A 111,785-nucleotide genomic window follows, 5' to 3' on the forward strand; every position below is an offset into this window, starting at 1 on the left:
ATACAGCACAGCAACTACGGGAACAGTGCTGAAGGAGCTGCCGATGCCCATGGTGACCAGAAGGCCGATGAGGGTGATGACGGTGGCGGCGATGATTTTGTTTCCGCCCATGATGCTGATAGCAGCCTGCACCAGTTCATCAACCGCGCCGGTGGCCTTGATTACGTCGGCATAGCCGCCGGCTACCAGCATGATAAAGGCGATCATGCCCATGATTCTGAGGCCGCCGTCAAACTGTTCGTCGATCTTCTTCCACTTGATGGCACCAAAAATAAACATGACCATCAGGCCGCACAGGGCGGACAAAGCCAGAGACTCGGTGGGAATCTGAACGGCAACCACCACGACGATGGCCAGAAGGGTAACAGCATGCTCCTTGGTGAACTTGTCGGAGATGGCCTCGGTGGCGGACACGTCTACGGACAGGTCCTTGTACTCGCGGGGCTTGCGATAGGTGACAAAGATGGCCAAAAACAGACCGATCAGCATGGAAACACCGAGAATCCAGTTGTACTTCGCAATCTCACCGATGGTGGTGGGCATACCGTTCTTGGTCATGTTATCGGCAATAATGCCCATGAAGATAGCGCCGAAGCCAAAGGGAATGGTGATGTAAGGAGCCTTCAGGCCGAATGCCAGAGAGCAGGCGGCAGCCCGGCGGTCAATCTTCAGCTCGTTGAACAGACTCAGCAGGGGAGGAATCATGATGGGAATGAAAGCGATGTGAACGGGAATCAGGTTCTGGGACAGGCAGGCCACGCCGGCCAGCACCACCAGAAGGAACTTGGCGCTCTTTCCCATAATTTTGGAGAGCTTCTTGGACATCATGTCGGCCAGGCCCGTGGCGGCGATGGCGGTGGCAAAGGTGCCCAACAACAGGTAGGCCAAAGAGGTGCCGCCGTTTACGCTGAAGCCGGCGGTCAGGATGCCCATGGCGGAAGGAATGTCAATGCCACCCAGAACAGCGCCAACGATGGCGGAAATGATCAGGGACAAAAGAACGTTCAGTTTCAGCAAACACAGGACACACAGGACTACTACGGAGACAAGAACCGGATTTAATAAAATAGACATTATTTCAATCGCCCTTTCCTATAAAGATCTCTAAATCTCTAAACGCTGGAAATCTCTCTTTCCTTATGATTGTTGAATTTTGCAGTGTTTACGGGAAATTTTGTACAGCCGAGAGCCGGACTTTACCGGAGCCTCCGCTTTTTCCATTTTCCGTAATTGCCCTCCTTTCCGGACAGATTCGCTGCAACAATACAGACACAGGAAAGACTGTCCGCGTCTGAAAGCGGACAATCAGTGCCGAAAGCGGTCAGATGGGGGCGGACGCGGTCTGGGCAAGACAGCGCTTTCTCACATGGCCCTTTTCTGAACTGCCCCGGCAAAAACTTCACGAAAAAACGGAATCTCCCTGCGAAACTTTCTCCAATTCCTTTCCGTGATTAGGTGTATATTACATGATAGAGCGTCTATAAAACGTCTATTTTTGTGCGATTCACAGAGGGAATACGGATATGACTACTGGCAAGGTTGGTATTTTCAAAGTGCGACGCAGCCTGATGAAAAGACAAAAATGTGGTTTCGGGTATTTTTTTCTTTTTGGGCCCTTGCCTACTTCTTTTTCCGGGCCTTTGGCAGGGGGCTGACGGCCTCCAGAATTTCCACGGCGGCCCGCAGGGAGGCCTGGTCCTCAATATCCAGAATATAATGCTCCTTTGCGCCCTCGTAGGGAACGCCCCGCGCCGCGCCGCCCATCACAGGGGCAAGCTCCGGGAGAATTTTCACGAACACGGTGTTATCGCACACCAGCAGGATGGGCTTGTCATTTACGTAGACCATGTACTCGCCAAACATCTTTCTGCTGCGCACCGACCACAGATTACCCAACTGCTCACAAACAAATTCCACGTAGTCCGATGAAGTCGCCATGCTAATGTTCCTCCGATCAATCCTGCCTTTCGGCGTATCTGGAGAGCATTGTACCATTTTACAAAATAATTTACAATATATCCCAGAAAATATTTTAATTTTTTGACTTGAAATTATAATTGCTCTCACGCCCCGGGCAATATTTGGGGCAAGAAGGGCAGTTCTCTTTTTTTGAGAAGACAGCAAAAAGTTGGTTTCAAACGGGGAATTTATTTCATATTTCAAGGGGTTTCGTTACATTGCAGCAAGGGTTGGTGTACCCACTTTAAGGAGGCATGAGAGGGTATATACGAAAAGCTGAATATTCGGCTTAAAAACAGTCAATTCCTTTAAAAATTTAAGCGGATTAGACAAAAATGATTGGTATATAGAGAAATTCAGTATGCATAAAAAAGAACATGCTGTATAATGTCATCATAACACGACAAATTTTGCGCGTATTGAGGAAGCTCCTTTTGGCCGAGAGCCTGCGCGCTTACAAATAAGCAGAGGATATCGGCGCGGTTTTGGAAACGAACGCGGAACGGTTCCTTTGGGGTTCACCCCGTTTTCACGGAGCGAGGATAAGTCGGGAGATATATAAAGGAGGCAACTGTGTGAAAAACGCCAAGGAAAAGCTTGCGCTGGCGTTGAAAAAGGGATCGGTCCGGGGCTTTGTGCTCATTGTTCTGGTGTTTACGATATCCATTGGCCTGCTTTTGCTGTGGGAGAAGCAAAAGCTGGACGCGGAATTTGAGAGAACCGTCGCCTCCAGTCTGAATACCAATACCCAGCATACCGCCGTGGGTATTAAGCGGGACATTGCAGGAGCGCTGAAGTCCCTGAAAGCGGCGGAAGCCTTGCTTTTAAGCTCCGAAGCCGGGCTTGGAGGAGATATTCAGGATCGTTTGGACCGGCACAGCGGCTTTCTATCCGGCGATTTTGTGACCTATCTTTCCACAGAGGAAATTGAGGGAGGAAAGCTGTCGATTAACCAAGAGGACGCGGGGCGTCTTCAAAAGGGCGTTACCGTCATCAGCGCGGTAGCCGGAGAGAATGCAAAGAAGGACCTTGTAATTATCAGGCCTCTGACCGGTGATGCCGGCATGGTGGGTGCGCTCTGCGTCCGCCTGAAGGAGAAAAATCTGCTTTCCAGTGCTTCCGACAGTGGTGTTTATCAGAATCCATATAGCTGCGTGATCACTGGCAGCGGAGAGATTGTCTATAACACCTATCAGCCGGAGCATCAGGGAAATCTGTTCGACGATCTGCGGGGATATGGCCTGTCGGAGACGGAAGTCGGCAAAATAGCCGTGAGCGTGATGAACGGGGGCGCGTCCAGCGCGAAATTTTTTCGCAACGGGGATACTTATTTTCTTTCCTCCGCACATCTGGAGTATAACGGCTGGTATCTGGTAAGTGTTGTGCGGGGGCCTGACGTGCTGCTGCGTTCGGCCGTGCTGTTTCGGGATGTGGTGACCACGAGCATCATCACCGTTTTGATTACCGTGTCGGCGGCGGGGATTGTTTTTTACCAGCTCCTTACCAACAAAGAAAAGCTGAAGGCGGCCCAACGGAGCAACCGGGCGTTTGCGTCGCGTTTTCAGGCGATGTTTGAGCAGCACAGCGCGCTGAAGGTGGTGATAGACGCGGACACGGGAGAAATTGTGGACGCCAATCCTGCCCTGCTGCGCTACTTTGGCTTTGAAAAGCAGGAGATGCTGGGAAAAAAAGTGCAGGAATTCAACCTTTTGCCCGGTGACATTCAGCTCCAAAAGATACATGGGGAAATGGATGCGGGGGCGCTGTTTGTGGCCGCCCCCCACCGCCTGAGAAGCGGAGAGACAAGGCTGCTGGATGTATATGCCTCCGAGATTTGGGACAAAGGCCGCAGGCTGCTTTACGCAATTTTCTTCGACGTGACGGAGCGGGAGTGCTACCGGGAGGAATTGATCCGGGAAAAGGAGCTGCTGCACACCACGCTCCAGTCCATCGGCGACGGCGTGGTTACCACGGATCGAGAGGGGATCATTACGGGAATGAACGCCGTTTCCGAGCGGCTGACGGGCTGGGGCGACGGACAGGCCCTGGGCAGGCCCTTTTCAGAGGTTTTTGTTCTGCGCAACGAGGAGACGGGCCGGTTGGCGGAGAATCCCGTGCAAAAGGTGCTGGAGACGGGTCTGGTCATGGGCCTTGCCAATCACACGGAGCTGGTGGACCGGCAGGGCAGGCCCACGCCGATTGCCGACAGCGCCGCCCCCATCCGCGGAGATGAAAGTCAGGATACCATGGGTGTTGTGATGGTGTTCCGGGATGTCAGCAGCGAGAAGGCCCACAGCAGGGAAATCGAATTTTTGAGTTATCACGACTCTTTGACGGGCCTGTATAACCGACGGTACATCGAAGAGACGATGTGCCGCATGGACGCGGCAGGAGAGGTTCCTGTCTCGGTGATTATGGCGGATGTAAACGGCCTCAAAATCACCAACGACGTGTTTGGCCACAGCGCGGGGGACATGCTGCTTAAAAGCGTAGCCAAGATGATGCGGGAGTGCAGCGGCAAGGGCGATCTTGTCGCCCGTCTGGGCGGAGACGAATTTGTGATTCTCATGCCCGGGAAGGGGCTGGAGGAAGCGGAGGCCGTCATCCGGCGCATCAGGAATATTCAGGTTGAAATCAAGGGGAGCAGTCTGGCACTCAGCCTGTCGCTGGGGTGTGCGTGCAAGGACGGCGCCGACACCGTCGTGCAGGTTGCGCTGCAGCGGGCGGAGGAATACATGTACCAGCAGAAGCTGCTGGACGGCAAGAGCTACCGCAACGCCATCATCAGCACGCTGCTTGCAACACTCTATGAAAGAAGCAACGAAACGGAGGAGCACTCCAAGCGGCTGGAAAAATATTGCCACGCCGTAGGCAAAAAGCTTCAGCTCTCTTCCAAGGAGATGGACGAGCTGTCCATTCTTGCCCTGCTGCACGACGTGGGGAAGGTGGGGGTCAACCCCGATATTCTGAAAAAGCCGGGGGTGCTCACCGGTGCGGAATGGGGTGAGATGAAGCGGCATCCCGAGATCGGCTTCCGCATCGCGCAGGCGACGCCGGAACTTTCCAGCGTGGCGGAGATGATTCTTGCCCACCACGAGCGCTGGGACGGAGGGGGCTATCCCCGGGGCCTGAAAGGGGAGGAAATCCCCATGACCTGCCGTATTCTGGCGGTGGCGGACGCCTATGACGCCATGACCAGCAAGCGCGTATACCGTCCGGCCATCACCGTGGCGGAGGCTGCTGCGGAAATTCGGAAAAACAAGGGTACGCAGTTTGATCCGCAGATGGCGGAATTAATGCTGGAAGTGCTGCAGGAGGAACACGGAGACCTATTTTACAAGCCGCAGGCTTAGGGGGATTTTGATGAACACGGAGAAACAGGCTTTTAAGCATCATTGTTTCAGGTGGGAGAATCTTGGTGATGTCAAGGGCGGCCGGGGAGATTTGGGCATGGAGATGCCGGTGCTGGTCTATCGCCTGATGCAGTATACCATGCTGGACGTGCTGAGCCGGGACTGCGGCGGCGAGCGGGCCAACGGCTATTTCCGTCAGGCAGGCTATCTGGCGGGTTTGGAATTTGCAAAGCACATGCTGGATCTGACGGCGGAGTTCAGCGGCTTTGCTGCGGACCTGCAAAAAACGCTTAAAGATCTGAAAATCGGCATTCTGCGGATGGAAAGCTATGTGGAGGACACCGGGGAAATTGTGCTGACGGTGGCGGAGGATCTGGATTGCAGCGGCATTCCTGTCACCAACGAAACCGTATGCTATTACGACGAGGGCTTTATCGGTGGAATTCTGGAGGCGTACACCGGCGAAAAGTACACCGTGCGGGAAATCGACTGCTGGGCCAACGGGGACCGGGTGTGCCGCTTTCGGGGAATGCCGGGATAAGACGGAGCGGCATGGAAAGTGATGTGAGTGACCGATGAACTCGGCGGCGGAGATTTTGCAGGATTATCTGAAGCAGGTGATGCACGACCCCGAGAGCGCTGTTTTAAACGTGGGGGAGCTGCCGGAGGAATTCCGGGAGTTTGGAAACAGTCTGGTTGCCTTCTCAAAATGTCTGGCGGACAACGCGAGACTAGCCAAAGCCATTTCCAAGGGGAATCTGAATGTGAAGCTGCCCCGGCCCAACAATGAGCTGGCCGCGCCCCTGAAAGCGCTGCATGCGTTCCTCAGACACGTGATGTGGCAGACACAGCAGGTGGCCATGGGGGATTACCGTCAGCGCGTGGACTTTATGGGGGACTTTTCCGACGCTTTCAACGCCATGATTGAGCAGCTTGACCGGCGGAGGACGGTTCTCCTGGAGCAGATCCGCACCATGATGCAGAGCAGAAGCCTTTACGAAATGCTGGCGAAGCAGATTGAACAGCAGATCATTGTGACGGATGCGGACACCTCGGATATTCTGTTTGTCAGCAGCGGGTCGAACGACCTTCCCGTCAGTGAGGACGGCGCGACGGAGCTGATTGCATGGCTGAAACGGCAGACGATGGCCATGCGGGGGAAGAGCGACATTTATGTGACGGAGCTGGAGCTCCCGGCGGACGGTGGCAGGACACAGAATTTTTCCGTATCGGTGCATCCCCTGCGCTGGGATCAGTACAACGCCATGGCGTTTGTGCTGGCCGATATCAGCGCGGAGCGGGAGCAAATGCGCAAGCTCCAGAATATTGCAAATTTTGACACGCTGACCCAGCTGAACAACCGGCGGTACGGGATGGATACGCTGGAAAAGTGGATTGCGGAGAAGCGGAGCTTTGCCCTGTGCTTCATCGACATGGACGATTTGAAGCAGGTCAACGACCGATACGGGCACGAGGAGGGCGACCGGTATATTATGGCCATGTCCGGCGCCATGCTGAATTTTTCCCCGAACGCGGTGGTCTGCCGCATCGGCGGGGACGAGTTCATGCTGCTTGCGGAAAACTGGAACGCGGAGGCGGCGGCAGAGCGCATGGAGCTGCTGCGCGGCAGTCTTGTGACGGAGAGCGCCGCCTATGACCGCAGTATGAGCTATGGCGTGATTTCGGTGGGACCGGATAACACCATGCAGGCGGGGGACCTGCTGGCCGCGGCTGACGAAAGGATGTACGAATACAAGCGTGCCTATAAGCTGCGCCAGAGAAAGCGAAAGAAATAATTCCGGCTGTTTCGCTTTCCCAACGCGGGGAAATGAGGCCGCAGGAAAAGGCCGGAAGAATCGCGGCAAATTCCGGGGCAAAAAAATTTACATAATATTTATTGCAGAATGAAGTTCGGAATGAATCCTGTAACCATTGCTGTAACCTCCTGATGCTACAATAAAGCCAAGTTTTAAAAAGTCCAAAAGGAAGGGACGTGGCACAGAGATGGAGGAAAAGCGGTGGGAAAGCCGGTACTACGACACCGTGGTCTGCGTGGACGACTGCGCAGACGGCGCGTGGACGGGGCGGCTGATCAATCCGGGGCTTGCGGAGCCTGTTGCATTTCGCGGCGTGATGCAATTTCTTCTGGAGATGGAGAGATTGCTGGACGATACAAAATTTCCGGAGCCTTTTGCGCGGACCCGCACCTTTGCTCCGGTGGAGCCGCCCGTTGCAGGTACGGCTTCAGGCCCGGAACGGGGCCGTGCGGCTACGTTCAGCCTGCGCATTTTATTTCGCCAAAATGCCAGCTGGCAGGGCTCCGTCCGATGGCTGGAGGGCCGCAGGGAGGAGAGCTTCCGCAGTGTGTTGGAGCTGTTGCTGATGATGAACAGCGCATCAAGTCCGGAAAGGCCCGGTGACGGGGAGTAAACCTACCCTGAAAAGCGAGGGTGGCCGTGCGTTTCACGGTCGGTTCCGTCCGGTATCTTTTCGGGCAGGCGGCACAAAAAGCACAGGAAACCGATTAATGGAGGCCCGGACATTTGTCCGGGCCTCCGTTTGCCTTTTCAAAGCGTCCTACCCGTGGGAGACTGATTCAGAGGGCGGCGGAAATGCGCGGAGAAAAGTTTTCAGAGGATGACGTTCAGCGGTAAAGCACGCGTGCCTGCGGGGAAATATTTTCCGAAGAAGGCCGAATTGTGGGTTTGTTCATAGTTTGTTCATGAATGAATTTGCATTTTCCGTTATCTTAAAAGATGAGTATGGTGAAAAAGTATGCAATGCGAGCAATGGAGGGAAAAGATGAAAGCGTTTTGGAAAAAGAAGCTGCCCGCGTTTTTGCTGGCGGCGCTGATGCTGGCGGGAACCGCCGTCCCCGCTGCGGCAGACGATCCTCCGCCGGGGCATAATTTCAGCAGCTTATGGTCGAAAAATGAAACGGAGCACTGGCACGACTGCACAGACCCCAACTGCACCGAGAAAACCGCCGTGGGCGCCCATGAGGAAAGCGCATGGCAGGACGCGGGAAATGGGACCCATCACAAGGTTTGCAGAGTCTGCGGCTATGAGATGGAGAGCGGCGTGCATCATCCGTCTTTGACGGTAACCGCCACGATCCCGGCTACCTGCGCCCAGACGGGAAAAAATTATTATGCCTGCACGGACGGCTGCGGCTATCAGCGCGAGGAGATCATTCCCGCCCTGCCCCACACCTTGTCCGGCGAATGGAAGTCCAACGACACGGAGCACTGGCATCCCTGCGCGGTGTGCGGACAGGAGTATCCCGGAAGCAAGGCTGCCCACACCTACGAGGCCAACTACACCTCGGATGCCACCTACCACTGGCAACGATGCACAACCTGCAACGGTACCTCTGCCAAGGTGGCCCATGTGGACGCGAATAACGACGGCGTATGCGACGTGTGTGTGCGGGGCGGGCTGCCTGTCTCCGCGAAATACACCGTGACGTTTATCAACTCCGGAAGTACCTACGGCACGCCCCAGAGCGTCAATAAGGACGGGCTTGCCACCGTGCCCGGGACGCCCTCCAAGAGCGCGTCCTACTGCACGTATAGCTTCAAGGGCTGGACCACGTCCAACCCCGGCACCGCAGCGTCCTACTACGGACAGACTGTCTACACCGCAGCGCAGGTGGCCGCAACCAAGGTGACGGCCAACATGGTATGGTACGCGGTCTATACCCTGAGTGCCGCGAATCAGAGCGCGGCGCTGGATCTTACCGGGACGGGAGAGTCCTCGGTGGGTTCCTCAATCCAGAGCAAGCTCAACGGCGTGTTTGCGGGCCTGACGGGCCGGAATTTTGTGAACGTGTCGCTCTCCGGCATGTCCACGTACTCCTATGGAACGCTGTATGCCAACAGCTCCAGAACCGACCTTGCCCGGACCTATACATACAGCGGGGGGAGCTATCCCATCGCCAGCGTGTACTTTGTGCCCTCCGGCACGAGGGGGACCAGCTCCGTGACCTATACCGCGACAGACGGATACAGCACTGTTCAGGGGACCCTTTCCATCACCAGCAACGGCAACACCGGCTACGGCACCACCATCAACTATACGGTGCAGCCCGGGGAGCGGGTGTCCATGGACCGGGCAGACTTTAACAGGGTGTATCAGTCCCGCTATTCCGATACGGTCCGCTGGGTGGAGTTTACCTCCGTCACAGCCTCCTCCTCCGGCGGCGGAACCTTCTACTACAATTACGGGCGGTCCGACCAGAAGGAGCTGTCCCTTTCCGCCGTGGATGATTATTCCTACTATTACAGCAGCTCCAGCTACGGGTCCTATCCCATCGACGACCTCAGCTTTTTAGCTGTGTCCGGTACCTCCAAGGGAAGCGTCACCGTCAACTTCCGGGCGTACTATTCCAGCAGCCGGTATGTGGACGGAGAGATGGAAATTCAAATCAGCGGTGCCGGCTCCGGCGAAACAATTACCTATAAGGCAAGCACGGGAGAGGCGGTCTCACTGGATATCAGTGATTTCAGGCGCGTGTTTCAGAATGGCCAGTCAGGCTATGAGTTTCGGTTTGTCACCTTCCTGACCACCTCCGCCTATGACCAGACGGACGGACTGCTGTATTACAATTACGGCGGAAGAAGCGAAACCGCCTTCAACAAAAATAATTACAATACCTATATCTATTACGTGGATAATTCCAAATACGGAGACTATCCTCTGGGCGAAATGAGCTTTGTAACCTCCTCCAGCTTCAGCGATAACGTGCGGCTGCCCTTCCGGGCCTACTACGACGCAGGCCGCTATGTGGACGGGGTTCTGGAAATCCAGGCGGAGGACACCGCGATCCGGGGGGATATCCGGTATAACACCACCGGCGGGACCAATGTGCAGATTAACCCCAACGACATTGCCCGGTTTATGAATCAATCGTATTCCGGATCCGTACTCCAGTCTGTGAAGCTGGGCGGTGTGCCGGACACCGGGACGCTGTACTACAATTACTACGGCGTCAGCAGTTACGGGACCACGGGCCTAAAGCTGACCAGCGGCAACTGCGGCAGCCAGCTTCTGTATTTCAGCCCCTCCGGGGCGAATCAGTACGCGCTGAGTGAGCTGACGTATGTGCCCACTGGAAACAACTACTGCACCACGATTCCTTTCACTGCCTACGGCAGCGGAAACCGCACCGCGCAGGGCACCATTCTCATCAGCGTCAACAGTGCGATTGTGCAGGATGTGTATGGGGCTACGCCCATGAACACCTCCGTCACCTTCCCGGCAGACGCGATTTACAAAGCGGTTTCTTCGGCGGCATCGGGCGCTTCCATGTCCAGTCTCCAGCTTCTGGAGTTGCCCGCCTCTCGGCAGGGGACGGTTTACGTGGGTACCGGGTCCGTCAGGGCCGCGACTGGCAGCCGCTATGTCTATTCCGGCAGCTCCGGCAGCGGGCGAATCGGCGATTTGCGCTTTATGCCCGCCTCGGGCTTCACCGGCTCGGTGGAGATGCCCTATGTGGCGTACAACAGCGCGGGCAAGGCCATTACCAGCGGCAGATTCTGCCTTGGCATTGTCGGCGGACTCAAGAGCTATCGAGACGTAGGCTCCTCCGTGTGGTGCTACAAATATGTGGCGGAGCTGAGCGACGCGAAGGTCATCGACGGCTATCCCGACGGCTATTTTAAGCCGGACAAAACCGTGACCTACGGACAGGCGCTGAAGCTGATCATGCTGGCCGCGGACTACAAAGCCCAGTCCCCCACAGGCAAGCACCCTTTCAGCGGCTATCTCTCCCGCGCCAAGTCCGACGGGCTGCTTACCGGCGTGAAGGAGAGCGACCTGGACCGGCCCATCAGCCGTCTGGCGGTGGCGCAGATTACCGCCAAGTCCATGAAGCTGAACCTGAGCAGCCTTTCCAGCGTGAAGCCCTTTACCGACACCGGAGACGTCTACGTGCAGGCGCTCAGCGCCGCCGGAATTGTAGAGGGATATTTCTCTAACGGAACCAGCACCTTTAAGCCCTCCAACACCATGACCCGGGGCCAGATTTCTGCCGTTGTGTGGCGGATGAACCGGGCGGAGTAAAGGGTATCAGAAACAAGTGTGAAAGCCCCACTGCCGCATTTTACGCGGCAGTGGGGTTTTGCTTTGATGGCAGCATCAGGCAGGGGCCGCAAGAAAAAAGGTCTGCTAAAAAATATTTTGGGAAAATATGAATTTAGGGGTTGACAGAAAGGTCTGTCCGTGGTATTTTAAATGTGCAGTTAGTTATAACTAATCGAACACGCCGATTGGCCCAATGCAAATGGGGGCAAAGGACCTCTCACGGCGCGAAAGGTTGTCGCTGACAGGCTAGGAGTCTTTTCTTCATTGGATGCGCGGCTTGCGTATTCACCCTCCGGTTTGGCTGACACCGGGCGGGCAGCAGAAAAGCTTCCCGTTTCCTTTCTTTTCCTTTATTTCCTGTTTTCCCTCATGAAAGGCCCCGGACGGACGCCATACCGCCCGGGGCCGAACTCTGTCCATGGGCCGCCGGCTTTCGGCGGCCTTTGTTTTTTGGCAAAAAGGGAGGTGTACGCGAGGATTGTGCGAGGGAACCGGGAAAATATAAAAAGCTTTTTTATGGTTCGGTGGACTTTTCATACAAACCGTCAGGCGCAAAACAACTGACCGCCAAAGTAAGTAAATTTGGGGCGCTTTTCCAAATGACAAGTGGCGCGACGGTGGAGGAAATTCAAAGCTTCGCTCTTGCATTTCTCAGCGGAGTATCGTATGATGTAAGTATATGGAATAGAAAACGATTGCGCAGGAACAAATGCATAGAAAGGAGCCAGATTATGCTGAGAAAGCCAAAGATTTTGGTGGCTGGCAGCTTCATGATGGATTTGATAGCGTCCACACCCAGAGCGCCGTCTGCGGGAGAGACGGTCATCGGGACTGATTTTCGCACAGCGCCCGGAGGAAAGGGCTCAAATCAGGCGGTTCAATGCGCCCGTCTGGGCGCGGAGGTCACGATGGTGGGGCAGGTGGGAGATGACGCCTTTGGGCGGGAGCTGCTTGGCGCGGCGGAGCGTTCTGGTGTGGATGTGAGCCGGGTGCTGACAGATCCGGCCAAAGCCACCGGTATCGCCCACATTCTTCTGGAGGTCACGGAAAGCGGTGTGCAAAACCGTATTACGGTGGTTCCCGGGGCAAACTATTCAACAACCTGCCAGCAGGTGGCTTGGCTGAGAGACGGAATCGGACGCTTTGATCTGGTGCTGCTCCAGCTTGAGATTCCCATGGAGATTAACGTAGCCGTGGCGCAGTACGCCAAGGAGGCAGGCGTGCCCGTGATGCTGAACCCTGCTCCGGCGGCGGTGCTTCCGGAGGAACTGTTGCGCTGCGTCACCTATCTCTCGCCCAATGAGCACGAGGCAGCGCTCCTCACGGGCCTGCCTCTGCGGGTGGACGAGCACGGCGTTGACAGGGGAGATGTAGAGGCGGTATCGGCGGCGCTGCTTCGGCGCGGGGTGGAGAACGTGATGATTACGCTGGGCGAAAACGGCTCTGTCGTGGCAGGTTCCGGGGACATTGCGTATACCCCCTGTGTAAAAATGCCGGAGGTGAAGGACCCCACCGCCGCCGGAGATTCCTTTGTGGCGGCTTTTTGCACCGGCCAGGCGGCGGGACTGCCCCGGGAACAGGCGCTGGCCTTTGCCGCCCACGCCGCCGCTATCACCGTATCCCGGATGGGAGCCATGCCGTCCCTCCCCACCGTGGAGGAGGTACAGGCCCTGCTGCGGGAGCGGGCGTACAGCGGGTTTGACATCTTGGAGCTGAATGCACTGCGGTAAGGTCGGAACTTGGGCCTCACGAGGGTGGAGCTGTATTGGGATACGCGGCAAGTACTGCTTTGGCGCGTCCCTGATTTGACTGAGCGGGAAGACCCGCAGACCTGTTTTGAAAGGCTGTTCTTGGAAGAAAAACCTGGAAGCATCGCCTGAAAATGGTGTATATTGATTCGCGCCTGATGGGCGAACATGAGACAGAGCCGCAAAGGCGGCATAAAAGAATGGAGGTTTCAGCATGAGCGAATGCATGGAAAAACAGCCGCTGACGGAGGAGTACCTGAAAAATATGGACGCCTATTGGCGTGCGGCAAACTACCTGTCCGCGGCGCAGCTGTATCTGTTGAAAAATCCCCTGCTGCGGGAGCCCCTGTGCGCAGACCAGATTAAAAAGAAAATTGTGGGCCACTGGGGCACCGTTCCCGGGCAGAACTTTGTGTACGTCCACCTGAACCGCATCATTAAGCAGTACGATCAGGATATGATTCTTCTCTCCGGGCCGGGCCACGGAGGCAACTTCTTCGTCTCCAATACCTATCTGGAGGGGACTTACAGCGAGGTATACCCCAACGTGGGCCGGGATATGGAGGGGCTGCAAAGGCTATGCAAGCAGTTTTCCTTCCCCGGAGGCATCGCAAGCCATGTGGCCCCGGAGACGCCGGGCTCCATCAACGAGGGCGGTGAGCTGGGCTACTGTCTGTCCCACGCCTATGGCGCGGTGTTTGACAACCCCGGTCTGATTGCCGCGGTCACCGTGGGCGACGGCGAGGCGGAGACAGGCCCGCTTGCCACCTCCTGGCTTGGCAACCAGTTTTTGAATCCTGCCGCTGACGGCGCGGTGCTGCCCATCCTCCACCTGAACGGCTATAAAATCAGCAACCCAACTCTTTTTGCCCGGATGAGCCATGAGCAGATTGAAAGCTATTTCAAGGGCTGCGGTTGGAAGGCCCACTTTGTGGAGGGGGACGACCCCATGACCATGCACCGTCTGATGGCCGACACACTGGATACGGTGATGGCTGAGATTCAGGCCATTCAGGCTGCTGCCAAGGCCGGTGAGACGGCGCACAGGGAGTGGCCCATGATTGTCCTGCGGACACCCAAGGGCTGGACAGGCCCCAAGGAAGTGGACGGAAAAAAGGTGGAGGGAACCTTCCGCGCCCATCAGGTGCCCATCTCCATGGAAAAGCCGGAGCATCTCAAGATGCTGGAAGAATGGCTTTTGAGCTACCGTCCCGAAGAGCTGTTCGGCGAGAACGGGAGGCTGATTCCCGCGCTTGAGGAATTGGCTCCGGAGGGAGGGCGCCGCATAGGCGCAAATCCCCACGCCAACGGCGGAAAGCTCCGCCGGGACCTGCGCCTGCCAGATTTCCGGGACTATGCCGTGGAAGTCCCCGCCCCCGGCGCGGTGGAGGCGCAGGACATGATTGAGCTGGGAGGCTATGTGCGGGATACCTTCCGGCTGAATGCCGACGCGAAGAACTTCCGCATTTTCGGGCCGGACGAAACCATGAGCAACCGCCTTGGCAAGGTGTTCGAGGTCACGGGCCGAAGCTGGAACAGCGCCACGGTGGAAGGAGACGAGTTCCTCTCCGCCGACGGACGGGTGATGGACTCCATGCTCTCCGAGCATATGTGCGAGGGAATGCTGGAAGGGTATCTCCTCACCGGGCGGCACGGTTTCTTTGCCAGCTACGAGGCGTTTATCCGCATCGTGGACTCCATGTGCGCCCAGCACGCCAAGTGGCTGAAAACCTGCAACGAGCTGCCTTGGAGAGAGTCCATTTCGTCTCTGAATCTGATTCTTTCCTCCAATGTCTGGCAGCAGGATCACAATGGCTTTACCCATCAGGATCCGGGCTTTTTGGACCACATCGCCAACAAAAAGGCGGACGTGGTGCGGCTTTACCTGCCGCCGGACGCCAACTGCCTGCTTAGCTGCTTTGACCACTGCATCAAGAGCCGGGACTATGTGAACGTGCTGGTGACCAGCAAGCATCCCCGGCCCCAGTGGCTGACCATGGAGCAGGCTGTGAAGCACTGCACCCAGGGCGTTGGCATCTGGAACTGGGCCAGTAACGATCAGGATTGCGAGCCGGATGTGGTGATGGCCTGTTGCGGTGACACGCCCACGCTGGAGACGCTGGCGGCAGTGACCATTCTGCGGGAGAAGATGCCGTCTATTAAAATCCGGGTGGTCAACGTGGTGGATTTGATGAAGCTCCAGCCCGCCACGGAGCATCCCCATGGGCTCAGCGATCCGGAGTACGACGCGCTGTTTACGGTGGATAAGCCCATTATCTTCGCGTTCCACGGCTATCACACCCTGATTCACGAGCTGACCTACCGCCGTCACAACCGGAACATCCATGTGTACGGCTACAAGGAGGAGGGGACTATCACCACTCCCTTTGATATGCGGGTGCAGAACGAGGTGGACCGGTTCCATCTGGTGAAAAACGTGCTGCGGTACCTGCCGGAGCTGACAGGGCGCAGCGCCCATCTCATTCAGGAGATGAACGACAAGCTGGTGGAGCATGGGCAGTATATCCGGGAATACGGCGAGGACCTGCCGGAAATCCGCGACTGGAAGTGGCGCGGGTAAAAGTCCGCCGAAAAAGAAGCAATGACCGGGCCGCCGGTTCTGCCGATTGCAGAACCGGCGGCCTATTGTCGAAAGAAAGGCGAAAATTTTCTCTTTGAGATGTTACGTTCCGGTCGCCCGGCGCGTCTATGTGGCAAAGGGAAAACGAGGGAAGGGGGAGAAGCTTGCTGCCGATTTATTTTGCGGTGATGGACGAGGATTGCGACAGAGAACTGTTTGCCATGGTCTATCAGCAGTTTTACAACAGGATGATGCGTGTGGCACGGCAGATTCTGCCCTCCCAGACGCAGGCCGAGGATGCGGTCCACGATGCGTTTTTAAAGATTATCCAGCATTTTGACGATTTAAAGGCGGTGCCGGAGGAGCGAAGGATTTACTGGGTCGTGACGGTGACGAAAAACGCCGCGCTGGACCTTCTGCGAAAGGAGAGACGGGATTTGCCCATGGATGAGGAAGTGCAGCGGCAGATGCCCGCCGTTCCTGCGGAGGAGGGCGGCTTCCGAGTGCTGGTGGAGATTATCCGCCGGATGCCGGACACCTATCGCCGGGTGCTGGAGCTGCGGTTTTTGACGGAGTGGAGCCATGCGGAGATTGCCCGGGAGCTGCACATCAGCGAGGGCGCGGTAAAAACCCGTGTGGCCCGGGGTCGGCAGATGCTGATTGAGTCCATGAGAGAGGAGGGATACGTCTGTGAGTAAGCTGAATTTGGATGATCACCTGACAACGGCTTTGATGGAGGCCCTGCGGGAGGACTGGGAGCAGGAGCTGAAAAGCGAGGAGGCCCCCCGGATGTCCTGGCGGCAGCGCCGTCGGCTCAAGCGGATGCTGGCGGACCCGAAGGGCTACTGCCGCCGGTATTTACGGGATAAGGAGGAACCCTCTCAAAATGGGGTGATTGCAAGTCCCGGTGAGGTACGCGTCAGAAGAAGGCATATGACACGGGCGGTGATGGCTGCGGCGGCTGCGGCGCTGCTGGGCGGCTCGGCGCTGGCGTATTCCTTGACAGGTGGGGTGTTTATCACCCGCGTGTTTGATTTTTTCGGACAGGAGCTGGGGCTGGACGCCGATGTTGCCGACATGTCCCAGCTTGCCAAGACGGACGGCGCGGCTTTGGGCACCATTCTGGAGACGGACGAGCTGCGTGTTGAGCTGCTGGACGCGGTATCCGGCGGCTATATGTCCATGACCGCCCTGCGGGTGACCTGCAAGCAGTTGGACACCGTTCTGGAGAAGGACGAGAATGGGGATGTTCTGTGGCAGGCCATGTTTGGCGACACGGAAGGAAGCATCACGGACAACGCCACGGTTTACGGCAGCAGCTATCAATATACGGGAGAGAAGCTGGGGCTGGAGCTGGCGAGCAATCAGTTCTGCCTGATTTTCAACACCAACAGCACTGAAACCATCAAGGCGGGAATCTACACGCTGGAGCTGCACAATCTGGTGAAAAGCAGTTGGGACACGGAGGACACGGTGCTGTACACGGGGGACTGGACATTGAATATTCCCTTGGAGGACGGCGCAAACTACGCCCGCACGGCGCTGGTTGGAGAGACCTATTCCATCAGCGGGACGGAGTATCTTTTGGAGCGCGTTCAATATTCGCCCCTTTCCATAAACCTGTATTTTTCGTCGGAAACGCCCGCAGAGGACAGGTTTGACTTTACCGACTATTCCGTGATGCTGAAGGACGGCAGGGTGCTGGACGGCCCGTGGCTGTTCTGCGGCGTGGGCAGCGGGAGCGACGCGTCCGGGAGCAGCGCGCAGGTGACGTTGGAGTTTAACGCGCCGCTGAACGTGGACCAGATTGCCTCCGTGCAGTTCTGCGGCTATTCACTGGAGCTGGCGGCTGCAAACTAGAAACAGGAAAATGAAAAAACCGACGCGAAGCGCCGGGAATTTGTCGTTTTATTCTCGTTTGGGGAAACCCTGATTTCGGTAAAGATGCGGGCCGCGCCCGCAAAGGAGAGTGCCCCAGAGGTGCGGCTGGATCGCTTTGAGCGCTTCTGGTGCTGTGAAGAAAGCCAAACCACCTGAATTTTCGCAATTTCACCCCGCGCTGGCGAAGCAAAGGGATGTGGCTGGCGGCGTTATGCGTTATCCATGCAATCGGGGTAAATAACAGATAAAGAGGCTGAGGAATTTTCTTCCTCAGCCTCTTACCCTGCATTGCCCGCAGGAAATCAATGTATCATGCAAAAAACCGGCCTAAGCCGGTTTTTTGACACATCACCCGAAGGCGATGAACGCTTATTTAATCAATCCCGGGCACGGATTAAGGTCTTAGTCCGTGACGTAGGGCAGCAGGGCGATCTGCCGGGCACGCTTGATGGCCTCGGTCAGCTCACGCTGATGCATGGCGCAGGTGCCGGTGGTGCGGCGGGGCAGAATCTTGGCCCGCTCGGAGATGAAGCGGTGAAGCTTCGAGGCGTCTTTATAGTCGATGAACTCCGTCTTGTCCGCGCAGAACTGGCAAACCTTGCGGCGCTTGTTCCGGTTCATGGGACGAGAGGGTCTGGAATCACGATCATAAGCCATGATAAATTCCTCCTTTTACAAAAATGGCGCTGACAGACGGTCAGAACGGCAGCTCGCCGTCTTCTTCCCCGATCTCAGCAAAATCGGAGTGGGCGTCCACGGGGGCCGGAGCATGTCCTCCGGCAGGCGCGCCGTAGGCCGGAGCGTGATAACCGCCGCCGGACTCTCCGTCGCGCTTGGAATCCCCAAAATACACGTTGTCGGCCACGACCTCGGCGGAGCGGCGTTTGCCGCCCTCCTTGTCGGTCCAGTCGCGCAGCTGCAAGCGGCCCTCCACAACGGCCATGCGGCCCTTGGTGAAGTATTTGCTCACAAATTCCGCGGTGGTGCGCCAGGCGACAATGTCGATGAAATCCGTCTCCTTTTCGCCGCTCTGGGACTTGAAGTCCCGGTCGACAGCCAGAGAGAAGGAAGTCACGGCGGTGCCGCTGCCGGTGCGGCGCAGCTCGGGGTCCCGGGTGAGACGACCCATGAGGATAATCTTATTGAGCATATCCTGCCCCCTTATTCGCCCTTGCAGACGATCAGGGAACGCATGATGCCGTCCGTAATGCCGAGAATACGGTCCAGCTCCCGGGGGAAAGCCGCGGGGCTGTTGAACGTCATCAGCACGTAGTAGCCCTCGTTTTTGAAGCTGATGGGATAGGCCAGCTTGCGGCTGCCCCACTCCTCGACTTCCACGTTGGAGCCATTCTGCTCGGCGAGGGTTTTGAACTTTGCCACCAGAGCGGCGGTTTCTTCCTCACTGCGTGCAGGGTCGATAATGTAGACGACCTCGTAATTGGCGGTAATTTTTGCCATTTTTGCACCTCCTTTTGGACATATGGCCCCCATTCAAGGATGGGGGCAAGGATATGCTTGCAGACTGCAAGCCCTATTATTATACAGGAAAGGGGTCAAATGTCAAGAAATATTTAAAAATGCAGGAATTAGGGATTAATTTCATGCAGCAGGATGCGCCAAACAGTGCCGGTCAGCCAAGGTTGGAGCGCAGGGGGAATCGGAAAACGCATTCCCCGGAGCCGAGGTCGTAATAGCAGAACGCACCGTCCTGCATGGCGGCGCACAGTCCGTTCCAGATGGAAGGCTGATAAAACATGGAATCGTCGTTCCTGATGGAGAGGAGAGACTGCTTTTCCTTGTCCAGAATATGCATGTCAGGAGCGGCAGAGTCGGAATCATCCCAGGTGAAATAGTAAAGCTCACTGGTTACGGCGTCCCGGATGGAGCTGTATCCATCGTTTTCTTCGTTCAGGGGTACGTAGGGCAACTCTTCGGAAAAGCCCTCCGGCGGGTCGGCGCTGACAGTGCCGTCGGCAAGATTCAGGTAGCAGAAAATGCGGGAGCCATTCAGCGCCGGGTCGTAGCCCTGGGCAAAGAGAATGTCTCCTCTGGAGGACAGGCAGGGGCTGCCCTCATAGCCGAAGTAGGGCTTTTCAAGGCCGCGCAGGTAGGGCGTGACGGCATCGCCGGAAAAATAGGCGGCGGTTTCGCCGTCGGCAGAAAGGACGGTGACGGCGTTGTCCGGCTGAATGATCGCCAGACGGTTATTGTCTAAATATTGAATTCCAGCCACACCGAAGTTTCGCACCCAGCGGCCGTCCGGTGCGGCAACGATGCAGGTAAATTCGCCCGCCATGGAATCTTCGCCGTTGCCCGTTCCGGCGTTCGAGTCGCTCTTACTCAAAATTAAAAAGGAAGCAGGCGCAGACGGGGTAAAGGACCAACCGGAGGAGGAATACACGTTGGCGTACACCGGTTCTGTCACAATTCGTCCGTCAGTGGTGACCAAACCGTACAGGGGCAGGCTGTCCATAATATAGTTGCTGACGGACAGCGCTGCGCCCTGATAGGGGAGAAGGACGCCGTAATCGCTCCGTGGGGTGAGGGTATCGCCCTGATAAGGTTCGAACCGGCTGTAAAGAGGGGCGGGCTTGACAGACTTATAGGGCGTAAGCTTGGACCAGTCCGTGTATACCGGGGAGACAGGCTCCGGACTTTCCCCGGAATCAGAACCCGCCGCACCGCAGCCTGCCAGCAGCATCAGGGCCGACAGGCCTGCAAAAATCCGCGTGCGGCTCATTTCGCAGTCTCCGTGGCGGTGACGGGGACATAGCCCTCGTGGGCCACCAGCTCCTGCCCCTCGTCGGAGAGAATCCAGTCGTAAAGAACCTGCGTTGCTTCCGTGGGGTGCTCGCCACAGACCACGTAGTAGTTGTTCAAAAAAGGATAGTCGCCGCTGCGAATGGTGTCCCCGCCGGGGACAACGCTGTCCACCGCCAGAATTTTCAGGCCGTCCGCCATGTTCATGTCGTTGGCATAGTAGTACATGGTATAGCCGATGGCGGAGGGGGAGTCGTCATAGGCGGAAACGGCCTCAATTAGGTCGCCCATCTCGCCCCGGACATAATCTGACGGAGCGTCCATCATGGGAAGGCCTTTCATCACCAGCTTGTTCATGGCGGTCTGACTGCCGGCCTCCTCGTTGCGCTGGAAGGGGATGATGGGCAGATCGTCACCTCCCACCTGGGACCAGTTCGTGATTTTCCCGGTATAGATTTGCTGAATTTGCTCCGTGGTAAGGCTGTCTACCGGATTGTCGGCGTTGACCACGAAAACCAGCGCGTCAATGGCGAAGGGCTCCATCTGCCACTGGATGTTCTGCTCCTCCTTCTCCTGCCAGATGATCTCCGGTGGCTCGGCGGCAATGAGCAAATCCACACCGGCTTCGTCGCCCCACATCAGCATCCGATAGGACTGGGTGGTTTTTGAAAAGTCAAACAGGTCGCTTACCTCCTCCCGGGTTTCGCCTAAAAGAACGCTGGCAATGGCCTGCGCCAGAGGGACGGTGGAGGTGGAGCCGTCCAGATGGGGAAAGTTTTCCCGGGTAAAGACAAACTGCGTCCCCTGAGACTCCGTTTGGTCGGAAGAAGATGAATTGGAGGATACGCCGGGAGCGCCGCAGGCGGCAAGAATCAGAACGGCGGCAAGCAGGAGCGAAGAGACAAGACGGTTTTTCATCGTGAAACTTCCTTTCATACTTCGGCAGTGGCCTCGCCGGATATGGTTGCAGACCGGACCGGGGGAGGGAAAAAGATTAAAAATACCTATTTTAAGGTCATTGTAGCCAAGAACAATATAAAATGCACAAAAACCCGGCAACAAATTATTTCAAATTGGTAACGGATTTCCAATTTTGTGGGGGAAGTAAAAAGGAATGCTCCGGAAAATAAAAGCAGGGTGCTTTAAGAATTGAGTAAAATAAAACAAAATGCAACCTTAAAAAACTTTTTATTTGAGGAAAGAAAAAAATTTATAGGAATATGGAAAATTATTGTAGCTTTTGTCACCAAATGACGATATAATGGATGCAGATTTGATAATGGGAGGGAAGCTGCATGGAAAACCGGGAAAAACAGAATTCGATGGCGCTTCATCGGCGGTTAGCAGTAGGATTTGGAGCGGTTAATCTCGTCACGGTTTTGATTACGCTGATCAGCGTGGCCGTGATGGCGCGCCTGCATGCCGCGGGCAGTGTTTCAGCGGGCTTTCTGGCGGGATTTTCCGGCGGAGTGGCGGCACTGGCGGTCCTTTCGGTCGTTATGAGCATGATTGCGTGCAGGCGGCTTGAGCGCAGCATGACGCGGCCTCTGAGAATACTGAACGACATCGCCACCCAACTTTCTCAGGGAGATACGTCGGCCAACGTAAAGGTGCTGACCAATGACGAGGTGGGCAGGCTGATGCAGGCCTTCAAGACCATGGTGGAGAGCACCAGACGCCAGGCGCTGGCGGCCGAGACGATTGCCAAAGGGGATTTGACCGCGCAGGTGGCGCTGAACTCGGACAAGGACATGCTGGGCCTTGCGCTGAACCACATTGCGGAAAACAACAGCCGGGTGCTTTCCCGCATCCGGGCGGCTTCCGGAGAAATTGCCGCCGAAGCCGGGCAGATTTCAGAGGCCGGAGGACGCCTTGCCGAGGGCTCCAGCCGGCAGGCCGGTTCCCTTCAGGAGTTGGCGGCGGCAGTGGAGCAGGTGAAATCCAACATTGACCTGAGCGCAGAGCATGCCGCAAAGGCCCGAACCCGGGCAAACAAGGTCAGCCACGACGCGGAGGACGGCAGCGGACGCATGAGCGAGATGCTGGAGGCCATGGACGAGATCGGCGTTTCCTCCACGAATATCTCCGGCGTAATGAAGGCGATTGAAACCATCGCGTTTCAGACCAATATCCTGTCACTGAACGCCTCGGTGGAGGCGGCGCGGGCCGGACAGTACGGCAAGGGCTTTGCCGTGGTGGCGGACGAGGTGCGTAATTTGGCGGCACGCTCCGCGAAGGCCGCACAGGAGACTGCCGACATGGTAAAGGACTCCGTTCAGCGGATTGAGCACGGCACCCGGATTGCCCGGGAAACCGCCGATGCATTCCATAAAATTGTGGACGGCATCCACGAGGTGGCGGATTTGGCGGAAAAGATTGCCGACGCTGCGGCGGAGCAGGCCGCAGGCGTATCCGCCATCAACGATGAAATCGGGCAGGTGTCGGCCACGGTGCAGGCAAACTCCGCGGCGACGGAGGAAAGCTCTTCCTCAACAGTTACCCTGTATCGGCAGGCCGAGGAACTGAAGGAGCTGGTACAGACCTTTAAGCTGAGGGTGAGCTGACGGCCTTTGTTTCAAAATGCCTATAAACAGAACGGACCGGGCGCCCTGCGGCGTCCGGTCCGTCCTTTTGGAAGATTGATGAAAAAAGTTTTGTCCCTTGCAAGTATGATAATACCGGTCAGATATTAAGCAAAAAAGCAGGGTTTGTTACAAAAGTATAAAATCTCCGTGGGACAAAACGTTTTTTAGGGCTGCGCAGGGGATGTTCTGACGCTTTTTGCGGCCCGGTTATGTAAGATAGACGGGTTTCAGGGCTCCTCGTCCGGTTCGTCGGTCAAGTGCATCACAGAAACCTCATAAGCTGTTCTCTGCTGGGGCACGCCGTCCACCACCTTTGTGTAGACGCGGCTTTGAAACCGGCCCTCCACGCCCAAAGGCTCGCCCACTTTTCGGCGGCTGACGCTTTGCGCCAACTGTCCCCAGACAATGACGGGCAGATAGTCTGCCCGGCTGTATCGGCGGCCCACCGCCAGCATCACGTCGCAGATGCTGCGGCCAAGGGGTGTGCGGCGGAGGATGGGGGGCTTACACAGCGTCCCCGTCAGGAGGACACGGTTGATCGGTTTGCCGTCCCATGGCTCCATGGACGCGGCATAAACCGTGAGCACCAGCCGGCTGCCGCAGCCGCTTTTATTGTTGAAGGAGCGGAGCTGCCCAAGGACACGCACGCTTGCGCCCTCTTCAAGGCAGGGCGGCAGGGGGGCACGTACAAGGACGGGGAGCGTGTCCAACTGGCCGGAGAGACGCTCCACACGCAGGGGAACGCAGTAAAAGCTGACGCCGTGGTTCTCGTGGGAAAAGCCGGGAGCGGCGGCCACCGTGCCGCACAGCTCCACTTCGTTTCTGGTTTGTTCCATGCCGTACACCTCTGTCCGTAAAGATGACGGGACAGAGCCGGCACGCTGCCGACCGCATCCCATCGCAAAAACCTGCGCTGCCCGCAATCCCACGCTTTTGCGCGTCGGACAGGCAGACACCCGCAGTGTGGTACAGCCTATGACGGGCCTGTCTGAAATAGACCGGAAGATTTTTCTTTCCAAACAGAGGAATTCGCATATAATAAAAGGAAAGCAGACGGGAGGAGGCACGTTCCATGGCAAATCTGATGGACTATCTTGACTGGCGGGGGGATTTAACCTTTTCTCAGGCGCCCTTCAATGAAGTTGACAGCCTGATTTTTTCGGAGTTGGCCTATGCCGATTTCCAAGGAATCGTCCCCGGTGTGGATGAAAAAGGCGGTGTGCCGCTGCGTGAAGCGGTGGAGCGTTTCTTCGCCGAGGGTAGAGAAAAGGAACTGAAGAGGAGCGTGCTGCTTCCTGAGAAAATTCCCAATATGCTGAGGAAGCTGAGCGGCTCCTCCAGATTTCAGGATTTGATCCTGAGCTGCTGCGAGGAGCATCTGGATGAGGTGCGCCGGGAGCAGTTTGCAGCTATTACCATAGAATTGCCGGAGCGGGCCTTATACCTTGCCTTCCGGGGGACAGACGACACGTTGGTTGGCTGGAAGGAGAACTTTGACATGGCCCTTCGAGACGCGGTTCCCGCCCAGATACGGGCGGCAGACTACGTAGACCGGGTCGCCAAGCGGTACTGGGGCTGGAAGCTGTACCTTGGAGGCCACTCCAAAGGGGGAAATCTGGCAGTGTACAGCGCCGTACATTCTAAAAAATCGGTTCAGAATCGGATCCTTGCTGTTTACAACAACGACGGACCGGGCTTTCGGGCCACACTTACGGGACGGGAAGAGCACCGGCGGATCGCAGACAGAATTCATACGATTCTGCCCAAGTCCTCGGTGGTGGGTCTATTGATGGAGCATGAGGAGGATTTGACCGTGGTGGATTCCACGCAGATAGGCATTTTGCAGCACGATGGCTTTTCCTGGTGCGTGATGGGACCGGAGTTTGTCCGGGTGGACGACATGACCGACATTGAAGTGAACGACAGAGTGCTGAAGGCGTGGGTAAACGGCCTCAATCAGGAGCAGAGAGAGCGATTCTCCGACGCGCTGTTCGAAGTGCTGTCCGCGTCCAGCGCAGACACGCTGGCAGAGCTGCGTGCACAGGGACCCAAGTCCGCCGTTGCCGTATTAAAAGCGCTGGCGGTACTCGACAAAAAGACGTTGACGGCGCTGAATTTTGCCGTGGGCGTGCTGTTTAAAACCGGTACACAGTCCTTGCTGGAGGACTGGAAGCGGGATGGCCACCGCCTTTTTAAGGAGTGGGCGGACTGGAGAGAGAATCGGAGCGAACAGGCAGAGAAAACGTAAAAAACTCCGACGGGAATGAAGCCTCTCTTTCCTAGGCCGTTTCCTTTTTAAAGTATTTACTTAGAGCAAGTGCGCTTTGTGGGCGGACGGAGAAAAAATGCAGGGCCCCGGGGAATTCACTTCCCCGGGGCCCTGTCTTGCATCGCCCACAGGCGATTAACTTTTTTCAGCTAAGAGTTCTTTTTAAAAGAGCCGCAAAGTGGGATTTTGAACACCTTGAAAATTTGGATGCGGGAGGTCTTTCACTACCGTTCCTCGCGGAAATAGGGGAGGCCCAAAGACGCGGGCGGCTGATTTTCTTTCCGGTTGCGCATAGAGACAACCACCAGCACGGCCAGCGTCACCAGATAGGGCAGCATCTTGAACAGCTCCTGTGAGCTGCGGTTCAGGCCGGGGATGTAGAAATACATCCAGAACAGCAGCCCGAAGAGATAGGAGCCCCAAATGGCGCCGATGGGCTTCCATGTGGCGAAGATGACCAGCGCCACGGCCAGCCAGCCCAGAGACTCGATTCCGCCGTCGTTGGCCCAGGTGCCCTTGGTATAGTCCATCACGTAGTACAGTCCGCCAAGGCCGGAAAGGCCCGCGCCGAGGCAGGTAGCCAGATACTTATTACGGGTGACGCTGATGCCCGCGGCGTCGGCGGTGGCGGGGTTTTCGCCCACGGCCCGCAGGTTCAGGCCCATGCGGGACCGACTCATGAAAATGTGCAGTGCCACGGCAATAACAATGGCTGCATAGGCCAAGAATCCATAGGAAAAGAACAGCTTTCCTGCGCTTCCCCAATCGGCCAGAGGCGTAGAGGACCGGTAGGCGGAGGAGGTGACTGCCACGGAAATCTGCCCCACGCCGCCGGCCAGCTTATTCAGGCTTCCGCCAAAGAAGTTGGCAACGCCGCCGCCAAAAATCGTCAGGGTCAGGCCCGTGACGTTCTGGTTGGCCCGGAGAGAGATGGTCAGGAAGCTGAAGATCAGCCCGCCCGCAGCCGCAGCCAAAAAGGCGCACAGCATGGAGATCAAAAGGCCCGCAACGGGAGAGGGAGAGGTGGTGGACGCCTCATAGAAAAACGCGCCCATCAGGCCCGCGATGCCCCCTAAGTACATGATTCCGGGAACACCCAGATTCAGGTTGCCGGAGCGCTCCGTCAGAATTTCGCCCAGCGCGCCGAACAGGATGACCGTTCCGAAGACGATAGCCGCCTGAAACAGAGCGATAAATTGTGTCATGCGTCCGCCCTCCCCACCGGGCAGCTTGCGCCGCGCTTGCGGCGGAAGCTGACTTTATAGCTGATGAAAAACTCGCTGCCGAGGATGCAGAACAGCAGGATGCCGGTGATGATATCCGACACAAAGTTGTTCAGGTTGTACCGGGATGCAATTTCCACGGCGCCCTTCTCCAGAAACAGAAGAAGGAAGGAGAAGAGAATCATCACAAAGGTGTTGAACTTCGAGAGCCACGCGACGATAATTGCGGTGAAGCCCCGTCCGCCCGCAGTGGAGGTGGAAATGGTATGAGACGAACCGGAAACCGCCAGGAAGCCTGCCACGCCGCAGATGGCGCCGGAGAGAAGCATGGTGCGGATATAGACCTTGCGGACGTTGATACCGGCATACCGCGCGGTGTTTTCGCTGTCTCCCACCACGGCGATCTCATAGCCCTGTTTGGAATATTTGAGATAGCTGTACATCAATACAGCAATAACAAGCACAATGATTACATTCAGCATATATGCCTGCCCAAATACGCTGGGGAACCAGCCGTCCTTGGTAAGCTGGTTGATGACGCCCACGGAGTTGGATCCGGCGGGGTTTTCCCACTTGGACACGGCAAAGCTGGTAAGCTGGATGGCCACATAGTTCATCATCAGGGTGAACAGCGTCTCGTTGGTGCCCCAGCGGGCCTTAAACACGCCGGGAATCAGACCCCACACGCCGCCGGCAACCATGGAAACCACCAGCATGACCAGCAGCAGCGCCGGGGTGGGAAGAGAGCCGCCCAGATAAATCATGCACGCGGCGGTGGCAATGCCGCCCACCAGAATCTGGCCCTCGGCGCCGATGTTCCAAAACCGCATCTTAAAGGCCGGGGCCAGGCCCACAGCGATGCACAGCATCATCATCGCATCCCGGATGGTGACCCAGGAGCGGCGGGTGGTGCCGAAGGCACCCTGGAACATGGCCTCGTAGACCTTCAAAGGGTTAAGGTGAACGATGGAAAAAATAATCAGGCCGGAGAGTACCAGTGCCAGTACTAATGCGGCGCCCCGGATAAGCCAGGACTTTTTTCTGGAAATACCCACGCGTTTTGAAATGTGGATCAGGGGTTCGCTGGTGCTGCACGCGGAAGTACCGCAGGCTGTTTCAGGTTTGCTCATGATGCTGCACCCTCTTTCCTGAACTGGGTCATCAGCAAACCGATACCCTCTTTCGTGGCTTCCTCACGAGAGACAACGCCGCTGACCTGACCGCCGCACAGCACCACAATCCGGTCGCACAGCTCCAGCAGCACGTCCAGATCCTCGCCCACGTAAATCACGGCCACGCCCTTGAGCTTTTGCTCGGTCATGAGGTTATAAATCGTATAAGAGGTGTTGATATCAAGACCCCGGACGGCATAGGCGCTCATAAGTACGGTGGGGTTCATGGCAATCTCGCGGCCCACCAGAACCTTTTGCACATTGCCGCCGGAGAGCTTACGAATCTGGGTGGCAACACTGGGCGTGACCACCTCCAGCTCATCCACCACCGTCTCCGCCAGCTTTTTCGGCTTTTTCCGGTCGGCAAAAACGCCCCGGCCGCTGAGATAGCTGCGCAGCAGCATATTGTCCGTCAAATCCATGTTGGCGACAAGGCCCATGCCCAGCCGGTCCTCCGGCACAAAGGACAGGGCCACGCCCATTTTCATGATATCCAGCGGGGATTTGCCGATCAGGTCGTGAACGTGCTTAGCGTTTTCGGGATCGTCGGCGGGAGCATCCGGATTCCAGTTCTCATCCTTATAAAGAATGTGACTGCCCGGTTCGCAGAGCTGAAGACCGGCAATGGCTTCCAAGAGCTGTTTCTGGCCGGAACCGGCGATGCCCGCGATGCCTAAAATTTCGCCGCCGCGGGCCGTAAAGCTTACGTCGCTGAGACGGGGGACCCCGTCTTTATCCTTTACGGTGAGGTGCTGGATCTCAATGCGCTCCGTGGTCTGTCCGGCCTTGGGACAGTCAATATTCAGCTCCACGGCCCGGCCCACCATCATGTCGGTGAGCTTCTGGGGGTCCGTATCGCAGGTGGAGACATCCCCGATAAACTTGCCCTTGCGCAGCACGGCCACGCGGTCGGACACGTCCATCACCTCGTGGAGCTTATGGGTGATAATGACCAGCGCCTTGCCGTCCGCCTTCATATTGCGCATGACGGCAAACAGCTTGTCGGTTTCCTGAGGAGTAAGCACGGCGGTGGGTTCGTCCAAAATCAGGATATCCGCGCCCCGGTAAAGGACCTTTACAATCTCCACCGTCTGCTTCTGGGAGACGGACATATCGTAAATTTTCTGGTTGGGGTCGATGTCAAACCCGTATTTGTCCGCAATATCCTTGACCTTTGCCGCGATGGCCTTACGGTCCAGCTTGCCCTCCCCCGTGAGGCCCAGAACAATATTTTCCGCAGCGGTAAACACATCCACAAGCTTGAAATGCTGGTGAATCATACCGATGCCCAGATCAAACGCGTCTCTGGGACAGCAGATGCTCACGGCCTGGCCGTTTACATAAATCTGCCCCCCGTCGGGAAAGTAGATGCCGGAGAGCATATTCATCAGTGTGGTTTTTCCACTGCCGTTTTCTCCCAAAAGGGAGAGAATCTCTCCGCGCCGAAGCTCAAGGTCCACGCCGTCGTTGGCGATGACTTCGCCGAAGCGTTTCGTAACCTGCTTCATGAGGACTGCGCTGGTTGTCTCCAAGAAAGACCATCCTTTCCTGCCAAAAGTGGCTCTAAATGCGTTATGCAAGAACAATGCCGGATGGGTTGACCGGCTCCTGTAAAACAAGATCAGTATAGCACGGTTTAAATGCCTTGTAAATCAAAATTCGCCTTAAAAATGTGGGAATTGAATATTTTTTTTTAGGCAAAACAAAAATAATTATGGAAAGCATCCAAATTTAATCGCTTTTTTTGGAAGGCACTGACGCACCATGCTGCCGCACTGTCCGGCGCACGGCGGTAAAAAAGAACACCCCCGCCGCGAGTTCCGCGGCGGGGGTGCGGATGCTTTCCAAAATCTTGCGGAAGGAGTTCCGAAGATGGAAGCGTCAGTTCAGCTCCGTGATGCCGTCAATCCGCAGAGTGAAAGACGGAGCGGACTGGAAGTAGGACTCGTGATAATAGCCGTCGATGATGGCCTCGTCCGCGTCCGCAGTGAAATCGCCGTCAGTATCGGTGGCGAAGGCATTGGTGACAGGCTGGCCGCCCACGGTGAAGGTGGAGGTATCAAAGACGTTCAAAGAGCCGTCCTTGATGGCGGCGATGGCCGCATCAACTGCTTCCTGCGTGCCGGGAGCACAGGCGGAGCCCAGCGTGGAAATCATAACGCCGTCTTCCGCGTAGCCGTTGCAGTAATCGGTTTCAAGCTGGCCGCCCTCCATGGCGGTGCGGATAATCTCCTCATAGGCGACTTCCCAGTTGTTCTGGGGAGAGGTCAGCGCCACATCGGGGGCGACGGAGAGCATATCCACATTGTAACCCACGGAATAGACGTTGGTGTTGCCCTTGTCGTGGGCTGCCTGCACGGCGGAGGGAGCGCCGGTGGAGTCGGCGTGCTGGCCGAGAATGACACAGCCGCGGCTGATCAGCGCATTGGCGGCCTCGCCCTCGGCCTTGATGTCAAACCAGGAGTTGGTATAGGTCACGTCCATATGGGCATCGGGCACGATGGAGCGAATGCCCAGGAAGAACGCGGTGTAGCCGGAAACCACCTCGGCAAAGGGATATGCGCCGACGTAGCCGATGTAAGGATCGGTGACGGAGCCCGCGTCCATCAGCTCCTTGAGCTTCATGCCGGCCACGATGCCGGAGACATAGCGGGCCTCATAGATGTTGTCAAAGAAGTTGGCAAAATTGGGCATACCCGCGGTTCTGGCGTGGGTGCCGGTGGCATGGGCAAAGTAGACATCGGAATATTCCGACGCGGCCTGCATGAGATACGTCTCATGGCCAAAGGAGTTTGCAAAGATGATGTTGCAGCCCTGCTCCGCCAGGTCGACGGCAGCGTCGTAGCACTTCTCGTCCTCGGGGACGGTATATTTGAAGATCAGGTTTTCACTGGGAATGCCCAGCGTTTCGCAGGCTGCCTTGATGCCCTCCATATGAGCGAAGGTGTAGCCCTCGTTTTCGTCGCCGATCAGAATCGCGCCGACCTTGAAATCGCTGGTGGAGGTGTCGCTGCCGGAAGCAGAACCCTGGGAAGAGCCAGAGCCGCTGGGAGTGCCGGAATTGCCGCAGGCGGCCAGACTCATCATCATGACGGTCGACAGCAGCAGTGCAAGAAACTTCTTCATTCTGTTATCCTCCTTATTTTGTTCGAAAACCAAAGTGTGAATGGTTTTCCACAAATCATATCATACAGGGTTAACTTTTAAATTTCAATCCATAATTTGAGATTTGTAAAAGTTTTTACTTATGCTTTTGCATCGATTAAAAAATATGGATGATATGGCAAAAGCCCGTGCCCGGGAGGAAGCTTCCGGACACGGGCTTTTGTGCAAAAACGACAGAAAATCACTGACGGATGGCGGTGCCGGTCTTTCCGGCGATGCCGTCCCGGGCCTTTTCCAAAAGGGTAATCAGGGCGGTGCGGCCCGCCTTGGATTCGGCAAATTTCACTGCGGCCTGCACCTTGGGCAGCATGCTGCCGGGGGCGAACTGGCCCTCCTGCTCATAGACGCGGGCCTGGTCGGGGGTCATGGAGTCCAGCCACGTCTGGTCGGGCTTTCCGAAGTTGACGGCCACCTTTTCAACGGCGGTGAGGATGATCAGGCTGTCGGCGTCCAGTTCCTCTGCCAAAAGCTCGGAGGCAAAGTCCTTGTCAATGACAGCGCCCGCGCCCCGGAGATGGTTTCCCTCCCGGATGACAGGAATCCCGCCGCCACCGCAGGCCACCACGATCTGTCCTGCGTCCGACATGGCGCGAATGGTTTCAATTTCAATGATGGAAACCGGTCTGGGGGACGCCACGCAGCGCCGCCAGCCCCGGCCCGCGTCCTCCATCACCGCGTTACCCCGGCGGCGCATTTCCTCGGCCTCGGCCTCGGTCATAAAGGCACCGATGGGCTTGGTGGGCTTCTGGAAGGCGGGGTCCTCGCCGTTGACCTCCACCTGTGTGAGGACGGTGGCCACGGGCTTGTTCATTCCGCGGTTCAAAAGCTCTTCCCGCAGGGCGTTCTGGAGATCGTAGCCGATGTAGCCCTGGCTCATGGCGGTGCACACCGACATGGGCGCCATGGGGTGGGAAGGATCCTCCCGGGAGAGGGTGGTCATCGCCACGTTGATCATGCCCACCTGAGGTCCGTTGCCGTGGGCGATGACTACCTGATGCCCCTCTTCGATCAGGTCCACAATGGCTTTTGCCGTTTGCTTCACGGCAATCATCTGCTCCGGCAGGTTATTGCCCAGCGCGTTTCCACCCAGCGCAATCACGATTTTCTTCGGCATAAAAATACCCCTCAAATAAAAGTATAGTGGCGGCGGCACAGCCGCCGCCACACAGTCGGAAAGGTTCCGGCGGGAATACCGGGTCCGGCGGTCCTCCGGACCCGGTATAAGTTCGTCTTAGAACAGCTTGCGCTTGCTGTCGGCCATGTCCAGCGCCATCAGGGCGGAGGCGGGGTCCTTCACCTTGCTCATCATGATCATGGCGGCGATGACATAGGGCTTGAAGCTGGCCTGCTTATACAGGGGCACCAGATACCGGTCGAACACAGAGGCGTCCACCTCGCCCTCGGGGCAGGAAAGACCGGAGATATCGGCGGGCAGGCAGTGCAGATACAGAGCCTTGCCGTCCTTGGTCTTCTTCATCATTTCCTCGGTGCAGGCCCAGTCCTTGTGCAGGGCGTTCTGTGCGAGAAGCTTCTTCTCCAGATCGCTGATGCCGGCGGTGTCGCCCGCCTGATACAGCTTTGTGCGCTGCTCCATGGCAGCGAAGGGAGCCCAGGACTTGGGATACACGATGTCCGCGCCCTGGAAGGCCTCGCCCATGGAGGCGACCTTCTGGAAGGAGCCGCCGGTGGCGGATGCGTTCTTGCGGGCAATCTCCTCCACCTCGGGCATCACGTCATAGCCCTCGGGATGGGCCAGAACCACGTCCATACCAAAGCGAGTGAACAGGCCGATGACGCCCTGAGGGACGGAGAGGGGCTTGCCATAGGAGGGAGAATAGGCCCAGGTCATGGCGACCTTCTTGCCCTTGAGGTTCTCCACGCCGCCGAACTGGTGGATGACGTGCAGCATATCCGCCATGCACTGGGTGGGATGGTCCACGTCGCACTGGAGGTTCACCAACGTGGGCTGCTGCTCCAGAATCCCGTCCTGATAGCCTTCCTTCACGGCGTCCATGAAGGTCTTCTGATACTTATGGCCCTCGCCGATGAACATGTCGTCCCGGATGCCGATGACGTCGGCCATGAAGGACACCATGTTGGCCGTCTCGCGGACAGTTTCGCCGTGGGCGATCTGGGAGGTCTTCTCGTCCAGATCCTGAACCTCAAGGCCCAGCAGGTTGCAGGCAGAGGCAAAGGAGAAGCGGGTGCGGGTGGAGTTGTCCCGGAAGATGGAGATGCCGAGGCCGGAATCGAATACGCGGGTGGATTTGTTCCGCTCGCGCAGGTCCCGCAGCGCGTCGGCCACGGTGAAGATGGCCTCCAGCTCCTCGTCGGTCTTGTCCCAGGTCCAGTAAAAATCGTTTTTGTACATATTGTTGGTGTGCAGGTGCTCCAGATGCTTGGCCAGTTCGATGGTCTTGGACATATCCATAACTCCTTCTCAAATCAAAAAGTCAGTCCCTGTATTGAAAACAGGGTATCCTGCGAACATGCGGGGAAATTCTTACTTAATATCGTTGTTAGTCTTCCCGCCGCGGTACACGCTCACATCCTCGGTGCCCTTGCCCTTATAGAGAGAGGGCACGGCGGCATACATGGCGGCGCAGGCGACCAGGTCCTCTTTCCAAGTGACCTCGTTGGGGGCGTGGGCCTGAGACTCCGCGCCGGGGCCAAAGCCCACGCAGGGGATGCCGTACCGGCCCTGAATGGAAACGCCGTTGGTGGAGAAGGTCCACTTGTCGATCAGGGGCGCTTTGCGCTTTTCAAGGGCAAGCTCGGAGGAGGTGGGGGTGCCCACGCGCTTGTCGCCGTACAGGCCCTTATGCGCATCCACCAGAGCCTGAATGTGGGGAGCGGTTTCCTTGTTGATCCAAGTGGGGAAGTAGCACTCCGTCTCGTACTTCAGGCCGGTCCACGCGGGACGGTCGTACATATACATGGAAACCTTCACGTCCTTGCCGTACTTCTTCACGGCGGGCAGATCCTCAATTTCCTTGATGCAGGAGTCCCAGGTCTCGCCGGCGGTCATGCGGCGGTCCAGAGACACGGCGCAGCTGTCTGCCACGGCGCAGCGGCTGGGAGAGGTGAAGAAAATCTCGGACACGGTGACGGTTCCCCGGCCAAGGAACTGCGCGTCTTCATAATGCTCGGGATTGAAGGAGGGATTGAGCATCTTCACAAGGCCCTTGATTTCGTTGGAGGGGCCGTCGCCGTTTTCGTTCAGAGAGCGGACGTCCTGAAGAATGTCGGCCATTTTGAAAATGGCGTTGTCGCCGCGCTCGGGGGCGGAGCCGTGGCAGCTGACGCCGTGCACGTCAACGCGAATCTCCATGCGGCCCCGGTGACCGCGATAGATGCCGCCGTCGGTAGGCTCGGTGGAAATCACGAACTCAGGCGTAATTTTATCTTCATTGTGGATATACTGCCAGCAAAGGCCGTCGCAGTCCTCCTCCTGCACCGTGCCGGTGACGAGAACCGTCACGTCTTCGGGAATCAGGTTCATATCCTTCATAATCTTTGCGCCGTAGACAGAGGAGACGATGCCGCCCTCCTGGTCGCTGCCGCCCCGGCCGCCGATTTCAGTTTCGTTCTCATAGCCCTCGTAGGGGTCGAACTTCCAGTTTTCCCGGTTGCCGATGCCCACGGTGTCGATATGTGCGTCATAGGCGATGATCTTCTCGCCGTTGCCCATCCAGCCCAGCACGTTGCCCTCGCCGTCAATCTCCACCTTATCAAAACCGACCTTCTCCATCTCGGCGGCGATGCGGCGGATGACGCCCTCTTCGTTGGAGCTTTCGCTGGGAATCGCGATCAGATCCCGCAGGAATCTGGTCATATCGGCTTCATAGCCCTTTGCAGCGGATTTGATTGCATCGAAATTCATTTTGCGACCTCCTGTAAAAATATATTAAAAAAATTAACACGATTTGGACTGTGCCGTCCCTTTTTCTATCCTCATCATAGCATAAGAAACGCAGATGTCAAACAAAAAATAAGAAAACCTAAAAATTTTTCTGCAAACAGGTTGATTTCTGCACAAAGTATGGTATGATGGGTCTGTTAATACAGGAACTTTTGCCTGAAAAGGCAGGTTCCGGAGGAGGGATAGCGCACGGAAAGCGGAAAACTGGAAATGCTCAGTCAGATTGCCGCGGGAATCGCCGCGCAGTTCGGAAGCGACTGCGAGGTGGTGGTGCACGACTTGAGCCGACACCCGGATCACAGCATTGTTGTCATCGAGAACGGACACGTTTCCGGACGGAAGGTGGGAGACGGCGCGTCCTATGTTGTGCTGGAGCAAATCGTCCAGTCGGACGCCCAGCCCAAGGACCAATACTGTTATCTGACCCGCACGCCGGACGGGAAGATTCTCAAGTCCTCCACAATTTATATCCGGGGGGCCCACAAAAAGGTGGCGGCGATTCTTGCCATCAACTTCGACGTGTCAAAGCTTTTGATGGTGGAGGATGCGGTGCATTCTCTCACCAACGTTCCCGGCCCGCAGCCGGCGGAGCCGGAGCGGATTGTCAACATCAACGACCTTTTGGAGGAGCTGATCAGCCAATCGGTGGCGCTGGTGGGAAAGCCGGTAGCGCTGATGACGAAGGACGACAAGGTGAATGCCATCCGCTTTCTCAACGAAAACGGCGCGTTTCTCGTCACCAAGTCCGGCGACAAGGTGGCAAAATATTTCGGCATCTCAAAGTATACCTTATATTCTTATATCGATGATTCAAAAACATCAGGAGGTAAAGAGTTATGATTGATTTGACCAAAAATCCCCAGGGGCTGGCCCATAACATTGAAAAGGCGAAGGAAAACGGCGTGGTCATCCCCACCGTGGCCCAGATGCAGCATCCCGAGACGATTCCCGAAAAGATTCAGGCGAAGCTGAAAAACCTCGGTATGTGGGACGTAGACCCCATGAACCTGTTCCGCATCACGTGGAAGAACGAGGCCAAGGAGAGCGGCGGACTGTTCCAGGCCGCCCCCAACTATGTGGAGCTGCCTTCCTCTCTCACGGGCGTGCCCTGCCGCATTGTTGCCATGGCGGGCAAGTGGTTCCCCACCGGCTGCCACAAGGTTGGCGCGTCCTTCGGCTGCCTTGCCCCGCGTCTGGTCACCGGCCAGTTTGACGCCACACATCACAAGGCCGTTTGGCCCTCCACCGGCAACTACTGCCGCGGCGGCGCATTCAACTCCAAGCTGCTGGCCTGTGAGAGCGTTGCCATCCTCCCCGCCGAGATGAGCAAGGAGCGGTTTGACTGGCTGAAGACCATCGCCGGTGAAATCATCGCTACCCCCGGCTGCGAGTCCAACGTCAAGGAAATTTTCGACAAGACCTGGGAGCTGAAGCAGGACCCCCAGTATATGGTGTTCAACCAGTTTGAGGAGATGGGCAACCCCCTGTGGCACTACAACGTCACCGGTAACGCGCTGGCTGACCTGTACGAGTCCATCAAGCGCCCCGGCGACAACTTCGCGGGTGCATGCTTCACCTCCGGCTCCGCAGGAACCATGAGCGCGGGCGATTTGCTGAAAGACAAGTATCCCCGGCTGAAGCTGGGCGTGGGCGAGGCGCTCCAGTGCCCCACCATCCTGAACAACGGCTTCGGCGGACACCGGATCGAGGGCATCGGCGACAAGCACATCCCCTGGATTCACAACGTGAAGAACACCGACATGGCCATCGCCATTGACGACGAGGATTCTCAGCGTCTGCTGCGCCTGTTCAACACCGAGGACGGCAAGAAGTATCTGAAAGAAGAGCTGAAGCTGGACGCGGAGCTGATTGAAAAGCTGACATGGCTGGGAATTTCCGGCATTGCCAACGTGCTGTGCTGCATCAAGCTGGCGAAGTATTACGAGCTGACCGAGCATGACGTGGTCGCCACCGTCCTCACCGACTCCGCCGTGATGTACGGCAGCCGCATCGAGGAGCTGAACGAGCAGCACGGCGCATACTCCGAGAAGGAAGCCGCTCTGGACCACGCATTGCACATGCTGGGCGTGAAGACCGACAACCTGCTGGAGCTGACCTATGAGGAGCGCAAGCGCATCCACAACCTGAAGTATTACACTTGGGTGGAGCAGCAGGGCCGCACTGTGCAGGACCTGAACGACCTGTGGTATGACGTGGAGGGCACTTGGGATGCGGTGCACAAGCAGGCCGCAGAGCTGGATGCACTGATCAACGAGTTCAACGAGGCCACCGGCGTTTTGAAGTCCCTGTAAGCGGGAGTATGCCCCGTTTAGTCAGTTGATAAAAACGCCTCAGGGCGGGGCCAAAAGCCCCGCCCTGAAGTTTAGCTGTCCTCCGGCTCCTCAAAGGCGGAGAGGAACGCGTCCTCCGCCTCCTGCTGGCCCTGAATCAGAAGAGCCTTCGCTTTCCCGGGATTTCCCGCGTCCAGCTCCTTGAGGGCATCTGTGACAGCATTGAAAATGATTGTGTAATACTTGGGGAATTCTTCTTCTTTTCCGGGAAAAGTTATCATACACGCTCACCTCAACTGTATTCTACCATTATTAACAATAAAATGCAATACGATTTGCGGCTCAAAATGCGGTCCAGAATGCAAATGATATCTGCAATACAATTGATGTATAAAATGTATTGCGAGGTATTGAGATGAGAAAGTTTAGAATTCCGAAAATTCCGTCCACTACCAGTAAATCCATTCGTTTTCCTACGGATGTAATCGACGAGGTGGAGGAAGCGATTCGCGGAAAGGACTGCACGTTTACTGCATTCGTGGTGGAGGCTGTGCGGGTGGCGCTGGAGAATCTGCGGGAGGAAGAGAACACGGACGACGCGTGAATGCCTATATTGAATAAGGAGAACCCGACCATGAAAAATGTGAAATACGGCAAGTGTACCCGCTGCGGCAAGACCCATGACGCCGTGCCCGATCTGACCATTTGCGACTGCGGGGGCATTCTGGATATCGAATACGATTACGACTATATCAAAACCCAACTAACTAAGGAAAAGCTGGCGGACCGGCGGGACATGACCATGTGGCGCTACCGCGAGCTGCTGCCCATCGAGGAAAGCACCGAAAACACCCCCCTGCGGGTGGGCAACAGCCCACTTTACGAGGAGCCGCGCCTTGCCAAAGCGCTGGGACTTGGCAGACTGTGGGTGAAGGACGACGGGCAGAATCCCACCTCCTCCTTGAAGGACCGGGCCTCCGCAATGGCAGTTGCCAAGGCCAAGGAGGCCGGGGCGCAGGTGATTGCCTGCTCCTCCACCGGAAACGCGGCCTCGTCCCTTGCGGGCAACGCGGCGGCGGCCGGACTGAAAACCTATATTTTCGTCCCCTCCCGCGCACCCAAGGGGAAAGTGGCCCAGCTGATGACCTTCGGCGCCACCGTCATCTCCGTGGAGGGCAGCTATGAGGAGACTTTCGAGCTGTCTAAGCAGGCCATTGACAAATGGGGCTGGTACAACCGCAACGCCGCCATCAATCCCTATCTCTCCGAGGGAAAGAAGACGGTTTCTCTGGAGATTATGGAGCAGCTGGGCTGGCAGGTGCCGGACTATGTGGCGCTGTCCGTGGGCGACGGGTGCACCTTTGCGGGCGTTTGGAAGGGCTTGAAGGACCTGTACGCCATCGGGTTTATCGACCGGCTGCCCCGGCTGATTTCCACTCAGGCGGAGGGCTGCTGCCCCCTGAACCGGGCCATTACGGACAATAAGCCTTGGGAGCCCATGGAGGAGAACACGCTGGCGGACTCCATCGCCGTGGGCGTGCCCCGGAACGCGGACAAGGCGCTGGCTGCCATCCGGGAGTCCAACGGAATTGTGGTGAACGTCTCCGACGAGGAGATTATGGCGGCGCAAAAGCTGCTGGGCCGCACCTGCGGCGTGTTTGGTGAGCCTGCGGGCGTTACCGGCACGGCGGGCGTGAAGAAGCTGTGCGATCAGGGCGTGCTGGGGAAGAACGACACGGTGGTTTCCATCGTTACCGGCAACGGCCTGAAGGACGTGGCCAACGCCATCAAGGCCTGCGGCGAGCCGATCACCATTCCCTCTGACATGGAGCGGCTTTTGAAGGAGTTTGACCAGCGGGGGATTGTGGTGGAGTGATTTCCACCGGAATTTGAAATGTTAAATCGGGCGGACGCTGGGAATTTTCCGGCGTCCGCGCGGTGTTTCCCCAAGCCCTGACAAGTTGCGCGGGCGTGATTTGAAAAAACATGCAGGCGGCCAAAAGAGCCGCCTGCATTCTATTGATTTCGCCGTTCATATTACGTCTGCAAAAATTTGATTGACAGGAAGCAACGAGGGGGCGTATGATAAAGAAAATATATCGTGACGCGATATATTGCGACGCGATATAACGAGGGGGGAGCCATATGCCAGCCGGGGGACCGATGACGGAGGCCATGTATTATATATTGCTGGTGCTGACCATGCCCAGTCACGGCTATCAGATCATGGCCTTGGTGCCAAAAGCATCTCAGGGACGGGTGCACATGGGGCCGGGGACGCTGTACGGTGTTTTGACCCGGATGGAGACGGAGCGGTATATCGAAATCGTGGAGGACGACGGGCGGCGCAAAACCTATGCAATCACGGAATCGGGCCGGGCCGCGCTGCGGGCGGAGACGGAGCGGCTGCAAGCCATGCTGGAGGACCAGATGCGTTGGAGGGAGGAGACGAAATGCCTGAAGGATTGATGGAGCGGGACGGGGAGGAAGCGAAGGAAGTCCGCAAGCGGATGCGGAGCGATCTGTTTGACCTCGATCACAACGAAAGCTGGTTTTCCGATCTGGCGGAGCGGGGGCTGTTTCTCGATCGCTTCGAGGGGCGGTATGCCTGGTTCAAGCGGGGGACCCCCAGAAAGCTCCGCTACCGCATGGACGTTTTGAGCCGGGAGCTGACGGAGGACGAATTGCTGCTGTACGACTCCGCCGGGTGGCACATTGCGGCCACGGCGACATGGGAGGGCTTTCGGAAGGATGTTTTCTACTATGTCTTCCAGAACGACGGGAACGCTTCTGTCCCGGAGCTGCACACCGACCCCGTGGAGCAGGCGGAGTCTTTGAAACGGCTGTACCAAAGGCTGCGGCGGGATCTCTGGCTGGAGCTGGTGCTTATAGGAATAGTGTATTGGTTTTACTACAGAGAGGGACGGCCGGAGCTGGCGTTTAAGCAGATGGTGGAGAGGGAGCCCATTAGGGAGTACTGGCTATTTCTTTGTTTTTTGAACTTTTGGAGCATTTTGCGGGGCTGGCTGAACGTCCGGCGGCTGCGCAGGCGGCTGGCGGGAGGAGAGACGCTGAATCATCGGGCGGACTATCGCCGCGTCCACCGGCGCTTCCGGATGACCGACGTGCTGCGGTGGGCACTGCTTGGCTGGCTGCTTGCCGTGATAGCCGCACAGTTGATAGGGGCGGCGTCCAGCCGCACAGGCCCTTTGCCGGAGGGAGAGCCGGCTTTCCCAGCGGTGCGGCTGGAGGAAGTTTACGATGGGGCTCTGTCCAAAGAGGGGGTTTCGGGAAACTGCTCTCATAGATGGACGGTTGCGGGGGCGGCGATTAACAGCCTGTGGGAGGAAGGCCGTGAGGGAAAGACCAACGGGATTTTGAACCTGTACACCGTTTGCATTCGGCTGCCCTTTGTCCGAACGGCGGAGCGGGCCTTTGCCGCACTGACGGAGATGGATACATACATGGCGTATCGTCTGGAGGGTATCGCGCCGGTGGAAACAGAACTGGTGGACGAGGCGTGGGCGGCGAGCCCGGCGGCGGAGAATCGGAATCAGTTCATTTTGCTGGTGCGGGACGGGCGGTATATCGTGATGACGTTTTATCTGGACCGTACCGATGGGAATCTGGACGCACCGGAGGCCGAGGCTTTTCGGGACCGGTGCACAGAACGGCTGCTGCCCATGCTGGCGCAAAAGCTGGAGGACTGAGGGCGGCACACGGAAATTTTATTTTAATTTGGAGGGAAGCGCCATGCGGATTATGGCCATTGACTACGGAGACGCCCACACGGGCATTGCCATCTCCGACCCCACCGGCTTTATGGCGGGGACCACCACCGTAATCAACGCCTATCGCCCCGAACAGGTGGCGGAAGGTGTGAAAAAAATCGCGGGGGAATACGGCGTGGAGGAGCTGGTCTTGGGCTACCCCAAAAATATGGATGGAACGCTGGGGCCAAGGGCGGAAAAGGCGGAGGCCATGGCGGCGCTGCTGCGGGAGACTGTGGGACTGCCTGTGGTGCTCTGGGACGAACGGCGGACCACCATCGACGCTCACCGGATTTTGCAGGGCAACGGGCAGAATGCAAAAAAGCGGAAGAAGACCGTGGACGCGGTGGCGGCGGCGTTGATTTTGGAGGGATATCTCACATTTAAGAAGAAACCGTAAGAAAACAAAGAAAATCCTGCTAAAAAATTCGGAAAACAGGTTGACTATGGGCTTTATTTCTGCTAAAATCAACTTTACCTGTGAAAAAGGGTTTATTTGTCGTGCGCGTTTTCGCTTTCGCGCGGGACAAGGACCGCTTTGGAGGGCAGGGAGGCAGTCGGCTTCTCCGGCTCAAGCCGGACAAGAGGCCAATAATAAGGAGGTGCCGTTAAATGCGCGTGAAAGTGACCATGAGATGCAACGAGTGCAAGCAGAGAAACTACAACACCATGAAGAACAAGAAAAACACCCCGGACAAGATGGAAATGAACAAGTATTGCCCCTTCTGCAAGAAGCACACGCTCCACAGCGAGACGAAGTGATTGACCGAATGACGAGAAAGGGCGTGTAAACATGGCGGAAGAAGCCAAGAAGAAGGACAGAACCCGCTGGTTTCGGGAAATGAAAAGCGAAATGAAAAAAATCGTGTGGACCGACCGCAAGACCGTGGTAAAAAACACGGGAACCGTGCTGCTGTGCTCCCTGCTCATCGGTGCGTGCATCTGGATTGCCGACTATTTTTTCATTAACGGCATCCAGCTCATCATCACGTTTCTGAAGTAAGGGGCGAGAGATGACAGAGAGCGCGAAATGGTATGTAATCCATACCTATTCCGGCTATGAAAATGCGGTCAAGACCAGCATTGAGAAGTTTGTGACCGGGCGCAACATGGAGGACATGGTTCTCAGAATCGAAATTCCTCTGGAAACAGTCACGGAAATCACCGAGGGCGGCGCCTCCAAAGAGGTGGAGCGCAAGGTGTTTCCCGGCTATGTGCTGATTAAAATGGTCATGACGGACGAAACCTGGCATCTGGTGCGGAATATCCGCGGCGTGACCGGGTTTGTCGGCGAGGCCAGCAACAGGCCCATCCCCCTGACGGAGGAAGAGGCCCTGTCCATGGGCATGGAGAAGCACGAGATCGAAGTGAAATACTCCGTGGGCAGCCATGTGAAAATCGTGGACGGCCCTCTGTCCACCTTTACCGGCGTGGTGGAGGAGATCGAGCCCGAGAAAAACCGCGTCAGCGTGATGGTTTCCATGTTCGGACGGGAAACGCCCGTGGAGCTGGAACTGGATCAGCTGGAGGTCGTGGACTGACAGGGCGGACACGCGTCCGCTGCAAGTGGGAGGGACCGATGTCCCGCCAAAGGAGGCCGGAAGGCCGCCACCACATTTTAAACAGGAGGTGCTACTAAAGTGGCACAGAAAATTACAGGATACGTAAAACTGCAGATTCCCGCGGGCAAAGCGACACCCGCTCCCCCCGTGGGCCCCGCGCTGGGCCAGCACGGCGTGAACATCGCCGCGTTTACCAAGGAGTTCAACGAGCGCACCAAGAACGACATGGGCATGATTATCCCCGTGGTCATCACGGTGTACGGCGATCGCTCCTTCTCCTTCATTACCAAGACCCCCCCCGCGGCGGTTCTTATCAAGAAGGAATGCAACATCGAGTCCGGCTCCGGCGTGCCCAACAAGACCAAGGTGGCCACCATTACCAAGGCGTCCATCCAGAAGATCGCAGAGCTGAAAATGCGCGATCTGAACGCCTCCAGTCTGGAGAGCGCCATGAGCATGATCGCCGGCACCGCCCGTTCCATGGGCGTCGTGGTGGGCGACTGAGCCGTTACCCGTCCCCGTTTGCGCGGCGCAAGGGCCGCATACAGTGGGAGGATGAATTCCGAAGAACCACTATGAGGAGGAAATAACATTGTTTAGAGGCAAGAAATATACCGACAGCGCAAAGCTGATCGATAAGGGAACCTTTTATGACACGGCGGAGGGCATGGGCCTGGTGTGCAAGTGCGCCGTCGCCAAGTTCGACGAGACTGTCGAGCTGCACGTGAAGCTGGGCGTGGACTCCCGGCACGCAGACCAGCAGGTCCGCGGTGCCATCGTTCTGCCCCACGGCACCGGAAAGACCGTCCGCGTGCTTGTTTTCGCGAAGGACGACAAGGCTGAGGCCGCCAGAGAAGCCGGCGCCGACTATGTTGGCGACATGGATATGGTGGAGAAGATTCAGAAGGAAAACTGGTTTGACTTTGACGTGGTCGTCGCCAGCCCCGACATGATGGGTCTGGTGGGCCGTCTTGGTAAGGTGCTGGGCCCTAAGGGTCTGATGCCCTCTCCCAAGGCGGGCACCGTCACCCCCGACGTGGCCAAGGCCGTGAAGGAAGTCAAGGCCGGTAAGATCGAGTACCGTCTGGACAAGACCAACATCATCCACTGCCCCATCGGAAAGGCCTCTTTCGGCCCCGAGAAGCTGGCGGAGAACTACAATGCGCTGATGGGCGCCATTGTCAAGGCGAAGCCCGCCGCCGCCAAGGGCCAGTATATCCGCAGCTGCGTGGTGGCTTCTACCATGGGCCCCGGCGTGAAGATGAACGCCGCAAAGCTGGTCTGAGCTAAAAAACTGATATCCGACCGGGAATTTGCCGCTTGACAAATTCCGACGGTTTGATATAATACAACGTGCGTTCCAAAGACAGCAGGTGGGAGGAAACTCCGGAAATCCTGCCGAGGACGGCTTTTTGATGAAGCTATTCCGTCCTTGTGTCTTTTTGGCACAGGGACGGTTTCCTTTTTAGAACGCACCCCCCGGAATTTCTCTGCCTGACGGTTTGCGCCGAGGAGCAGAGACATTCCGCAAAAATCTCTGGAGGTGAAACAAGAATGCCTAACGCAAAAGTCCTGAGTGCAAAGCAAGCGATTGTGGCGGAACTGACCGAAAAGGTTCAGAAGGCCACCGCAGGCGTCCTGGTGGACTACAAGGGTATCACCGTTGAGGAGGACACCGTCCTTCGCCGCGAGTGCCGTGAAAACGGCGTGGATTACTCCGTTGTGAAGAACACCATGCTGCGCTTCGCGTTCAACAACGTCGGCTACGGTGAGCTGGACGGTCTGCTGAACGGAACCACTTCTCTGGCACTGTCCGAAGATGTGGTTGCTCCCGCCCGCATCATGAGCAACTGCGCCAAGAAGATGGAGGGCAAGTTCGAGATCAAGGGCGGCTTTATGGACGGCAAGGTGGTGGATCTCGCCACCATCCAGTCTCTGGCCGCAATTCCCGCTCTGCCCATCCTGCAGGCGCAGGTTCTGGGCACCATGCTGGCCCCTATCACGGGTCTGGCCGTGGTCCTCAAGCAGATCGCGGAGAAGGGCGGCGAAGCCGCTCCCGCCGCCGAGGCTGCTGTCGAGGCTCCCGCAGCGGAGGAATCCGCTCCCGCCGCTGAATAAGCGGACACCCAAATTTAAACCAACTTTTATTTAGGAGGCTACTACTATGTCTGAGAAAGTTACCGCTATGATCGAAGAGATCAAGGGTCTGACCGTTCTGGAGCTGAGCGAGCTGGTGCACGCTCTGGAGGAGACGTTTGGCGTTTCCGCCGCCGCTGCTGCCGCTCCCGCCGCTGCTGCCGCTCCCGCCGCTGAGGAGAAGACCTCTTTCGACGTGGTCCTGACCGGCTTTGACGCCGCTGCCAAGATCAAGGTCATCAAGGCTGTCCGCGAGATCACCGATCAGGGTCTGGCCGAGGCCAAGGCGACCGTCGAGGGTGCTCCCGCTACCCTGAAGGAAGGCCTGTCCAAGGACGATGCCGAGGCCATGAAGGCCAAGCTGGAGGAAGCCGGCGCAAAGGTCGAGCTGAAGTAAGCTTTTTCCATATGCAACTGAAAGCAGCCGTACAGATGATTCTGTACGGCTGCTTTTTGAGCGCTCACTATGAAGCGCAGAAGCTAAAGAAATCAGTGTGCGCAGCGGCAGGCGTCAATCAGTTCCTTAAACAGGGGGAGGCTGCGCTGGATGGTGTCGTAAGACACGCAGGTGCACAGGCGGAAATACTCGGGGCAGCCAAAGTCGTCGCCCGGAACCACCAGAACGTTTTTCTCCTTGGCCATATCGGAAAACGCCTTGGAGCTGCCGCCGGGAGCCTTGACGAACATGTAAAACGCGCCGTTGGCCTTGGGGCAGTCGTAGCCAAAGGAGGTAAGCGCATCGTAGAGGGCGCGGCGGTTTTTATCATAGGCGGCAAGGTCCGGCCGCTCCGCAGCACAGCGGGCCACAACGCGCTGCTGCAAAGAGGGCGGGCAGACGTGGCCCAGAACCCGGGCGGCCCCCGCCACGGCAGCGAACAGCAAATCGCTGTCTGCCGCGCTGTCGGGCACGCAGACATAGCCGATACGTTCGCCGGGGAGGGACAAGGATTTGGAATAGGAATAGCACACCACAGTATCGGGGTAGATATTGGGGACCCAGCTTACCTCCGCCCCGTCGTACGCCAGTTCCCGGTAAGGCTCGTCCGCAATAATATAGATGGGATGGCCCACCTGACGGCTCTTTTCTGTCAGCAGGGCCGCCAGCTGTTCAAGGGTCTCTTTGGTGTAGACGATGCCGGAGGGGTTGTTGGGAGAGTTGATCAGAACCGCCTGCGTATGCTCGTTTATGAGGTCTGCCATGTCATCCAATCGAATCTGAAAATGCACCGTGTCCGGGGGAGTTACCACAAATTTTGCGCCGTTGCTCTCCACAAAGGGGCGATATTCGGCAAAGAAGGGGGCCACGCCCACAATTTCGGCCCCATCCACTGCCAGCGCCCGCACCACGGCGATGAGCGCCGGAGCCGCGCCACAGGTGAAGAACAGATTTTCGGGGCGAAGATGGGCGCCGAACCGGGCATTCAAATCGTCCGTCACGGCCTTGCGTACGCCGGGATAGCCTGCGGCAGAGGTGTAGCCATGAACATCCAGACTGTCCTCGGTGCCCACGATGTCCAAAAAGGCTTCGTTTACCGCCCCCGGAGAGGGGATGGAGGGATTGCCGATGGAAAAGTCAAAGACGTTTTCCCGGCCCACGACGGCGGCCTGCTTCATGCCGTATTCAAACAGCTCCCGGATGCAGGAGCGGGATTGGCCCAGAGCCAGCATTTTCTGAGAGATCATACAGTAAAGTCCTTCCCGCCGCCGCGTGTGGGGCGGCCCGCCTGAGAGTGCGGTGAAATTTATATGTTACCCATCATAGCACGTTTTGGGGAAGAAGGAAACGGGTTTTTCCGTCCATATACAGAATATCCGGAGAGGGCGCCCAGCGCCTCTCCGGATATTGTTATTAGGATGGGGTATGAGTGCTTAGAAGTCGTCCTCCTCGCCCAAAACAAAGCTGTCCACCAGTGTTTTCAAAGTCTGCGCCTGCGCAGAAAGCTCTTCGCTGGCGGCGGCGCTTTGCTCGGCAGTGGCGGAGTTGTTCTGCACCACCGAGGCAATCTGGTCGATGCCGGTGGTAATCTGGCGGGCAAAGTGGGCCTGCTCGTCGGAAGCCTGCGCAATGTTGCAGATTTTCTTGTTGATGGACGCGGTATGCTGGACCACCGTACCCATGGAGTCGGCGGCAGTATTGGCAATTTGCGTGCCTGCCTGAATGGAGCTCAGGGCGTTTTCAATGAGGGCGGTGGTGCTTCTGGCGGCCTCAGCGGATTTTCCGGCGAGATTGCGTACCTCGTCCGCTACCACGGCAAAGCCCTTGCCTGCTGCGCCCGCGCGGGCGGCTTCCACCGCCGCGTTCAGGGCCAGAATGTTGGTTTGGAAGGCAATGTCATCAATAGTTTTAATAATTTTCCCAATTTCGCCCGAGGTGGTTTCAATCTCCTGCATGGCGGAGGTCATTTCCGCCATGCGGGCGTTGCTCTCAGAAATGCAGGCTTCGGTTTCCGCGGAGATGGAGCTGGCCTCGGCGGCATCCTGCGCGTTCTGGCGGACCTTGGCGGCCAGCTCCTCAATGGCGGCGGACAACTCCTCGGTGGAGCTGGCCTGCTCTGTGGAGCCTTGAGAGAGGGCCTGTGCGCCGTTGGCCACCTGCTCGGAGCCGCTGGACACCTCGTCGGAGGCCTGCCGGATATGCAGCATGGTGCGGGTCATCGTCACCTGAATGGACATGAGTGCATCCTTGATTTTAGAAAATTCCCCTGTATAGTCGTGAATCAGGGTAAAGCGCATGTTACCTGTGGAGAGCTGCTTTAAGACGTCGGTAATCTCATTGATATAATTCATGTAGGATTTTAGCCGGTCCACCGTGGCGCGCATGGAAAGAGCAAGTTCGCCAATCTCATCCCGGCTGGAAACCGAGAGATCCACATTCAAATCGCCCTCGGCAATTTGAACCGCGGCGCGGTGAAGCTCCCGCAGCGGGCGCACCAGCCTGCGGCTGAACAGCAGGGAAACAGCAGTGATGACGACAACAAGCGCCAGCGCCAGAAGAATATTGGACTGAATCATCCGGGTGGTATCTGCATAGGCGGCGGATCGGTTTTCGATGGTGACCACGGCCCAGCCGTCGGACCCGCCGGGAAGAGAGATAGGCGCATAAGCATAAATCGCATTTTCGTCGGCCTGCTCCTGAATACCGTTTTCTCCCCTGATGGCGGCGGCGGTCAAAGATTTCAGAACGGGAGAAAGCTCGAAATTTTCCTGAGACTCCTGATCGCCTGTGACCACTGTTTTGACGCCGGTGAGGTAGTTATACATCCCGGCCACCTGCTCCGCGTCCGGATGGGCCACCACAACACCCTCTCCGTCCACGATGACAGAATAGGCGTCGTCCGTGTTATAGGCGTCCAGAATCTCCTGAAGCTTTGCAAGGCTCAGGTCGCAGCCCAAGACCCCGGTCATCTGCTTGACCGGACCGGGGGCGTAGACGGGATAAATAATGGAGGAGACGGCGCTTTTCGTGTTGATATCCAGATAAGACTTGGTGACAAAGGGCTGAGAGTCGGACATAATCTGCTTAAACCACCAACGGTCCGCCCGGTTGCCAAGGTTTCCGGAGCTTCGCGCGGTCTGCTCCCCATCCATGCCCTGCTGATAAAACAGGATAAAGTAGGGGTTGTTTTGAAGGGTAGTGACCAGCGCGCCGCGCTGGGCCTCCGGATCCGGATAGCGAAGGTCTCCGCTGTATGCAAGGCTTTCCGCCACGGCATAGGCCTTGTTCATATACTCCGAAACCTGCGACGCAACGCCGACGGTCTTGCTCTCCAGAAGCCGGTAGGAGGAGGCGTGTCCGGACGAGGTGGTGATGAAACCGCCGATCAGGTTGGAAAGCAGCAGGGAGCCGATGCAGGATAAGACCGCCAAAAGGACGATCCGGCTTTGAATACCGGACCGGCGGCCGCGTTTCTCTCGGACTTTTTCCGATGCCGTATAAGTATTCTTTTTCAAACCATACCCTCCCAAGTTCGTTTCTACCCGGCTTTCGGAGTACTCAAAAGCAGAGGGACAGCCCACACTGCTGTCCCCCGTAAAAAGTATGAGTTCCGGCGCTTGCGGATACAACCGCAACAAAAATCCGGGTGACTTTTTTGAATTATATCATGCAATACCCAAATTTTGCAAGTACAAATTAAATAAAATGTTGCATTTTGTAGAAAACTTGGTTACGCAGACGAATCGGGGTAGGTGATAGTTCAGCACTTTGGCGGCATAGACCAGCTCAGGGCTCAGCTTGAGGTGAGGGAGCCGCTTCGGCGGCAAATTCCTCCTTGGCCTGCTGAAGGATTTTCCGCTCCGCCTTGGTGGTTAGCTGCGTCTCGTCAAAGGCAGAAAAAAGGTCCGGACGGCGGGCCATGGTGCGCTTATAGCTCTCTTTTTTTCGCCATGCGGCAACCTTGGCATGATCGCCGGAAACCAGAATGGGAGGGACCTCCCGGTCATGCCACACGGCGGGACGGGAATATTGCGGGTGCTCCAGCAGTCCGTCCCAATGGGACTCCTCTGTAAAGCACTCCTCGTCCGGCAAAACCCCCGGAACCATGCGGCACACCGCGTCGCACACCGCCATGGCGGGGATTTCCCCGCCGGTGAGGACAAAGTCGCCCATGGAGAGCTCCTCGTCCACGCACTCATCCAAAAATCGCTGGTCCACGCCCTCATAGTGTCCGCACACCAGAATCAAATGGTCATACCGCTCTTTCAATTCCCGGGCCACCGTCTGGGTGAACACCCGCCCGCAGGGGGAAAGATAGATGGTGCGCCCGGGGCCAAAGGTTTCCTTTACGTAGGCCCAGCAGCGGTAGAGCGGGTCGGCCTGCATCACCGCGCCCCGGCCCCCGCCGTAGGGGTAATCATCCACCTGCATCTGTTTATTGGTGGTATATTCACGAATCTGGTGGGACTTTATGGTGATAAACCCGCGTTCCTGCGCCCGTCCCAGAATGCTGACGTTCAGCATGGCGTCAATCGCCTCGGGAAACAGGGTCAGAATGTCAATTCGCATCGGTTTCCATTCCTTTCAGAATGTGGACCAGCATTTCGTTTGCGTCCAGATCCACGGACTTGATGAAAACCTCCGGCACGGCGGGGATGAGGTAGGTATGTGTGCCTGTCACTGTGTAGACCTTGCTGGCGGGATAGTCCTCAATCAAGGTCAGCTTGCCGAGAAGCTCGCCGGTGTCGGCATTTTTCACGTCCATGCCCAGAAGCTCGTCGTCAAAGGGCTCGCCGTCCTCCGCGTCCTCCCGGCGGATGAAAACGGGCCGCTCCTTATAGGCCAGAGCGGCGTTCATGTCGTCCACACCGGGAAGCTTCAGCAAAACAAAGCTTTTGTGGACGTGGTTCGTGGTGGGAACGACAGGAGTTTTGTCCTTGCCGAGATAGAAGGTTTTAAAGCCGGTGAGATAGGCGGGGTCGAAGCCTTGAGGCAGCAGCCGCACCTCGCCGCGAATACCGTGGGCGTTGACAATGCGGCCGATTTGAATAAAGTCCAGTTTCATTTGTAACTCCTTCCGGAAGTTTAAGGAATGATATAAAAGTATTATACCCAACCCGTCCTGAATTGACAAGAGGTGGGAAAGCACGGGCGATTCAGTTCTTTTCTGTCCGGCGGCGGAATTCCCGGACAGCGTGACGGAGGAATTCCTCCGGTGTGGGTACGTTGGCGCCCCGCAGAACGGCGCTTTGTGCCCGGATGCTTTCAGGGGTACGGGATGGTTTTTCATAAGCGGCGTTGAGGGCGGAGTGCATATCCCGCCGAATTTCTTCCGCTGCCACACCGTGTTTTTTGGCAAGCTGGCGGTAAATTTTTAGATTCATTTTTAATCTCCTTTGTTGTGTGGTATTCCACACAACAATCACAGAGATTTTTCATATACTCAACACATATGTGTGACTTTCCACACAGTCTTGGAGTGATGAGTGATGGATCAAAAAATTAAACAGGATTTTTGTATCGGTGCGAACCTGAGGAACCTGCGAATAAAGGCGGGGTTAACGCAGGAGCAGGTGGCGATTAAAATGCAGCTGTTCGGGCTGAACATGTCCCGGGATTTTTATGCCCACATTGAGAATGGGACCTATAACATCCGAGCCAGTGAGCTGGTTGCGTTGCGATCTATTTTCCAGTGCGATTATGCTGATTTCTTCGTGGGGATGGAGTGCGGCTTTGCAGACGGCGCGGCGCGCGAATAGGGGAGGCTGGGATGGAGGACTATGCGCGGTACTACAAGCTGCTTGGAGAGAACCTTGCCTATTATCGAAAGAAACGGCATCTGACGCAGGAGGGACTGGCGCTGAAAGCCAATATTTCCCGGGCGCACATCAGCCATATCGAGGCGGAGGGTGTGCATAAGGTTCCATCGCTGGATATTTTATTCCGGTTGTGTGCCGTACTCTGCATCGAGCCGTATCAGTTGTTTCTGGAACGGCCCCAGAATGAGGGAGAGCGGTGATTTGGGCAGAAAACGAGGGAGGACGCATCCTCCCTCGCTTTGTTCAGTCCATGATATCCACGGAAACCTTTGTACCGGTACGTTGGGCATAGGAGCGCACCACGGTGCGAATCTCCTTTGCGATGCGACCCTGACGGCCGATGACTTTGCCCATGTCGTCGGGGGCGACGCGCAGCTCCAACGTCAGCTCCTGCTCACCGGGAATTTCCGTGACGGAAACGGCGTCAGGATCGTCCACGAGGTTTCTGGCGATATAGAGCAGCAAGTCCTTCATATCTGCCCTCCGGCTTAGAGGACTTCCACTTTTTTCAGCAAAGCCCGCACCGTGTCGGTGGGCTGGGCACCGGACTTAATCCAGGCCTGGGCACGCTCAGTGTCAATCTTGATTTCGGCGGGGCTGACGCAGGGGTTGTAGGTGCCGATTTCCTCAATGAAGCGGCCGTCGCGGGGGAAGCGGGAATCGGCCACCACCAAACGGTAGAAGGGGGCCTTTTTGGCGCCGAGGCGGCGCAGTCTGATCTTAACCATAAATGTGTACCTCCAAAAAATTGTGAGAAATTTTATCTATAAATGCGGCTGCACTTATATACTTAAACGGACGTTACTTCTTTTTCCGCTTTTTCTTACCCTGGCCGTGGCCCATGCCGCCAAAGCCAGTGAACCGGCCCCGGGAAACCTGCTTTGTCAAATCCCGGACCATTTCAAACTGCTTTAAAAGCCGGTTGATCTCCACCACCGGGCAGCCGCTGCCCGCGGCGATGCGCCGCTTGCGGCTGGCATTCAAAAGGTCTGGGTTTTCCCGCTCTCGGGGCGTCATGGAGAGAATGATGGCCTCTGTATGGGAGAGGGCCTTTTCGTCCACGGTGGCGTTTTGCAGCTTATCGCCCATGCCCGGCAGCATCCCGGCAATCTGGCTCAGATCACCCATGCCCTTGAGCTGGCGGAGCTGGTCCAGATAATCCTCCAGCGTGAAGCTGTTTTTTCGCAGCTTTTCCTGAAGCTTTTTGGCCTGCTTTTCGTCGTAGTTCTGCTCCGCTTTTTCAATCAGCGTCAGCATGTCGCCCATGCCGAGGATGCGGGAGGCCATGCGGTCGGGGTGGAACGGCTCGATCATGTCCAGCTTTTCCCCGGTGCCCGCGAATTTCACGGGCTTTCCGGTGACGGCCCGGATGGAGAGGGCCGCACCGCCCCGGGCGTCGCCGTCCAGCTTGGTGAGGACCACGCCGTCGATGCCCAGCGCCTCGTCAAAGGCGGTGGCGGCGTTTACCGCGTCCTGACCGGTCATGGCGTCCACCACGAGAAGAATATCGTTGGGACGGACGGCGGTCTTCATCCGCCGCAGCTCGTCCATCAGCGCGTCGTCAATATGGAGCCGTCCGGCAGTATCCAGAAGCACCAGATCGTTGCCGTGGTCCCGGGCGTGGCGCAGTGCATTTTCCGCAATTTTGACCGGGTCGCCCTGCCCCTCGTCGTACACGGGCAAATCAAGCTGGCCGCCCACGACCTTGAGCTGCTCCACGGCGGCGGGACGATACACGTCGCAGGCGACGAGGAGGGGCCGCTTTCCGTACATCTTGCGCAGATACCCCGCAAGCTTCGCGCCATTGGTGGTCTTGCCCGCGCCCTGAAGGCCCACCAGCATCACAACGGTCGGCCCGCTGTTGGCCATGATCAGGCGGGAGTCCGTCCCGCCCATCAGGGCGGTGAGCTCTTCGTTTACAATTTTAATGACCTGCTGGGCGGGGGTCAGGCTGTCCAGCACGTCGCTGCCGACAGCCCGCTCTGTGACCTTTCCAACAAAGTCCTTGACCACCTTGTAGCTTACGTCGGCCTCCAGGAGGGCCAGGCGGACCTCCCGCATGGCTTCCTTTACGTCGGCCTCCGACAGGCGGCCCTTGCCGCGCAGCCGCTTAAAGGCGGCATTCAGTTTTTCGGTAAGTCCCTCAAATGCCATCGTTTACTCCCTGAGCGCATTGGCGGCAACCGCCACGGTATCCGCCAGCTCCCCAAGGCGGGGATCCTCGTACCGGCGGTTCAGCGCCTTAATTTCCGCAGCGGCGGCACAAAGCCCGTCCACCTGCGCGCGAAGCTGCTCAAATCGGCGGATGAGGCCCGTTTTGTCCTCAATTTCCTGCATCACGCCCTCCGCCCGGACAATTACGTCCCGGACGCCCTGACGGGAGATGCCTGCGTTTTCCGCAATCTCCGACAGGGAAAGGTCGTTATTATAATAGTAGTCAAAAAATTCACGCTGCCGGTCAGTGAGCAGCTCCCCATAAAAATCGTAGAGCATGGTCATGCGATAGGTTTGATTTTTCAAAGAAAACGCCCCCTTACCGAATACTTGTAAAGTTATATGACTTTACAACGATATTCAGTTTACAGGAATCCGGGCGAAAAGTCAAGGGAAAAAGGGAAGAAAATTTCAGAAGTCCTGAAAAACAGGGCGAGGCAGAAAGACTGGACGGCAATGGAAGGCGGGGCTGCCTGAAAGGGCGCTCCGGCGCGATAGTAAAAGGAGGAAATGATGGTTTTTGACGCACATTCTGACATCTGGACCGACGTGACGGTGCGGCGGCTGCGTGGGGAAAAAGATGTTTTTCGTAAGCACCACATGGACCGGCTGAAAAAAGGCGAGGTGGAGGGCGGTATTTTTGCCATTTGGGTGGACCCGCCCCACGACGCGGACCACGCGGGGCGCACCCGGCAGATGATGGACTGCATCCGGGCGGAAATCGCGGAATCCACGGCGTTTCGCATCGTACATAACCATGAGGAACTGCTGAAAGCGCGGCAGGAAGGTATTTTTTATGTTTTGATCGGCGTGGAGGGGATGGCCTGCGCGGGGGAAGACCCGGCATGGATTGACACATACTACGATTTGGGTGCGCGGCACGCCATGCTGACGTGGAACGAGGCCAACGCGCTGGGGGCAGGTGCGCTGTCCGGCGAGGATTACGGGCTGACCGAGCTTGGGAAGCAGACAGTGCGCCGATTGCAGAAGAAGGGAATGCTGCTGGATGTGTCCCACCTGAACGAAGCGGGGTTTTGGGACGTAGCGAAGCTGACGGATGGGCCCTTTGTCGCGTCCCATTCCAATTGCAGGGCACTGTGCGACGTGGCACGGAATTTAACCGACGAGCAGCTCCGGGCTATCCGCGATGCGGGAGGCGTGGTGGGGGTGAACGTCTTTCATGACTTTGTTCACGCCGACCCCGCCAGACAGACGGCGGAGACGCTGGCACTTCACGCCGCCCACATGATTGAGGTGATGGGGATTGACCATGTGGGCTGCGGGTTTGACTTCTGCGAGTTTTTGGAGGGGGAGGAGGACGAGCCGCGCACGCTGGGACTGGAGGACGCGGCGCGAATTCCGAATTTCCTGAACTGTCTCAAGCGGCTGGGGCTGAACCGGGAGGAGCTGGAAAAGGTGGCCCGGGGGAATTTTTTGCGGGTGCTTTGCCAATGTGTGGGATAAAGAAGCGGGCGGGGCGTTTATTTTCCAAAACGGGCCAAAATAGAGTTTGAATTTGGGGAGAGAATACGCTATACTAGCCGAGTAACAGACCGGATACCTTACGTTGCGTGAGTTGTTCCCAGCTTTGCAGGGACAGCGGGGCGCGGCCAGGTCTGCGGCCAGGACTTTGCACCCATGAAAGAATATTTAATGGGTAAAACTGACACGATTTAACATATATGCCACAATAACCCGCCGGGCCTGTGGTATACTATTCCTATTTGAAACAACAGGAAGGAGCCTGAAATTGAAAGAAACCAGAACAAAGCTTGCGGAGGGAGTGCACCTCACCTGTATGCCTGCGCGGAAATTTAAGACCGACTTGCTCTCCGCCCAATTCATGACCCCTATTCGGGAGGAGACGGCGGCGGTTCAGGCGCTGTTGCCGGCGGTGCTGCGCAGGGGCTGCGCCCGGTGCCCGGACATGGGCGCGCTGGGGGCGGAGTTGGACAGGCTGTATGGAGCGGAACTTGACTACACGGTGCGCAAAAAGGGAGAGCGCCAGTGCGTTGGCTTTGTGGCCAGCCTGATTGACGATGCGTTTACCCCCGGCGGGGAGAAGCTTTTGGAGCCGGTGGCGGAGCTGCTGGGGCAAGTGATCTGCAATCCGGCCATGAAGAACGGCAGGTTCCTTCCCGAGTATGTGGACAGCGAGCGGACAAATCTGGTGGACGCCATTCGCAGCATTCTCAACGACAAGCGGGATTATGCCGACCTGCGGCTTTTGCAGGAGATGTGTGCCGGAGAGGCCTACGGTGTGAGCCGGTTCGGAGACGAAAAGGCGGCGGAGGCGCTGACTGGTGAGCAGGTGTACGGGGCCTATTTAAAGATGATTTCCGCCGCTCCGCTGGAGCTGTTTTACTGCGGCGGCGCGGAGCCTGCCCGGGTTGCGGATGCCCTTTCCAAGGCGCTGTCCGTTCTTCCCCGCACAACGGTGGCACCTCTGCCCAAGACCCTGCGCCACACGGCAAGGGCCGAAGCCCTGCGGATTACCGACGCCATGGACGTGACCCAGGGAAAGCTGGGCATGGGCTTTGCCTGCGGCAGCGACGACTTTTCTGCCCTGCTGATGGGAAACACCCTATTTGGAGGAAGCAGCAACTCCAAGCTGTTTATGAACGTGCGGGAAAAGCTGTCCCTTTGCTATTACGCCTCGTCCCAGCTTCACAGGGAAAAGGGCGTGATTACCGTGTCCTCGGGCATTGAATTTGAAAATTTCCAGCGGGCTTACGGTGAAATTCTGATTCAGCTCAAGGCCGTGCAGGACGGCGCGCTGGACGACTGGGAGCTGGAGGGGGCGCGGAGCACACTGTGCAACGCCTATGCCACCATCGGCGATTCTCAAGGCAAGCTGGAGAATTTCTGGCTGGGGCGGATGGCCTCCGGACGAGAGGATACGCCGGAGGAGCTGGCCGCAGGCGTTCGCGCCGTGACGCCGGAGCGCATCCGGGAGGCCATGGGGTCCGTGTCGCTGGACACCGTGTATTTTCTTAAGGGAGAGGAGGCCGGAGCATGAAAAAAGAGCTTTATCAGCGCATCGGTGAAACCGTTTGCCGGGAGGTGCTGCCCAACGGCCTGCCCATCAACGTGGTTTACAAGCCGGACTTTGCCAGAAGCTATGCCTTTTTTGCCACAAGGTACGGCGGGATGGACACCCGTTTTCAACTGAATGGCACATGGATGGACACCCCGGCCGGCATCGCCCACTATCTGGAGCACAAAATGTTTGACACCGAGGAGGGCAACGCGCTTCAGGATTTGGCAAAAAACGGGGCGGAGCCCAACGCGTTTACCTCCAACGCCATGACGGGGTATTACTTCGACTCCACGGAGAAGTTTGAGGAAAACCTGAAAATTTTGCTGTCCTTTGTCTCTATTCCTTATTTTACGGACGAGAGCGTTGAAAAGGAGCAGGGCATTATCTCTCAGGAAATCCGAATGATTGAGGATAACCCCGACTGGCAGGTCTATGCCGGGATGATGGGGGCACTGTATCACAACAACACCGCCAAGACCCACATCGCAGGCAGCGTGGAGAGCATCCGCGAGATTACGGCCAAGACGCTGTATGACTGCCACAAGGCATTTTATACCCCCGGAAACATGGTTTTAACGGTGGTGGGAAACGTGGATGCGGAACGGGTGAAGGAAATTGCCGCGTCCATTCTGCCCAAAGAGAGCGGCCCCGCCATTCCCCGGGACCACGGGGAAGAGCCCGCGGGCGTTGCACAGAGGGAGGTCAGCCGGAGGATGGAGGTTTCCATGCCCCAATTTCTGCTGGGCTTCAAGTGCACGCCCACGGCGCAGGGAGAGGATTTTCTCCGGCGGAGCCTGATTGGCGGCATGGCAAGCGATCTGCTGCTGGGGGACTCCAGCCCGCTGTATCAGCGGCTGTATGAGCAGGGCCTGATCAACGGGAGCTTCGGCGGCGCGTTTGAGATGATGCCGGACACGGCGTATTTCTACGCCGGAGGCGACAGCCGGGACGTGGGCGCCGTGGCAGAGGAGATTAAAAAAGAGGCCCGCCGCCTTGCGGCGGAGGGGCTGGACCACGACTTTTACGAGCGGGTGCGCAAGGCAGCCTTCGGCACGATGCTGCGGAGCATGAATTCCTTTGAGAGCATTGCCGTGTCGCTGACGGAGGGGCATTTCGCAGGCTATGACGCGCTGCGGTTCCCCGAGGCCTTTGACGGCATCACCGAGGAGGACGTGCGGGCCTTCATCCGGGACGAGCTGACGGAGGACCGCGCGGCAATGTCTGTGATTCAGCCGAAATAAGGCGCGGCGAAAGGAAGTTTCTGTTTTGACAAATTTGAAAGCACTGAGTGATATGCCCATTGGGTTTCCGGGATTGTTCGGCGGGTTTGAAATCAATCCCGACCCCGTGGCGCTTCACATCGGACACGGCATTTACTGGTACGGCATCATTTTGGCGCTGGGTCTGCTGGCGGGGCTGTACCTTTGCATGAAGCAGGCCAAGCGGTTTGGCCTGACAGAGGACAACGTGCTGGACATGATTCTCTGGGCCACGCCCCTTTGCATCATCGGCTCCCGCATTTACTATGTGATTTTTTATCTGGATTTGTACCGCAACGCGGACGGCGGGTTCGACTGGCTGCGGATGCTGGCCGTGTGGGACGGCGGCATCGCCATCTACGGCACGGTAATTGTAGGGATTCTGGTGGCCTATGTCTATTGTAGAATCAAAAAGCTGAAGTTTGCCGCCATGGTGGACCTTTGTGTCATGGGCCTGTTTTTGGGCCAGAGCATCGGGCGCTGGGGCAACTTCATCAACCGGGAGGCCTTCGGCGCGGCCACGGACCTTCCGTGGCGGATGCAGCTATGGGTGAGTAAGTACCAAACTGTGGAGGTGCACCCCACATTCCTCTACGAGAGCCTTTGGAATCTGGTGGGGCTTTTGTTGGTGCTGTTTATCGTCAGCAGGGCCCGACGGTTTGACGGAGAGAGTACCTGCTTCTATTTTCTGTGGTACGGCCTTGGCCGCGCATGGATTGAGGGGCTGCGGACGGACAGCCTGTACCTCTTTGACTGGACGATTTTTGGTGCACCGATCCGCGTTTCTCAGGCGCTGAGCCTGGTGCTGGCGGTATGCGCGGCGGCGGCGCTGTTTTACAACATCGTGATCCGGAAAAAGGACGGAAGCGATTTGTGGGTCCGGCAGATGGAGCGAGCTGCTCTGGCGGCGGATGGCCTTGAAGCGGAGGGAGCCGGGACAGAGGAGAATGGTTCCGAAATGGAGACAGCGGCTTCGGAAGAAAATGATTCTGAGCCGGAGACTTCGGAGAGAGCTACATCTGAGCCGCAGGAGGAACGGCCTGTGTTGGATGAGGTCATGGAAGAAGCGTCCGCCGATGCGGTTTCGGAGAAGGAAAGGTCCTGAACTGGGGAAGGCGCGGTAAAAGCTCCCCACAGAAAATTGTAAGGGCCTTATCACAATTGGCAGGGCCGTGAAAATTAAAAAGCGAGGGCACGGGGAATTCAATTCCCCGTGCCCTTATTTTGTGCTGCCCGCGGGTGCAAACGTCCAGTGTGATGATAACAGAGCGTGGTTTTTTAAGACGCTTATCCGGGAAGACGCTGCACCGTGCCGTGGGCGCAGTCCACGCTGACCTGCATCCCATCAGTTAGGATACGGGTGGCTCCGCTCGCACCAACGATGACCGGCTTATCCAGAGCAAGGCCCACGGTTGCGGCGTGGCTGTTGGCCCCGGATTCCTCGCTGATGACGGCGGCACAGGTACGCATGACGGGGAGCATCTCATTGGTGGTGAAGGGCACCACCAGCACGCAGCCCGGGCGGGCCTTTTCCGCCACCTCGTCCGGCGTGCTGCACACGCACAGGGGGCCGGAGGCCTTTCCCCGACCGACGCCCACGGCGGTGAACAGTGCGCCGCCTACCAGATGTACCCGGATCATATTGGTGGTGCCGGGGATGCCTACGGGCACGCCTGCGGTGACCACCACCAAAGAACCCTGCTGTACAAGCCCGGCGGCCTTGGCGGACTCCACGGCAAAGTCCACCAGCTCGTCGGAATCCCCGGCCACGGGCATCAGAATGGGGATGACGCCCCAGCTCAGGGCCATATGGCGCTGAACGCGTTCATCCAGCAGGCATGCAATCACCGGTGTGGCGGGGCGGAAACGGCTGACCAGCCGGGCGGTGGTGCCCCGCTGGCTGACGGTGATGATGGCGTCGGCCCCCACATCGTCGGCCGTGGTGCAGGCGGCATGGGCCGTGGCGGCGGCGATGGAGAGACGGTGGTCCCCCGCGGCGCTGCGCATCCGTTTGGAATAGTTGATATCAAACTCCGTGCGCAGGGCGATGGCATCCATGGTTTTCACCGCGTCCACCGGGTATTTGCCTGCTGCTGTTTCCCCGGAGAGCATGATGGCGGAGGTGCCGTCGTAAATGGCGTTGGCCACGTCGGTGATTTCCGCGCGGGTGGGGCGGGGGTTTTCCATCATGGAGTCCAGCATCTGAGTGGCGGTGATGACAGGCTTTCCGGCGGCGGCGCACTGGGCGATGATGTCCTTTTGGATAATGGGAATTTCCGTGAAGTCAATTTCTACACCCATGTCTCCACGGGCCACCATAATCCCGTCCGCCACGGAAAGAATTTCGGAGAGGTTGTCCACGCCCTCCTGATTTTCAATTTTTGCAATGATGCGGATGGAGGACCCAGAGGTGCTGAGAAGGTGGCGGAGGTCCGTCACGTCGGCGGCGCTGCGGACGAAGCTGGCAGAGATGAAGTCGAAGTCCTGCTCCACGCCGAAGAGAATATCCTCCCGGTCCCGCTGGCTGAGATAGGGCATGGAGAGGCGCACGCCGGGGACGTTGACCCCCTTGTGGTTTTTGACGCTTCCGCCGTTTTCCACACGGCAGACAATGTCTTCGCCCCGGATTTCCAGCACCGTGAGGCGGATCAGCCCGTCGTCCAGCAAGATTGCGCCGCCGGGAACCACATCGTCGGGGAGGTCCCGATAGGTGACGGAGCAGATATGTTCGTCCCCCGGGACGTCGCGGGTGGTAAGGGTAAATTCCTGACCCGCTTGCAGTTGGGCGCGGCCATCCTTAAAATCCCGCAGGCGGATTTCGGGTCCTTTGGTGTCCAGCATGGTGGCCACAGGCAGGTTTAGCTCCTTCCGAAGCTTTTTCACCATATCCAGCCGTACCTTGTGCTCGGCGTGGGTACCATGGGAAAAATTGAACCGGGCCACATTCAGTCCGGCCTCCAGCATGGCGCGGAGTGTCTCCTCCTTGTCGGTGGCGGGGCCCAGAGTACAGACAATTTTTGTCTTTCGCATATAAACCTCCTTGTTTCGTGGAAGCAACAGTTAAAATATTGATTCTGGTTCTATTATAAACGATTTCGTCTCCGTGGCAAGGGGGAATTCCGCATTTTTTGTAAATAAAAGGGGATGAACTGTGTAAAAAATTTTACGCACTTTTTTGCGTCCGCCTGTTGCATGGCGGTATATCCGCTCAAGCCAGCGGTTTCCGCCAAAGCAAAGGGGAAGCAAAGCGGCGTGAGCTTTGGGTACAGCCGAAAGAAAAAATAAATGATAAAGGGCCGGGAAATTCACTTTCCGGCCCTTTATCAAAAGGTTCCAAGCAGGATTGCGGACCAGCGGCAAAAAATCGAGTTATTTTGGACGCATAGGTGGCAAACTACGTCTAGAACCACAAACGCACGAACGGACCATGATTGGTGGTCCGTTCGTGCATGCCGTTGATCATTGCGAAAATTTTTTGAGATTACGCCACGTGGGTTCTGCGCTCCTCGTTTCTTTGGAAGAGCATCGTGATGCACCACAAACCTGCCAGGCCGACCAGCGCATAAATGATGCGGGAGAGGGCGGCCATCTGCCCGCCGCAGAGGAAGGCCACCGTGTCGAAGCCAAACAGGCCGACGCCGCCCCAGTTGAGCGCGCCGATAATGGCGAGCACCAGTGCGATCTTGTCGATTACCATAAAACATACCTCCTAAAAACTGATTATCCGGGGTTTGGGTGGAGTATGCCCCAAAGCGCGGAGAATCATACCCGGCGGGGATAAAAATTTCCGGTCCCCGTTGAATCCGGCGGCGGAGTATAGTATACTGGAAAGACAAGCACGGCGGCGCAGTGCGCCGGAAAAATTTGCAAATTTGGAAAAGGAGACTCACATGAACGAGAAATTCAATCGCCTGGGCTTCTATCCTGCGGATATCCTGCTTCCCGCAAGCGCAGATATGGAAAAATGGGCCGTGGTGGCCTGCGACCAGTTTACCTCTCAGCCGGAGTACTGGGAGGCAGTGGAGCAGACAGTGGGCGACGCGCCCTCTACCCTGCGCCTGATTTTGCCGGAAGCCAAGCTGAACGACCCCGCCGTGGAGAAACACATTGCGGACATCAATGCGTCCATGCGGAAATATGTGGAGGGCGGCGTGTTCAAAACCCTGCCCGCGTCTCTCATCTATATGGAGCGCACCCAGTCCGATGGGAAAGTGCGCCACGGTCTGGTGGGCATGGTGGATTTGGACCAGTATGACTACACGCCCGGCTCCGGCGCGCTGATTCGCGCCACGGAGGGAACCGTTCTCTCCCGCATCCCGCCCCGGGTGAAGGTGCGGCAGGACGCGCCCGTGGAGCTGCCCCACGTGATGCTGCTGATCGACGATCCTGACGAAACGGTGATTGAGCCGCTGGGCGGCCAGAGCGGCGCCATGGAGAAGCTCTATGATTTTGATTTGCAGCAGGGCGGCGGGCATCTGATTGGCTGGAAGCTGACTGAGGCACAGACCGACGCTGTGGCAGACGCGCTGACGGCGCTGTGCGGTCCCGACCAGATGGAGCGCAAGTACGGCATGAAGGACGCAGCTCCTCTCCTGTTCGCGGTGGGTGACGGGAACCACTCCCTCGCCACGGCGAAGACCTGCTATGAAAACAAGAAGAAGGTCACACCCAAGGAGCAGTGGGCCACTTTGCCGGAGCGGTATGCGCTGGTGGAGGTGGTGAACAACCACGACGACGCGCTGAAATTCGAGCCCATTCACCGGGTGGTATTCGATGTGGACGCGGAGAAGCTGCTGGCGGCCTTTCAGGCGTTTTATCCCTCCGCCCATGAGGGCGAAGGCGAGGGCCACACCATCGCCTATACCTGGGCGGGCGGCAAGGGCTTTCTCACTGTGCCGGACCCCAAGGTTCAGCTGGAGGTGGGCACATTGCAGGCGTTCATCGACGAGTATCTGAAAGACAACGGCGGCGAGGTGGACTACATCCACGGTGATGAGGTGACGGATGAGCTGGGTGCGAAGCCCGGAAACATCGGCTTCAAGCTGCCCGCCATGGGCAAGGAGCAGCTGTTCAAAACCGTGATGGCCGACGGTGTGCTGCCCCGGAAGACCTTCTCCATGGGTCATGCGCAGGATAAGCGCTATTATGTGGAGGCAAGAGCCATTCAATAACTGCGGTGCAAAACAGGACGTTTTAAGGGGAGAGACAATGCTGAGCTTTAATCATTTTAACTTCAACGTGTCCGATTTGGACAAATCGCTGGGATTTTACAAGGAAGCGCTGGATCTCACGCCGGTGGGGAACCGCAAGGAGGCCGATGACGGAAGTTTCATCATCGTGTATCTGGGAGACGGGAAGACGGACTTTCGGCTGGAGCTGACATGGCTGCGGGACCATCCCCAGAAGTACGATCTGGGAGAGTGTGAATTTCATCTGGCCCTGCGGGCCGACGATTATGAAGCAGAGCATCAGCGCCATGAAAAGATGGGCTGCATCTGCTTTGAAAATACCAAGATGGGGATTTACTTCATTCAGGACCCGGACGGATACTGGATCGAGGTTATTCCCACCCGGTAAAACAGGCATGGAAAAAGACCGCTCACGCGGTCTTTTTTCAGCAGCAGGTCCGTCATTTTGGGGCATTTCAAAAGCGGTGACATTAAAGAATCAGCAGAACGAGAGCGGTACTTTAAGAACAATGGAGTTAAGGACCTGCCGCCTGATGGCGGCGTTTTAAAGCCGGTGCATTCCATATGGGAAATGACAGGAAAGGCGCGGGGAAGAAACTTCCCCGCGCCCTTTCCTATTTTTTAGTTTCCACAGGCTTTGCACAAGACGCGTCCTGTGGAAAAGCTTTTTTCAAAAAGAGAGGTTAGCCGGTAAACGCTCAGACCACAGGAATGACAGCACCGCCGTAGGTGGCAGAGATGAAATCACGGGCAGTCTCGGACTGGAGTGCCTCCACCAGCGCAAGGATGGCGGGATTGTTTTCGTTGCCTTCCTTTACGGCGATGATGTTCACATAGGGGGAGTTGGCATCCTCGATGGCCAGAGCGTCATCCACGGGGCTGAAGCCTGCTTCCATGGCGTAGTTGCTGTTGATGACAGACAGGTCCACTTCCTCAACGGTGTTGGGAATCATAGCGGCCTCCAGCTCCTTGAAGGTCAGATTCTTAGAGTTCTCGGCAATGTCGTTGGGGGTGGCGGTCAGGTTGGCGCTGTCCTTCAGCTTGATAAGGCCCTGAGCCTCCAGCAGCAGCAGGGCACGGCCCTCGTTGGTGGCGTCGTTGGGAATGGCGATGACGGCTCCGTCGGCAAGGTCAGCCAAAGCGGTGGTCTTGCCCGCATAAATGCCCATGGGCTCGATATGGATGCCGCCGGCATTCACGAGATGGGTGCCGTTTTCGGCGTTGAAGTTATCAAGATAAGGCACGTGCTGGAAGTAGTTGGCATCCTCGCTGCCTTCCTCCACGGCGGTATTGGGAACCACGTAGTCACCATATTCCGTAACCTGCAGGTCAATGCCCTGCTGAGCCAGAATGTCCTTCACGGCATTCAGAATTTCGGCGTGGGGAGTGGCGGAGGCGGCGACCTTCAGGGTGACGGTTTCAGCAGGTGCGGAGCCGGAGGCGGAAGCGGAACCGGCAGAGCCGGAAGCAGCCGAGCCGGAACCGGAGCCGGAGTTGCCGCAGGCGGCAAGAGAAGCGGTGAGGCCGAGGGCCAGAGTCAAAGCAAGAAGTTTTCTTTTCATCAGTTGTTCCTCCATTAAAAGTCAGATATATGTTGATGGTATGAAGTATATTTCAATGGCCGCGTTTCCCGTCGTCGCGCGCCGACAGGAAGAAGGGGTCAAAAAAATAACGGAGAGAAGGCCCAGAAGCGAATCGGCAAACCGGGGCGCCGGGAAAAGGGCCGCTTTTATTTCAGCCGCTTGTCAATCTTTGCGGACAGGAAACTGAAAACGGTTTGAATGCCCTGTACCAGCAGGATAATGAAAACCACTGTAACCAGCAGCATGGAGGGGATGCGGCGCTGATAGCCATATCGAATGGCGAGGTCGCCCAGTCCTCCCGCACCCACCGCACCGGCAATGGCGGTATAGGCCAAAATCGTGATGATGGAAATGGAGCCGCCCAGCAGCAGGGAGGGCTTCGCCTCCGGCAGATAGACTTTCCAGATAATCTGGAAGGGAGAAGCGCCCATGGCCTGCGCCGCTTCCACCACGCCTGCGTCCACCTCCGCCAGAGAGGTTTCCACCATCCGGGCGATGAAGGGTGCGGCGGAAATCACCAGCGGGACAATGGCGCCCCGGATACCGATTTTGGTTCCAACGATAAGCTTTGTAAAGTCCATGATGGCCACCATCAGGATGATAAAAGGTAGGGAGCGGCCCACGTTGACAATCCAGCCCAGCACCCGGTTCAGACCTCTGCGGGGCAGGATACCGTGGGGCTGGGTGATGCTGAGCAGGATGCCCAGAGGAAGGCCCAGCAGGTAGGCGAAGACGGTGGAAATGCCGGTCATAATCAAGGTGTCGATTGTGCCCTGCCCAAGAAGGGGGCCGTATTGATGCCAGAACGCGGATGTAAAAATCTCAGCCATAGTACGCGGCCTCCTCCCGTTCGTAGGTAACGTGGTGTTCCTTTAAAAACGCCAGCATTTTTTGAGTTTGCTCATGGTTTTCCGGCAGCTCCAGAAGCATCTGCCCGTGGGCGTTGCCGTCGATATCCTTCGTGTCGGCGTACCAGATGTTCACCGGCGCGCCGCTGGCAAGAACCATGCCGGAGACAATGGGCTGGTCCGAGGTGTTGCCGTCAAAGGTAATACGGTACAGCGGGCCGTGAATCTTGCTCTTTTCGGAGATGGCGCCCCGGGGAGTGATAAGCTGCCGGGCTGCGGGGGTTTGGGGATGATGGAACACGTCCGCCACCGCGCCCTGCTCTACAATGTGGCTGTCGGAAATAATGGCGACCCGGTCGCAGATTTGCTCTACCACAGTCATCTCGTGGGTGATGACCACCACGGTGACGCCCAGAGTTTCGTTCAGCTCCTTTAAAAGGGCTAAAATAGACTGAGTTGTGGTGGGGTCCAGCGCGGAGGTGGCCTCGTCGCAGAGGATGACCTTGGGGTCCGTCACCAGTGTGCGGGCGATGGCCACCCGCTGCTTCTGCCCGCCGGAGAGCTGGACGGGATAGGCGGATTCTTTATCCTCCAGACCCACCAGCTTCAAAAAAGGACGGGCCTTTTGCCGGGCCTCGCTCCGGCTCATACCGGCAAGCTCCAGCGGAAAGCACACGTTATCCAGCGCGGTGCGCTGGAAGAGAAGGTTAAAGCCCTGAAAGATCATGCCGATGGACTGGCGGACCTTGCGCAGCTCCTTTTGGGAAAGGCCTGTCAAAACCGCGCCGTTGACACGGACGGCACCGGCGGTGGGTCGTTCTAAAAGGTTAATGCAGCGCACCAGCGTGGATTTCCCCGCGCCGGAGAGGCCGATGATGCCGAAGATTTCCCCTGCCTCCACGCTTAAGGTCACATCGTCCAGCGCGGTAACGCCACCGGCAAAAATTTTGGTCAGATGCTCAAGCTCGATTATGGACATGGCAAGCATCCTCCTTTATACAGTAAATTGGACAACAAAAAACGCCCCTGATGCCATGCATCAAGGACGAGCGTAAAATAACGCCGTGGTACCACCTTGGTTTGCGCGCCTCCTCGCGGAGGCGGCCTTTAAGAGTGCAGTCACACTCCTGCGCGCTGACGGGCGCTCCCGTCGCGGCCTGCGCATACGCGGTCGGCCACGCAACTCCGGAACCATCTTCCGCAAACCCTTCCGTACCTCTTCTCACCTGCCGAGGCTCTCTGCAACGTATCTGTTTGCGTACTCTTTCCTTCATCGTCTTTTCAATGTTTAATTGTTGCACTTAAGTTTACGAAAGTTTTAGGAGTTTGTCAACAGGGAAAAATTGCTGTAAAATGAATGAAACCAAAAAACAATTCTGTAAAAATCGACAAAAACAGAGAGAAATTATAAGAACGAGAGCAGGATGTGGGGAATCGAATTGCAAATTCAGGGCAGAACTGATATATTATATGAGCAATATTCCTATATCAAACGGAGGTAGCGTGTGCCGAAACAAAACCATAATTTTATGATGCGCTACCTGCGGGATTTTCTTTGCGGAGCGCTGATCGGGGCGGGAGCGATTCTGCCCGGCGTGTCCGGCGGAGTGCTGGCGGTGGCATTTGATTTATACCGTCCGTTTATGGAGATACTGACCCATCCCAAGCGGGCGCTGCCGAAATACTGGAGGCGGATTCCCGCGCTTGGATTGGGCTGCGCTGTGGGCTTTTTGGGCTTTGCAAAGGGGATTTCGGCGGCGCTGAACATCTCTGCGGCGGTGACGACCTGGGCGTTTATCGGGCTGATTGTGGGGACGGTTCCCTCCCTTTACCGCGAGGCGGGGAAGGAGGGCCACAGCCGTGCATCCTGGGTCAGCATGGGCGTTTGCGCCGGGACGATTTTTGGGGCGCTGTTTTACGTGGGACGGGTGCTGTCCGTGCAGCTTGAGCCGAATTTTTGGTCTTTTACCCTCAGCGGGGGGCTGTTTGGTCTGGGAATTGTGATTCCGGGGCTGGCGGCTTCCTCCGTGCTGATGGCGCTGGGGCTGTATCAGCCCCTGATGGACGGACTGTCGGGCCTTGATTTATCGGTGCTGCTGTCCACACTGCCGGGACTGGTCCTGACGGTGGCGCTTTTGGCGCGGGTGGTGAACTGGGTATTTCAAAAGCACTACGCTATTGCGTTTCACGGGATTCTTGGGGTTGTGATTGCGTCCACGCTGGTGATTATCCCGGTGCATTATGGGGGCGCAGGGGAGCTCGTCCTTTCGGCGCTGTGCGCGGGGGCGGGGTTTCTTCTGGCTTTTGGAATCAGCAGGCTGGACAAGCGGACGCAGGGAACCGGGCTTTAAAAACACCGGATTAAAAAAAGAAGATTAAAACAAAACGAATGGCGGCCCCGCGGAGTTTTGCTCCGCGGGGCCGCCCTGTTTTGATTGCCAATCAAAGGCGCGAAACGGAAAGGAACACACCCTAGGAGCATTCAGGGTATGTCGTACAGCGAGGCCATAATAAGGAAAAGCTGAGAAAAGGGGCGGGAGACGTTCCAAATGCCCGCGCCCTGGAAGCCGTATTCCTGAATGAGAAGAAGGCGGGCGGAGAGACTGCGCGCGTCGTCAAACCAGACCTCGTGGACCGTGCCGTCCTGATCGGTATAGTGGAAAAAGGGAGCCTGCGCCGTTTCGTCGTACTCAATGGCAACATCATATTGGATGGCCAGCTCGATGGCCCGCTGATTGGAGATGGACTGGGCTTTGGTCTCGCCGGCCACAAAGGGAAGAGGCCAGTCGTAGCCATAGTTGGACAGGCCAAGGAAAATTTTTTCAGGAGGGATTTGCGTGACGGCATAATCCAGCACCGCCCGGACCTGGGGCAGGGGAGAAACAGCCATGGGAGGGCCGTAGGTATATCCCCATTCGTAGGTCATTAGGAGGACGGCGTCCACGGAGGAAGATATGGCGGAATAGTTGTGAGCCTCGTAGAGCAGGCCCGGCTGGTCGGACGAGGTCTTGGGCGCAAGTGCCGCCCAGACAAAATAGCCCTGCGCGCCGAAAACCCGGCGCAGGCGGGCCAGAAAGTCCGCATAGGGCACAGCCAGAGCGGCAGGTAGAAACTCAAAATCCACGTCGATTCCTGCAAAGCCCTTTTCCTGAAGCAGTGCCCCCACATCGGAGATAAGACGGTCCTGGGCGGCCTCATCCGTGAGGACCAGCGTGGCACGCTCGGAGTCAAACCGGTCCTCCTCCGTATAGGAGGAGAGGTGAAGCACAGGCCTCGCCCCGTGGGTCCGGGCGGAGAGCAGCAGCGCGTCGTCATTTAGCGGAAGAAGATCCCCCTCCGCCGTAATGCCATAAGTAAAGGGGGTAAGATAGGTGAGGTACGGCGTTTGCGCGTCCAGCAGAAGCGTATCGGTAAAGGGATATGCATAGCCGTTGAAAACGGCGGAGCCGATGGGCGGGTCCTGATAAGAGATGACGAGCTCCATCCCTTCCTCCAGTGCGGGAAGGCCGCCCAGACTCCAGTTGTTCTGATAGAGCTTTCGGACACTTACGCCATATTCTGCCGCGATGGAGGTCAGGGTATCCCCTGGACGGACGGCATGGATCAGCTCCGGAAACCGGACAACCAGGGTTTGTCCCACTGCAAGAGCGCCGGAGGCCCCCACCTCATTATCCGCTGCCAGCCGGAAGGGATCGACCCCATAAGCGGCGGCGATGGAGTCGACGGTTTCGCCGACGGTGACCACATGAATCATCATTTCAACATTCCCCCTTGTTGGATAAGCCTATGCGGAGGCAAAGAGGGATATGCGGGGAAAAGAGCCGCGGGACGATCTGCCTGTCCTCTCTGCGTGGGAGGCCGGGCAGGCGGGCGGCGGCTGCCAAATACCGGAAAAAAGGCCGGACAATCTGAAAATTCGGCGCAAAACGGATTTATGCACAGACAGAAAAAAATCTTGCATTTCAAAAATAAATACGATAACATAAAGAAGGATATTAGAGAATGTCTTGTTTGTACTAAGAAACATGAAAGGGCGGCATAGCGCGTGAATATAAAAAAATACGAGGCGTTCGTCCGTGCCGTGGAGCTGGGAAGCCTGTCGAAAGCGTCCGAGGAGCTTGGGTATACACAGTCGGGCATCAGCCACATGATGCAGTCTCTGGAGGATGAGGTGGGCTTTCCCCTGATGATTCGGACCTCGTCGGGGATTCTTCCCAATTCCGAGGGGGAGATGCTGCTGCCCATTATCCGCCAGCTATTGAGCACCAACGAAAATCTGGAGCAGAACATTGCGAAAATCAAGGGCGCGGACACGGGGCATATTCGGATTGCATCCTTTTCCAGCATGGCGAGTTATTGGCTTCCAAACATCATCAGCGCCTTTCAGAAGGATTATCCCAATGTGGAAATCCAGATTATCGAGGGGGGCGCGGACCGCATCAACGCCATGATGGACGCCCACGAGGCGGATTTGTGTCTGTACACCGGTGGAGAGAGCAGGTCCTTTGACTGGCTGCCCCTGTGCAGGGACGAGATGCTGGCGCTGCTGCCGCCGGGACACCCCTTGACAGAGGGGGATTCGGTGCCTGTGGAGGCGTTTAAAAACGAGCAGTTTATTATGCCCATGGCGGGCTATGACTACGAGGTGCACCATGTGCTGGACCGGCTGGAACACTATCCCCACATCCGCTTTTCCGCCTGCAACGACTATGCAATCGTCAATTTGGTGACGGCGGGGCTGGGAGTTTCCATTCTGCCGGAGCTGCTTTTGCGCAACTATCGCAGCGACGCGGTGGCAATGCCGTTGGACCCGCCTCAGTACCGCATTCTGGGAATGGGTGTACCGCAGATGAAGGCGGTATCCCCGGTGACGCGGAATTTTATAAGGTATGTGCAGGATTACGCGAAAAGGCGGCGGGGCGCGGACGAACTCCTGTCAGGAGCCGGCGATGCGGAGATTTAACCGGAAGGAGGCAGAGGCTTGCTGATTCTGCTGTTTGGACTGTGGATTCTTTTATCGGGAAGGCTGGACCTCGAGGTTTGTATCATTGGAGGTGCTGTTTCCGCAGCGCTGTATCTGCTGGCCTGCAAAACGCTGGGATACAGCCCCAGGGGAGATTGGAAGGCCCTGAAAAAAACAGGGCACGCCATCCTCTATCTTATTTATCTGGTGAAGGAGATGCTTTTGGCGGGACTGGTGGTCATGCGGCTTATTTACACCAAGGGACGGAACATGGAGCCAAAGCTTATCTGGTTCCGGACGGATTTGACCCACCAGAGCGCCCGGGCCGCCCTCAGCGACGCCATTACGCTGACGGCGGGGACCATTGTGGTATCGCAGGAGGGAAATCTGCTGTGCGTCCACGCGCTGGACGCGTCTCTTGCCGAGGGGCTGGAGCACGGCGAGTTTGAACGAAAGCTGCAAGGTATGGAGAGAAACGTATGACCGATGTAAAAAACACGGCGCTGACGGCGGCAGTGGTCTTGCTGGCGGTGCTGATGCTGGCGACACTGGTACGGGCGGTGCTGGGACCCCGGTTTACCGACCGGATTGTAGCGGTGAACATGATCAACACCATGGCCGTGGCGATGATTGCCATTTTATCGGTGCGGCTGGGCGAAGACTTTTTGGTGGACGTGGCGCTGGTTTATGCCCTTTTGAGCTTTTTGACTGTGACGGTGATGGCGCGGATGGTGCTGATACGCCACTGGCGAAAGGAAAAGTGCGCCAAGGCCGCAGCAGAGGAAAAGGAGGCGGCGGACCATGGGGAGTGACATCATGACCGGGCTGGGGCTGGTGTTTCTGGCCTTTGGCATCTTTACGTTTTTTACGGCGGTGCTGGGACTTTTCCGGTTTGACCGGGCCCTGAACCGGATGCACGCCGCCGCCGTGGGAGACGCGCTGGGGATTTTCTGCATTCTGGTGGGCATTATTTTATTCCATGCACCCACCATTGCTTCCTTGAAGGCGCTGTTGATTCTGGTGTTTTTGTGGATTACCAGTCCCGTGGCGAGCCACCTGATCGCACAGGTGGAGACGGTTAGCAATCCCAATCTGAAGGCAGAATGTAAGGTGGAGATACGATGACGCTATTGGAGAATATTTTGCTGGTTGGCCTGATTGTCTGTGCGGCGGCGGCTCCGCTTTGTAAGCGGCTGCTGGCGTCGGTCATTGTGTATCTCTCGTTTTCCGTAATGCTGGCGGTGCTGTGGAGCGTGCTGGAAAGTCCGGATTTAGCCATGACGGAGGCGGCGGTCGGCGCGGGCGTCAGCGGCATCCTCTTTTTCCTGACGCTGAAAAAAATCAATGCGCTGAAAGGAACGCGGGATGAGTGAACGGGGCGGATGGAAGCGGTTTGCCGACTGGGTGAACGGGGAAACCGAGGCCGGAGATCCTACCACTCAATATGTGATGGACCGGCGCCCGGCGCGGATACAGGAGGCGCACGAGCTGCACGAGGCGCGGGAGCGGCTGCGGCTGAAAAAGTTTCTCGGACTGTACCCGCTGGCGGCAGGGCTTTTGTGTGTGGTTCTGATTTTTATTCTGCTGTCCACGGTGATTTACATTCCGCCCTTCGGACAGCCGGGAAACCCCACCAACAACGAGGTGTCCCAGCATTATCTGGAGAAGACCGTGGAGGAGACGGGCGCCAGCAACGCGGTGACGGGCATGATTTTATGCTATCGCGGGTTTGACACGCTGGGGGAGAGCTGCGTGTTGTTTCTGGCGGTGAGCAGCGTGATGATTCTGCTGCAAAGGGACAGAAACAACACAGGAGAACGGGCGCAGCTAAGGATGAAACGGGAGGACGCGGCGGAGCGGGGCCATGAGGACAACATTCTGCAAAAGTCCGCCAAGCTTCTCATTCCGTTTGTCTTTCTATTTGCGGCATATGTGCTGATGAACGGAGAGTCGTCCCCGGGAGGGGGATTTTCCGGAGGCGCGATTCTCAGCGGAGGACTGATTCTGTATTCCGTGGCCTTTGGGCCGGAGCGGCTGAGCAGACTGCTGACCCGCAGTCTGTACAGCGGCGTGCGGGTGGTAGGTCTGATGGCCTATGCGCTGACCTACGGCGTGTATATCTTCGCGGGGGCGAATGGACTGTCCATCGACATGGAATGGATGATGACGGTGATTGAACTGGCCGTGGGGCTGGTGGTGGCCTGTGCCATCTACGGATTTTACGCGATGTTTCAAAGGGGGAAGATCTGATGCCGGAATTGGTTGCACAGAACCGCTATGCCGTGGTGGCAGTAATTTTATTCGGAATCGGACTTCTGAACCTGATGCTTCAGCAGAATCTGGTGAAAAAGGTCATTGGGCTGAGTATCATGGATTCCGCCATTTTTATGCTGCTGGCATCCCTGGGGTATATTGAGGGACACGGCGCGCCCATCGTGGAGGAGGGCGCCGTCGACGCCTCGCTGTACATCAATCCCATTCCCAGCGGTCTGGTGTTGACGGGAATCGTGGTGTCCGTCAGCGTGACGGCATTTTCTCTGGCGCTGGTGCAGCGCATTTACCAGCGGTATGGGACCGTTGAGCTGCCCGAACTGCTGGAGCGGGCTAAAAAGGAGGAGGATTGATGCGCCCTTTCTATGAAAACCTCCCCTTTCTCAGCATGTTTGCCGCGATCTTCTGCGGCGTACTGTCCTCGGTAATCCGGGACGGGCGGCGGGCCTATGTGCTGGCGCTGGCCATGGCGGCGGTGACTGCCGCGATGTCGGCGGTGCTGCTGTACTATGTCTGCACCCGCGACGTGAGCTTTGTGTACTCCATGGGGCGGTTTGCCGCGCCTTATGGAAATGCCATCAAGGCGGGGCCGTTACAGGCGCTGCTGGCGACGGTGTTTTCCATTGTGATGGGCCTGTCGCTGCTGGGCGGCGGACGGGGTTTGTCGCATGACATTCTGCCGGAAAAACAGGGACTGTATTTCGTGATGGCGGACCTGATGCTGGCGGGGATTCTGGCGCTGATTTACACCAACGACATGTTTACCGCCTATGTGTTTATCGAGATTACAACCATCGCGGCCTGCGCCATGGTGATGGCAAAGGACACGGGACCAAATCTCATCGCCACCATCCGCTATCTGTTTATGAGCCTTTTAGGCTCCGGCCTGTTTCTGATCGGCCTCGCCCTGCTGGACAGCATCGGCGGGTATCTTTTGATGGAGCCGCTGGCAAGGGCGGTGGAAATTCTGGCGGAGCTGGGACGGTATCACAGGCCCCTGATCGTGTCCATCGGGCTGATGGTGGTGGGACTTGGCATCAAGAGCGCCATGTTTCCCTTCCACCTGTGGCTGCCGGACGCACACGGCGGGGCTACCTCGTCCTCCTCGGCGATTTTGTCGGGCATTGTTTTGAAGGGCTACGTAGTGCTGATTATTACGCTGATGACGCGGGTATTCGGGCTGGAGCTGATGCGGGAGGTGGGCGTGACCCACATTTTGCTGATTGCGGGGATGCTGGGGATGATTTTCGGATCCCTTGCAGCCATGCGGGAATATCACGTAAAGCGGATGCTGGCCAACTCCTCGGTGGCGCAGATCGGGTATATTTTTATGGGGTTGGGGCTTGGAACGGAGTTTGGCGTGGCGGCGGCGTGCTTTCATATTTTAGTGCACGCGACCTGCAAGCCGCTGCTGTTTCTCTGTGCCGGGCGGCTTTCCGACGTCAGCGGGCATCACCGGTCCCTGAAAAACCTGCGGGGCAGCGCTTACCGGGATTTTGGCGCGGGAGTGGGCTTTACCGTGGGGGCGCTGAGCATGATCGGCATTCCCCTGCTGGGGGGGTTTGTATCCAAGCTCTACCTTTCGGAGGCGGCGCTGGAGTCACCCTATGTGGCGGCGGTACTGCTGACTATTGCGGTTTCCACGGTGCTGAACGCGCTGTACTATGTGCCGGCGACGCTGGCCATCTGGGTGCGGCCACCGTGGGAGGAGATCCGGGAGGTCATGCATGACGTGAAGCCGGAGGACACGCGCTTCGACCGCTCTTTCTTCACGGCGTCCGCCCTGTTTATCTGCCTGGTTTTCCTGCTGGGCATTGCCTATCATCCGGTGATGAATGTGATTTATGCAGGCATCCGGCTGATGTGAGCGCGGAATCGGCGAAGAGAACCGAAATTTTTGCGAGGGGAGAACCGCTTTGCTGTTACTACCGATTTTGCTGCCGATATTCGGAGGCGTGTTCGTCTTCCGGGAGAGGGAAGAGAAGACCCGCAACCGGCTGACGCTGGGGCTGACCGTGATGACGGCGGTGGCGGCAGGGATTTTATGCGCACTGCCGGAGCAGTCGCTGCGGCTGATGACCATTGAGGGGTCCTTATATCTGGCGCTGCAAAGCGACTCTCTTGGAAAATTTTTTATGGTGCTGATTTCCGGAATTTGGCTTCCGGTGGCGGTATTTGCCGAGCCGTATCTCCGGCACGGGGGGAAGGGCCAGCAGTTTCAGGGCTTCTACACCATGACCATGGGGATGCTGATGGGCCTTGCCCTTGCGGACAACTTTGTGACGCTGTACATGTTTTTCGAGCTGATGACGCTTTTGACCGCGCCGCTGGTTCTGCACGGCGGCACGCCGGCGGCGCGCCGGGCGGGGCTGAAATACCTGGGGTATTCCGTATTCGGCGCGGGAATGGCGCTGGCGGGATATTTCTTCCTGTCCCACTTTTTGACCGACCAGAGCTTTACCGGCGGCGGCGCGCTGAATCTGCCGCTGGCGGCGGCCCACAGGCCCCTGCTTTTGATTGTGTTTCTGGTGATGACCATAGGCTTTGGCGCCAAAGCAGGCATGATGCCCATGCAGGCGTGGCTTCCTACGGCTCATCCCGTGGCCCCAGCCCCGGCCTCCGCGGTGCTGTCCGGCGTGATTACCAAGGGCGGTGTGCTGGCCATTATCCGAGTGACGTACTATCTGTTTGGCGCGGAGTTTTTGCGGGGGAGCTGGGCGCAGTACGCGCTGATCGCTCTGGCGCTGTGCACGGTGTTCACGGGGTCTATGCTGGCGCTGAAAGAGAAGAGCCTCAAGAAGCGGCTGGCCTATTCCACGGTGAGCCAGGTGTCCTATGTGCTGTTCGGATTGCTGCTGCTCTCTCCGGGGGGTGTGCGGGGCGCGCTTTTGCAGATGACCTTCCACGCGCTGGCCAAGGACACGCTTTTTCTGGCGGCGGGAGCCATTATTGTGGCCACGAATTTCACCCACGTGGACCAATTGGCGGGCATCGGCAAGCGGATGCCAAGGACCATGGTGTGCTTTTCCGGCGCGGCGCTGTCCATTATCGGGATTCCACCCATGAGCGGGTTTATCAGCAAGTGGTATCTGGCCTCCGCCGCGCTGAATTTTGAGGTGCGGGCACTGGGGTATCTTGGCGTGGCGATGCTGATTTTATCGGCACTGATGACCGCCGGTTATCTGCTGCCCATTGTGGTGCGGGGATTTTTCCCTGGGCGGGACGTGCTGGTGGAGCGCAGGGAGGTGGGGCCGCGAATGACGGCTCCCATGCTGGTAATGAGCATCGCGGTACTGGTGCTGGGTCTGTTTCCAAACGGCTTGCAGGCGTGGATCTCCACACTGCTGCCGCAGATATTCTGATTAGGCTGGAGAGAAAGGAGGGATGTGGATGCAATGGCTTCAGGCGCTGCCCATTTTGATTTCCGTGGTGCTAGGCATTGGGCTGACGATTTTACAGCCCGGAGAGCGCAAGGTGCGCAACGCCTATATCATGGGTTCCGTGATGCTGACGGCGGGTCTTTCCTTTGCCGCCATCATTGCGGCGGGGATGGCGGACACGGCTCCGGCCTGCACGCTGGTGCGGTTTTCCAGTGAGTTCTCCATCTCTTTGCGAATTGATGGGTGCTCGATGGTATATGGGGCCATCGTGTCGGCCCTGTGGCCGCTGATTACGCTGTACAGTCTGGACTACATGTCCCACGAGGGACATGAGAGCCGGTTTTTCGGGTTTTGGATTGCAAGCTTCGGCGTGGTGCTGGGGATTGCGTTTGCGGAGGATTTTCTTACCCTGTATCTGTTCTATGAGCTTCTGACCTTGGTGACACTGCCGCTGGTGATGCACTTTATGGATGAGAAGGCCCGGTACGCGGGGCGGAAGTATGTGGTGTATTCGCTGGCGGGAGCGGCGTTTGCCTTTATCGGCATCGTCTTTCTGCTGCGCTATGGGACGACACTGGACTTTACCTACGGCGGCGTGCTGGACCTTGCAAAGGCGGCTGGAAACGAGACGACATTGTGGGCTGTGTTCGTCTTGACGTTTTTCGGATTCGGCGTGAAGGCGGCGATATTTCCCTTTGGTGCATGGCTGCCGGACGCGTCCGTGGCCCCTACGCCGGTGTCCGCCCTGCTCCACGCGGTGGCAGTGGTGAAGGCGGGCGCCTTTGCCGTGCTGCGGCTGATTTACTTTGGATTCGGCACGGATTTTCTGCGGGGAAGCTGGGCACAGTACGCGGTGATGACGGCGGCAATCCTGACAATCATTTACGGCGCGGCCCGGGCGCTGCGCACGCCGCACCTGAAGCGGCGGCTGGCCTTTTCCACGGTGAGCAACCTGAGCTACATCCTTTTTTCCCTGACGCTGATGACGCCCGCGGGGCTGGTGGGGGCACTGGCCCACATGGTCTATCATGCGGTGGTAAAAATCACCATGTTCTGCTGCGCCGGTTCCATTATTCAAAAGAGCGGGCGGGAGTATATCTATGAATTTGAGGGCCTTGGACGGCGGATGCCGGTGGTATTCGGGACGTTTACCGTATCCGCCTTCGCCCTGATCGGTGTGCCGCCGCTGGGGGGCTTTGTAGGAAAGTGGATGATCTGCACGGCAGCGGTGCTTTCGGAGGATCCGTGGGCCTATTTCGGAATCGGGGCACTGATTTTGTCCACACTGCTGACCACTCTATATATGATGACTATTTTTGTGCGGGCCTGGTTCCCGGTGGGCACGGTGGACCATGAGGCGCTTTCCAAAATCCACGACCCGGGCCCGGCAATGACCATTCCGCTGATGGTGCTGGCGGCGGCGGGAATTGTACTGGCGCTGTTTTCCGCGCCGCTGATTGAATTTTTGCAGGCGGTGAGTCTGAATACGCTATGAAAGGAGAAAACGCTGAATGAGCTCGTTTTTATTGCTGTTTTTGGTGTTTTTTCCGTTTCTGGCGGCGTATTTCGTATACCCCATGCGAAGAAGAGGACGCGAGTACCGCAATCTATATGTCCGCATCATTCCGGGCGTGGAGATTTTTGCGGCGCTGCTGCTTCTGTTCGCGCCGGGAACGGTGGTGCTCCCTCAATTGTGCGGACTGGGGCTGCGGTTTGAGGCGGGGAGCCTCCACACGACCATGGCTGTTCTGGCGGCGTTTTTATGGCTGATGACGGCGCTGCCCAGCAAGGAATATTTTGCGGATCGGGAGGGCGTGAACCGCTATTACTGCGCATGGATGATGACGCTGGGGGCGCTGATGGGCGTGTTTCTGGCGGCAGATTTTTTCACGCTGTTTATCTTTTTTGAAATTATGTCCTTTGCCTCCTACGTATGGGTGGCGCAAAACGAGAATCCCGACGCGCTGCGGGCCGGGCAGACCTATCTGGCAGTGGCGGTGTTTGGGGGGATGATGCTGCTGGTGGGGCTTTTGATGCTGGACCACCTGCTGGGGTCGCTGGTATTTCGGGAGCTGCCCGCACTGGTGGCAGCACTGGAGGACGGCCGGCGGGGAGAGCTGCTGGCGGCGGGACTGTTCTGCCTGACGGGCTTTGGTGCGAAGGCGGGCATGGTCCCCCTGCACATCTGGCTGCCCAAGGCCCATCCCGTGGCACCGGCTCCGGCCTCGGCTCTGCTGAGCGGAATTCTGACCAAGAGCGGGATTTTCGGGATTTTAATTATTTCCCGGTATCTGCTTTTTTCCAGTGTGGAATGGAACGGCGTGCTGCTCCTATCCGGGACCGTGACGATGGTGCTGGGAGCGGTGCTGGCTCTGTTTTCCGTCAATCTGAAGCGGGCGCTGGCCTGCTCGTCCATGTCTCAGATCGGGTTTATTCTGATTGGCGTTGCCATGCAGGGATATCTGGGGGAAGACAATGTTCTGGCGGCATGGGGAACCGTGCTGCACATGGTGAATCACGGGCTGATTAAGCTGGTGCTGTTCGTGTCGGCAGGCGTGATTTATCTGGCAACCCACGCGCTGGACTTGAATGAGCTGCGGGGTTGGGGACGGAACAAGCCTGCGTTGAAAGCAATCTTTTTTGTGGGCGCGGCGGCGATTGTGGGCGTGCCGGGGACCTCGGGGTATATCAGCAAGACACTGCTGCATGAAAGCATTGTGGAGTACGTTCACCATCTGGAGGACATAGGACGCTTTGCGGCGGGTTTTCAGACGGTGGAGTGGCTGTTTTTGATTTCCGGGGGGCTGACGGCGGCATACATGACAAAGCTGTTTGCGGCGATTTTTGTTGAAAAGCGAGCGGAGAAGCAGCGGTTCAGCGCTCGGGAGTACATGACCCCGGCGACGGGGCTGGCGGTGGGACTGACGGCATGTTTGCTGGTGGTCTTTGGGCTGACACCATGGGTTTCCATGCAGGTGATTGCGGAGCGGTCCTCCGTATTTCTGCGGGCTGGGGAAAGCCACGGGATATTCCGCTATTTTTCATGGGTGAACATGCAGGGGGCGCTGATCTCTCTTTGCATTGGTGCGGCGGTATATCTGCTGATTGTGCGGACGGTGCTGTGCAGGAGGACCGCGGAGGGAACCGTATATCTGGAGCGGTGGCCCAGAGGGTTGGACTTGGAGGAGCTGGTATATCGTCCTGCTGTGAAGGGGCTTGCGTTCCTTGGGGCGATGTGCGCCCGGACGGCGGCTGGATTGGGCGACTTTTTGGTAGTAGCGGGCGAGAAGCTACTGTATCTGAAAGCACCCGGGATCTTTGTACCCAAGAAGAACGAGAATTTTGGCGTGTATGCGCGCAAACCCAAGCGGTTTTTGATCGGAGAAACCTTTGCCTTCGACTTGACGCTGGCGGGAATCGGGCTGGTTGGTGCGCTGACCTATATCTTTTTTACCGGGTAGTGTCCGGACTGAAACTGGATCAAAACGGGCGGGAAGCTGTTGGCTTCCCGCCCATTTTTTTAATTGGTGCGGCGGAGCCGCCCACTCCGCCAAAGGGCGGATATTTTTTTGATTTATTTTAAAGATGTACGCAGACGTACAAATTCTGGGAAACGGGAGGACTGATATAGAAGAGCGAGGTGATTGGATGGGGAAAAAACTGACGGGCGCGGAGCGGGATCGGTTTTGCCGGGAATTTCTGCTTTCCATGGACCCTAACCGGGCGGCAAAAAGCATTGGGCGAGCCGACGGCTACGCGCTGCTGCGGAAAAGCGAGGTGGCCGAGCGGCTGAAATGGATGCGCAGAATGGAATTGCCCACCCGGCAGGACATTTTACGGCGGCTGGGTCAGATGGCGTTCGGGCGAGTGTCCGACGCGGCAAAGCTGGCAAGCCGGGAGCTGGTGGAGGCAGGAGAACTGGATTTATCCGATGTGGCGGAGCTGAAAATCACGGACAAGGGAACGGAGATGAAGCTCATCGACCGGGTGCAGGCGCTGGAGACGCTGTGGGGCCTTTTGGAAGAGGGCGGCGAGGACAGCATGGAACGGTTTTTACAGGCGCTGAAGACCGAGGACGAGAAGGAGGGGCCTGGGCGTGGAGGCGGTGCAGTTCTCTGAAAAGCAGCGGCGGGCGCTGCGGTGGTGGCAGACGGACGGAGAAAAGTACGACGCGATTATCTGCGACGGGGCGGTCCGCAGCGGGAAGACCTTTTCTATGGGGTTATCCTTCTTTCTATGGGCGCAGAGCAGCTTTGACCGGCAGCAGTTCGGCGTATGCGGGAAGACCATTCTCTCACTGCGGCGAAATGTGCTGGAGGAGATTGTACCGGAGCTGCGCAAGCTCGGAATGCAGTGCACAGAGAAACGGTCGGAAAATCTGCTGGTAGTGCGCAGCGGGAAGCGGCGGAACCGATTCTACCTGTTCGGCGGAAAGGACGAGTCCAGCGCTGCGTTGATTCAGGGGAGCACCTTTGCGGGGGTATTGCTAGACGAGGCGGCGCTGATGCCAAGGTCCTTTGTGGAGCAGGCCTGCGCCCGGTGCTCGGTAGCGGGGAGCAAGCTATGGATGGATTGCAACCCAGAAGGCCCCGGACATTGGTTCTACAAGGAGTGGATTTGCAAGGCGGAGGAGAAGCGGGCGCTGTATCTCCACTTTACCATGGAGGACAATCCGGCGCTGTCGGCAGAGGTCAAGCGGCGGTATCAGAGCTGTTACAGCGGAATTTTTTACAGGCGGTTTGTGCTGGGAGAATGGGCCGCGGCCCAAGGGCTGGTATACGACTTCTTTGACCGGGAGAGGTTTTGCAGAGACGCGCCGGAAGGAGAGCCGGAGCGGTGGCGCATATCCGTGGATTACGGGACGGCAAACCCCGCGTCCTTTGGGCTGTGGGGATTGTGGGACGGGGTGTGGTTTCGGGTGAAGGAATATTACTACAATTCCCGGGCGGAGGGACGGCAGAAAACCGACGCAGAGTATGTGGAAGATTTACGAAAGCTGGCGGGGGAACGGCGGATTGAGACGGTGGTAGTTGACCCGTCGGCGGCCAGCTTTATCACGGCGCTGCGGCAGGCGGGGTACGATGTTGAAAAGGCGAACAACGATGTGCTGGACGGCATCCGCACCACGGCGGACGCGCTCAGGAGCGGAAAAATCGTAATTTGCGGAACCTGCGAAGACTGCCTGCGGGAGATGGAGACCTATTGCTGGGAGCCGGGAGGCAAGGACGCGCCGAAAAAGGAAAACGACCATGCCATGGATGATCTGCGGTATTTTACCATGAGCCTGACAAAGCCCCGGGGCGGAGGCTTTGCGGCGACGTGGGTGGAGCGGGAAACGTAAAAATACGGGAGGAGCGAGAATGAGATTCGGGAAGAGGAAACAAGCGCCGGAGAAACCGGCGGCTGTGGTGCAGCTGCGAAACGCGGAGCGGCATCCCTTCGGCGTGCTGGACGGGTATGTGCCTTTGCGAGGCGGTGAACTGCGGCTGTATCGGGCGATCCGGGAGGGCGTTCCGGTGGTGGACGCGGCTGTTTACAAACTGATTCGGATGACCGGGGGTGTGGATGTAACCTGTACGGACGCGGCGGCCCAGCGGGAACTGCGGGAGTTTTTGCGGACGGTACCCACGGGACGGGGGCAGCGGGGAATGAACGCATTTTTGGAGTGTTATCTGGATTCGCTTTTGACCTGCGGCCGGGCCATTGGTGAAATTGTGACGGCGAAAAACGGGCGAGAGATCGGGGCGCTGCTATGCGGCCGGGCAGAGGATATTGAGATCTATGAGGGAGACAATCCGCTGGATTTTCAGCTCTGCGGAGCGGATGAGCACGGGAGAATAGGTCCGCTGCCAAGGCAGGAACTGCTGCTGTTCACGCCATTTAACCCGGAGGCGGAGCATCCCTACGGCGTGTCCCTTTTGCGGTCCATGCCGTTTTTGACGGATATCTTGATGAAGATTTACCACACGGTGGGGGTGAACTGGGAGCGATGCGGCAATGTGCGGTTTGCGGTGACCTGCAAGCCCGGAGAGGACGGACGGGGACAGGCGGAGGAGCGCAGCCGGCAATTGGCGGAGGAGTGGTCCGCCGCGATGCAGGACGCAAAAAGCGGGCGCGTACGGGATTTTGTGGCGGTGGGCGACGTGGAGATCAAGGCAATCGGCGCGGACGAGCAGATGCTGGACAGCGAGGTGCCGGTGCGGCAAATTCTGGAGCAGATTGTGGCCAAGACGGGGATTCCTCCGTTTATGCTGGGGCTGAGCTGGAATTCTACCGAGCGGATGAGCGCCCAGCAGGCAGATATGCTGACCACGGAAATTGCCGCCATCCGGCGGACGCTGAATCCAGCGGTGGAGCGAATTTGCAGCTTGTGGCTGCGGATGCACGGCTACGGATGCGGATTTGAGATGGTGTGGGAGGATGTGAATTTGCAGGATGAGGTGGAAGACGCACGGGCAGCGCTGTATCTGGAGCAGGCCCGGAAGCTGAGAATTGAGAACGATGCGGCGGAAAAGCAGGCGTGATGCGGCGGGCAATAAATTTACATAGTGCTTAGAAAGGGGAGAGAAAATGGACGTGCGAAAGGACGCGGGAACGGCGGAGCGGTGGACAGTTGGAGAGGATGACATGGGTCTGATCAACCGCTTTTCTAAGGGGACACTGACGGCAGAGCAGGTATACACCTTTGCGGTGCGGCTGTGCGACAACGAGGTGGACCGGGATTTTGAGCGGTTTGACGAGGCGGCGCTGAACGCATTGGGCGATTTGTTCGTAGGGAAAAGCGGCGTGTTTGACCACCAGTGGTCCGCAATGGGGCAGACGGCACGGATTTACAGGACGGAGCTGGTGCGCGAGGCGGGACGCAGCACGGCGGCGGGAGACGGCTACTGCTATCTCAAGGCGTGGGCCTATCTGATGAAGACGGAGAAAAACGCGGATTTGATTGCCGAGATTGAGGGTGGCATCAAAAAAGAAGTATCCGTCGGGTGCGCGGTGGGGCGGAGCGTGTGCTCCGTGTGCGGCGAGGAGGGCGGAAGCTGCCAACACCAGAAGGGTCAGAGCTATGGCGGGAAGCTGTGTTACGTGGAGCTGCGGGAGCCGAAGGATGCTTATGAGTGGTCCTTTGTGGCGGTGCCTGCACAGAGAGAGGCGGGCGTGATGAAGCGCTTCGGCGGTCAGCCGGGCACGGAGCTGGAGCAGTATGTGGGGCAGCGGAAGGAATTCCAGGAGGCATGGGATACTCTGCGCAAGCAAGCGGAGCTGGGACGAAATTATCTTTCCGGGCTGCGCCGGGAGGTGGTGCGGCTGGCGCTGGTGAGTGACGAGGCTTTGGACGGGGCGGTGTTTCAGTCCATTGCGGACAAGCTGGAAGAGGCGGAGCTGCTGGAACTGAAAAAGGTCTATGAGGCCCGGGCGGAGAAGGTATTTTCCGTGCAGCTCCGCCGGGCGGATGGCGGCGCGGAGCAGGGGGACGGGGAGCTGTTTCGGGTGTGACGCGGTCCCCGTTGCATTGGGAAAGGGCCGGAAAGCAATGGCGGTGACGCAGGTGGCAGAGGGCTTTCCGGTGTTTTCAGAGAAGATAAATTTTGAGGAGGAGCACGATGAACATTTCTTTTGAGGGAATCGGACAGTGGGCGGCTACGTTTTCCTGCGCCGAGGTGCAGGAAGGCGAGCTGGTGAAGGTTAGCGGAAACGGAGCCGTCGGCCCCTGCGGCGAGGGAGAGGACTTCTGCGGACAGGTGATTTCTATGAGCAAGGGCGGTGACGCCTGCGCTGTGCAGCTTGGTGGGTTTGTCACCGCCGGTTACACGAGGAATGCGCCGGGTTTGGGCTGGTGCGGCCTGCGCGGAGACGGGGACGGCGGCGTGAAGACGGACGCGGCGGGTCGGCAGTATCTGGTGGCAGAGGTGGACGCGGCGGCAGGCACTGTCACCTTCGCACTTTAAGAAGGAGGAAAGAGTATGGCTTATCATTACGAAAACATCAAGCTGGAAAAGGGTATGTACAACAGGGCGGGCAGCAGCTTTTCCAAAACGCTGGAGGAGCTGGACCCCAGTGAAAATTACAGGGGGACCCCGGCGGAGGGGCTGGACGCGTTTCAGCGCCAGCTCAAGCGCTTTGACATCAAGGTGAAGGGCGCGGGCAGCGACATGGTGGAAAAGTTTTTCAAGACCAGCGACTCCGCCGTGCTGTTTCCGGAGTTTGTCTCCCGTGTGGTGCGCCAGGGGATGGAGGAGGAGAGCATTCTGCCCTCCATCACCGCGACGGTGACGAATTTCGAGGGGATGGACTATCGCTCCATTGCCTCCGTACCCACGGAGAAAGAGAAAGAACTCAAGCGCGTGGAGGAGGGCGGCGCGATTCCCGCCACCACCATTCGGACCCAGGAAAATCTGGTGCGGCTGCACAAGCGGGGCAGAATGCTGGTGGCTTCCTACGAGGCCATCCGGTTTCAGCGGCTGGACCTGTTCTCGGTGACCCTGCGGCAGATTGGCGCTTACATCGGCAGAATGCATTTGCAGGACGCCATCCATGTGCTTTGCGACGGTGACGGGAACAAAAATCCGGCGAAGACTTACAGCATCGGAACGGCGCCCATTTCTGGCACCAAGGGGACGCTGAGCTATGACGCGCTGCTGGAATTCTGGAGCCAGTTTGACCCCTACACCATGAACACCATTCTGGTGGGCGGCGACGTGATGCTGAAGCTTTTGAAGCTGAGCGAGTTCCAGAATCCGCTGACGGGACTGAATTTTCAGGGAACCGGCACGCTGACCACCCCGCTGGGCGCGACGCTGCTGAGAACCAGCGCCATGCCCACAGGCAAGCTGATCGGTCTTGACAAGGGGTATGCCCTGGAGCAGATTTGCGCCGGAGACGTGTTGGTGGAGTATGACAAGCTGATTGACCGGCAGATGGAGCGGGCGGCCATTACCTCTATCTCCGGGTTTGCAAAGCTGTTTACCGAAGCAAGCCGGGTGCTGGAGATCTGATAAACTCCATTGAGAAAGCAGCGGAGAAGGGAGGCGCGAGAATGCAGGAGGAAATTTTAACGCTGGCGAGGACTCTCTCCGGTGCCGGAGAGGATGAGGAAACGGCGCTGGCGCTGCTATGCAAGGCGGCGGAGAAGGAGTGGACAGGGAGACTGCGCGACGGCGTGGGGCCGGAAGAATGCCGGGAGGCATTCCTCTGCGCGGCGGCGCTGGTTGCGGCGGCAGGCCTGACGGTGGGTCGGAGTGAACTGCGGTTTACGGCGGGAGATGTGTCTGTGACGGAGCCGGAGGGGGGCAAGGGTGCCGAGGCCCTGCGCCGGGAGGCGGAGCGGCTGATGGAGCCCTATGTGACGGCGGCGGAGTTTCGCTTTCGGGGGGTGCGGGGATGACGGCGCGGTTGGACCGTATCTTCCGAAAATACGGACAGGCGGTGACGGTGAACGGCACGGCGGCACGGGCGTTTTTTCAGCCCACAAGAAAATCGGAAAAAGACACGCCGTTTGAGGTTACATCTCTGGGAACGGTGGACGACCGGAGATGGACCTATTTGGGCAGGACGGAAGCAGGTTTTGGTGACCGGGTGGAATTTCAGGGGAAGACCTATACGGTGCGCAACTGCGAGGAGATACGTCTGGGGGACAAAACCGTCTGCTGGTGGGCCGTTTTGACGGAGCGGAGAAAGGCGGCGGAATGAACGGACTGAATCAGGTGCGGGATGCGGTGATCGACGCGCTGAAGGGTGCGGGGATTGTGGCGATGGCCGCCTATGAGGGCGCGGCAAAGGAATATGAAGGGCCGGTGGCTTCCGTGGATGTGGCGGCGGCGGAGGGAAGGTCCGTGGGTCTGAGCGGATATCTTGGGGAGAAGCGCGATGAGACGGGGATCGTCCGGGAGCTGTATGGAATGCAGATGGACGTGACGATTTCCCTCGGCGTGCGGGCAGAGGGGGCGAGTGCGTGCGAGACGGCTATGGAAGTTGCCGCCGGTGCGCTGATAGAAAAGCTGCCCGCAGGGCTGAGACTGGAGAAAATGAGCTGGAACGGCATTGCGTGGGACAAAGCCACAGGGATGTTTTTACGGAAGGGGAGCGCGGCTTGCAGGGCTGTGTTCCTGGCGGAGGACCCCGGCGATACGGGGACCTTTCTGGACTTTATTCTGAAAGGGACGATTAAAAAATGAATATGACAAAGCATGAGCGGCCGGGGGTGTATTCCTCCTATGACGCGTCCTCCGTGGTATCCGCGGGGAGCGGGGCCAAGACCGTGGGTGTGGCGGCGCGAGCGGCGAAAGGCGACGTGGGCGCGGTGGTGACGCTGACAGGGTATACCGAGGGCGTGGGCGCGTTTGGCGAGGACGAAGGTGCGGCGGGAATGAGCGCAATTTTGCGGCTGCTGTTCCTCAATGGCGTGTCCAAGGTGGCGGCAGTCCGGGTGGCGGACGGCGGAACGGTTTCGGACTATACGGCGGGGTTTGACGCGCTGGGCGGCGTGGAGGACGTGCGCATCATGGTATGCGACAGCACGGACGCTGTGGTACATCAGGCGCTGCGCACGGCGGTGGAAACATCGTCCGCGGGACGCAGGGAGCGAATCGCAGTGGTGGGAGCCGGCGGAGCCACGGCAGGGGAGCTGGCGGCCCACGCGGCGGAGCTGAACAGTGAGCGAATGGTGCTGACTGGGCCGGGCGGCATGGTCGGTGAAGGTGTGCCTTCGGGGGTATTGTGCGCAGCGGCGATGGCGGGCGCTATGGCAGGGGGAAACGACCCGGCGGCTCCCCTGAACGGTGCGGCGCTGTACGGACTGAGCGGACTGAGTGCGGAATACGGGGACAACGACATCGACGTTTTGGTGCGGGGCGGTGTGACGCCGCTGGAAAGCGTGGCGGGGGTGATTTCCCCGGTGCGGTGCGTGACCACCAGAACCACCACGGATGGGACGGCAGACGCCACATGGCGGGAGCTTGGCACCATCCGGATTGTGGACGACGTGATTCCGGCGGTGCGTTCCTCGCTGCGCAGCAAATTTTCCCGCACCAAAAACACGGCGCAGAATCGGGGGGCTATCCGGTCGCAGGTGATTGTAGAGCTGGAAAAAAAGCTGGCGGCGGAGATCATTGACAGCTATGGCGAGGTACGGGTGAGCGTATCTGCGGACGAGCCCACCGCGTGCCTTGTAGAATTCAGCTTTGCCGTGGCCCATGGGCTGAACCAGATTTATCTGACGGCCCACATTACGGTGTGAGTGAAAAACAATTTTCTGAAAAGGAGAGAAATCTATGGAGGTTATGGGATTTCCCACCAGCGCGGACATCTATCTGGAGCTGAATGGGAAAAAGGTGGCGGTGGTGCAGAGCTACACCGCCAAGGCCAGCAAGACCAGTAAAAACGTGGAGGCCTTTGGTGAGCGGGAGCCGGTGGGGACCATCGGGGGACAGAGCAAGTATACGTTAGAGCTGACCCGTCTGTACGCCACCGATGACGCAATTTCCGACGGAATCAATTTTTACGAGCTCAGCGATTTTTCGCTGGTAATTTGTAAGCCGGACCGGAAGATTATCTACTCCGGCTGCCAGTGGAGCACAATCTCGGAGCAGGGAGAGCTGGACGCCATGGTGGCGGAAAAAATCACCGTGGTGGCTTCCCGGCGCATTGAGACAACGGCATGAAAACGGCACCGGACAGACTGGCGCCGCTTTCGGCGGGACGGCTGCTGCGCATTTGGCGGGATGTTGCCGCACAGGAGGAAAACGAGACGGCGCGGGGGCTTTTGTGCAACGCCCGCGTGCTGGCGGAAAGCTGCTTTCTTGGAGAAGAGCGGCTGTTTGAGAGCGCGGAGGCGGTTCTGGAGGAGCTGACGGCGGGAGAGATGGAGACGCTTGTGCGGCGGCTGGCAGGGGAGGAAACCGCTTTGCCCGCCGGAGTAAACGCCGGGTTTGACCCGGAGCGGTTCCGGGCGATGCGGGGAGAACGGGGATGAACTACATCGAAGATGCGCTGAGGCGGCAGGCGGCAATGTTTGCCGCTTTGCTGGGCGGTGGGCAGTGGCGGGAGAAAAACGAGGAGAGGCAGGCCGGGAACAATGGGAAGGCAGAGTGGGAGAGCGGGGGAGACGGCGCTCTCCGCGGTCTCTCACGTACTGAGGAACCAGAAGAGAGACAAGGCTTCCCGAGAGAAATGGCGGCATGGAATCGGTTACTGGCGCGGCGCGGTGAAGGGCAGGTTTTTCAGGCGGCGGGGACGCGGGAGCAGACAGACGAGGAGCTTCACACAGTGGAGCGCATGAGCGCGGAGAGCCCCCTTGTGAGAAGCCGACGAGCAGAAACGGTGCGGCTGAATGCGGAAAGAACTGCGGTTCAGGGGAGAAACAGCGCAGGCACGGGAGCGGGGCTTGGCGAAGTGGAAATGAGCATCCCGGGGGAGTTGCACTTCAAGAGCGGGGGGACTAACGCCGGGACCACCGGGACCGTACTGGTGGTGGACGGCGGAGTGTCCGCCGGGGAGTTGTCCCGGACATTTCAGCGGGATGCGAGACGGTATGACGGCGGGTATCCGCTGTATTGAGACAGGAGAGGTGAGATGGCGTGGAACTGACGCCGATGCGGTATAAGGACTATGTATGGCCCCACAATCCGGAGACATATTCCGTCACTTGGCAGAGGAAAATTGCGGTGCACAAGGTGCCCTTCGGGCGATACTGCATGCAGGAGTTGGGGCCGGGACACCGGGTGATGCGGGGGCAGGGCGCGTTCATAGGAGCGAACGCCTATCAGGAATTTCAAAAGCTGGCGGCGGTGTTCGAGCAGGACGGGCCGGGACTGCTGATGCATCCCGTCTGGCAGGCGGCGGAGGCGTATTTCGTGTCTTTGCAGTTAACGGAGGAGCCGCAGCCGGATTTTGTGGGATACGCATTTGAGTTTTGGGAGGATTGCCGCCAGAGCGCGTCTCTCACGGCGGCGGCGACCGCGGCGGAGAGTACCGGCGCGGCGGGCACGGAGAAGCGCGCGGACTCCGCTGTATGGTACACGGTGAAAAAGGGAGATACGCTGTGGGGGATTGCAAAGCGATATGGCGTGACACTTCAGAGCCTGATTGCGGCAAATCCCCAAATTAAAAACCCAAACCTCATCTACGTGGGAAATCAGGTGCGGGTGAAATGACGGGTAGAATTACGACATGCGACCACAGAATGTTTGACCTGCCTGCACTGCTGACGTGGGATGTTTGCTATACGGGTACTGTGCCCTGCGACAGCTTTTCGGTGACGTGCCTTTACACGGCGCAAATGGAGCCGATACTGCGGCAGGCGGCAGGGTTTACGCTGATGGACGGAGAAACCGTGCTGCTGCGGGGAATTGTGGATGAATATGAGATTCGCCAGACGGAGGAGGGCCTCAGCGCGCTGGTAGGGGGCCGGGGCTATGCCGCCCGGCTGCTGGACAACGAGGCCCGGGCCGCCGTCTATCAGGGGGCGACGCTGGAGGAAATCATCAGAAATCATGTGACGCCCTACGGGATTCCCTGCGACCGAACGGCAGGCCTCAGCAGCGGCGGGGAAATGTATACCGTGGCGGCGGGGAGCAGCCAGTGGAAGGCTCTGGAGGATTTTTGCAGGACCTATGGCGACTTTACGCCAAGCTTTGACCGATTTGGGCGGCTATGGGCGGACAGAGAAAAAACGGGAAAGACGTTTGACATTACGGATTCATCAAACGTTTTGTCACTTGTAAAACGAGAAGATCACTACGGCGTACTGTCCGAAATACTGGTAATCGACAAGGCGAGAAACCAGACGTACAGCGTGCGCAACGAGGACTGGATTGCCCGGGGAGGGCAGTGCCGTCGGGTTTTGTACACGCCGGGTCAGAGCACCTGGGCCAAAATGCGGTATACCGGGGAGTATCAGATTGCCCGGTCCAGAGAGGATGAGACTTCTGTGGAGGTGACGCTGGCGGGGAGCTTTCTGGCGTTTCCCGGTGATGTGGCTGCTTTAAAGCTGACCCGGATGGGACTGGCGGGGACCTATCGCGTGGTGGAGGCCAGAACCCGGGCTGATGGCGGCGGAGAGTCCGTTACGCTGACGCTGCGCGGAAAGTGAACGGGTGGAGAGGAGCGGAAAACAATGTGGTTATCAAAGCAGACAAGGCCGGGAATATCCGCGCCCGGGGCTGATCTGGGTGTGACGAGTATTTCGGGAGAGAGTGCGGGCGTAGTCACCAGAGGCGAGGTGCGAGCGCTTCCGGTCTACGGGCCGGGGGGATACGCATGGCGGCCCGCTGCGGGAGAGACGGTGCTGGTTATTAAGGGCGGAACCGGCGGGGAGGAGTCCTGCGTGGCGGGAGCGAAGCAGACGGACGCGCCCGCCGGGCTTCGGCCCGGCGAGGTATACATCCACGCCAACGGCGGAAGCGTATATCTTAAAAACGACGGGACGGTAGAGTTGCAGGGCAGCATCGTTTTGACCGGACAAGTGAAGATAAACGGAGCGCTGCATGTGAACGGCGAGCTTTACAAGCCCTGCGCATGCGGGGGAGAATCGGAATGACCGAACTGAAAATCAGAGGCGGGGATTATGTGGCCGACGGCGTGGGCGGGACGGTCCGGGTGAAGGGCCGGGACGCACTGCTGCAAAGAGTGCTGTTCAGGCTGACGGCAAGGCGGGGCGGATTTCCGTTTTTAGAGGATTTGGGCAGCACGCTGCACGCGTTGGGCGGCGAAGCTCCGTCCCACCGGCAAAGTGCGGCGGAAGCGGCGGTGGCACAGGCGCTGGCGGAGGAACAAAACCTGCAGGTGGAGCAGGTGGAGCTGGACGGCGACAATCTGACAGTGAGAATGAACTACGAGGGGGAGGAGCTGAATCTGCAGCTTACGGTGCGGTGACAGGAAAAAAGCATGAGAACAACAGAGGAAATTTATCAGGAGCTGCTCTCGGCGTTCCGGGAGCGGTCCGGTTACGGTGCGGAGGACGCCTGTGATCTGGCGGTGCGGCTGTATGCGGTGGCGGCGCAGGTACAGGCGCTGGAATGTCAGGCGGACTGGGTGCTGAACCAAAGCTTTCCCCAGACGGCCCAGGGCGCTTATCTGGACGACCACGCGGCCATGCGGGGCCTTGTCCGTCAGGCGGCAACCCGGGCGGCAGGGATGCTGCGGTTTTCTGTGACGGAAGCGCCGGTACAGGATTTGAGCATCCCCATGGGAAGTGTGTGCATGACGGAGAACGGCGTACGCTTTCAGACAACACGGGCGGCAGTGCTGGCGGCGGAGACGCTGATGGCGGACGTGCCCGCAGAAGCGCTGGAATCTGGAAGCGGCGGCAATGCCGCAGCGTGGAGCATAACGGTGCTGGCGGCATGTCCCATGGGAATTACCGGGTGCACAAATCCGGCGGCATTTTCCGGAGGGACTGACGAAGAAAGCGACGAGGCTCTCCGCGCACGGGTGCTGGACAGCTTTGATCGGCTGCCAAACGGGGCGAACGCCGCCTTTTACGAGGAACAGGCGCTGCGGCATCAGGGCGTGGCGGCGGCAGTGGCGGTGGGCCGGGCGAGGGGCATCGGCACGGTGGATGTGTACATTGCCAAGTCGTCGGGGGCGCCGGATGCGGCGCTGATACAGGCGGTGGAGGCCGATTTGCAGGCCAAGAGAGAGATTGCCGTGGATGTGCGGGTGCTGGCACCGGAGGAGAGTCACCTGAATGTGACGGTGGAGCTGGACGCGGGGGAAAATGGGAACTTTGCGGCGGTGAAGAGCGCGGTGGAGCAGGCAATTGCCGGATGGCTTACAGGAAAGCTGCTGGGAAAGCCCATTCTGCTGGCGGAGCTTGGCCGGCTGATCTACGCCGTGGACGGCGTAAAAAATTATCATATTCTGTCCCCGTCCTCGGACCGGCAGGGAAGCGCAACGACCATGTACATTCTTGGGGAGCTGCGCGTGACGGAAATGGGGGCGTGACATGGCGGGCTATGAAACGCATTTAAAAAACCTGTTGGCCCCTTTGGGCATTTACGACCTTCGGGACGGGACGCTAAGCGAAAGTGAATTATTTGCTCAGGGCGTGGGACTGGATGAAATTTCGGACCGCCTTGAATATATCGAACGGGAGGCACTGACGGGCACGGCGGAAGGAGAGGGATTGCTTTGCCGGGAAGAGCTGTTTGCAAGGCGGCCCGCGGCAAACACCGTTGCCCTCCGGCGCAGCGCCATCGCGGCGCTGATGCAGATTGACGCGGACAGCTTTTCACTGGACGCAATCAACCGCACCATCAGTGGCTGCGGAATCAAGGCACTGGCCCAGGAGATGGGGGGCGGCCACATCCGGGTGATTTTTCCGGAGGTGGGGGGAGTTCCGGAGGAATTTCCGCAAATTCAGAAAATTGTGCTGGACATCATCCCCTGCCATCTGGAGACGGAGTTTTACTTCCGCTATATGCTCTGGTCGGAGTGTGAGGACTATGGCTGGACATGGAGTGCGGTGGCGACAGCGGCACACACGTGGCACAGCTTTGAGCTGGCGGTGTAATATGGAACAGGAGTGGAGCGGACGAATCACGGCACTGGAGGAGCGTGTATCCTCCAACATTCGACGGATCGGTGCGCTGGAGCAAAGTCAGGAAACGCTGCGGCGTCTGGTCACGGCGGTGGAGGTGCTGGCGACAAAGCAGGAGACAGTGGCCGAAAGCGTGGCGCGGCTGGGAGAGAAAATGGATGCGCTGGAGCGAAGGCCGGGAAAACGGTGGGATGGACTGGTGGACAAAGTCCTTCTGATTTTGGCAGGGGTATTTGTCACCTTCCTGCTGACGAGGGGAGGCACTATATGAAGGGAAAATTGACGGCATCAAAAATCATTGCGCTGGGAATTTTGGGCATAGACGCGATTTGCACTTGCGTGGTGCTGTATTTTTGCTATCTGGCAATCCGCAGCCAGTTTACCGGGACGCTGCCGTATCTCACCACGCTGATTGGAGCGCTGCAAGCGTCCACGGCGGTGGTTCTGGCGGCGTATTTTGGAAAAAGCAAGGCGGAGAATACCCGGGGCGGCATCATCTATGACGCGGCGATGGGGATGGACGAGGATTTCTGAGAGGAGAATTTTATGAGAGAGTTGCTGAGAAAACTCAGCTCACGAAAGCTGTGGGCGGCTGTGGCGGGAATCGTGACGGGTCTTGCCATGGTATTTGGGCTGGATGAAAATGTGATTTCCACTGTGGCGGGAGCAGTGGTGGCAATTGCCTCGGTAACGACGTATATCGTTACCGAGGGCAGGGTGGACGCTGAAAGCGTCAAGCGTGCGGTAGACGCAGCCAGGGACGCCGCGGATGCGCTAAAGAGCGCGGACAAAGCATGACTGGGGCAGAAAAACTGCTGGCCGTCGCGCGGCAGGAGCTGGGAACGAAGGAATCCCCAGCCGGAAGCAACCGGGTGAAATACAACACCGCTTATTATGGCAGGGAAGCGTCTGGAGACAGCTATCCGTGGTGCTGTGTATTTCTGTGGTGGTGTTTCCGGGAAGCGGGGATGCGCGAGCTGTTTTATGGCGGGAGGAAAACCGCATCCAGCGGCGCTCTGGCAAATTGGGCCCGAAAAAACGGACTGTTTGCGGAAAAAAACTATCGGCCCGGAGATCTGGTATTTTTCCAATTCAGTGGAACCGTTATCGAACACATGGGCGTGGTGGAACAGGTGAACGCCGACGGAAGCCTTGTGACCATTGAGGGAAATACCGGAACACTCAGCGACGCCAATGGCGGCGAGGTGCAGCGGAGGACGCGGGCTGCGCGGTATGCGGTGGGGGCGCTTCGCCCCGAGTATGAGGAGGAAAAAATGACCCAAAACGATTTTGACGCGATGATGAACGTATGGCTGCAAAAACGGGGGGAACTGCCTCCCGGCGAGTTCTCGGAGGAGGCCCGCGGATGGGCTGAAAAAAACGGGATCGTACGGGGCGCCGGCGACGGGACCTATCAGTATAAAAGCTGGTGTACCCGGGAGCAAATGCTGGTGTTTCTGAACAGGTTTATGGAGACGCTTAAGCCGTAAGCTTCCAAGAAAAAGTGCCCGCCGCCCTTTTGGGCGGCGGGCACTTTTATAACGCGTTTAAACGCGCTTTTTTGCATCGCGGAGGTCCTGAATCAACTGACGGATATGGGCAATCTGCGCATCCGTGAGGCCCGAGGCATCGATAACCGCATCGGGCTGGCGGCCCAGAAGCGCATCGGTAGAGACGGCAAAAAAATCCGCCAGCCGCTCAAGCAGTTCCACGGAGGGTTGAATGTTATTGTTTTCCCAGTTGGAGACGCTCTGCTTGGAAACGCCCAGCCGCTCGGCCAGACGCGCTTGTGTGATTCCGCTTGCCAGCCGCAGCCGGTGTATTTCGTCGCACAACATCGGGAGTTCCTCCTGAATCCAAAATTACAATATCATTGTAAAATTCAACTTGACAAAATAGAAATATAAAAGTATTGTAATATTGGATATATGAGAAAATTTTGTTATTTTACGCCATTGACGGTCTATTTTGCACAACCTGTGCGTACTGATCGGAAAGCTTGGGCCAGTCGATGATTCGCCACCATGCGTCCAGATAGTCCCCGCGGCGGTTTTGATATTGCAGGTAATACGCGTGCTCCCACACGTCGCAGCACAGTAGCGGCACAAGGGGCAGGACGGTGTCCTGATTGGCGACATTCTGAAGAGACAGAATCCCGTTTGCGTCGGTGCACAGGCAGGTCCAGCCGGAGCCGAAGACGGAGAGTGCCGCGCTTTTGAGCGCAATCCTGAGGCCGTCGGTGCTGCCGAAAACGAGGCGAATGGCGTCCCCCAGCGGCGGCTGGGGAGACGAGGGAGGCAGGGCGTGGAGCGTGCGGAAATAGATGTCGTGGTTAAATACGCCGCCGGCATTGTTGCGCACACCCTGACGGATCTGTGGGGGTAAATCCATCCAATGCTCGCAAAGCTGTATCAGCGACCAGTCCTGATAGGCGGGGTAGGGCTCCAGCAGCTTGTTCAGATTGTCCACGTAGGCTGCAAAATGCTTGTCGTGGTGAAAGCACAGAAGCTTGGCGTCAAGCTCCGGTTCCAGCGCGTCGTAAGGATAGGGCAGCGGCGGCAGGACAAAGGGATAGTGCTTTTCTTCCATAGACGTCATCCTTTCCACATGTGTTCATCAGAGCAGTATACGCCGGAGAAGTCGAAATTATGTGCGGCCCGGCGGCTGGAAAAATGGCGCCTCGGCGAAAATTTCGGGACTTCGACAGGGAAAATAAGGTATTCTGCTAGGAAACATATCAAGTGGGAGAAGATGATTTTTATGACGGACGACGAATTGGATTTCTGCATTCTGTGCGGCCCACTGGCGGACGCTGTGGAGCTGCTGGATGAAGGAAATGCGGCGGCGGCCCGGGCAATTATGATGCGGGTTCTCAGGCGGGCGCAGGAGCTGTGTGAGCGGGATCAGGGTATGAAATGACCATGAATGAAAAAAGCGTTCCCGGAAAGTTAAACTTTCCGGGAACGCTTTTAATTTTTTGGTGCCGAGCGCTTACTGCCCCAAGTATTTCCGGACCAGAACCTGAAGCAGTTCGTCTCTGTCGATTTTGCGGATCAGCGTCCGGGCATTGTTATGGTTGGTGATATAGGTGGGGTCCTCGGAGAGAATATAGCCCACGATCTGATTGATCGGGTTATAGCCCTTTTCCTCCAACGCCTGATAGACGGTTGAAAGGACCTGGCGGATCTCCTCGTCCTTTTCCATCGCAAGATTAAATTTTCTGGTGAAATCGTCCATGAAGACACCACCTTTCCCCTTATACGTGTTCTATTATACTCGACTTTTGCCGGACTGTAAAGAGTAAAGAAAAACTTTGACGGAGATTTTGCGGCCCCGCCTCAGCGCAGCGCCGCGTCCAGCTCGCTCTTCAGAAGCGCCAGAATTCCGGATACCTCTGCATCCGCCTCGGCAGCGGTGAGGCTGCGGTCCTCCGCCCGGAAAGCCAGATTGAAGGCGACGCTCTTTTTGCCCGGGGCGATTCCCGTGCCGGTGTACACGTCGAACAGGGAAATCTCCTTCAAAAGGCCCTTGGAGCCTCTGCGGATGCATTCCTCCAACGCGCCCACGGTGACGGCTTTGCCGCACACCACGGCGATGTCCCGCGCCACGGCGGGGAAGCGGGGCAGGGACTTATACACGGGTTGGGCCCCCATGGCGGCGTAAAGCGCGTCAAACCGCAGCTCGGCGGCGTACAACTCACAGTCCACGCCGTAATTCACTGCAACATCCGGGTGAATCTGGCCCAAAACGCCAAGGATTTCCCCGTTCAGCAGGACCTTGGCGCAGCGGCCGGGATGGTAGGAGGGATTGCCGGTTTCCGCCTCGAACACCGCGCCGTCAATGCGCAGGCCCTCCAGCACGGTTTCCACCGCCCCCTTCACGGAGAAGAAGTCGACCTCCGGGCCAAATGCCCCAAGGGACAAAATCTTCGGCTCCTCCGCCACGCCGGTTGCATCCGGACCGGTTTTCTTGGGGAAGTAGGTGCGGCCCAGCTCGTAGAGGTACGCGGCCTTGTTGCGGAAGTTGTAGTTCCGGGCCAGAATTTCCAGCATGGAGGGCAGCGTGGTGGTGCGCATGATGGAGGTGTCCTCCCCCAGAGGATTCAGAATTTTCAAAGAGCTGCGCAGGGGAGAATTCGCCGGGAGCTTAATCTTGTCGTAATAGGAAGGGCTGATGAAGGAGTAGGTGATAATCTCATCATACCCCAAGGACCGGCACAGGGCGCCAACACTCCGCTCAGCCAGCTGGACGGGGGTGTAGCCGCCGCCGTGGGCGGATGCGCCGCCGGACAGGGTGACGGGGATGTTGTTGTACCCGTGGAAGCGAGCAACTTCCTCAGCAAGGTCCGCCATGCCCTCCACGTCGCTGCGCCAAGAGGGAACGGTGACTTTGTCGCCGTCCAGTTCAAAGTTCAGTGTCTCCAGAATGGTTCGCATTTCGCTTTCGGCCACGTTGGTGCCTAGCAGCGCGTTAATCCGCTCCGGCTCCAGTTTTAAAACGGTGGGGGCGGAATCTCTGGCAATCACGTCCATCACGCCGTCCACCACTTCGCCAGCGCCCAGCAGCTCCACCAGCTCGCAGGCACGCTGCACCGCCTTCATGGTGTTCATGGCGTCCAGACCCTTTTCATAGCGGGCCGAGGCCTCAGACCGCATATTCAGCGCCACGGCGGTGCGGCGGACGGACGCGCCGTTGAAATTTGCCGATTCAAACAGGACCTGTGCGGTGTCGCCCACAATTTCGCTGTTGGCGCCGCCCATCACGCCTGCCACGCACACGGGCTTTTGCTCGTCGCAGATGCACAGCATGCTGGGTGTCAGCTTGCGGACGTTTCCGTCCAGCGTCTGAATCGTCTCCCCCTCGCGGGCGGTACGAACAATAATTCTGCCGCCCTCCACGCAGGAGAAGTCAAAGGCGTGCATGGGCTGGCCATATTCCAGCATGACATAGTTGGTGATGTCCACGATGTTGTTGATGGGCCGTACGCCGGAGTTGCGCAGACGCTCCCGCATCCATGCGGGGGACGGCTTGATTTTTACGTTTTTCACCATCCGGGCGGTGTACCGGGGGCACAGGTCCCCGTCTTCAATATCAATGTCCGCCAGTTCCGCGATGCTGCCGCCGCAGCCCTTGATTTCGGGGGTGTGGAGCTTTAAGGGCTTCCGGAAGGTGGCGGCGGCCTCCCGGGCGAGGCCGATGATGCTCAGGCAATCGGGCCGGTTGGGGGTGATTTCAAACTCCACCACATGGTCGTCGCAGCCAATCAGCTTTGCCACGTCGTCGCCGGGCTGCACGTTCGCCTCCCGGAGAATCCAGATGCCGTCTGTGATGCAGTGGGGGAATTCCGCCTGCTGGGCATGGAGGTCGTCGGGTGTGCAGATTTTTTCCGCCTTGGCGTCATAGGCCACCATGTCCCCCTCGTGGAGGTTTTGGCAGTCGTTGTCCAGCATGGCGGTACTGCCGCCAAGGTCCAAAACGGTGTGATACAGGCCGTCCGGCTGTGTTGCGTACTCCAAAACCTTCGCCGCGCAGACGGACCCGAACAGCTTATGCCCCGGCTGGATATCCGCCGGAATGGAAGGCTCCTGTCCTTTCAGGGGAGTATAGTCCCCCAAAATCGCCGCGGGTTTAATCGCAGCGTAAGGATAATCATGCTCGGCGGTGAGGTTCAGCTCCTTCAAAGAGCACAGCATTCCCTGAGACTCGATGCCCCGAAGCTTGCCGCTCTCAATTTTCACGCCGCCGGGAAGCAGCGCCCCGTCCTTTGCCACGGGGACAAGATCGCCCGCATGGATGTTCCACGCGCCGGTGACAATCTGGACGGCTTCATTGCCCGTGTCCACCTGTAAAACCCACATATGGTCGGAGTCTGGGTGGCGCTTCATCTCCGTAATTTTGCCCACTACCACGTTTTTTATTTCAGCGCCAAGGTCGGTCGTGACCTCCTGCTTGGAGCCGGAGAGGGTCATCGCCTCGGCGAATTCCCGATCGGAGGCGTCCACCTCCACAAATTCATTCAGCCATTTTCTGGACAGTAACATCGTATCCCTCTCCCCTTATCAGAATTGTTCCAGGAACCGCACATCGTTTTCAAAAATCAGGCGCATGTCGCTGATTTTATACTGGCCGAGGGCCAGCCGTTCCAGTCCCATGCCGAAGGCAAAGCCCGAATAAACCTCCGGGTCGATGCCGCAGTTTTGCAGAACCTTGGGATGGACCATCCCGGCGCCCAGCACCTCGATCCAGCCCTCGCCCTTGCAGGTGGGGCAGCCCACGCCGCCGCACTTGTGGCACTGAATGTCCATTTCGCAGCTTGGCTCCGTGAAGGGGAAATGGTGGGGACGGAAGCGGGTGACGGTGTTCTCGCCGTAAATCCTGCGGATGACGGCGTTCAGCGTGCCCTTTAAATCGCCCATCGTGACGCCCTTGTCCACCACAATGCCCTCGATCTGATGGAACATGGGGGAGTGGGTGGCGTCCACCTCGTCCTTGCGGTATACTCGCCCGGGGGACAGCACTCGAATGGGCAGCTCCCGGGATTCCATGGCGCGAATCTGCATGTTGGAGGTCTGTGTGCGCAGCAGGACATTGGAATCCTCCGTCAGATAGAACGTGTCGGACCACTCCCGGGCGGGATGGTCGGCGGGGGTATTCAGCTTGGTAAAGTTATAGTCCGCCAGCTCCACCTCCGGCCCATCCAGAATTTCAAAGCCCAGCGCGATGAAGATATCTTTAATTTCGTCCAGCACGCTGTACATGGGGTGCTTGTGGCCCATGCGCACCTTTTTGCCGGGAATCGTCACGTCCAGGGCCTCGTTTTCAAGGCGGGCCTCCATGGCCTTGCGCTCCAAAAGACCTGCCTGATTCTCGATGGCAGCCTCCAGCTCGGCGCGGACCTCGTTGGCAAGCTGGCCCATCACCGGGCGCAGCTCGGCGGACAGGCCGCCCATCTGCTTCAGAAGAGCCGTCAGCTCGCCCTTTTTGCCCAGATACTTCACCCGCAGCGCTTCTAAGTCCGCGGTTGCCTGCGGACCGGCAACGGCTTCCAGCGCGGCTTTGCGGATGGCCTCCAGTTGTTCCTTCATACTTGATGCTCCTTTACCTTTATATTACAGAAATCACGTATTTCAGAGGGCGGACGGCATAAAAAAACGCCCCTCGTCCCCAGATTGGGACGAAAGGCTCAGCTCCCGCGGTACCACCCAAATTCGCGCGGAGTGCCGCGCGCGCTTGAACCCCTGTAACGGTGGGCCGCCGGCCATGTCTCCATGGCAGCTCCCGGGCGAACCAAACGACGCGCCGCGGGCCGGCTTGCAGCCGGTGACCAGCCCTCTCTTGGCGGCGGAGAATCATTATTTTCCCGTTCAACGCTGTTTTCAACTACCACTTATAGCACGAAACCCAGGGAAATGCAAGAGGAAAATCCCCCGCCCGGCGTATTTTGCGCCAAACGGGGGCGTTTATCAGTCTAAAAGGTTTTCCATCAAAATTTCGGATATTGTTCCGTTCTTCATGTAAAATGTGATGTGGCTTCCCAGCAGATCCCCGTCACCGGGCCAGACCCACGCGCCGTCGCCATCCTCCGCACGGATTCTGTCGGTATACGCCGCTTCCGGATAGGCGGCTAAAATATCGTTCTCTTTATCCCCCACGGACACGCCCCACCAGGTTTTTACAGTTGGGGAGGTCGTTTCCACGCGGCTGACAAAGCTTGTTTCGCCGCCTTCGTCGGAATAGGAGTCATATTTCACATCCACGCCGCCGTAGGAAAATGCATAGACCTTTTCCCCATTATCACCGGTCCCCACCGAGGTGGGCTTCTCCGGAAAGTCCTTGTAAAGCCACGGGTACGCGCCGCTCTTTTTCCCAACAACGAGGCATTGCTCGTTTGCCACCAGACAAAACGCTGCGTTCACGTCATCCCGATTGAGCTGGTTCACCTGTAACCATGCTACCTTTGTAGCGTTCAGCAGGGCAGTTTCCGCGTTGTTTTTGGGCTGATAGGCGTTCAGAAGCGCCTCAAGTCGCACCTGCTCCTCCGCGGAAAGCCAGCCGTAGGCAGCCCAGGCCGAGTTGGCAATTACGGAATCCCGATGCTCCCACGGGCTGTCCGGGAACACGGATAGGGCCGAAAACCACTCGTCCGGGTCATTTAATAGCCGAAGGGCAAAGTGGTCGCTTGCCCCTTCGGAAAACGCCCCGTCGGCGTGGAGCAGCCAGCAGGCCAACTTAAGGGCCGACCAGTTTTCCATATCCTGCGCTTCCTCCGTAAAATCATCCGGATCATAGGAGAAGCGGAACACTGTCTCCGCTGTCTCGTCCAGCGCGTCGGAGGGGCAGAAGGTGGAAAAGCGCCAGCCGTCCGGCGTTTTGATGTAATCCAACGTTTTCTGGGAATATCCCACGGTGGCATAGGGGCGCTCCCATTCAGAGCTGTCTATGTAAAAAGTCACAGTGACGGCCCAGCGGTCCGGGTCGGTTTGCTCTGCACGGACGGCTTTGCTCAGCAGGTAAAGATTGCTGCCTCTGGCCGCGTCGGCGGAATAGAGCCGTCCGTCGATGTCCCGGTAGCCCGTGCCGCCGCCCATCAGTTTGTCCGCCAGCTCTTGGGTAAAGCAACTGCGCACGCAAACGTCCAGATCGGCGTAGGTACTCAACCCGTCGTGGGCCACCGGACGGTAGGAAAGCCCTCCCTGCTTGGGGTCATAGGGCTTGCCGTCCTCGCTTACCGGCTCTCCGGCGGTGGGGAGGGAGCACAGGTCAAACCAGTCGTAAACCTCCGCCGCCCGTTCATAGGCCGCGAGGACCTCTGCCTCCGTCGGTTCGGATGGAGGGGCTTCCTCCTGAAGGGAGGAGACGGAGGAAGTCCCCCCGGCGGGCGTGCCGCAGGCGGACGCGGACAAGGCCAGAGCGGCGGATAAAATCAGCGTCAAGGCGCGTTTTCTCATGAAGAGAGCCTCCCGTCTTGTTTAAATGAGTAAGATACTTCCATTAAAAGACGCAGGAGCAGGTAAAAAAGTTGCAGGCATTCCAAAAAACGGCTCTAAAAAATTTTTATAGGCTTCAAGTCCTTGCAATCCAGCAATGGGGCACTATAATAAGGGTCAACGGAAAAGCTCTTTCCCGTCCCAGTATGGAAGGGCGGGGGAGACACAGATTGGGCACTTTGCCCGGAGAGGAGAACGCCATGAAAACGCAGGAGCTTACCATGGAATTTGTCCGGGAGGCGCTGCCTCCCCGGAAAGCTGACGGCCATAAGGGTGACTTCGGCAAGCTTTTGATTGTGGGCGGCGCGGTGGGGTACACCGGCGCGCCCTATCTTGCCGCGCTGGGGGCCGAGCGCTGTGGCTGCGGACTGGTATATCTGGGCGTGCCGAAATCCATTTGGCAGGTGGAGGCGGGCAGGTGCGTTTCCTCCATGCCTTTTCCCGCGCCGGACAAAAACGGAATGCTCTGTGAAAAAGCCATCAGGCCCCTGTGGGAAAAGCTGGAGGAGTGCGGTGTGCTGGCCCTCGGCTCGGGCCTTGGCCGCTCCACGGAGACGAAAAAGCTGGTTTTGGGCCTGCTGGAAACGGAAAAGCCCGTGGTGCTGGACGCCGACGGCATAAACGTCCTTTCCGGGCATATGGATAGTCTGGACGCGCGGCGGGGCCGCGTCACGATTCTCACGCCCCACGATGGGGAGTTCGCCCGTCTGGGCGGGGACCTGACGGCGAACCGGGCGGAAGCCGCACGGGACTTTGCAAGGGCCTACGGCTGCATTCTGGTGCGCAAGGGCCACCGCACGCTCATCGCAATGCCCGAGGGGACGGTGCTTGAAAATCCCACCGGAAATTCAGGCCTTGCCAAGGGCGGCAGCGGGGACGTGCTCACCGGCATGATCGCCTCGCTCCTCACGCAGGGAGCAACGCCGGTGCGGGCGGCGGCCTGCGGGGTCTATCTCCATGGGCTTGCCGGGGATCTCGCCGCCGGGTGGCTGACGGAATACGGCATGACACCCCGGGACACGGCGGAGGCCATCCCCAGCGCGTTTCAAACGATTTTAACGGAACAACATTAAGGAGGGATATCCGGGTGCGCAAACCGACGGCTTGTGTACCGATGATAACGCTCTGCCTGCTGCTGTGTGCCTGCGGCGGGGGAGAAAAGCAGACGGCTCAGGCTGCGCGGGCGCCCTATCAGGAGATGGAAAGCGCACAGATGACCGCGGAGGTCACTGCCTTTTACGGCGACGAGGTAAGTGCCTTTACCCTGCGGTGCGACTACGCCCCGGATACGTCCACCGTCGAGGTGCTGGCGCCGGAGACGGCCGTAGGAGTAAAGGCCCGCATGGACGGAGACGGACTGACGCTGCTCTATGAGGACGACTGCCTCCCGGCAGGTCCCTTAAGCGGAGAGGAACTCAGTCCCGCGTCCTGCCTGCCCCGGCTGATGAGTGCCCTGCGGGATGGCTGGCTGCTGGAGGAAAACGAAGAGGACTGGGGCGAGAATGCCTGTTTGCGCCTTGCGCTGGAGCAGACCGGGGCGGAGGGGGGCAGGATTGTCTCCACCCTGTGGCTGCGGCAGGAGGACCATGTCCCCGTCCGGGGAGAAATCGCTGTGGACGAAAAAATTATTTTGCAGGCGGAGTTTACGGACTTTCAATTTGGTGCTATACTGGAGGACAACGGAGGGGCCGGAGAATAACTGCGGCAAAAGACCCCGACAAATGAACATTTGAAGGTGAGCGTATGGAAAAGTTCCTGAAAAGGACTTGGGCGGAAATCGACCTGGATGCGCTGGCGCACAACTACCGGACCATTCGGGAGAGAATGGGGCCCAAGTCGAAGTATCTGGGCGTGGTGAAGGCGGACGCCTACGGCCACGGAGCCGTGTGGGTTGCGAAGAAGCTGGAACAGCTTGGCGCGGAGTATCTGGGCGTGTCCAATCTGGAGGAGGCGCAGGAGCTGCGCCATCACGGCCTTACGCTGCCCATCCTTCTGCTGGGATACACCCCCGTCGACATGACCGAGGCGCTCATCGACAGCCGCGTGACGCAGGACGTTCCCTCCCTTGAAATGGCGGAAGCCTATTCCTCTGCGGCAGCCGCCTGCGGCAAAACCCTGACGGTCCATCTGAAACTGGACACCGGAATGGGCCGGTTGGGCTTCCGGTGCGACGAGGCTTCTTTCCAGCAGAGCCTTGAAGAAATTCTGGAGGCGCTGAAGCTGCCAAACCTCGTCTGGGAAGGGGTTTTCATGCACTTCTGCGTGTCCGACGAGCCGGACAAAGCCTCCGGCCGGGAGTTTACACATGCGCAGTACCAGCGCTTTTCGCATATGGTGAGCGAGGTGGAAAGCCGCGCCGGGATCACGTTCCCGATTCACCACTGCTGCAACTCCGGCGGTGTGGCATTTTACCCCGAGTATGCGTGGGATATGTGCCGTCCCGGCGTGATTTTGTTCGGAACAGAGCCAATGAGCCGCACCCTGGGATTGAAGCCCGTGATGACGCTGAAAACCACCGTCGGCCCCGTAAAGAACTACGCGACGGAAACCTCTGTCAGCTATGGCAGGACATATTTCACCGAAGGGGAGCGGCGCATCGGCGTGCTGCCCATCGGCTATGCCGACGGGCTTCAGCGCTGCCTTTCCAACAAGTGGGAGATGCTGACGCCCAAGGGTCCCGCCAAAATCCGGGGCCGTGTGTGCATGGATATGTGCATGGTGGATCTGACGGATTTGCCCGGCGTGCACACCGGCGATGAGGTGGAGGTCTTCGGCCCCAACAACCCCGTGGAGAAGATGGCGGAGGCTGCGGGCACCATTACTTATGAGCTGACGTGTGACATTTCCAAGCGGGTGCCCCGCGTCTATCTCGAAAACGGAGAGATGACGGACCGTCATTTGCAGCTTTTGCTCTGAGCCGCCTTGCCGGCCCGGGCGTCCGCAAAGCCTCGCTCCACCGCTCCAAAGCGCACCCCGACCCGCCCGGTCGCATAGAATAAACCGGGGCCGGTCGAACCGGAAAAACGGCGTATAAATTTTCCGGCTGCGTGGGAGAATGATAGTGGCCACGCTGAAAAAGTATTTTCAGCGGCGGGTACTATTTTCGGCGGAGTGTGAACTTTGTGGATACGAGTGTTGTGAAACGCGGCGACATTTATTACGCCGACCTTAGCCCGGTGGTGGGTAGCGAGCAGGGAGGCGTCCGGCCTGTGCTGATTATTCAGAACGACACCGGCAACAGATACAGTCCCACCGTCATCGCAGCGGCGATTACCTCTCAGACGGGGAAAGCCCGTCTGCCAACCCACATAGACCTTCCGATGTCAGACAGCCGGGGCCTTTCCAAGGATTCCGTGGTCCTGCTGGAGCAGGTGCGGACGCTGGATAAGCGGCGGCTGAGAGAGCACATGGGCCATGTGGATGAACAGGTCATGGAAAAGATTGACACCGCAATTGCGGTGAGCTTCGGCCTGCAGCATGACCAACTGGTCTAGGCGGGTATTTTAACTTCAAGCTGGCGGAATGCCGGAGAAAAGAATACATATGCGTATTCTTTTCCCTGGCGCCGCCGGTGACGGGAGGGCTTGATGAAACAAAAGAAAAACAGATGGGTCCTGCGGGCCGGGGCGCTGATGTTGGCCTCCATGGCGGCGATGATTACATTTTCCGCAGCGGCGGAGGCGGGGTCTCAGGGGGACCCGCTGGTGACGCTGAGCTATCTGAACGAGACGTTCCTGCCCAAAATTCTTTCTCAGGTGCAGGGAACGGGAACCGGCAGCGCCGGGACAAGCTTCACCGTGGTGGATTTGTCCAAGGGCGGGACATTGAACCTTTCTGTGGGCGCGGAGGTGCTGCTTCGGGCGGGCACGGCTTCCTGCGGCGCGGCTTCTTCTCCGGGTCTTGTGGATGAAACCACCGCCGAGGTTCTGGAAAACGGCAGCGCGCTGGTGAAAAACCACCTGTACATGGCAACCGTGGAAGGACGGACGGTAAAAGCCGGGTCCGACGGGGTAAAGCTTTTGGTGCGTGGAGGCTATTCTGTAAGCTGACATAGAAACGAACGCATAAAAAAACAAGCATACATAAAAGCCCGCCGCCCGCGCATAGGATAGCGCAGGCGGCGGTTTTTTTGTGCCCTTCGTGGGCCGGTCCCGCGCCGCCCGAAGGGAGAGGAAGCCGCCATGGACAAGTATCCGCTGTATCTGGACGGCAGAGCCGCCGGGGAGCTGAGCGTGACCGAAGCCGGGATGTACGCCGACTACCGCGCCGCGTGCCGTATTCCCGGCCCAGCGTTTTTGCGGGCATATCTTGTAGGGGATCAGGCCGAAATGCTTTTGGGCGTTCTTGCGCCGGAGGGCGGGGCATATTCCATCCGCCGCAGACTGAGCCGCCGGGAGACGGCGGACCTTGGAAAGCTTCTGCGCTGCGACGCGCGGCGGGAGGGAGAGCGGGCATGGGAACGGGTCCCCGCGCCGGAGCGGCTGCTGAAATCCCCGTGGCTTTCCCATATGCTGCAAGGTGTTTCCGGTGTGCTGACCCAGCAGGGGGAGGGGCGGCTGCTGGTGGCAATCCCCTATGACCCGGCAAAGCCCTTTCCGCTTACGCCGCTGTTCTGCTTTGCAAAAATATGCCGGATTGAGGGGACGCTGCACGTCGTCTATGCCTTCGATTCACAGGAGAGGCCAATGATGCCCTGAGCCTTTAATGCAAAGGGGCCAAAAAATTTTTATAAAAAGCAATTGACGTATACCACAACGCTTTGCGTTGTGGTATACTGTGCTTGAAAGAATAATTTTCGGCGCGGCCTGCCCCGTGATGCTTCCGCCCCAGGGCCGGAATGTACAGGCCCTGCCGCCAGGAAGGAGAACGCCCGATGAAATGCCCCTATTGCGGGTTCGCCGAGAGCAAGGTTGTGGATTCCCGCCCCACCGACGACGGGGCCAGCATCCGCCGCAGGCGGGAGTGCCTGTCGTGCAGTAACCGGTTCACCACCTATGAGACGGTGGAAAGCCTGCCCATGGTGGCGGTGAAAAAGGACGGCAGCCGCCAGAGCTTTGATCGCAGCAAGGTTCTGGGCGGCATGATCCGCGCCTGTGAGAAGCGGCCCGTGCCGCTGGCGGAACTGGAGCGCATCGCCGACGAGGTGGAGCAGGAGCTGCAAAACGGACTGGACCGGGAAATCACCACGGAGCACATCGGCGAGCTGGTGATGGAAAAGCTTCGCAAGCTGGATCAGGTGGCCTATGTCCGCTTCGCCTCCGTTTACCGCCAGTTTAAGGACATCGATACCTTCATGTCGGAGCTGAACAAGCTTTTGGCAGAGCAATAAACCCTTTTTACGCGGTAGGAAACGCGGTTCCCGGCGCGCATGCCATAGAGAAATAGGGGTCCCGGGCCGCGCCCGGGGCCTCTTTTTGCCCGTTTTGGACAAAAATTCAGACTTTTCAGCGGAGACACGCCGAAAAAGTTGATTTTCCCGCCGGAATTGCGGACAATAACTTGCAAAGCACCCGGCGATGTGATAAATTAAAAAGGTTCATCAGATTCATAAGAACGAAGGAGTAACGCCATGTCCGCCCTGAAAGACGAAATCTCCCGGCGCCGCACGTTTGCGATTATTTCGCATCCCGACGCCGGTAAAACCACCCTTACGGAAAAATTTCTGCTGTACGGCGGCGCCATTGCCCAGGCCGGTGAGGTGAAGGGCAAGCGGGCCAAGGCCGCCACCTCCGACTGGATGGAGATTGAGCGCCAGCGCGGCATTTCCGTTACCTCATCGGTGATGCAGTTTCAGCACGGGGGGTATTGCATCAACATTCTGGATACCCCGGGCCATCAGGATTTCTCCGAGGATACCTACCGCACGCTGATGGCGGCGGATTCCGCCGTCATGGTCATCGACGGGGCCAAAGGCGTGGAGCCGCAGACCCGCAAGCTTTTCCGCGTCTGCGCTTTGCGGAATATCCCCATTTTCACCTTCATCAACAAGATGGACCGGGAGACGAAGGACCCTCTTGCGCTGTGCGAAGAGGTGGAGCGGGAGCTTGGCATCGACACCTATCCGGTCAACTGGCCCATCGGCTGCGGTCGGGAGTTTGCCGGGGTTTACGACCGGGAAAAGAGCCGTATCCTCTTTTTTCAGGGCGAGGGCCACGGGAAAAAGGCGGAGGCCACCGAGGTGGATTTGGAAGACCCCAAGGTGGGCGAGCTGATCGGCGAAAAGCGCTGGAGCACCCTGCGGGACGAGGTGGAGTTGCTGGGTGCGGGCCGGGAATTTGATATGGAAGCCGTCCGCGCCGGAAAGCTCAGCCCCGTGTTTTTCGGGTCTGCGTTGACCAACTTTGGCGTGGAGCCTTTTCTGGCGGAATTTTTGCGTATGACCACCGCACCTCTGAGCCGCACGGCGGACTGCGGCGTGGTGGACGCGTTTTCCCCCGACTTCTCCGCCTTTGTGTTCAAAATTCAGGCCAACATGAACAAGGCCCACCGGGATCGGCTTGCGTTCATGCGCATCTGCTCCGGCAAGTTTGAGCGGGACGCGGAGGTCTATCACATGCAGACCGGCAAAAAAATGCGCCTGAGCCAGCCTCAGACCATGATGGCTGCTGAGCGGGAGATCGTGGACGAAGCCTACGCGGGCGATATCATCGGCGTGTTCGACCCCGGCATTTTCTCCATCGGAGACACGATTACCGTGCCGGGAAAAAAGTTCAGTTTTTCCGGCATCCCTACTTTCGAGCCGGAGCATTTCATGCGGGTCAGCCCCAAGGACACCATGAAGCGCAAGCAGTTTATTAAGGGGACGGAGCAGATTGCCCAAGAAGGCGCTATCCAGATATTCAAGGTTCCCGGCGCGGGCATGGAGGAAGTCATCGTGGGCGTAGTGGGCACGTTGCAGTTCGACGTGTTCGAGTATCGCATGAGAAACGAATACGGCGTGGAGCTGTATATGTACGGCCTGCCTTACGAGCATCTGCGCCGCATTTCCGCAAGCCCCGTGGAGGACCCGAAGGAGTTGACGCTGTGCATGGGTGCGGAGGTTCTGGAAGATTTCCGGGGCAGACATCTCGTGGCCTTTGGTGGCGAGTGGTCCGTGGGCTTTTTGCTCAAGCACAACCCGGGACTGGAGCTGTCCGAATCCGTTTCGGTGTAAGAGCAGCGTCAAAATTAGACGTAAAGCGTCGCGCCGCAATAGAGCGGGCGGGGCTGCCACATGAAAAAATAAATAAAACCCGGGGAGCAGGATAAAAACCATTCTGCTCCCCGGCTTTTGCGATGGAATGCAATATATATTTGACATTAAGAAATGTATAGTATATACTGTGACTATGAAAGGGGGCATTTTATGAAAAACAAGAGAATGAAAATTGCTCGCATGGAATCGGACATGAAACAAGATGACCTGGCAAAAGCCGTAGGCGTTACCCGCCAGACCATCGGGCTGATAGAATCAGGGGATTATAACCCCACGCTGAACCTCTGCATCGCGATTTGTAAGGCGCTTGACAAAACACTAAACGATTTATTCTGGGAGGAATCGAAATGAAAAGACAAAATATGCAAGACGAAAGAGTTGCGGCGCAGCGCCGTAAAATAAACAGTGAAGCAAACGGTATTTTAATGACGGTGCTTTTGTTATCAATCCTCGTACAGCAATTTTTTCTGAATGCTCCGTTTAAGCAATACGCAGTTGAGGCGATCTGCTTTTTCGGAATGTCCTTGTACATGATTGTCCGATACATGACGCTGGGCCTTGACTTATACGGCGAAGGAAAGCGGACCAAGGGGATGCTTTTGGTGAACAGCTTGATGGCGGGAACAGCAGTAACGGCAATCAACGGTGTTTTGAACTATGCACAATACGCACAGCGCTATAAAGAGGATGGCATGGGTTATTTTATCGCGGTGCTGGCAATTACGTTTATCAGCGCAACTGCTTCTACGTTTGCTGTGCAGGCATTCTTTGCTTATCTCAATCAGAAAAAACAGGCGAAAATTCAAAAGCAGTTGGATGAAGATGAAAAAGACGAACAAGGATGACTTCTTCCCATAAATATCAGGTAAATGTTGTCTTACGAGTATGCTTTCAAAACAGCGGAGCTACTTGCGCCGGATTTGAAAAATTTTAATTTTCCGAATTAAAATGCGCGGGAGAGATTGAAAAATGTTTCTCCCGCGCATTTTTTATGCAGTCTTTTTCCGTGTTTCACCCATCGCCACCCGTCTGCCATGCGTTGACAGGGGGCGGGGCGCATGGTATGTTGAAAGCAAACGGGACGGCTTTTTTTGGAAGCCGGGAAAGGGGCGTATCCATGGAAGAACAGAATGTCAAGCTGACAAAGCTGGCAAAGTGCGCCGGGTGCGGCGCAAAGGTGGGCGCGGGGGTGCTGAGCCAGTTGCTGGAGGGCATCCGGGTCCACAGCGACCCCAATCTGCTGGTGGGCTTTGACAAGAGCGACGACGCGTCGGTCTACAAGGTCAGTGACGAGCTGGCTCTGGTGCAGACGGTGGATTTTTTCCCGCCCATCGCGGATGACCCCTATCTTTTTGGCCAGATCGCGGCCACCAATGCACTGTCCGATGTGTACGCCATGGGCGGAGAACCCAAGCTGTGCCTGAATATCATGGCCGTGCCGGAATCCATGCCCAAAGAAGCGGTGCACCAGATGCTCCGGGGTGGGTATGACAAGGTATACGAAGCGGGGGCGCTGATCACCGGGGGCCACAGCATTTTGGACGACGAGCCGAAATACGGCCTGTGCGTCACAGGCTTTGTCCATCCCGACAGGGTGCTCACCAATTCGGGAGCGAAGCCCGGCGACGTGCTGCTTTTGACCAAGCCCATCGGTATCGGGGTGCTGTCCACGGCGCAGAAGGCGGAGATGCTCTCCTCTGAGGGCGCGGAGCTGATGTACCGGCTGATGACTACCTTGAACCGCTCCGCCCGGGACGCCATGGTGAAGTACCGCGTTCACGCCTGCACCGATATTACCGGCTTTGGCCTGCTGGGTCACGGCTTTGAAATGGCGCAGGGCAGCGACGTGACCATGACCATAGACGTGGGAGCCATTGACCTGATTCCCGAAGCGCTGGAGCTGGCGAAGATGGGGATTCTTCCCGCCGGAATGTACCGCAACCGCACCTTCGCCGAGCCGGGAGTGGACGTGGGTGACACAGAACTTGCCAAGCAGGACCTGCTGTTCGATCCCCAGACCGCCGGGGGCTTGCTGATTGCCGTGGCGGCGGAAGACGCAGACGCGCTTTTTGCGGAGCTGAAGGACTGCGTTCCCAGCGCCCAGCGTATCGGCGGGGTGGAGCCCTATACCGGGGGCGCGCGTATCCGGCTGCGCTGAAGGCCGTCTGACGGGCGTACTTAAAAAATGTGCGCTCCCCCAAAAGTGGGGAGCGGAGGGGGCGCGTGACATGAATCAGGAATACCTGCGGGCCATTCCCAAGGTGGACGAGCTGCTGCGGGAGCCGTCTGTGCAGGCTCTGACGGAGAAATATCCCGCCCGGACGGTGACGGACGCGGTTCGCGCCGTGCTGGAGGATTTGCGGCGGGAGATATTGGCTGGCGGGCGGGAACCGCCGCCGGATAAAGCGGCGCTGTGCGCCGCGGTGGAGGCGGTTGCCCGGCGGGATACGCTGCCGTCTTTGCGCAGCGTCATCAACGGCACCGGCGTGGTGCTGCATACCAACATGGGTCGGGCGTGCCTGTCCGAGCGGGCGGCAGAGGCCGCCAAAAACGTTGCCCGAAGTTACAACACGCTGGAATATGACGTGGAGGGCGGCTGCCGGGGGCATCGCTGTGCCCATGTGGAGGGACTTTTAACCCGCCTTATCGGTGCGGAGAGCGCTCTTGTGGTGAATAACAACGCAGCCGCGGTGCTGCTGATTCTTTCCGCCATGGCGGAGGGGGGTGAAGTAATCGTCTCCCGGGGCGAGCTGGTGGAAATTGGCGGTTCCTTCCGCGTTCCGGAGATTATGGAGACCTGCGGCGCGCGGCTGCGGGAGGTGGGGACCACCAACAAAACCCGTCTTGGGGACTACGAAAAAGCCATCGGTCCAGATACCCGGGCGCTGATGAAGGTTCACACCAGCAATTTCCGAGTGGTGGGCTTTACTCAAGCTGTGCCCCCGGCGGAGTTGGCGGCGCTTGGCCGCAGCCGGGGCCTTCCGGTTATTGAGGATTTGGGCAGCGGCTCGCTGTTAAATCTGGCGCGGCTGGGCCTGCGGGACGAACCCACGGTGCAGGAATCCGTGGCGGCGGGCATCGATGTGGTCTGCTTTTCCGGGGACAAGCTTCTGGGTGGTCCGCAGGCGGGAATTATCGTGGGGCGGGAGGAAGTTCTCTCGCTCCTGCGGGAGCATCCCCTCTATCGGGCGGTGCGCGTGGACAAAATGACGCTGGCAGCGCTGGAGGCCACCCTGCGGGCCTATGTGGAGGAAACTGCGGAAACAGAGCTGCCCACCCTTGCCATGCTGGCACAATCGCCGGAAACGCTGCGGATGCGCGCCCAGCGGCTCTGCGCGCTGGCGCGGGAGGCAGGTGTGGACGCGGAGGTGGTTCCCGAGGAGGATCAGGTGGGCGGGGGCAGCGTCCCAACGCAAACACTGCCGAGCTTTGCCGTGGCGGTGACGCCCGGACATGACGGCGTGGACGCGCTGGAGACTGCCATGCGCCTGCGGGAGCGGCCTATCATCGGCCGGGTGGCCCATGACCGCTATCTGCTGGACGCGCGGACGCTGCGGGAGGACGAGTTTTCCTGTATTGTGGATGCGCTGCGGGAGTGCCTGCGAT

At 57.9% G+C, this 111,785-nt stretch carries 119 protein-coding genes and 2 other annotated features (3 of these 121 only partly in view); of the genes, 82 read left to right on the forward strand and 37 right to left on the reverse strand.

What is annotated here, in order from left to right; all coding sequences use genetic code 11:
* Together ABVS15_RS05120 and ABVS15_RS05125 are read right to left on the reverse strand one after the other, a co-directional pair.
* Positions 1–1,074 carry the 5' portion of a Na+/H+ antiporter family protein gene (locus tag ABVS15_RS05120; RefSeq protein WP_369282676.1) on the reverse strand. 234 nt of this gene lie to the left of the window's left edge, so the window shows 1,074 of its 1,308 coding nt (coding positions 1–1,074); the start codon lies at positions 1,072–1,074; its stop codon lies beyond the left edge, outside the window.
* A gap of 546 nt (positions 1,075–1,620) precedes the next feature.
* On the reverse strand, positions 1,621–1,938 hold the full coding sequence (locus tag ABVS15_RS05125) for a TfoX/Sxy family protein (protein WP_369282677.1): 318 nt from the start codon (positions 1,936–1,938) through the stop codon (positions 1,621–1,623).
* A 596-nt stretch (positions 1,939–2,534) separates the two neighbouring features.
* On the opposite strand from ABVS15_RS05125, the gene ABVS15_RS05130 reads away from it, so the two are divergent.
* The 9 genes from ABVS15_RS05130 (at position 2,535) to ABVS15_RS05170 (ending at position 17,585) form a co-directional block, all read left to right on the forward strand.
* Complete coding sequence (locus ABVS15_RS05130) at positions 2,535–5,312, forward strand: HD domain-containing phosphohydrolase (RefSeq protein WP_369282678.1); 2,778 nt, start codon at positions 2,535–2,537, stop codon at positions 5,310–5,312.
* A 10-nt stretch (positions 5,313–5,322) separates the two neighbouring features.
* Positions 5,323–5,853: a V4R domain-containing protein gene (locus ABVS15_RS05135; RefSeq protein WP_369282679.1), complete on the forward strand. Its 531-nt coding sequence runs from the start codon at positions 5,323–5,325 to the stop codon at positions 5,851–5,853.
* Positions 5,854–5,887: 34 nt separating this feature from the next.
* Positions 5,888–7,108, forward strand: coding sequence for a diguanylate cyclase (locus ABVS15_RS05140; protein WP_369282680.1), 1,221 nt, complete (start codon positions 5,888–5,890; stop codon positions 7,106–7,108).
* A gap of 208 nt (positions 7,109–7,316) precedes the next feature.
* Entirely contained in the window at positions 7,317–7,742 is a 426-nt protein-coding gene (locus ABVS15_RS05145) for a hypothetical protein (protein WP_369282681.1), read from the forward strand.
* A 372-nt stretch (positions 7,743–8,114) separates the two neighbouring features.
* Positions 8,115–11,375, forward strand: coding sequence for an S-layer homology domain-containing protein (locus ABVS15_RS05150; protein WP_369282682.1), 3,261 nt, complete (start codon positions 8,115–8,117; stop codon positions 11,373–11,375).
* A gap of 752 nt (positions 11,376–12,127) precedes the next feature.
* A complete protein-coding gene (locus ABVS15_RS05155; protein ID WP_369282683.1) occupies positions 12,128–13,126 on the forward strand; it encodes a ribokinase in 999 nt (332 codons plus the stop codon).
* 232 nt (positions 13,127–13,358) lie between these two features.
* Positions 13,359–15,725: a phosphoketolase gene (locus ABVS15_RS05160; protein WP_369282684.1), complete on the forward strand. Its 2,367-nt coding sequence runs from the start codon at positions 13,359–13,361 to the stop codon at positions 15,723–15,725.
* Positions 15,726–15,889: 164 nt separating this feature from the next.
* Positions 15,890–16,423, forward strand: coding sequence for an RNA polymerase sigma factor (locus ABVS15_RS05165; protein WP_369282685.1), 534 nt, complete (start codon positions 15,890–15,892; stop codon positions 16,421–16,423).
* Complete coding sequence (locus ABVS15_RS05170; RefSeq protein WP_369282686.1) at positions 16,416–17,585, forward strand: hypothetical protein; 1,170 nt, start codon at positions 16,416–16,418, stop codon at positions 17,583–17,585. The genes ABVS15_RS05165 and ABVS15_RS05170 overlap by 8 nt, the downstream gene beginning before the upstream one ends.
* A 423-nt stretch (positions 17,586–18,008) precedes the next feature.
* Here ABVS15_RS05170 and rpsR read toward each other — a convergent pair whose 3' ends face one another.
* The 5 genes from rpsR to ABVS15_RS05195 form a co-directional block, all read right to left on the reverse strand.
* Positions 18,009–18,263, reverse strand: coding sequence for a 30S ribosomal protein S18 (rpsR, locus tag ABVS15_RS05175; RefSeq protein WP_293008565.1), 255 nt, complete (start codon positions 18,261–18,263; stop codon positions 18,009–18,011).
* A gap of 40 nt (positions 18,264–18,303) precedes the next feature.
* A complete protein-coding gene (locus tag ABVS15_RS05180; RefSeq protein WP_293008563.1) occupies positions 18,304–18,756 on the reverse strand; it encodes a single-stranded DNA-binding protein in 453 nt (150 codons plus the stop codon).
* A gap of 11 nt (positions 18,757–18,767) precedes the next feature.
* Positions 18,768–19,064 (reverse strand): 30S ribosomal protein S6, encoded by a 297-nt coding sequence (gene rpsF / locus ABVS15_RS05185; RefSeq protein ID WP_312939503.1) that lies wholly within the window; start codon positions 19,062–19,064, stop codon positions 18,768–18,770.
* Positions 19,065–19,236: 172 nt separating this feature from the next.
* Entirely contained in the window at positions 19,237–20,346 is a 1,110-nt protein-coding gene (locus ABVS15_RS05190; RefSeq protein WP_369282687.1) for a hypothetical protein, read from the reverse strand.
* On the reverse strand, positions 20,343–21,284 hold the full coding sequence (locus ABVS15_RS05195; protein WP_369282688.1) for a PstS family phosphate ABC transporter substrate-binding protein: 942 nt from the start codon (positions 21,282–21,284) through the stop codon (positions 20,343–20,345). The genes ABVS15_RS05190 and ABVS15_RS05195 overlap by 4 nt, the downstream gene beginning before the upstream one ends.
* Positions 21,285–21,661: 377 nt before the next feature.
* On the opposite strand from ABVS15_RS05195, the gene ABVS15_RS05200 reads away from it, so the two are divergent.
* Positions 21,662–22,930 (forward strand): methyl-accepting chemotaxis protein, encoded by a 1,269-nt coding sequence (locus tag ABVS15_RS05200; protein ID WP_369282689.1) that lies wholly within the window; start codon positions 21,662–21,664, stop codon positions 22,928–22,930.
* A 248-nt stretch (positions 22,931–23,178) separates the two neighbouring features.
* On the opposite strand, the gene ABVS15_RS05205 is transcribed toward ABVS15_RS05200, so the two are convergent.
* Entirely contained in the window at positions 23,179–23,787 is a 609-nt protein-coding gene (locus ABVS15_RS05205) for a single-stranded DNA-binding protein (protein ID WP_369282690.1), read from the reverse strand.
* Positions 23,788–24,023: 236 nt separating this feature from the next.
* Between ABVS15_RS05205 and ABVS15_RS05210 the strand changes: the two genes are divergently transcribed.
* Entirely contained in the window at positions 24,024–25,199 is a 1,176-nt protein-coding gene (locus ABVS15_RS05210; RefSeq protein WP_369282691.1) for an Mbeg1-like protein, read from the forward strand.
* A 245-nt stretch (positions 25,200–25,444) separates the two neighbouring features.
* Here ABVS15_RS05210 and ABVS15_RS05215 read toward each other — a convergent pair whose 3' ends face one another.
* The 7 genes from ABVS15_RS05215 to ABVS15_RS05245 all read right to left on the reverse strand — a co-directional run bounded on the left by ABVS15_RS05215 (position 25,445) and on the right by ABVS15_RS05245 (position 34,663).
* Positions 25,445–26,425: an ABC transporter permease gene (locus ABVS15_RS05215; protein ID WP_369282692.1), complete on the reverse strand. Its 981-nt coding sequence runs from the start codon at positions 26,423–26,425 to the stop codon at positions 25,445–25,447.
* The gene (locus ABVS15_RS05220; RefSeq protein WP_369282693.1) at positions 26,422–27,573 is read right to left on the reverse strand and encodes an ABC transporter permease; all 1,152 of its coding nucleotides are present in this window, start codon (positions 27,571–27,573) and stop codon (positions 26,422–26,424) included. The genes ABVS15_RS05215 and ABVS15_RS05220 overlap by 4 nt, the downstream gene beginning before the upstream one ends.
* On the reverse strand, positions 27,570–29,147 hold the full coding sequence (locus ABVS15_RS05225; protein ID WP_369282694.1) for an ABC transporter ATP-binding protein: 1,578 nt from the start codon (positions 29,145–29,147) through the stop codon (positions 27,570–27,572). The genes ABVS15_RS05220 and ABVS15_RS05225 overlap by 4 nt, the downstream gene beginning before the upstream one ends.
* Positions 29,148–29,496: 349 nt before the next feature.
* Complete coding sequence (locus ABVS15_RS05230; protein WP_369282695.1) at positions 29,497–30,741, reverse strand: BMP family ABC transporter substrate-binding protein; 1,245 nt, start codon at positions 30,739–30,741, stop codon at positions 29,497–29,499.
* Between the two features lie 220 nt (positions 30,742–30,961).
* Complete coding sequence (gene arcC / locus ABVS15_RS05235; protein ID WP_369282696.1) at positions 30,962–31,894, reverse strand: carbamate kinase; 933 nt, start codon at positions 31,892–31,894, stop codon at positions 30,962–30,964.
* A gap of 117 nt (positions 31,895–32,011) precedes the next feature.
* Positions 32,012–33,205, reverse strand: a complete 1,194-nt coding sequence (gene ygeW, locus ABVS15_RS05240; RefSeq protein WP_293007977.1) for a knotted carbamoyltransferase YgeW — start codon at positions 33,203–33,205, stop codon at positions 32,012–32,014.
* A 78-nt stretch (positions 33,206–33,283) separates the two neighbouring features.
* Positions 33,284–34,663: a YgeY family selenium metabolism-linked hydrolase gene (locus ABVS15_RS05245; protein ID WP_293007979.1), complete on the reverse strand. Its 1,380-nt coding sequence runs from the start codon at positions 34,661–34,663 to the stop codon at positions 33,284–33,286.
* A 249-nt stretch (positions 34,664–34,912) separates the two neighbouring features.
* Between ABVS15_RS05245 and ABVS15_RS05250 the strand changes: the two genes are divergently transcribed.
* On the forward strand, positions 34,913–35,542 hold the full coding sequence (locus ABVS15_RS05250; protein ID WP_293007980.1) for a transcriptional regulator: 630 nt from the start codon (positions 34,913–34,915) through the stop codon (positions 35,540–35,542).
* Positions 35,539–37,014, forward strand: coding sequence for a pyridoxal-5-phosphate-dependent protein subunit beta (locus ABVS15_RS05255; RefSeq protein ID WP_369282697.1), 1,476 nt, complete (start codon positions 35,539–35,541; stop codon positions 37,012–37,014). Before ABVS15_RS05250 ends, ABVS15_RS05255 begins: the two co-directional genes overlap by 4 nt.
* A gap of 71 nt (positions 37,015–37,085) precedes the next feature.
* Here the strand turns inward: ABVS15_RS05255 and ABVS15_RS05260 are convergent, their stop codons facing one another.
* Positions 37,086–37,274 carry a hypothetical protein gene (locus ABVS15_RS05260; protein ID WP_369282698.1) on the reverse strand — a complete coding sequence of 63 codons (189 nt, stop codon included), beginning with the start codon at positions 37,272–37,274 and terminating at the stop codon, positions 37,086–37,088.
* Between the two features lie 134 nt (positions 37,275–37,408).
* On the opposite strand from ABVS15_RS05260, the gene ABVS15_RS05265 reads away from it, so the two are divergent.
* The 12 genes from ABVS15_RS05265 (at position 37,409) to rplL (ending at position 44,858) form a co-directional block, all read left to right on the forward strand.
* Positions 37,409–37,597 carry a YlcI/YnfO family protein gene (locus ABVS15_RS05265; RefSeq protein WP_293009488.1) on the forward strand — a complete coding sequence of 63 codons (189 nt, stop codon included), beginning with the start codon at positions 37,409–37,411 and terminating at the stop codon, positions 37,595–37,597.
* Between the two features lie 30 nt (positions 37,598–37,627).
* Complete coding sequence (locus ABVS15_RS05270) at positions 37,628–38,869, forward strand: threonine synthase (protein ID WP_369282699.1); 1,242 nt, start codon at positions 37,628–37,630, stop codon at positions 38,867–38,869.
* 269 nt (positions 38,870–39,138) lie between these two features.
* Positions 39,139–39,462: a PadR family transcriptional regulator gene (locus ABVS15_RS05275; RefSeq protein WP_369282700.1), complete on the forward strand. Its 324-nt coding sequence runs from the start codon at positions 39,139–39,141 to the stop codon at positions 39,460–39,462.
* Entirely contained in the window at positions 39,447–40,703 is a 1,257-nt protein-coding gene (locus ABVS15_RS05280) for a DUF2812 domain-containing protein (RefSeq protein ID WP_369282701.1), read from the forward strand. Before ABVS15_RS05275 ends, ABVS15_RS05280 begins: the two co-directional genes overlap by 16 nt.
* A gap of 43 nt (positions 40,704–40,746) precedes the next feature.
* The gene (gene ruvX / locus ABVS15_RS05285) at positions 40,747–41,163 is read left to right on the forward strand and encodes a Holliday junction resolvase RuvX (RefSeq protein WP_369282702.1); all 417 of its coding nucleotides are present in this window, start codon (positions 40,747–40,749) and stop codon (positions 41,161–41,163) included.
* Between the two features lie 212 nt (positions 41,164–41,375).
* A complete protein-coding gene (gene rpmG / locus ABVS15_RS05290) occupies positions 41,376–41,525 on the forward strand; it encodes a 50S ribosomal protein L33 (protein WP_293009483.1) in 150 nt (49 codons plus the stop codon).
* 31 nt (positions 41,526–41,556) lie between these two features.
* The gene (gene secE / locus ABVS15_RS05295; protein WP_369282703.1) at positions 41,557–41,766 is read left to right on the forward strand and encodes a preprotein translocase subunit SecE; all 210 of its coding nucleotides are present in this window, start codon (positions 41,557–41,559) and stop codon (positions 41,764–41,766) included.
* Positions 41,767–41,776: 10 nt separating this feature from the next.
* Entirely contained in the window at positions 41,777–42,304 is a 528-nt protein-coding gene (gene nusG, locus ABVS15_RS05300) for a transcription termination/antitermination protein NusG (RefSeq protein WP_369282704.1), read from the forward strand.
* Positions 42,305–42,403: 99 nt separating this feature from the next.
* Complete coding sequence (gene rplK, locus ABVS15_RS05305) at positions 42,404–42,829, forward strand: 50S ribosomal protein L11 (RefSeq protein ID WP_293010403.1); 426 nt, start codon at positions 42,404–42,406, stop codon at positions 42,827–42,829.
* Positions 42,830–42,917: 88 nt separating this feature from the next.
* Complete coding sequence (gene rplA / locus ABVS15_RS05310; RefSeq protein WP_369282705.1) at positions 42,918–43,610, forward strand: 50S ribosomal protein L1; 693 nt, start codon at positions 42,918–42,920, stop codon at positions 43,608–43,610.
* Positions 43,611–43,667: 57 nt separating this feature from the next.
* Positions 43,668–43,797: a sequence feature (ribosomal protein L10 leader region), on the forward strand.
* A gap of 82 nt (positions 43,798–43,879) precedes the next feature.
* Positions 43,880–44,443 (forward strand): 50S ribosomal protein L10, encoded by a 564-nt coding sequence (rplJ, locus tag ABVS15_RS05315; RefSeq protein WP_369282706.1) that lies wholly within the window; start codon positions 43,880–43,882, stop codon positions 44,441–44,443.
* 46 nt (positions 44,444–44,489) lie between these two features.
* The gene (gene rplL, locus ABVS15_RS05320) at positions 44,490–44,858 is read left to right on the forward strand and encodes a 50S ribosomal protein L7/L12 (RefSeq protein WP_369282707.1); all 369 of its coding nucleotides are present in this window, start codon (positions 44,490–44,492) and stop codon (positions 44,856–44,858) included.
* Between the two features lie 92 nt (positions 44,859–44,950).
* Here rplL and ABVS15_RS05325 read toward each other — a convergent pair whose 3' ends face one another.
* The 5 genes from ABVS15_RS05325 to ABVS15_RS05345 all read right to left on the reverse strand — a co-directional run bounded on the left by ABVS15_RS05325 (position 44,951) and on the right by ABVS15_RS05345 (position 50,323).
* Complete coding sequence (locus ABVS15_RS05325; RefSeq protein ID WP_369282708.1) at positions 44,951–46,144, reverse strand: pyridoxal phosphate-dependent aminotransferase; 1,194 nt, start codon at positions 46,142–46,144, stop codon at positions 44,951–44,953.
* 186 nt (positions 46,145–46,330) lie between these two features.
* Positions 46,331–48,412, reverse strand: a complete 2,082-nt coding sequence (locus ABVS15_RS05330; RefSeq protein WP_369282709.1) for a methyl-accepting chemotaxis protein — start codon at positions 48,410–48,412, stop codon at positions 46,331–46,333.
* 271 nt (positions 48,413–48,683) lie between these two features.
* Positions 48,684–49,466, reverse strand: coding sequence for a tRNA (guanosine(37)-N1)-methyltransferase TrmD (gene trmD / locus ABVS15_RS05335; RefSeq protein WP_369282710.1), 783 nt, complete (start codon positions 49,464–49,466; stop codon positions 48,684–48,686).
* A complete protein-coding gene (gene rimM, locus ABVS15_RS05340) occupies positions 49,456–49,962 on the reverse strand; it encodes a ribosome maturation factor RimM (RefSeq protein ID WP_369282711.1) in 507 nt (168 codons plus the stop codon). The genes trmD and rimM overlap by 11 nt, the downstream gene beginning before the upstream one ends.
* A gap of 91 nt (positions 49,963–50,053) precedes the next feature.
* The gene (locus ABVS15_RS05345; protein ID WP_369282712.1) at positions 50,054–50,323 is read right to left on the reverse strand and encodes a sporulation initiation factor Spo0A C-terminal domain-containing protein; all 270 of its coding nucleotides are present in this window, start codon (positions 50,321–50,323) and stop codon (positions 50,054–50,056) included.
* A gap of 63 nt (positions 50,324–50,386) precedes the next feature.
* Here ABVS15_RS05345 and ABVS15_RS05350 point away from each other — a divergent pair, with 63 nt between their 5' ends.
* Complete coding sequence (locus ABVS15_RS05350) at positions 50,387–50,656, forward strand: helix-turn-helix domain-containing protein (RefSeq protein ID WP_369282713.1); 270 nt, start codon at positions 50,387–50,389, stop codon at positions 50,654–50,656.
* Positions 50,657–50,667: 11 nt separating this feature from the next.
* Positions 50,668–50,916 carry a helix-turn-helix domain-containing protein gene (locus tag ABVS15_RS05355; protein ID WP_369282714.1) on the forward strand — a complete coding sequence of 83 codons (249 nt, stop codon included), beginning with the start codon at positions 50,668–50,670 and terminating at the stop codon, positions 50,914–50,916.
* A 43-nt stretch (positions 50,917–50,959) separates the two neighbouring features.
* On the opposite strand, the gene ABVS15_RS05360 is transcribed toward ABVS15_RS05355, so the two are convergent.
* The 4 genes from ABVS15_RS05360 to ylxM form a co-directional block, all read right to left on the reverse strand.
* Positions 50,960–51,190 carry a KH domain-containing protein gene (locus ABVS15_RS05360; protein ID WP_293010380.1) on the reverse strand — a complete coding sequence of 77 codons (231 nt, stop codon included), beginning with the start codon at positions 51,188–51,190 and terminating at the stop codon, positions 50,960–50,962.
* Positions 51,191–51,204: 14 nt separating this feature from the next.
* Positions 51,205–51,444 carry a 30S ribosomal protein S16 gene (gene rpsP / locus ABVS15_RS05365; RefSeq protein ID WP_293010378.1) on the reverse strand — a complete coding sequence of 80 codons (240 nt, stop codon included), beginning with the start codon at positions 51,442–51,444 and terminating at the stop codon, positions 51,205–51,207.
* A 73-nt stretch (positions 51,445–51,517) separates the two neighbouring features.
* Positions 51,518–52,870, reverse strand: coding sequence for a signal recognition particle protein (ffh, locus tag ABVS15_RS05370; protein ID WP_369282715.1), 1,353 nt, complete (start codon positions 52,868–52,870; stop codon positions 51,518–51,520).
* Positions 52,871–52,873: 3 nt separating this feature from the next.
* Positions 52,874–53,236 carry a YlxM family DNA-binding protein gene (gene ylxM / locus ABVS15_RS05375; protein ID WP_312636935.1) on the reverse strand — a complete coding sequence of 121 codons (363 nt, stop codon included), beginning with the start codon at positions 53,234–53,236 and terminating at the stop codon, positions 52,874–52,876.
* Between the two features lie 207 nt (positions 53,237–53,443).
* On the opposite strand from ylxM, the gene ABVS15_RS05380 reads away from it, so the two are divergent.
* The 4 genes from ABVS15_RS05380 to lgt all read left to right on the forward strand — a co-directional run bounded on the left by ABVS15_RS05380 (position 53,444) and on the right by lgt (position 58,334).
* Positions 53,444–54,394, forward strand: a complete 951-nt coding sequence (locus ABVS15_RS05380; protein ID WP_369282716.1) for a dipeptidase — start codon at positions 53,444–53,446, stop codon at positions 54,392–54,394.
* Positions 54,395–54,680: 286 nt separating this feature from the next.
* Positions 54,681–55,949, forward strand: coding sequence for a M16 family metallopeptidase (locus ABVS15_RS05385; protein ID WP_369282717.1), 1,269 nt, complete (start codon positions 54,681–54,683; stop codon positions 55,947–55,949).
* Entirely contained in the window at positions 55,946–57,211 is a 1,266-nt protein-coding gene (locus tag ABVS15_RS05390) for a M16 family metallopeptidase (RefSeq protein ID WP_369282718.1), read from the forward strand. The genes ABVS15_RS05385 and ABVS15_RS05390 overlap by 4 nt, the downstream gene beginning before the upstream one ends.
* Positions 57,212–57,236: 25 nt before the next feature.
* The gene (lgt, locus tag ABVS15_RS05395; protein WP_369282719.1) at positions 57,237–58,334 is read left to right on the forward strand and encodes a prolipoprotein diacylglyceryl transferase; all 1,098 of its coding nucleotides are present in this window, start codon (positions 57,237–57,239) and stop codon (positions 58,332–58,334) included.
* Positions 58,335–58,516: 182 nt separating this feature from the next.
* Here the strand turns inward: lgt and pyk are convergent, their stop codons facing one another.
* Together pyk and ABVS15_RS05405 are read right to left on the reverse strand one after the other, a co-directional pair.
* Positions 58,517–60,259 (reverse strand): pyruvate kinase, encoded by a 1,743-nt coding sequence (gene pyk / locus ABVS15_RS05400; RefSeq protein WP_369282720.1) that lies wholly within the window; start codon positions 60,257–60,259, stop codon positions 58,517–58,519.
* A gap of 451 nt (positions 60,260–60,710) precedes the next feature.
* Entirely contained in the window at positions 60,711–60,926 is a 216-nt protein-coding gene (locus ABVS15_RS05405; RefSeq protein WP_369282721.1) for a DUF378 domain-containing protein, read from the reverse strand.
* Positions 60,927–61,119: 193 nt separating this feature from the next.
* On the opposite strand from ABVS15_RS05405, the gene ABVS15_RS05410 reads away from it, so the two are divergent.
* Entirely contained in the window at positions 61,120–62,400 is a 1,281-nt protein-coding gene (locus tag ABVS15_RS05410; protein WP_369282722.1) for a DUF1015 domain-containing protein, read from the forward strand.
* Positions 62,401–62,437: 37 nt separating this feature from the next.
* Entirely contained in the window at positions 62,438–62,806 is a 369-nt protein-coding gene (locus ABVS15_RS05415; RefSeq protein WP_369282723.1) for a VOC family protein, read from the forward strand.
* A gap of 310 nt (positions 62,807–63,116) precedes the next feature.
* Here ABVS15_RS05415 and ABVS15_RS05420 read toward each other — a convergent pair whose 3' ends face one another.
* The 3 genes from ABVS15_RS05420 to ABVS15_RS05430 all read right to left on the reverse strand — a co-directional run bounded on the left by ABVS15_RS05420 (position 63,117) and on the right by ABVS15_RS05430 (position 65,828).
* A complete protein-coding gene (locus ABVS15_RS05420; protein WP_369282724.1) occupies positions 63,117–63,980 on the reverse strand; it encodes a MetQ/NlpA family ABC transporter substrate-binding protein in 864 nt (287 codons plus the stop codon).
* Positions 63,981–64,147: 167 nt separating this feature from the next.
* Positions 64,148–64,831 carry a methionine ABC transporter permease gene (locus tag ABVS15_RS05425; RefSeq protein WP_369282725.1) on the reverse strand — a complete coding sequence of 228 codons (684 nt, stop codon included), beginning with the start codon at positions 64,829–64,831 and terminating at the stop codon, positions 64,148–64,150.
* Positions 64,824–65,828, reverse strand: a complete 1,005-nt coding sequence (locus ABVS15_RS05430; protein WP_369282726.1) for a methionine ABC transporter ATP-binding protein — start codon at positions 65,826–65,828, stop codon at positions 64,824–64,826. The genes ABVS15_RS05425 and ABVS15_RS05430 overlap by 8 nt, the downstream gene beginning before the upstream one ends.
* Before the next feature lie 59 nt (positions 65,829–65,887).
* Positions 65,888–66,132: a binding site (T-box leader), on the reverse strand.
* A 222-nt stretch (positions 66,133–66,354) separates the two neighbouring features.
* Here ABVS15_RS05430 and ABVS15_RS05435 point away from each other — a divergent pair.
* Positions 66,355–67,200 carry a DUF368 domain-containing protein gene (locus ABVS15_RS05435; RefSeq protein ID WP_369282727.1) on the forward strand — a complete coding sequence of 282 codons (846 nt, stop codon included), beginning with the start codon at positions 66,355–66,357 and terminating at the stop codon, positions 67,198–67,200.
* A gap of 131 nt (positions 67,201–67,331) precedes the next feature.
* On the opposite strand, the gene ABVS15_RS05440 is transcribed toward ABVS15_RS05435, so the two are convergent.
* Complete coding sequence (locus ABVS15_RS05440) at positions 67,332–68,606, reverse strand: glycosyl hydrolase family 18 protein (protein ID WP_369282728.1); 1,275 nt, start codon at positions 68,604–68,606, stop codon at positions 67,332–67,334.
* A 288-nt stretch (positions 68,607–68,894) separates the two neighbouring features.
* On the opposite strand from ABVS15_RS05440, the gene ABVS15_RS05445 reads away from it, so the two are divergent.
* The 34 genes from ABVS15_RS05445 to ABVS15_RS05610 all read left to right on the forward strand — a co-directional run bounded on the left by ABVS15_RS05445 (position 68,895) and on the right by ABVS15_RS05610 (position 93,487).
* Entirely contained in the window at positions 68,895–69,812 is a 918-nt protein-coding gene (locus ABVS15_RS05445; RefSeq protein WP_369282729.1) for a LysR family transcriptional regulator, read from the forward strand.
* A gap of 18 nt (positions 69,813–69,830) precedes the next feature.
* On the forward strand, positions 69,831–70,295 hold the full coding sequence (locus ABVS15_RS05450) for a Na+/H+ antiporter subunit E (protein WP_369282730.1): 465 nt from the start codon (positions 69,831–69,833) through the stop codon (positions 70,293–70,295).
* The gene (locus ABVS15_RS05455; RefSeq protein WP_369282731.1) at positions 70,292–70,624 is read left to right on the forward strand and encodes a monovalent cation/H+ antiporter complex subunit F; all 333 of its coding nucleotides are present in this window, start codon (positions 70,292–70,294) and stop codon (positions 70,622–70,624) included. Before ABVS15_RS05450 ends, ABVS15_RS05455 begins: the two co-directional genes overlap by 4 nt.
* On the forward strand, positions 70,614–70,937 hold the full coding sequence (mnhG, locus tag ABVS15_RS05460; protein ID WP_369282732.1) for a monovalent cation/H(+) antiporter subunit G: 324 nt from the start codon (positions 70,614–70,616) through the stop codon (positions 70,935–70,937). Before ABVS15_RS05455 ends, mnhG begins: the two co-directional genes overlap by 11 nt.
* Positions 70,934–71,185, forward strand: a complete 252-nt coding sequence (locus ABVS15_RS05465; protein WP_293009007.1) for a hydrogenase subunit MbhD domain-containing protein — start codon at positions 70,934–70,936, stop codon at positions 71,183–71,185. Before mnhG ends, ABVS15_RS05465 begins: the two co-directional genes overlap by 4 nt.
* Positions 71,178–72,062 (forward strand): hydrogen gas-evolving membrane-bound hydrogenase subunit E, encoded by an 885-nt coding sequence (gene mbhE / locus ABVS15_RS05470; RefSeq protein WP_369282733.1) that lies wholly within the window; start codon positions 71,178–71,180, stop codon positions 72,060–72,062. Before ABVS15_RS05465 ends, mbhE begins: the two co-directional genes overlap by 8 nt.
* Positions 72,062–72,436 (forward strand): sodium:proton antiporter, encoded by a 375-nt coding sequence (locus ABVS15_RS05475; protein WP_369282734.1) that lies wholly within the window; start codon positions 72,062–72,064, stop codon positions 72,434–72,436. Before mbhE ends, ABVS15_RS05475 begins: the two co-directional genes overlap by 1 nt.
* On the forward strand, positions 72,436–73,950 hold the full coding sequence (locus ABVS15_RS05480) for a complex I subunit 5 family protein (protein ID WP_369282735.1): 1,515 nt from the start codon (positions 72,436–72,438) through the stop codon (positions 73,948–73,950). The genes ABVS15_RS05475 and ABVS15_RS05480 overlap by 1 nt, the downstream gene beginning before the upstream one ends.
* Before the next feature lie 49 nt (positions 73,951–73,999).
* Positions 74,000–75,445: a complex I subunit 5 family protein gene (locus tag ABVS15_RS05485; protein WP_369282736.1), complete on the forward strand. Its 1,446-nt coding sequence runs from the start codon at positions 74,000–74,002 to the stop codon at positions 75,443–75,445.
* 28 nt (positions 75,446–75,473) lie between these two features.
* Positions 75,474–76,958: a complex I subunit 5 family protein gene (locus ABVS15_RS05490; RefSeq protein WP_369282737.1), complete on the forward strand. Its 1,485-nt coding sequence runs from the start codon at positions 75,474–75,476 to the stop codon at positions 76,956–76,958.
* A gap of 16 nt (positions 76,959–76,974) precedes the next feature.
* Positions 76,975–78,924, forward strand: coding sequence for a complex I subunit 5 family protein (locus ABVS15_RS05495; protein ID WP_369282738.1), 1,950 nt, complete (start codon positions 76,975–76,977; stop codon positions 78,922–78,924).
* A gap of 187 nt (positions 78,925–79,111) precedes the next feature.
* A complete protein-coding gene (locus ABVS15_RS05500) occupies positions 79,112–79,582 on the forward strand; it encodes a terminase small subunit (RefSeq protein WP_369282739.1) in 471 nt (156 codons plus the stop codon).
* Positions 79,560–80,804: a PBSX family phage terminase large subunit gene (locus ABVS15_RS05505; protein WP_369282740.1), complete on the forward strand. Its 1,245-nt coding sequence runs from the start codon at positions 79,560–79,562 to the stop codon at positions 80,802–80,804. Before ABVS15_RS05500 ends, ABVS15_RS05505 begins: the two co-directional genes overlap by 23 nt.
* A gap of 19 nt (positions 80,805–80,823) precedes the next feature.
* Positions 80,824–81,987, forward strand: a complete 1,164-nt coding sequence (locus ABVS15_RS05510) for a serine/threonine protein phosphatase (protein WP_369282741.1) — start codon at positions 80,824–80,826, stop codon at positions 81,985–81,987.
* A gap of 46 nt (positions 81,988–82,033) precedes the next feature.
* A complete protein-coding gene (locus ABVS15_RS05515; protein ID WP_369282742.1) occupies positions 82,034–82,957 on the forward strand; it encodes a hypothetical protein in 924 nt (307 codons plus the stop codon).
* Positions 82,958–83,064: 107 nt separating this feature from the next.
* On the forward strand, positions 83,065–83,409 hold the full coding sequence (locus ABVS15_RS05520) for a hypothetical protein (RefSeq protein ID WP_369282743.1): 345 nt from the start codon (positions 83,065–83,067) through the stop codon (positions 83,407–83,409).
* Between the two features lie 15 nt (positions 83,410–83,424).
* Positions 83,425–84,456, forward strand: coding sequence for a phage major capsid protein (locus ABVS15_RS05525; protein ID WP_369282744.1), 1,032 nt, complete (start codon positions 83,425–83,427; stop codon positions 84,454–84,456).
* Between the two features lie 41 nt (positions 84,457–84,497).
* Positions 84,498–84,845 (forward strand): hypothetical protein, encoded by a 348-nt coding sequence (locus ABVS15_RS05530; RefSeq protein WP_369282745.1) that lies wholly within the window; start codon positions 84,498–84,500, stop codon positions 84,843–84,845.
* The gene (locus ABVS15_RS05535) at positions 84,842–85,150 is read left to right on the forward strand and encodes a hypothetical protein (RefSeq protein WP_369282746.1); all 309 of its coding nucleotides are present in this window, start codon (positions 84,842–84,844) and stop codon (positions 85,148–85,150) included. Before ABVS15_RS05530 ends, ABVS15_RS05535 begins: the two co-directional genes overlap by 4 nt.
* Positions 85,147–85,635: a hypothetical protein gene (locus ABVS15_RS05540; protein WP_369282747.1), complete on the forward strand. Its 489-nt coding sequence runs from the start codon at positions 85,147–85,149 to the stop codon at positions 85,633–85,635. The genes ABVS15_RS05535 and ABVS15_RS05540 overlap by 4 nt, the downstream gene beginning before the upstream one ends.
* A complete protein-coding gene (locus ABVS15_RS05545; RefSeq protein WP_369282748.1) occupies positions 85,632–86,696 on the forward strand; it encodes a phage tail sheath C-terminal domain-containing protein in 1,065 nt (354 codons plus the stop codon). Before ABVS15_RS05540 ends, ABVS15_RS05545 begins: the two co-directional genes overlap by 4 nt.
* 34 nt (positions 86,697–86,730) lie before the next feature.
* Complete coding sequence (locus ABVS15_RS05550; protein WP_294855579.1) at positions 86,731–87,120, forward strand: hypothetical protein; 390 nt, start codon at positions 86,731–86,733, stop codon at positions 87,118–87,120.
* Positions 87,117–87,431, forward strand: coding sequence for a hypothetical protein (locus ABVS15_RS05555; RefSeq protein WP_369282749.1), 315 nt, complete (start codon positions 87,117–87,119; stop codon positions 87,429–87,431). The genes ABVS15_RS05550 and ABVS15_RS05555 overlap by 4 nt, the downstream gene beginning before the upstream one ends.
* Positions 87,428–88,015: a hypothetical protein gene (locus tag ABVS15_RS05560; RefSeq protein ID WP_369282750.1), complete on the forward strand. Its 588-nt coding sequence runs from the start codon at positions 87,428–87,430 to the stop codon at positions 88,013–88,015. The genes ABVS15_RS05555 and ABVS15_RS05560 overlap by 4 nt, the downstream gene beginning before the upstream one ends.
* A 20-nt stretch (positions 88,016–88,035) precedes the next feature.
* The gene (locus ABVS15_RS05565; RefSeq protein ID WP_369282751.1) at positions 88,036–88,611 is read left to right on the forward strand and encodes a LysM peptidoglycan-binding domain-containing protein; all 576 of its coding nucleotides are present in this window, start codon (positions 88,036–88,038) and stop codon (positions 88,609–88,611) included.
* Positions 88,608–89,549 carry a hypothetical protein gene (locus ABVS15_RS05570; protein WP_369282752.1) on the forward strand — a complete coding sequence of 314 codons (942 nt, stop codon included), beginning with the start codon at positions 88,608–88,610 and terminating at the stop codon, positions 89,547–89,549. The genes ABVS15_RS05565 and ABVS15_RS05570 overlap by 4 nt, the downstream gene beginning before the upstream one ends.
* Before the next feature lie 24 nt (positions 89,550–89,573).
* Positions 89,574–89,996 (forward strand): hypothetical protein, encoded by a 423-nt coding sequence (locus tag ABVS15_RS05575; RefSeq protein WP_369282753.1) that lies wholly within the window; start codon positions 89,574–89,576, stop codon positions 89,994–89,996.
* Entirely contained in the window at positions 89,993–90,331 is a 339-nt protein-coding gene (locus ABVS15_RS05580) for a hypothetical protein (RefSeq protein ID WP_369282754.1), read from the forward strand. Before ABVS15_RS05575 ends, ABVS15_RS05580 begins: the two co-directional genes overlap by 4 nt.
* 12 nt (positions 90,332–90,343) lie before the next feature.
* On the forward strand, positions 90,344–91,402 hold the full coding sequence (locus ABVS15_RS05585; protein ID WP_369282755.1) for a baseplate J/gp47 family protein: 1,059 nt from the start codon (positions 90,344–90,346) through the stop codon (positions 91,400–91,402).
* A gap of 1 nt (position 91,403) precedes the next feature.
* The gene (locus ABVS15_RS05590) at positions 91,404–91,970 is read left to right on the forward strand and encodes a hypothetical protein (protein ID WP_369282756.1); all 567 of its coding nucleotides are present in this window, start codon (positions 91,404–91,406) and stop codon (positions 91,968–91,970) included.
* Between the two features lies 1 nt (position 91,971).
* Positions 91,972–92,268: a hypothetical protein gene (locus ABVS15_RS05595; protein ID WP_369282757.1), complete on the forward strand. Its 297-nt coding sequence runs from the start codon at positions 91,972–91,974 to the stop codon at positions 92,266–92,268.
* On the forward strand, positions 92,265–92,531 hold the full coding sequence (locus ABVS15_RS05600; RefSeq protein WP_369282758.1) for a hypothetical protein: 267 nt from the start codon (positions 92,265–92,267) through the stop codon (positions 92,529–92,531). The genes ABVS15_RS05595 and ABVS15_RS05600 overlap by 4 nt, the downstream gene beginning before the upstream one ends.
* A 12-nt stretch (positions 92,532–92,543) precedes the next feature.
* Positions 92,544–92,795 (forward strand): hypothetical protein, encoded by a 252-nt coding sequence (locus ABVS15_RS05605; RefSeq protein WP_369282759.1) that lies wholly within the window; start codon positions 92,544–92,546, stop codon positions 92,793–92,795.
* A complete protein-coding gene (locus tag ABVS15_RS05610) occupies positions 92,792–93,487 on the forward strand; it encodes a CHAP domain-containing protein (protein WP_369282760.1) in 696 nt (231 codons plus the stop codon). Before ABVS15_RS05605 ends, ABVS15_RS05610 begins: the two co-directional genes overlap by 4 nt.
* Before the next feature lie 57 nt (positions 93,488–93,544).
* On the opposite strand, the gene ABVS15_RS05615 is transcribed toward ABVS15_RS05610, so the two are convergent.
* A complete protein-coding gene (locus tag ABVS15_RS05615; RefSeq protein ID WP_369282761.1) occupies positions 93,545–93,835 on the reverse strand; it encodes a helix-turn-helix domain-containing protein in 291 nt (96 codons plus the stop codon).
* A 109-nt stretch (positions 93,836–93,944) separates the two neighbouring features.
* On the reverse strand, positions 93,945–94,586 hold the full coding sequence (locus ABVS15_RS05620; RefSeq protein WP_369282762.1) for a superoxide dismutase: 642 nt from the start codon (positions 94,584–94,586) through the stop codon (positions 93,945–93,947).
* 171 nt (positions 94,587–94,757) lie between these two features.
* Here ABVS15_RS05620 and ABVS15_RS05625 point away from each other — a divergent pair, with 171 nt between their 5' ends.
* Positions 94,758–94,916, forward strand: coding sequence for a hypothetical protein (locus ABVS15_RS05625; RefSeq protein ID WP_312615288.1), 159 nt, complete (start codon positions 94,758–94,760; stop codon positions 94,914–94,916).
* A 72-nt stretch (positions 94,917–94,988) separates the two neighbouring features.
* Here the strand turns inward: ABVS15_RS05625 and ABVS15_RS05630 are convergent, their stop codons facing one another.
* From ABVS15_RS05630 to ABVS15_RS05645, 4 genes are all read right to left on the reverse strand, one after another.
* On the reverse strand, positions 94,989–95,234 hold the full coding sequence (locus tag ABVS15_RS05630; protein WP_312159221.1) for an IreB family regulatory phosphoprotein: 246 nt from the start codon (positions 95,232–95,234) through the stop codon (positions 94,989–94,991).
* 101 nt (positions 95,235–95,335) lie between these two features.
* On the reverse strand, positions 95,336–98,038 hold the full coding sequence (gene pheT / locus ABVS15_RS05635; RefSeq protein WP_369282763.1) for a phenylalanine--tRNA ligase subunit beta: 2,703 nt from the start codon (positions 98,036–98,038) through the stop codon (positions 95,336–95,338).
* A gap of 18 nt (positions 98,039–98,056) precedes the next feature.
* The gene (gene pheS, locus ABVS15_RS05640; RefSeq protein WP_369282764.1) at positions 98,057–99,082 is read right to left on the reverse strand and encodes a phenylalanine--tRNA ligase subunit alpha; all 1,026 of its coding nucleotides are present in this window, start codon (positions 99,080–99,082) and stop codon (positions 98,057–98,059) included.
* A gap of 378 nt (positions 99,083–99,460) precedes the next feature.
* Complete coding sequence (locus ABVS15_RS05645) at positions 99,461–100,945, reverse strand: hypothetical protein (RefSeq protein ID WP_369282765.1); 1,485 nt, start codon at positions 100,943–100,945, stop codon at positions 99,461–99,463.
* Between the two features lie 239 nt (positions 100,946–101,184).
* On the opposite strand from ABVS15_RS05645, the gene ABVS15_RS05650 reads away from it, so the two are divergent.
* Positions 101,185–102,057: an NAD(P)H-hydrate dehydratase gene (locus tag ABVS15_RS05650; protein WP_369282766.1), complete on the forward strand. Its 873-nt coding sequence runs from the start codon at positions 101,185–101,187 to the stop codon at positions 102,055–102,057.
* A 14-nt stretch (positions 102,058–102,071) separates the two neighbouring features.
* The gene (locus tag ABVS15_RS05655) at positions 102,072–102,683 is read left to right on the forward strand and encodes a hypothetical protein (protein WP_369282767.1); all 612 of its coding nucleotides are present in this window, start codon (positions 102,072–102,074) and stop codon (positions 102,681–102,683) included.
* A 44-nt stretch (positions 102,684–102,727) separates the two neighbouring features.
* On the forward strand, positions 102,728–103,900 hold the full coding sequence (gene alr / locus ABVS15_RS05660) for an alanine racemase (RefSeq protein ID WP_369282768.1): 1,173 nt from the start codon (positions 102,728–102,730) through the stop codon (positions 103,898–103,900).
* A gap of 206 nt (positions 103,901–104,106) precedes the next feature.
* Entirely contained in the window at positions 104,107–104,478 is a 372-nt protein-coding gene (locus tag ABVS15_RS05665; RefSeq protein WP_293008253.1) for a type II toxin-antitoxin system PemK/MazF family toxin, read from the forward strand.
* A gap of 93 nt (positions 104,479–104,571) precedes the next feature.
* Positions 104,572–105,033 carry a hypothetical protein gene (locus ABVS15_RS05670; RefSeq protein ID WP_369282769.1) on the forward strand — a complete coding sequence of 154 codons (462 nt, stop codon included), beginning with the start codon at positions 104,572–104,574 and terminating at the stop codon, positions 105,031–105,033.
* A 132-nt stretch (positions 105,034–105,165) separates the two neighbouring features.
* The gene (locus ABVS15_RS05675; RefSeq protein WP_369282770.1) at positions 105,166–105,681 is read left to right on the forward strand and encodes a hypothetical protein; all 516 of its coding nucleotides are present in this window, start codon (positions 105,166–105,168) and stop codon (positions 105,679–105,681) included.
* Positions 105,682–105,857: 176 nt separating this feature from the next.
* Positions 105,858–106,313, forward strand: coding sequence for a transcriptional regulator NrdR (nrdR, locus tag ABVS15_RS05680; RefSeq protein ID WP_369282771.1), 456 nt, complete (start codon positions 105,858–105,860; stop codon positions 106,311–106,313).
* 240 nt (positions 106,314–106,553) lie between these two features.
* Complete coding sequence (locus ABVS15_RS05685; RefSeq protein WP_369282772.1) at positions 106,554–108,137, forward strand: peptide chain release factor 3; 1,584 nt, start codon at positions 106,554–106,556, stop codon at positions 108,135–108,137.
* Between the two features lie 192 nt (positions 108,138–108,329).
* Positions 108,330–108,530: a helix-turn-helix transcriptional regulator gene (locus ABVS15_RS05690; RefSeq protein ID WP_369282773.1), complete on the forward strand. Its 201-nt coding sequence runs from the start codon at positions 108,330–108,332 to the stop codon at positions 108,528–108,530.
* Complete coding sequence (locus ABVS15_RS05695; protein WP_369282774.1) at positions 108,527–109,024, forward strand: DUF6773 family protein; 498 nt, start codon at positions 108,527–108,529, stop codon at positions 109,022–109,024. Before ABVS15_RS05690 ends, ABVS15_RS05695 begins: the two co-directional genes overlap by 4 nt.
* 272 nt (positions 109,025–109,296) lie before the next feature.
* Positions 109,297–110,337, forward strand: coding sequence for a selenide, water dikinase SelD (selD, locus tag ABVS15_RS05700; protein ID WP_369282775.1), 1,041 nt, complete (start codon positions 109,297–109,299; stop codon positions 110,335–110,337).
* 70 nt (positions 110,338–110,407) lie between these two features.
* Positions 110,408–111,785 carry the 5' portion of an L-seryl-tRNA(Sec) selenium transferase gene (gene selA, locus ABVS15_RS05705; RefSeq protein WP_369282776.1) on the forward strand. The gene runs 2 nt beyond the window's last position, so 1,378 of the gene's 1,380 nt are visible here — the first part of the coding sequence; the start codon lies at positions 110,408–110,410; the stop codon is cut by the window's right edge — 1 of its three bases falls inside, at position 111,785.
* Positions 111,784–111,785 carry a 2-nt sliver of a selenocysteine-specific translation elongation factor gene (gene selB, locus ABVS15_RS05710; protein WP_369282777.1) on the forward strand. Its footprint extends 1,930 nt past the window's final position, so only 2 of the gene's 1,932 nt are visible here; the start codon is cut by the window's right edge — 2 of its three bases fall inside, at positions 111,784–111,785; its stop codon lies beyond the right edge, outside the window. Before selA ends, selB begins: the two co-directional genes overlap by 4 nt.

The sequence above is a fragment of the Oscillibacter sp. GMB15532 genome (genome assembly GCF_041020825.1).
Taxonomy (GTDB): Bacteria; Bacillota; Clostridia; order Oscillospirales; family Oscillospiraceae; genus Oscillibacter.

What these genes read in the sequence shown, in the direction of transcription:
- ABVS15_RS05125 (WP_369282677.1), bottom strand. Translation starts at nt 1,938, where the DNA reads ATGGCGACTTCATCGGACTACGTGGAATTTGTTTGTGAGCAGTTGGGT.
- ABVS15_RS05135 (WP_369282679.1), top strand. Translation starts at nt 5,323, where the DNA reads ATGAACACGGAGAAACAGGCTTTTAAGCATCATTGTTTCAGGTGGGAG.
- ABVS15_RS05140 (WP_369282680.1), top strand. Translation starts at nt 5,888, where the DNA reads ATGAACTCGGCGGCGGAGATTTTGCAGGATTATCTGAAGCAGGTGATG.
- ABVS15_RS05145 (WP_369282681.1), top strand. Translation starts at nt 7,317, where the DNA reads ATGGAGGAAAAGCGGTGGGAAAGCCGGTACTACGACACCGTGGTCTGC.
- ABVS15_RS05150 (WP_369282682.1), top strand. Translation starts at nt 8,115, where the DNA reads ATGAAAGCGTTTTGGAAAAAGAAGCTGCCCGCGTTTTTGCTGGCGGCG.
- ABVS15_RS05155 (WP_369282683.1), top strand. Translation starts at nt 12,128, where the DNA reads ATGCTGAGAAAGCCAAAGATTTTGGTGGCTGGCAGCTTCATGATGGAT.
- ABVS15_RS05160 (WP_369282684.1), top strand. Translation starts at nt 13,359, where the DNA reads ATGAGCGAATGCATGGAAAAACAGCCGCTGACGGAGGAGTACCTGAAA.
- rpsR (WP_293008565.1), bottom strand. Translation starts at nt 18,263, where the DNA reads ATGGCTTATGATCGTGATTCCAGACCCTCTCGTCCCATGAACCGGAAC.
- ABVS15_RS05180 (WP_293008563.1), bottom strand. Translation starts at nt 18,756, where the DNA reads ATGCTCAATAAGATTATCCTCATGGGTCGTCTCACCCGGGACCCCGAG.
- rpsF (WP_312939503.1), bottom strand. Translation starts at nt 19,064, where the DNA reads ATGGCAAAAATTACCGCCAATTACGAGGTCGTCTACATTATCGACCCT.
- ABVS15_RS05190 (WP_369282687.1), bottom strand. Translation starts at nt 20,346, where the DNA reads ATGAGCCGCACGCGGATTTTTGCAGGCCTGTCGGCCCTGATGCTGCTG.
- ABVS15_RS05195 (WP_369282688.1), bottom strand. Translation starts at nt 21,284, where the DNA reads ATGAAAAACCGTCTTGTCTCTTCGCTCCTGCTTGCCGCCGTTCTGATT.
- ABVS15_RS05200 (WP_369282689.1), top strand. Translation starts at nt 21,662, where the DNA reads ATGGAAAACCGGGAAAAACAGAATTCGATGGCGCTTCATCGGCGGTTA.
- ABVS15_RS05205 (WP_369282690.1), bottom strand. Translation starts at nt 23,787, where the DNA reads ATGGAACAAACCAGAAACGAAGTGGAGCTGTGCGGCACGGTGGCCGCC.
- ABVS15_RS05210 (WP_369282691.1), top strand. Translation starts at nt 24,024, where the DNA reads ATGGCAAATCTGATGGACTATCTTGACTGGCGGGGGGATTTAACCTTT.
- ABVS15_RS05215 (WP_369282692.1), bottom strand. Translation starts at nt 26,425, where the DNA reads ATGACACAATTTATCGCTCTGTTTCAGGCGGCTATCGTCTTCGGAACG.
- ABVS15_RS05220 (WP_369282693.1), bottom strand. Translation starts at nt 27,573, where the DNA reads ATGAGCAAACCTGAAACAGCCTGCGGTACTTCCGCGTGCAGCACCAGC.
- ABVS15_RS05230 (WP_369282695.1), bottom strand. Translation starts at nt 30,741, where the DNA reads ATGAAGAAGTTTCTTGCACTGCTGCTGTCGACCGTCATGATGATGAGT.
- arcC (WP_369282696.1), bottom strand. Translation starts at nt 31,894, where the DNA reads ATGCCGAAGAAAATCGTGATTGCGCTGGGTGGAAACGCGCTGGGCAAT.
- ygeW (WP_293007977.1), bottom strand. Translation starts at nt 33,205, where the DNA reads ATGTCCAAGACCATCGAACTGGCCAAGCATCTGGAGCACCTGCACACC.
- ABVS15_RS05245 (WP_293007979.1), bottom strand. Translation starts at nt 34,663, where the DNA reads ATGAATTTCGATGCAATCAAATCCGCTGCAAAGGGCTATGAAGCCGAT.
- ABVS15_RS05250 (WP_293007980.1), top strand. Translation starts at nt 34,913, where the DNA reads ATGCTCAGTCAGATTGCCGCGGGAATCGCCGCGCAGTTCGGAAGCGAC.
- ABVS15_RS05255 (WP_369282697.1), top strand. Translation starts at nt 35,539, where the DNA reads ATGATTGATTTGACCAAAAATCCCCAGGGGCTGGCCCATAACATTGAA.
- ABVS15_RS05260 (WP_369282698.1), bottom strand. Translation starts at nt 37,274, where the DNA reads ATGATAACTTTTCCCGGAAAAGAAGAAGAATTCCCCAAGTATTACACA.
- ABVS15_RS05265 (WP_293009488.1), top strand. Translation starts at nt 37,409, where the DNA reads ATGAGAAAGTTTAGAATTCCGAAAATTCCGTCCACTACCAGTAAATCC.
- ABVS15_RS05270 (WP_369282699.1), top strand. Translation starts at nt 37,628, where the DNA reads ATGAAAAATGTGAAATACGGCAAGTGTACCCGCTGCGGCAAGACCCAT.
- ABVS15_RS05275 (WP_369282700.1), top strand. Translation starts at nt 39,139, where the DNA reads ATGCCAGCCGGGGGACCGATGACGGAGGCCATGTATTATATATTGCTG.
- ABVS15_RS05280 (WP_369282701.1), top strand. Translation starts at nt 39,447, where the DNA reads ATGCCTGAAGGATTGATGGAGCGGGACGGGGAGGAAGCGAAGGAAGTC.
- ruvX (WP_369282702.1), top strand. Translation starts at nt 40,747, where the DNA reads ATGCGGATTATGGCCATTGACTACGGAGACGCCCACACGGGCATTGCC.
- rpmG (WP_293009483.1), top strand. Translation starts at nt 41,376, where the DNA reads ATGCGCGTGAAAGTGACCATGAGATGCAACGAGTGCAAGCAGAGAAAC.
- secE (WP_369282703.1), top strand. Translation starts at nt 41,557, where the DNA reads ATGGCGGAAGAAGCCAAGAAGAAGGACAGAACCCGCTGGTTTCGGGAA.
- nusG (WP_369282704.1), top strand. Translation starts at nt 41,777, where the DNA reads ATGACAGAGAGCGCGAAATGGTATGTAATCCATACCTATTCCGGCTAT.
- rplJ (WP_369282706.1), top strand. Translation starts at nt 43,880, where the DNA reads ATGCCTAACGCAAAAGTCCTGAGTGCAAAGCAAGCGATTGTGGCGGAA.
- rplL (WP_369282707.1), top strand. Translation starts at nt 44,490, where the DNA reads ATGTCTGAGAAAGTTACCGCTATGATCGAAGAGATCAAGGGTCTGACC.
- ABVS15_RS05325 (WP_369282708.1), bottom strand. Translation starts at nt 46,144, where the DNA reads ATGATCTCTCAGAAAATGCTGGCTCTGGGCCAATCCCGCTCCTGCATC.
- trmD (WP_369282710.1), bottom strand. Translation starts at nt 49,466, where the DNA reads ATGCGAATTGACATTCTGACCCTGTTTCCCGAGGCGATTGACGCCATG.
- rimM (WP_369282711.1), bottom strand. Translation starts at nt 49,962, where the DNA reads ATGAAACTGGACTTTATTCAAATCGGCCGCATTGTCAACGCCCACGGT.
- ABVS15_RS05350 (WP_369282713.1), top strand. Translation starts at nt 50,387, where the DNA reads ATGGATCAAAAAATTAAACAGGATTTTTGTATCGGTGCGAACCTGAGG.
- ABVS15_RS05355 (WP_369282714.1), top strand. Translation starts at nt 50,668, where the DNA reads ATGGAGGACTATGCGCGGTACTACAAGCTGCTTGGAGAGAACCTTGCC.
- ABVS15_RS05360 (WP_293010380.1), bottom strand. Translation starts at nt 51,190, where the DNA reads ATGAAGGACTTGCTGCTCTATATCGCCAGAAACCTCGTGGACGATCCT.
- rpsP (WP_293010378.1), bottom strand. Translation starts at nt 51,444, where the DNA reads ATGGTTAAGATCAGACTGCGCCGCCTCGGCGCCAAAAAGGCCCCCTTC.
- ffh (WP_369282715.1), bottom strand. Translation starts at nt 52,870, where the DNA reads ATGGCATTTGAGGGACTTACCGAAAAACTGAATGCCGCCTTTAAGCGG.
- ABVS15_RS05380 (WP_369282716.1), top strand. Translation starts at nt 53,444, where the DNA reads ATGGTTTTTGACGCACATTCTGACATCTGGACCGACGTGACGGTGCGG.
- ABVS15_RS05390 (WP_369282718.1), top strand. Translation starts at nt 55,946, where the DNA reads ATGAAAAAAGAGCTTTATCAGCGCATCGGTGAAACCGTTTGCCGGGAG.
- pyk (WP_369282720.1), bottom strand. Translation starts at nt 60,259, where the DNA reads ATGCGAAAGACAAAAATTGTCTGTACTCTGGGCCCCGCCACCGACAAG.
- ABVS15_RS05405 (WP_369282721.1), bottom strand. Translation starts at nt 60,926, where the DNA reads ATGGTAATCGACAAGATCGCACTGGTGCTCGCCATTATCGGCGCGCTC.
- ABVS15_RS05410 (WP_369282722.1), top strand. Translation starts at nt 61,120, where the DNA reads ATGAACGAGAAATTCAATCGCCTGGGCTTCTATCCTGCGGATATCCTG.
- ABVS15_RS05415 (WP_369282723.1), top strand. Translation starts at nt 62,438, where the DNA reads ATGCTGAGCTTTAATCATTTTAACTTCAACGTGTCCGATTTGGACAAA.
- ABVS15_RS05420 (WP_369282724.1), bottom strand. Translation starts at nt 63,980, where the DNA reads ATGAAAAGAAAACTTCTTGCTTTGACTCTGGCCCTCGGCCTCACCGCT.
- ABVS15_RS05425 (WP_369282725.1), bottom strand. Translation starts at nt 64,831, where the DNA reads ATGGCTGAGATTTTTACATCCGCGTTCTGGCATCAATACGGCCCCCTT.
- ABVS15_RS05430 (WP_369282726.1), bottom strand. Translation starts at nt 65,828, where the DNA reads ATGTCCATAATCGAGCTTGAGCATCTGACCAAAATTTTTGCCGGTGGC.
- ABVS15_RS05440 (WP_369282728.1), bottom strand. Translation starts at nt 68,606, where the DNA reads ATGATGATTCATGTGGTCACCGTCGGCGAAACCGTCGACTCCATCGCC.
- ABVS15_RS05455 (WP_369282731.1), top strand. Translation starts at nt 70,292, where the DNA reads ATGACCGATGTAAAAAACACGGCGCTGACGGCGGCAGTGGTCTTGCTG.
- mnhG (WP_369282732.1), top strand. Translation starts at nt 70,614, where the DNA reads ATGGGGAGTGACATCATGACCGGGCTGGGGCTGGTGTTTCTGGCCTTT.
- ABVS15_RS05465 (WP_293009007.1), top strand. Translation starts at nt 70,934, where the DNA reads ATGACGCTATTGGAGAATATTTTGCTGGTTGGCCTGATTGTCTGTGCG.
- mbhE (WP_369282733.1), top strand. Translation starts at nt 71,178, where the DNA reads ATGAGTGAACGGGGCGGATGGAAGCGGTTTGCCGACTGGGTGAACGGG.
- ABVS15_RS05475 (WP_369282734.1), top strand. Translation starts at nt 72,062, where the DNA reads ATGCCGGAATTGGTTGCACAGAACCGCTATGCCGTGGTGGCAGTAATT.
- ABVS15_RS05480 (WP_369282735.1), top strand. Translation starts at nt 72,436, where the DNA reads ATGCGCCCTTTCTATGAAAACCTCCCCTTTCTCAGCATGTTTGCCGCG.
- ABVS15_RS05490 (WP_369282737.1), top strand. Translation starts at nt 75,474, where the DNA reads ATGCAATGGCTTCAGGCGCTGCCCATTTTGATTTCCGTGGTGCTAGGC.
- ABVS15_RS05495 (WP_369282738.1), top strand. Translation starts at nt 76,975, where the DNA reads ATGAGCTCGTTTTTATTGCTGTTTTTGGTGTTTTTTCCGTTTCTGGCG.
- ABVS15_RS05500 (WP_369282739.1), top strand. Translation starts at nt 79,112, where the DNA reads ATGGGGAAAAAACTGACGGGCGCGGAGCGGGATCGGTTTTGCCGGGAA.
- ABVS15_RS05510 (WP_369282741.1), top strand. Translation starts at nt 80,824, where the DNA reads ATGAGATTCGGGAAGAGGAAACAAGCGCCGGAGAAACCGGCGGCTGTG.
- ABVS15_RS05515 (WP_369282742.1), top strand. Translation starts at nt 82,034, where the DNA reads ATGGACGTGCGAAAGGACGCGGGAACGGCGGAGCGGTGGACAGTTGGA.
- ABVS15_RS05520 (WP_369282743.1), top strand. Translation starts at nt 83,065, where the DNA reads ATGAACATTTCTTTTGAGGGAATCGGACAGTGGGCGGCTACGTTTTCC.
- ABVS15_RS05525 (WP_369282744.1), top strand. Translation starts at nt 83,425, where the DNA reads ATGGCTTATCATTACGAAAACATCAAGCTGGAAAAGGGTATGTACAAC.
- ABVS15_RS05530 (WP_369282745.1), top strand. Translation starts at nt 84,498, where the DNA reads ATGCAGGAGGAAATTTTAACGCTGGCGAGGACTCTCTCCGGTGCCGGA.
- ABVS15_RS05535 (WP_369282746.1), top strand. Translation starts at nt 84,842, where the DNA reads ATGACGGCGCGGTTGGACCGTATCTTCCGAAAATACGGACAGGCGGTG.
- ABVS15_RS05540 (WP_369282747.1), top strand. Translation starts at nt 85,147, where the DNA reads ATGAACGGACTGAATCAGGTGCGGGATGCGGTGATCGACGCGCTGAAG.
- ABVS15_RS05545 (WP_369282748.1), top strand. Translation starts at nt 85,632, where the DNA reads ATGAATATGACAAAGCATGAGCGGCCGGGGGTGTATTCCTCCTATGAC.
- ABVS15_RS05550 (WP_294855579.1), top strand. Translation starts at nt 86,731, where the DNA reads ATGGAGGTTATGGGATTTCCCACCAGCGCGGACATCTATCTGGAGCTG.
- ABVS15_RS05555 (WP_369282749.1), top strand. Translation starts at nt 87,117, where the DNA reads ATGAAAACGGCACCGGACAGACTGGCGCCGCTTTCGGCGGGACGGCTG.
- ABVS15_RS05560 (WP_369282750.1), top strand. Translation starts at nt 87,428, where the DNA reads ATGAACTACATCGAAGATGCGCTGAGGCGGCAGGCGGCAATGTTTGCC.
- ABVS15_RS05570 (WP_369282752.1), top strand. Translation starts at nt 88,608, where the DNA reads ATGACGGGTAGAATTACGACATGCGACCACAGAATGTTTGACCTGCCT.
- ABVS15_RS05575 (WP_369282753.1), top strand. Translation starts at nt 89,574, where the DNA reads ATGTGGTTATCAAAGCAGACAAGGCCGGGAATATCCGCGCCCGGGGCT.
- ABVS15_RS05580 (WP_369282754.1), top strand. Translation starts at nt 89,993, where the DNA reads ATGACCGAACTGAAAATCAGAGGCGGGGATTATGTGGCCGACGGCGTG.
- ABVS15_RS05585 (WP_369282755.1), top strand. Translation starts at nt 90,344, where the DNA reads ATGAGAACAACAGAGGAAATTTATCAGGAGCTGCTCTCGGCGTTCCGG.
- ABVS15_RS05590 (WP_369282756.1), top strand. Translation starts at nt 91,404, where the DNA reads ATGGCGGGCTATGAAACGCATTTAAAAAACCTGTTGGCCCCTTTGGGC.
- ABVS15_RS05595 (WP_369282757.1), top strand. Translation starts at nt 91,972, where the DNA reads ATGGAACAGGAGTGGAGCGGACGAATCACGGCACTGGAGGAGCGTGTA.
- ABVS15_RS05600 (WP_369282758.1), top strand. Translation starts at nt 92,265, where the DNA reads ATGAAGGGAAAATTGACGGCATCAAAAATCATTGCGCTGGGAATTTTG.
- ABVS15_RS05605 (WP_369282759.1), top strand. Translation starts at nt 92,544, where the DNA reads ATGAGAGAGTTGCTGAGAAAACTCAGCTCACGAAAGCTGTGGGCGGCT.
- ABVS15_RS05610 (WP_369282760.1), top strand. Translation starts at nt 92,792, where the DNA reads ATGACTGGGGCAGAAAAACTGCTGGCCGTCGCGCGGCAGGAGCTGGGA.
- ABVS15_RS05615 (WP_369282761.1), bottom strand. Translation starts at nt 93,835, where the DNA reads ATGTTGTGCGACGAAATACACCGGCTGCGGCTGGCAAGCGGAATCACA.
- ABVS15_RS05620 (WP_369282762.1), bottom strand. Translation starts at nt 94,586, where the DNA reads ATGGAAGAAAAGCACTATCCCTTTGTCCTGCCGCCGCTGCCCTATCCT.
- ABVS15_RS05625 (WP_312615288.1), top strand. Translation starts at nt 94,758, where the DNA reads ATGACGGACGACGAATTGGATTTCTGCATTCTGTGCGGCCCACTGGCG.
- ABVS15_RS05630 (WP_312159221.1), bottom strand. Translation starts at nt 95,234, where the DNA reads ATGGACGATTTCACCAGAAAATTTAATCTTGCGATGGAAAAGGACGAG.
- pheT (WP_369282763.1), bottom strand. Translation starts at nt 98,038, where the DNA reads ATGTTACTGTCCAGAAAATGGCTGAATGAATTTGTGGAGGTGGACGCC.
- pheS (WP_369282764.1), bottom strand. Translation starts at nt 99,082, where the DNA reads ATGAAGGAACAACTGGAGGCCATCCGCAAAGCCGCGCTGGAAGCCGTT.
- ABVS15_RS05645 (WP_369282765.1), bottom strand. Translation starts at nt 100,945, where the DNA reads ATGAGAAAACGCGCCTTGACGCTGATTTTATCCGCCGCTCTGGCCTTG.
- ABVS15_RS05650 (WP_369282766.1), top strand. Translation starts at nt 101,185, where the DNA reads ATGAAAACGCAGGAGCTTACCATGGAATTTGTCCGGGAGGCGCTGCCT.
- alr (WP_369282768.1), top strand. Translation starts at nt 102,728, where the DNA reads ATGGAAAAGTTCCTGAAAAGGACTTGGGCGGAAATCGACCTGGATGCG.
- ABVS15_RS05670 (WP_369282769.1), top strand. Translation starts at nt 104,572, where the DNA reads ATGAAACAAAAGAAAAACAGATGGGTCCTGCGGGCCGGGGCGCTGATG.
- ABVS15_RS05675 (WP_369282770.1), top strand. Translation starts at nt 105,166, where the DNA reads ATGGACAAGTATCCGCTGTATCTGGACGGCAGAGCCGCCGGGGAGCTG.
- nrdR (WP_369282771.1), top strand. Translation starts at nt 105,858, where the DNA reads ATGAAATGCCCCTATTGCGGGTTCGCCGAGAGCAAGGTTGTGGATTCC.
- ABVS15_RS05685 (WP_369282772.1), top strand. Translation starts at nt 106,554, where the DNA reads ATGTCCGCCCTGAAAGACGAAATCTCCCGGCGCCGCACGTTTGCGATT.
- ABVS15_RS05690 (WP_369282773.1), top strand. Translation starts at nt 108,330, where the DNA reads ATGAAAAACAAGAGAATGAAAATTGCTCGCATGGAATCGGACATGAAA.
- ABVS15_RS05695 (WP_369282774.1), top strand. Translation starts at nt 108,527, where the DNA reads ATGAAAAGACAAAATATGCAAGACGAAAGAGTTGCGGCGCAGCGCCGT.
- selD (WP_369282775.1), top strand. Translation starts at nt 109,297, where the DNA reads ATGGAAGAACAGAATGTCAAGCTGACAAAGCTGGCAAAGTGCGCCGGG.